This window comes from Arthrobacter bambusae (assembly GCF_022606295.1).
Taxonomy (GTDB): Bacteria; Actinomycetota; Actinomycetes; order Actinomycetales; family Micrococcaceae; genus Arthrobacter; species Arthrobacter bambusae_A.
Genome location: NZ_JAHHZS010000012.1, coordinates 1 through 112,542, shown reverse-complemented (window position 1 = coordinate 112,542; position 112,542 = coordinate 1). Strand labels below are relative to the sequence as shown.

The following is a 112,542-nucleotide window of genomic DNA, read 5'->3' as shown; positions in this document are numbered from 1 at the left end:
CTGGTTCCTGTGCAATCTCCTCTTGATCCTGGCGACCACCCGGATGCTCGGCGTCGGCCTCAAGGAGGGGTACTACCGGGTCCGCAGCCGCGTCGGCTGGCAGGTCTGGGCTACCGAACGTGTGCTGGACATGGCACGGGACCTGCTCTTCCCGATCTACGCCAGCCTCTTCACCCCGGTGTGGTTGCGCCTGCTGGGTGCCAAGGTAGGCCGCAACGTGGAAGCTTCCACGGTGCTCCTGCTTCCACGCATGACGACCATCGGCGAAGGCGCGTTCCTCGCCGACGACACCATGGTGGCCTCTTACGAGCTCGGCGGCGGCTGGATGAAAATCGCTCCGGCCAAGATCGGCAAACGCTCCTTCCTGGGCAATTCCGGCATGACCGCCGCAGGCCGCAGCGTTCCCAAGAACTCACTCGTGGCGGTCCTGTCCGCCACGCCGGCCAAGGCCAAATCGGGCACCTCCTGGCTGGGGAGTCCTCCCGTCAGGCTGCGCAGGACTGCCGTCAATGCGGATCAGAGCCTCACCTTCAACCCGCCGTTGGCCCTCAAGGCCAAACGGGCCCTGTGGGAACTGTGCCGCTTGGTGCCGGTCATGCTGACGGTGGGGATCGCCGTCGGCATCATGCTGGTCCTCGACTGGATCGCCACCGAGACCTCCTACTGGCTCGCCGCCGTCCTTGGAGGCGTCGTGATCCTCGCCGCGGGTGCCGTGGCGGCTGCGAGTTCGGTGGCCGCGAAGTGGGTCTTGGTCGGGCGCATCAAAGAGGGCGAACATCCCCTGTGGAGCTCGTTCATTTGGCGCAACGAGGTGGTGGACACCTTCATCGAAATGGTCAGTGCCCCTTGGTTTGCGCGTTCAGCATCCGGCACGCCGGCGTTGGTGTGGTGGCTCCGGGCGCTCGGCGCGAAAATCGGCCGGGGTACCTGGTGCGAGAGCTACTGGCTGCCCGAAGCCGACCTCGTCACGCTCGGCGAAAGCTCCACGGTCAACCGCGGCTGCGTGGTCCAGACACATCTCTTCCATGACCGCATCATGAGCATCGACACCGTGGTCCTCGGTGACGGCGCCACGATGGGTCCGCACGGCGTGATCCTGCCGCGCGCCAGCATCGGGGCCGGCGGAACGGTGGGACCGGCGTCGCTCGTCATGCGTGGAGAGACGGTTCCCGCGGGCACCTACTGGATGGGCAACCCCGTCAGCCCGTGGTCCGGGCCGTAGCGTAGATTGGCAAGGGGGCTTATTAATTACCAGCCCATGAGGACCCCGACACAACAAGCTACACGGAGGCAGCCAGCGCACATGAGCCGCAGCGAACCCGGAACACCCCAAGCGCGGGAAACCACTACAACTGCCGCCGATCCCTACACCCTGCACCATGGGAGCACGGCATTCCAGGTCCAGAGGTATGAACTGGACCTGGACTACAGCCTGGGCAGCAACCGGCTTAACGGACGCGCCGTGCTCCGTTGCGTCACGCTCGAAGACACGGACTCCGTAGTCCTCGACCTGGTAGGCATGAAGGCTTCCAAAATCCTGGTTGACGGCAAGAAAGTGCCGAAGTTCAGCCCGCGCGGCGAACACCTCGTGATCACCACCAAAGACCGCTTGCGGGCAGGCCAGCACTTCACGGTTGAACTCCGCTACGACGGCAACCCGAAGCCGCGCCGGGGCCTGTGGGGCGAAGTCGGGTGGGAAGAGCTCGAAGACGGCGTGCTGGTTGCCGGGCAGCCGAACGGCGCCGCGTCCTGGTTCCCGTGCAACGACCATCCCCGGCACAAGTCCAGCTACTTGATCAGCATCACCACCGACGACAACTACCGCGCCATCTGCAACGGCCGCCTCGTCTCCCACAGCAGGAAATCAAGCCGCGAAACCTGGGTCTACGAACAGGCCGAGCCGATGGCAAGCTATCTCGCCACCGTGCAAATCGGACGCTACCGGCTTCACCAGCTCAGCCCCGCCCCGGGTGGGGTCCGCGCCGGAACTGCCCATCACGCCGAAGCCCTGCGGCAGGCTCCGGTGCCCCAGTTCGTTGCTGTCTCCCCCGGTTTGTTGACCGAGGCCCGCGAAGGCCTGGCACGGCAGGCCGACATGATGCGCACCTTTGTGGAGTGTTTCGGTCCGTATCCCTTTGCCGAATACACGGCCGTGGTGACCGAGGACGAACTGGAAATACCGCTTGAGGCCCAGACCCTCTCCATCTTCGGCAGGAACCACATGGAGCAATCGTGGGACGCGCAGCGCCTCATCGCCCACGAGCTGTCCCACCAGTGGTTCGGCAACTCGCTCACCGTGAGCAGCTGGCGGGACATCTGGTTGCATGAGGGCTTCGCGTGCTATGCCGAGTGGATCTGGTCCGAAGAGGCGGGCGTCATGTCCCTCGCCAACCGCGCAAGGGCCGCGTGGCGCAAGCTCGACATGGGCGCCCAGGACCTCGTGATCGGGGATCCCGGACCGGAGCACATGTTCGATGACCGCGTCTACAAGCGCGGGGCCCTGGCCCTCCACGCCGTCCGCCGCGCATGTGGAGACGAAGCGTTCTTCGGATTGCTGCGCCATTGGACCGAGGCCAAGCGCCACAGCTCGGTCTCCACGGAGGAATTCATCGCTGCGGCAAACACTTACGTCCCGGGGCTCGACGCGGGAAGTGTCCTGGAACCGTGGCTGTACCAGGCAAGGGTGCCCGCTTTCGGCTGATCCCGAAAATCCAGCCTGTCCAAGGACTTAGCGTGCCGATATCGCGAGGGCGGCAAGCAGACCGGCCGGAAGATCCCGGCCGCCCGCGCTTGACGGGAGTTCGAGGTCCCACAGCCCCGCCCTGTCAAGCACATCGAGGGAATCCGGGGCCACCCTGAGCCCGTCGCCCGTCATCTTCAACCAGGCTTCCTTGCGCGCCCACAATCGTGCTCGCTCCTGGGGCCGCCCCGCGGGATCCAGCGCGTCGAGATGGCGCCGCTCCCGCACGGTGAGGGCGACGTCGTCGAAGCCGGTGAACTCCGTGCCCGCGGCATTTTCCAGGTCGGCGCCCACCCGGAGCCCTGGTCCGGGGTGTACGACGGCGGCAAACAGCACCCAGCCCGACGACCGTGAGGCGCTAAGCGCCAAGGGTGCGGGGCCGCCGTCGAGCAGGTATCCGGGCCGGCCATGCGCGATGTCCGGACCGGAACCGCAGTCCGGGCACTCGTAGGCCGCCTGGAGCTTCGAGGCGGGAACACCCAGAAGGGTGGCCGCAAAGACTTGCTGCGCCAGCCTGGAGGCCAGGAATTCCAGGCGCAGGGCCGGGGCCATGGTGTTTGCCCGAAGCGTCTCGGCCGGAGACAGCAATTCCGCCGCGATCTTTTCGATGGCGGCGGAATCGGCAGGGTCCAAGGACTGGATGTGAACAGCCAGCCCCTGGACCCCCGGGTTGATGTCCGTCAGCGCTGGACTGCCCCGAATCGCTCTGCGGCGACGGCGACGGCGGCCTCACGTGCCGCCGATGCCTCGTCGGCGGTCAAAGTGCGGTCCGAGGCACGGAACCGCAGCCCGAACGCGAGCGACTTCTTGCCGTCTTCGATCCCCTGGCCCGCGTAGACATCGAACAAGGCGACGTCTTCGAGGAGTTCGCCGGCGCCTTCCCGGAGGGCCGCCAGCACTGCGTCCGCCGGAACGTCCTGCGGCACCACAAGGGCTACGTCCTGGGTGGCCACCGGGAAACCGGAGATGTGCTTGGCGACAATGACGTCCGGAGCGGCGTCGAACAGTGCGTCCGCATTGAGCTCGAGGGCAACGGAGCGCGCCGGCATGTCATGGGCGGCGAGCAGCTTGGGGTGCAACTCGCCGGCGTAGCCGACGACGTCGCCGGAGCGGAGCGCCAACCGGGCGGCCCGGCCCGGGTGGAACGCCTGGTGGCTGCCTTGGCTGACGACGAGTTCGACGCCGAGGACGTCGCCGACGAGCCGGGCAACATCCAGGGCGTCGGCCCAGTCCCAGGCACGCGGGGTGTGGGCCGCGGCTGCCGGGGAATCATGGCCGGTCAAGACCGCGGCAATGTGCAGCGGCTGGTCCGGGACGCCGTCGTACAGTCCGTCAAGGACCTCGTCGGTTGGCTTGACTCCCAGCGGCGGGATGGATGCCGTGCCGAGCTGACCGTCCGGAAGGAACACCGAGCCTGCCTCGAAAAGGGCGAGATCGCGGAAACCGCGGGAGTGGTTGCGGCGGGCCACCTCGATCAGGCCCGGAAGCACGGACGTACGCAGGTAGCCGTGTTCCTCGCTGATCGGGTTGGCCAATTTGAGGGCGGTGCGTGCCGCGCCTTCCTCTGCCACGCCGAAGGTGTCGTTGGCCGACTTGGAGACAAACGGGTACGACAGGACCTCGGTGAGCCCGGCGTCGGCGAGGGCCTGGACCACGCGGCGTTTTTGCTGCTGGGTCCGGGTCAGGCCGCGGCCAGGAGGGGCCACGGGCAGGGTTGCCGGGATGTTGTCGTAGCCCACCAGCCTCGCGATTTCCTCGGAGAGGTCTTCCTTGGTTTCCAGGTCGTTGCGCCAGCTCGGTGCCGTGACCACGTAGGAGTCGCTCGCTTCGTCCTTCAGGACGATGGCGCCGAGGTCCTTGAGGGAACCCGTGATTTGCTCTTCCGTGAAGTCGATGCCGATCCGGGAGGCCGCGTAGCCTGCCGGCAGCTCGATGGTGACGGCGTCAGGTGCCGTCCCGACGTCGGTGCCGGCTTCGTCCGCCGTCCCGCCGGCCAGTTCCACCAGGAGGTCGACGACGCGCTGGGCAGCTACGTTGGCAACCTGCCAATCCACACCGCGTTCGAATCGCTTGGACGCCTCCGACGGCAGCTTGTGCCTGCGGCGCGAGCGACCGATCGAGACCTCGTCGAAGTGCGCGGCCTCGACCAGGATGTTGGTGGTCGAATCGGAAACCTCGGTGTTGGCTCCCCCCATCACGCCGGCGATGCCGATTGCACCGGAGTCGTCGGTGATCAGGAGGTCTTCGACGTCGAGCGCCCGCACTTTGTCGTCAAGGGTGGTGATCTTCTCGCCCGCGACGGCTCGGCGGACCACGATGTCGCCCGAAAGCTTGTCGAGGTCGTAGCAGTGGTTCGGCTGGCCGAGTTCGAGCATCACGTAGTTGGAAATGTCGACAGGCAGCGAAATGGAGCGGATGCCGGCAAGACGCAGCCGGGAGACCATCCATGGCGGGGTGGGACGGGTTGCGTCCACGCCGCGGACTGTGCGGGCCACGAAACGGTCGCAACCAGGCTTGCCGTAGATGGGGGCGTCGTCGTTGAGCTTGACGCCATAGCCGCCGGAGAGCGCCGCGGGGGCGTTGACCTTGGCCGCCGGGTCCGTGAAGACGGTTCCGGTGGCGTGGGCGTACTCGCGTGCCACGCCACGAATGGAGAACGCGTAGCCGCGGTCCGGGGTGACGTTGATTTCGGCGGCTTCGTCGTAGAGGCCCAGAAGGGACATGGCGTCGGTGCCGATTTCGGGATCCAAGCCGATGCGGGAGAGCACCAGGATGCCGTCGTGGTCCTCACCGATGCCGAGTTCACGGACGGAGGCGATCATGCCTGCCGACAGGTGCCCGTAGGTCTTGCGGGCGGAAATGTGGAAGTCACCCGGGAGCACGGCGCCCGGGAGGGTCACCACAACCTTGTCTCCCTCGACGAAGTTGTGGGCACCGCAAATGATGCCCTGCACGCCGGAAGGATCGATGCCCTTGCCGGTCAGGGTCTGCTCCTGGCCTTCAGGGACAACGCGGACCTGGCACCAGTTGATGGTCTTGCCGTTGGACTGCGGTTCCTTGACGAGGCTCAGGACCTGGCCCACCACGATGGGACCCTTGAGTTCGTCCGTGGGGCGGTGGACCGCTTCTTCCTCAAAACCGACCTTGACGAGTTCCGCCATGACGTCTTCGGCCGTGGCGTCGGCCGGAACCTGCGCGAATTCACGCAGCCATGTAAGTGGGATACGCACTGTTAGATCTCCATCCCGAAGTGCTCGCTGAAACGTACATCGCCTTCGATCATGTCGCGCATGTCGCCGACCTCGTTGCGGAACATGAGCGTGCGCTCGATGCCCATGCCGAAGGCAAAACCTGAATACTCGTCCGGGTCGATGCCGGCAGCGCGCAGGACGTTGGGATTGACCATGCCGCAACCGCCCCATTCGATCCAGCGGGGGCCGCCCTTGGCGCCGGGGTGCCAAATATCCAGCTCAGCGGAAGGCTCGGTGAACGGGAAGTAGTTGGGACGCAGCCGGATCTGTGCCTCGTCACCGAACATCTGCCGGGCGAAGTGCTCCAAGGTGCCGCGCAGGTCGGCCATGCTCAGCTTCTTGTCGATGGCCAGGCCCTCGAACTGGTGGAACACGGGCGTGTGGGTGGCATCGAGTTCATCGGTGCGGAACACCTTGCCCGGGCACAGCACATAGATGGGCACTTCGCGCTCCAGCATGGAACGGACCTGCACCGGGGACGTGTGCGTGCGCATGAGCAGATGCGCCTCGGGAGGCTCCACGAAGAAAGTGTCCTGCATTTCGCGGGCCGGGTGGTCCGGCTTGAAGTTGAGGGCGTCGAAGTTGAACCACTCGGACTCGACCTCGGGTCCTTCGGCGATTTCCCAGCCCATGCCGACGAAGATGTCCGCGACACGGTCCTGCAGCGTGGACAGCGGGTGGCGGGCACCGGCGCGGCGCCGTCGCGGTGCCGCCGTGACGTCGACGGTTTCCTCGACGAGGATGCGGGCGTCGTTTTCGGCTTCGAGCACAGCGGTCCGTGCTGCGAGCGCCTGGTTGACGCGGCCACGGGACGAACCCATGAGCTTGCCCGCGGCGGCCTTCTGTTCCTTGGGCAAGCCACCGATTTCACGGTTGGCAAGGCTCAAGGGCGACTTCTCGCCGGTGTGCGCCAAGCGGACGGCTTTGAGTTCTTCGAGGGAGGATGCAGCAGCAATCGCGGCGACGGCTTCCTCAACGGCAGCGGTGATGGCAGCTTCATCCAGAGGGTTCGGGATGGCAGCGCCCGGCAAAGTGTCAGTCATCTACTGTTCTTAGCTACGAGTCGGAAATGGTCTTCACCAGGCAGGGCCGTGGCAAAAGCAGGAGTCATGCTCGCCGGACACGTCCGGCGGACACTAACCCCAGTCTAGTAGAAGGGTTCGGCGGGGCTTTAACCCATGACACCCTTCCAGCGCCCGGGGCTAGCATGGCTTCATGACACCGGCCCGCACCATCACTGTCACCGGAGAAGGAACCGCCGAAGCCGTTCCCGACCTGCTCACACTCACACTCGCCGTCGAAGTCAGGCGGGACGCCGCCGAGGCGGCCTATGACGACGCCGGAGCGATCGCCGCGGCCGTCACGGACGCCTTGCGGGGGCACGGCGTGGCCGCATGTGATCTGCGGACCAGCGGCCTCAATCTGCGCGCCGAACTTGTCTGGGCCGAAAACCAGGGGCAAAAGGTCACTGGTTATGTTGCGTCCACCACCCTGGTCGCCCGGGTCGGCCCGCCGTCGGCGGCCCCCGCGGCCATCTCCGCGGCGGTGGCTGCGGGGGGTGACAGCCTTCGCATCAACGGGATCGAGCAAGGATTCACGGATTCGTCCGCGGTTGCGGCGCGGGCACAAGCGGCGGCGTGGCGGGAAGCCGAAGCGACGGCGTCCCGCTTTGCGTCACTCGCAGGCGTCCGCTTGGGGCGGGTGCTCTCCATCGATCAGCGGCCGGAGCATGGATCACCTGTGCCTATGATGTCCGGCATGAAGCGTGCCTCCGCGGGCGAAGGCGTTCCCATCGAGGCGGGATCGGCGGCTGTTTCCGCGAGCGTGTTGGTGCAGTGGGAGCTGGACTCGCCAGCGCCGGCCCAGAGACCAGCGCCAGCTTAGTGAATAGCGCCGGCGGACAGCTTCGCGTCCACCGGAGTCTCAAGCGCTGTGCGCACGACGACGGCGATCCCCCGGCCCATGTCCCGCGTCGCCATGCCGGGCGCGGTGCTTCCCTGCGGAGTCCGCGCTTCGTCATAGGGAACGTGGATGAAGCCGCCCCGCGGACGCGGTGCTGCCGTTCCGGCGAGCTCGTGCATGAGGGCATAGAACACGTGGTTGCACACGTACGTCCCGGCGGTCTGTGAGACTTCGGCGCGGATTCCGGCGATCTGCAGTGCCCGGAGCGCGGCCTTCACCGGCAGCGTGCTGAAGTACGCCGCTGGCCCTTCGGGGACCACCGGTTCGTCGATGGGCCGGTTTCCGGCGTTGTCCGGAATCCTGGCGTCATCGCAGTTAATGGCCACGCGCTCCAAGGAGAGGCGGTCCCGGCCTCCGGCGAGCCCGACGCAGACAACCAGCTCGGGGTGAAGTCGGCCGACGGCGTCGCGCAGGACCGCGACGGATTCACCGAAGACGCACGGCAGCTCGAGCGCTTCCACTCCATGTCCTTCTGTGCGCAAGATTTCCTGCGCTTCGAGGACGGCAGCCCACGAAGGGTTGTTCGAATCGCCACCGAAAGGCTCGAACCCCGTCAGCAGAATCATGCACCCACCCTAGCAACAGCTCGCGCGACTCCCCCGTCCTCGCGCGGACTTTCACCGGCTGTTTCATCAGCCCGTGGTTCAGCAGGCCTTGACAACCATTCGAACATATATTCGAATGAAGCATATGAGATGGGACGCACAGGCGCTTTCACCACGACGTGGTCCGGCACAAGGAGACAACAGCAACAGCATTCCGTCCGGAGCCGCCCCAGCAACAGACGCACTGCTGCCGCTGGCCGGGCTTGTGCGTTCCGTCTCTACCCCCGAATTCTCCGGAGTCACCTTCCATGAGGTCACCGCCAAATCGGTGCTCAACAAGGTGGCGTCCGGTTCCCAGATGCCTTTCGAATGGACGGTCAATCCTTACCGCGGATGCAGCCACGCCTGCGTCTACTGCTTTGCGCGCAAGAGCCACACCTATCTGGAGTTCGACGCCGGACACGATTTCGATTCCCAAGTGATCGTGAAGATCAACGCGGCCGAGGTCCTGCGCAAGGAACTCGCGAAACCGTCGTGGGGCCACCACCACGTGGCGCTCGGCACCAATACGGATCCGTACCAGCGGGCAGAAGGCCGCTATCAGCTGATGCCGGGGATCATCCGGGCCTTGGCCGATTCCGGTACACCGTTCTCCATCCTCACCAAGGGAACCCTCCTGGGCCGCGACATCCCCCTCCTCAAGCACGCCTCCAGCCAAGTGCCGGTGGATCTGGGCATCTCGCTGGCCATGACTGACGAAGCCCTTGCATCGGCGGTGGAACCGGGCACGCCCGCACCACGCGCCAGGCTCAAGCTCATCCGCCGCCTGCGCGAGGCCGGGTTGCCTTGCGGTGTCATGGCCATGCCCATCCTGCCGTGGCTGACGGACAGCGATGAAGCCCTGGAGTCGCTCTTTACCGCGTTGTCCGACGCCGGTGCCACCGGCGTCACGGCCGGGGCGTTGTACCTGAAGCCGGGCACCCGGGAATGGTTCATGCAGTGGCTGGCGGCACAGCACCCCGGCCTGGTCGGCAAGTACCGCCGTCTCTACGGCCAAGGCTCGTATGCCTCCAAGGAATACAGGACCTGGCTAAGTGGACGTATCAACTACTTCAAGGCCCGCCACGGTTACTCCGGAAGCAGCGGTTTCAGCCACAGGAACGCCGCTGTCGGCAAGGAACCGCCGGCGTCGTCACCACCGGCTTCCGTACCAACAGCAGGCCAGTCCACTCTTTTCTAGCCAGGTCTTTGTTAGCCAAACCTGTTCAGCCAAGCAGGCCCGAGGCCACCCGCTCCAGCAGCGCCTGGACAATCGGAAGGTCGGCAGGGATCCACGGCAACGTGGAGGCCTCGTCTCCGTTGCCCAGCGGAACCCACCGGAGTTCATCATGGTCCTGGAGGGGACGCGGCGCGCCGTCGAGCAGTTCGGCGAACCATACCCTCATGACGGCCCGCTCGTTCAGGGGCCATCCCGTGCCTGCCTGCGGTTCCACTTCGGCTCCGAGCCGGACGGTGACTCCGAGCTCCTCGAGCAGTTCGCGGTGCAGGGCGTCTTCGAAGGATTCCCCGGCCTCGAGTTTGCCGCCCGGGAACTCCCACATACCCGCGAATTGCGGTGGGGCGCTGCGCTTTGCGACGAGCAACCGTTTCGGATTTTCAAGGGAATCGACGACGGCGGCGCCCGCCACGCTTATCAGTCCAGTCACCGCAACAGTCTATGGGCCGCCAGGTGATCACCTCCGCCTATGGAAGTGCTCACATTCAGGGCCATTCGCCGGAGACTCGCACTAAGCTTGAAAGCTGGCTTTATTCCCGTCGAGTGGCTTCCCACTCACCCCCAAGAAACAGGACGATGACCACTACCGCTGTCAGCAAGACCTCCCAAAAGACCGGAAACCGCCACGTGGCGCTGGCGATCTTCGCCCTTGCCATGGGTGGATTTGCCATCGGCACCACGGAGTTCACCATGATGGGCTTGCTCAAGGAGATCGAGCAAGGACTCAACATCAGCACGCCTGAGGCCGGGAACCTGATTTCTGCCTACGCCTTGGGGGTCGTGGTGGGGGCGCCGATATTCGCTGCCCTGGGCGCCCGCCTCCCCCGCAAGCAACTTGCCTTGGGTCTCATGCTGTTCCTGTCCATAGCGAACCTGACGTCCTTCATCGCACCGGACTACGGAACCATGTTGATCACGAGGTTCGCCTCGGGACTGCCCCATGGCGCCTTCTTCGGGATCGCCGCGGTCATCGCGGCGAGCCTGGTTGCTCCCACCAAGCGCGGCTGGGCGATTTCGATGGTCATGGGCGGGCTCACCATCTCCAATGTCATCGGCGTTCCCGTGGCTACGTGGCTCGGCCAGAGCTTCGGGTGGCGCCTGCTCTTCATAGTCGTCGGCGCGATCGGCCTTGCCACCAGCGTGTTGCTGTGGAAATTTGTCCCCTTTGAGCCTGCCCACCCCGAGGCAAGCATCCGCCGGGAACTCGGTGCCCTCAAACGCATCCAGGTCTGGCTGGCATTGTTGATCGGAATCATCGGTTTTGGCGGCTTCTTTGCCACCTACACGTACATCTCCCACACCATGACGTCCGTGGCCGGCATCCCCGAGGCGCTGATACCCCTGGTGGTTGCCCTCTACGGTCTCGGCATGGTGGCAGGCAACATCCTCGGCGGCCGCATCGCCGACAAGTCGGTCATGGGAACCATCTACCGGGTCCTTCCGCTCATCGCGTTGGCGCTGGTGGCCTACGCCGTCGCAGCCCACTGGGCGTGGTCCGCGTTCATCATGGTCTTCATCGTGGGCGGTATCGGCTCCATGTTGGTTCCGCCGTTGCAGACGCGCCTCCTCGACGCATCACCGGACGCCCCGTCCCTGGCTTCCTCGCTCAACCATTCCGCCCTCAACATCGCCAACGCGCTTGGCGCGTTCCTGGGCGGCGTGGTCATCGCCTGGGGTTGGGGTTACGTTGCCCCGGCCCTCGTCGGTGCTGTCCTCGCAATCCTGGGACTTGGAGTCGCGGGCATCAGCGGCTGGCTGGAACGCAAGAGGCCACTGGCTGCATAGTGCTGTCGCAGGACCTAGACCTGCACCCGCTCCACGTCCGGTTCAAGGTAGATGACCCGCGCGATCGGCACTGCAGTGCGGATCCTGAGTTCGGCGTCGTCGATCGCTTTGGCAATCGCCTGGCCGGTATCTGCCGCGCCCACACTGATCTTCGCGGCGACAAGCAACTCCTCCGGACCCAGGTGCATGGTCTTGAGGTGGATGATGCGCGTGCCGTCGGACTCGATGGCTGCCGTGATGCGCGCGTTGTCCTCTTTGGTGGCTGATTCGCCGAGCAGCAAGGACTTGGTCTCCACCGCGAGCACCACGGCGATTCCCACAAGAAGCAGCCCGATCATTCCCGTGCCCGCCGCATCCCACAAGCCGTTGCCCGTGAGGAGGGTCAGGCTCACGCCGAACAGGGCGAAAACGAGGCCCAGCAGGGCTCCGAAGTCCTCCAGGAGAATCACAGGCAATTCCGGCTGCTTGGCGTTGCGGATGAACTTGATCCAGCTCTGCCCGCCGCGCAAGGGATTGGACTCGTGGATGGCCGTCCGGAAAGAGAAGGATTCCGCCACCACCGCGCCGAGGAGCACAGCCAGCGGCACCCACCAGAAACCACCTTCGATGGCATGGGGATGCTGGAACTTCTCCGCGGATTCGTACAGCGCGAAGAGGCCACCAACGCTGAACAGCACAATCGAAACGATGAAAGCGTAAATGTAACGTTCCCGGCCATAGCCGAACGGGTGTTCCGGACTAGCGGCGCGCTTCGCCCGCTTCCCGCCAAGCAGCAGGAGCAGCTGGTTGCCGGAGTCCGCTACAGAGTGAATCGCCTCGGCCAACATGGACGACGACATCGTCAGGACGAATGCGACGAACTTGAGCACGGCGATCGCCAGGTTGGCGCCAAGTGCCGCCAGGATTGCCTTGGTACCGCCGTGTTCAGCCACGTCAGGCCCCCTGCTGGGAGCGTGCGCTGGCGTAAAGACAGACAGTGGCGGCTGTGCCGAGGTTCAAGCTTTCCGCCGAACCGTAAACCGGCACGGCGACGCGATGGTCCGCAAGCGCCAGTTCCGACTCTGAAAGCCCTTGCGCCTCGTTACCGAACAGCCAGGCCGTTGGTGCTTCGAGTGCGTAAGCGGAAAGGGCTGCCGACGCTCCCAGACGGCGTGCCGCGTTCTCATCCTGGAGTTTGTCCAGGTTGAGGGTGCCGTAACCGTCCGCGGCGAGGATCCCGATACCGCGTTCCTTGCAGAGGGCCACGAGTTCCTCGACGTCCGCACCCAGGACAACGGGCAGGTGGAAGAGCGAACCTGCCGTGGACCGCACGGCCTTCGGGTTGTAGATGTCAACGCTGGAGGCCGTCAAGACGACCGCATCCGCGCCCGCGGCATCGGCGGCCCGAAGGACTGTTCCAGCGTTGCCGGGGTCCCGCACCTGGCACATGACGGCGATCAGCCGCGGTCCGGCGTCGAGCACCGATTCAAGGCTGACGTCCACAAAACTGCAGACGGCCACAATCCCTTGGGGGTTGACAGTGTCCGCCATGGCGGCCAGGACGTCGTCGTTCGCGAGCCGCAATGCGACGCCATCGGCGAGCCCGGCCAGTTCAGGGAGCCGGTCAAGGCAGCTTTCGCTCGCGAAGACTTCGTGGACGACGCCGGGCTCCCCCGCCGCGGTCCGCTCCCGGTGCAGGACCAGCGCCTCACGAACAGCTTGGGGGCCTTCCGCGAGGAACCGGCCGCGTTTTAAACGGGCCGGGCGCCCTGCAAGCTTTGCGACATCCCTGACCCGATCGGCTCGGGGGTTGGACATCGGAAGTTCTTGCGGGCGCCCGGTTTCGTTCATATACAGAACATTAGTGGCAGTTGCCACTGTCCCATGAACTGAGGCTACGCGTGCTACTCAGCAGCTTCAGCGGCCGGCTTCTTCGCAGCCTTGGCCTTGGGGGCCTTGGCAGCGGGCTCTTCGTCGGAAACGGAGGCTTTGACTGCCGGAGCAGCCTTGGTAGCCGCAGAAGTCTTGGCGGCAGCCTTCGGAGCGGACTCGGCCTTGGCGGCCGGAGCGGAGGTGTCGGCAGGCAAGGAATCCTTGGCTACCTGGACCAGTGCGGCGAAAGCGTTGGCGTCGGAGACGGCCAGCTCGGCCAGCATGCGGCGGTCAACCTCGACCTCAGCGGCCTTCAGGCCCTGGATCAGGCGGTTGTAGGTCAGGCCGTTGGCGCGGGATGCAGCGTTGATGCGCTGGATCCAGAGGCGACGGAAGTCGCCCTTCTTCTTGCGGCGGTCGCCGTAGCTGTACACAAACGAGTGCAGCAGCTGCTCTTTAGCCTTGCGGTACAGGCGAGACCGCTGACCGCGGTAACCCTTGGCCCGTTCAAGGACAACCCGACGCTTCTTGTGGGCGTTTACCGCCCGCTTCACACGTGCCACGTGCGTACTCCTTCAAAATTCTTATCCCAAGCTGCTACTGCCGGAAACCCGGCCGGCCTGAGAAGGCTTTGGTGTAGTCGGCAGCTACCGGATGGCAGCAACCAGAAAACTTGGAACTTAGACGCCGAGCATCTTCTTGATGACCTTGGCATCGCCCTTGAAGACGATCTTGTCGCCGGCAAGGCGACGGGTCAGGGTGGAGGACTTGTGCTCCAGGTAGTGGCGGCGGTTGGCCTGCTGACGCTTCAGCTTGCCGGTACCGGTCAGCTTGAAGCGCTTCTTAGCACCACTGTGGGTCTTCATCTTCGGCATGGGAACCGATCTCCTTACGTGTCCGCAGACTGGGTCTGCAGTTCTTTCGTGCAGCCACCCCATAGGAGGCGGCTGCTGCTTTCGTGCCGGGCGGAGGGGATGCCTCCTGCGGCGTGACTAGTTGGTCTTGCGCGCCGCTGGCTTCGGGGCGGCCTTGGGGGCTGCCGGTCGAGCTGCAGGCTTCGGAACCGCGGGCTTCGCCATCGGTTTCGGTACTGGTGTAGCAGCAGGCTTGGGAGCAGCCGGCACAACGGGCTTCGGAGCGCCCTGCTCAGGAGCCTTTGCCGGCTGAGAAGCCTTGATCGGTGCCGGTGCCTTCGCAGGCGCCGCAACCGGGGCAGCCTCAGCTACGGGAGCCTTTTCGACAACCGGAGCCGCTTCAACCACAGGGGCCTCTTCGACAACCGGAGCCGCGTCAACCACAGGGGCCTCTTCGACAACCGGAGTCGCGTCAACCACAGGGGCCTCTTCGACAACATTGTCCTCAGCGACCGGAGCCTCTTCGACTTCAGCAGCCTCAGCTTCAACGGTCTCCGGGGCGGTTTCCTCGGCCTGGGTCAAGAGTTCCGCCGGGAGCAAGTCCGCGAGTGACTGGGTCAAGGGAGCATCCTCGCCTGAAACGTCAATCCGGCCTGCAGCCTTGGCTTCATTCTGGGCTTTGGCTTCTGCACGCTGCGCCGCGCGGCGGGCCTCGGCCTTGGCCTCAGCCTTGTTCTTCAGCGGACCGATCACCATGACCATGTTGCGGCCATCGATACGCGGGCTTGACTCAATCACGCCGACTTCGGCAACATCCTCAGCGAAGCGCTGCAACAGACGGATGCCCATTTCAGGGCGCTGCTGCTCACGTCCGCGGAACTGGATCATGGCCTTTACCTTGTCACCGGCACCCAGGAAGCGAAGCGCGTGGCCGCGCTTGGTCTCGTAGTCGTGGGTGTCGATCTTCAGGCGGAAGCGGATTTCCTTCAGAACCGTGTTTGTCTGGTTCTTGCGGGCCTCACGGGCTTTGACAGCGGCTTCGTACTTGTACTTGCCGAAGTCCATCAGCTTGCACACCGGAGGCTTCGCCTGCGGTGCAACTTCAACGAGATCCAGGTCAGCCTCGGCAGCCAGACGCAGGGCGTCCTCAATACGGACGATTCCAACCTGTTCGCCGGCAGGGCCGACCAAACGCACCTCGGGGACGCGGATACGCTCATTGATTCTTGGCTCGCTAATGTCAAAGCTCCTGTTGTTGTGATGAGTATTCCACCGGCAAATAGAGAAGGCCCCCAATTGCTGGCGCAATCGAAGGCCTCGAAGATCGGATAAGCCCCTCAATGGGGGCATTCGCACCATCCAAGGTTGACCTTGAACGGTGTCCGACCAAGTACCCGGCAACTTACATCCCCGAAGGGAAACGGCTGACGCGGGTGGGAGAGAACTCCGCTTGCAAACTGAAAATCAATTCTACAGAAATCGGCAACCAACCGCACATTAACGATGGGTGGCCGAGCGCTGCATATGCCATGGAAATGGCAACTTCCAGTCGGTCTGTGACAAGCTTACCAGCATGAGCACTTCAGACAGCAATTCCCTCGACCACGAGCCCACCGGCACCGATGCCGGAGTAGGCCAGCAGATCCGCGACATTTCGGAAGTTCCGGCTGTTGAGGTCATCACCACCGGCGCCGTTCACCTCATGAGCGCAGCAGCCGTCAAGGTGGGCTTGGCCGACGATCCCGAGGCCGAGGAGCTCAAGGACCTGGACGAGGCCCGCAAACTGATCACCGCCTTGGCCGGACTCGTCACCGCCGCAGCACCGGAAATCGGTTCGCAGCACGCCGGCCCCTTGCGCGACGGCCTCCGCTCCCTGCAGCTTGCGTTCCGCGAGGCGTCCTTGATACCGGACGAGCCGGGCAAGGGCCCGGGCGAAAAGTTCACCGGCCCGGTCAACTGATCCGGACTACCTGTAGGACCGCGACGGCGGGCCGGCCCCTTTGGCCGGCCCGCCGTCGTCGTACTATCGCGCTTGGGCGAAACTCAGCTGGCGGGATCTCCCCCGCCGGCGCGGGAGATGGTCATGCTCCGGCGCCGACGCAGCTGGAGGAACAGCCCGGCCAGGCACAGGATCACTCCCGCCGTCCCGATGGCGACGAAGCCGGCCCAGGGCCCCACTCCGTCGATGAAGAGCCCCGCGACCGGCGAACCGAAGGCTACCCCCGCCGTAAGGGCCGAGCCATACCAGCCCATTGCCTCTCCACGCCGTTCCTCGTCCACGAGGTCGGCGACCTTTTCCGATGCCGCGGACAACACGGGCGCGCAGAGCAGGCCGGGGAGCAGCGACAACAATGCAAGGGTCCAGGTGTCCCCGGCGAAGCCCATCGGAATGGTCAGTGCCGCCATGCCCAGCAGGAGGAGGATGGGTGAAACGGGCCGGTGCATGGCGCCGTAGATGAGCCCGCCGACGACCGAAGAGGCGCACCAGAAGAAGAAGACAATTCCGATCTGGCTCTCGTGCCCGCCGCGCTGCAACACCGCGACGATTCCGACGTCGGTGCCGCTCAGCACCATGCCTGATCCTGCGGCGACGGCGAACACGGCGGCCACTGCCGCGGTGAACCACGTGAAGTTCCGGGCCATCCTTCCCCGCAGCCCGGACGGCTGGAAAACCGTCGGAGCCATCTCGGAGGCGGCTTCCTGGAGATGGGCCGGCGCCGATGCCACCACGGCGGCTTCGGCCGCATGGAGCTCATCGGCATCCCGGTCAGCCGTCTGGCCAGCATCCAGGACGACTTCGCTGCGGGTGGGCGGGTTGAACCAGAACAAGAACAGCCCGGCGGCTGAGGTGCACACACCGACGATGGTCAGGCCGAGGACCGTGAAGCCGCTGGTAGCGACAACTGCGCCCACCGCGGGGCCGATCATGAAGACCACTTCGGTGCCTATGGAGTCCAAGGCATAGGCGGAACGCCGTTGCTCACCGTCAACCAGGACACCGAGGGACTGCCGGATGACGCTGAAGATCGGCAGCGTCAGCAGGCCCCCGACGAAGACGAGCGGAAGGATCCATTCGTAGCTGACGTGGGGCACCACGGACCAAATCACCAGTTCCGACACCACCGAAGGAATAAGCGCCTTGCGCAGCCCGACGGTGTCCACGCGCCGGCCCCGCCACGGGGCGCCGATCGCGATGCCGATGGTGAAGACCGCGGCGGCAGCACCGGCGGCGGCATATCCCTTGCCCAAGGTGAGCACGATGTGCAAAGTGAGCAGGACCCCGGCTGCCGAGTGCGGTATGCGGGCCACCATGCCCACCAAGAGGAGACGCCGCACGGACGTGATGGACAGCATCTCCCGGTAGAGAGAGAAATTCACGAGCTACATCCCCTGTTCTGCCGAGGGCAGGACAAGGACGTTCCCCCTGTGCCTCCGGCTACTGTGCCGCCCGCTGCAGGCTGACTTCGATGGAGTCAACCCGCTCGGCGAACAATTCATTCTGCGCCCAACGCCCGTTCAGCCCGGCGACGAGGTCCTGCACCGCTGCGGCGTCCAGGCCGTCTTCGAGATACAGCACCACGCGCAATTCGGGCCCGGGTCCTCCGCCGGCCATGGCCGATCCGTCAGCCGTGCGCGAAGCCATTCCCGATCCCGGCCGCACCTCCAGGCGCCGCACGGCCGGGTACACCCCTGCCAGGGAATTGAGAGCAGCCTCCAGTTCATCATCAAGGTACGACGGCGTCCAGTCACGTTGCTGCGCCAGCGACCACATGGCGGGCCGTCTCACAACGAAGGTCACATCGGAACCGGGGTCGAGCACGAGCAGCTGGGCTCCCTCCGAGACAGCCGACAGCGCTGCCCGGGCCGCGTAGACTGCGACGGGACGGGCCTGCGGGTGCCAGGACTCAAGTGCGCCGGCCGAAGTGAACACGGGCATGGCCGTGCGGCCATCCGGCGCTTTCAGTGTCACGAGCGCCATGTCGGCCTGCTTGTCGGCATGGAGGCCGTCCACGCCCTCCGCTTCCTCAGCAAGCTGGGCCACGACCGGAACGAAGACCCTGGCGGTCGCCAGGGAAGCCACCACACCGGCCTCGCTCCCGGTACCCGCGAGCAGGGCCGCGACGGCGGCGAGGTACCCGGCGTCGGCCGTTCCGTCGTCGTCTTCGAAGTTGTGGATCTTGGCGGCGTCTCCGCTCAAATCCCGGCCCGCCCAGGGCTGGCCGGCGGAATCGACTGCTCCCCCGGCACCTGCGAGGGCCGCGGCGATGTGCCCGGGCAACTGCCGGGGCGCGGGAGTCGAATCCTTGTCAGCGGCCGGGGACTGTGGATCGTGGGACATCAGCGGCGCCCGGCGACGTCCAGGGCTTCCGGAAGGGTGAAGGCCCCGGCGTACAGCGCCTTGCCGACGATCGCTCCTTCGACCCCGAGCGGCACGAGTTCGCGGAGCACCCGCAGGTCCTCCAGGCTCGAGATTCCGCCGGACGCAATGACAGGTTTGCCGGTCTTTTCCACCATCTGGCGCAGCAGCTCGACGTTGGGACCCTGCAGGGTCCCGTCTTTCGTCACGTCGGTGACCACGTAGCGGGCGCAGCCGGCGTCCTCAAGGCGGGCGAGCACTTCCCAGAGATCCCCGCCTTCCTTGGTCCAGCCCCGGCCTGCGAGGGTTGTGCCGCGGACGTCGAGCCCGACGGCGATCTTGTCACCGAAGCGGCCGATGGCCCGGCGTGTCCACTCGGGGTCCTCCAACGCGGCGGTTCCCAGGTTCACGCGGGCGACGCCGAGCTCGAGTGCGCGCTCAAGGGATTCATCGTCGCGCAGTCCGCCGGACAACTCCACCTTGACGTTCAGCTGGGAAACAACCTCGGTGATGAGACCGGCGTTGTTGCCGCGGCCGAAGGCGGCGTCGAGGTCCACCATGTGCACCCACTCGGCTCCGGCGTTCTGCCAGTTCAGCGCTGCTTCCAACGGGGTGCCGTAGCTTGTCTCGGAACCGGCTTCTCCCTGAAGGAGACGGACGGCCTGGCCGTCCACGATGTCGACGGCGGGCAGGAGTTCCAGAACTGGCAGTTCGGAGGCGGTGGTCATTGAAGTCCTCGGTGTTTGTGGGGACGGGCGTCAGTTGCCCGGCCGGGTCATTTAGGGGCCAGGGTGAAGAGATAGGCAGCCAGCAGTGCAAGGCCGGCGAGTACGTAGAACGAAACGGAAACCCAGGCGGGGCGTTTCTGCTGGTGGAAGGAGATACCGCCGCCGACCAGCAGCCCGGCCGTGCCCATGAGAATAACGGACCACATATCAGGCAGTTCCTTCGGCTTCGCTCGCGTGCGGTTGGGACTTGGCCGGTGGACGCAGGCCCTCAACCCAGTTGCGCAGGAGCCGGGCTCCGGCGTCGCCCGACTTCTCGGGGTGGAATTGCGTGGCGCACAACGGTCCGTTTTCCACGGCGGCGATGAAGGGGGCGCCGTGTTCGGACCAGGTTACCTTCGGCGGGGCCATGCGCGGCTGGACGACGTCGAATTCCCACTTCTGCACGCCGTACGAGTGCACGAAATAGAACCGTTCGTGCTCGACGCCGGCGAACAGCTTCGAGCCTTCCGGCACGTCCACCGTGTTCCAGCCCATGTGCGGGACAACGGGCGCCGGCAGGAGCTCCACCTTGCCCGGCCACTCGCCCATGCCTTCGGCTTCGGTTCCGTGCTCGACACCGGCTTCGAACAGCACCTGGAGCCCGACGCAGATACCGAGGACGGGCCTGCCCCCGGCAACACGCCGGCCGATCATCCGGATGGCGTCGACTGCCTTGAGTTCGCGCATCACTGTTTCGAAGGCGCCGACGCCGGGGACCAGGAGCCCGTCAGCGTTCAGGACGTCTTCAGGCTTGGCGCTCAGTGTGACTGCCGCACCGGCACGCTCAAGGGCGCGGACTGCCGAGCGGACATTGCCCGAGCCGTAGTCAAGGACCGTTACGGTCGGCTTGCCCTCAGGCGAGACGATGCGGCTGGCTACCTTCGGATCCACCACGGCGCCATCCTTGAGGATATGCGTACTCACAGGGCACCCTTGGTGGACGGAATGCCTTCGACCCGGGGATCGGACTCGACGGCGGAACGGAGTGCACGCGCGAATGCCTTGAACTGTGCCTCGACGATGTGGTGCGGATCCCGGCCGGCCAGGACATTCATGTGGAGGCAGATGCCGGCGTGCAGGGTAATGGCCTCAAAGACGTGGCGGGTCAGCGAACCGGTGAAGTGTCCGCCGATCAGGTGGTATTCCTGGCCGGCGGGCTCACCGCCGTGGACCAGGTAAGGGCGTCCGGAGACGTCGACGACGGCGTGGGCCAACGCTTCATCCAACGGAACCGTAGCCTCGCCGAAGCGACGGATACCGGCTTTGTTGCCCAACGCGGTGCGCAGGACCTCGCCGAAGGTGATCGCAACGTCCTCCACCGTGTGGTGGGCGTCGATGTGGGTGTCTCCCGTCGCCTTGACGGTCATGTCGATGAGCGAATGCTTGGAGAGCGCCGTCAGCATGTGGTCATAGAACGGCACTGAGGTGCTGATGTCCGAGACTCCAGTGCCGTCGAGGTTGATTTCAACCAAGACGGAGGACTCACTGGTGGTGCGTTCCATGCGTGCAGTCCGGGCGGCCGCCGTGCTGGCGCCGTTTTCGCTCATTGATATGTCCTTAGGAGGAAGGTGTGGTGGGGCTTGTCCAAGTCTAGGCCGGTGAGGGAGCCTGGCCGTCCAGCAAGGCTTCGAGCGCCTCAAGGAAGGCCGTGGTCTCCGGCTCCGTGCCTGCCGTCACCCGGAGGTGGCCCGGTATGCCGACGTCGCGGATCAGGACTCCACGCTCCAGCAGGCCTTGCCACAGGGCATGGGGGTTTTCGATTCCGCCGAAGAAAACATAGTTCGAATCGGAGGCGGCCGGGGTGAAGCCCATCCGGGTCAACTCGCTGACAATGCGATCGCGCTGGATCTTGATGTCTTCGACGTCGGCCATGAGGGCTTCGCGGTGCCGGAGTGCGGCCAGCGCAGTCGCCTGGGTGATGGCGGAGAGGTGATACGGAAGGCGGACCAGGCGGATCGCGTCGGCGACCTCGGGGGCAGCGGCCATATAGCCGATGCGTGCACCGGCGAGGGCGAAGGCCTTGCTCATGGTCCTGGAGACGATCAGGCGCTCCCGGCCAGGGAGGAGCGTCAGCGCGCTTGGCGTATTATCGTGGGCGAACTCGTGGTAGGCCTCGTCCACGATCACGACTGTCTGGCTTGCTTCGCCTGCCTCGTACACGGCTTCGACAACATCCAGGCCAAGTCCGGTGCCGGTGGGGTTGTTGGGCGAGCAAAGGAACACGACGTTCGGTTTGAGTTCGCGCACCTGCGCGGCGGCCGAGGCTGCATCGAGTCCGTAGTCATCGCCGCGAACACCCGCAATGTAGGCGGTGTCGGTGCCGCTGGCCAGCAGGGGGTACATGGAGTACGTGGGAGGGAACCCGAGCGCGGACCGTCCGGGGCCACCGAAAACCTGGAGGATCTGCTGCAGCACTTCATTGGAACCGTTGGCTGCCCAGATATTCCCGGCAGCGAGGTCGTGGCCAAGGTATTCCGCCAAGGCCTCGCGCAGTTCTGTGAACTCACGGTCCGGATAGCGGTTCAGTCCGGTCGCGGCTGCCGCCACCGCTTCGGTGATGGCCGCCTGGACATCGGCCGGAACGCCATGCGTATTCTCGTTGACGTTGAGCAAAATCGGGACATCAAGCTGCGGCGCGCCATACGGGCTCAGGCCGCGGAGGTTGGTCCGGAGGGGAAGTCGGTCAAGTCGCTCACTCACCATGACAGTTTAAGGTGCCACGGCGGATGCCCTGAAACTGTGACGGCCCTGCGCCCGTTCAGGCGGGCTGCCACCCTGGACGAAAGTGCCCTCAGGTGGCAGGAATGAACAGTTGCTGGCCCGGTACGATGCGTCCGTCCTGCAGGTTGTTCAGCTGGATAATCTCGGCTACGACATCGCGAGGATCCCGGGAAGGCGCCGCCTTCCCTGCAATCCCCCACAACGATTCGCCCATTTGAACCGTGACACTCGTGCTGGACGTGGGCTGTAGCTCGGCGGCGGAGTCAGCAGCCTTGGCCGGTGAATTCAGGAATCCCGCCAGGCTGAGCAGCGCTGCAACCACGAGCATTGCCGGGAGGCCGAAGAAGACCATACGGCCCCGGCGTGTCAGGTGAAGCCTGCCCGGCGCCGCACTGCGGCCTGGGGTGTGGGTGATGGTGATTGCGGACATGAGCTGAGCCCTTCTGAACAATGCCGCATTCCGGAATCTCTGGGTGCGGCTGCCAATTCTTGCCTTCAGTCAGTGCTTGCGAGGCGATTGTTCGTCCATGTCTTCGAACGAACACCCGGATCCCGCAGCACTTTTATAGAACACATATTCGAACCTTGCTATGACATTTTTAGCACTTATCAACGAACGATGTCGAGACTCGCTAGAACAAATGTTTGATAAACGCCTGTGCCTGCCCTACGTTTGAGTGAAGGAACGAGCACTGAATCAGTGCAACAGGAGGGTCTGACATTTCAGGCCGACAGTCCCGGCAAGCGCCTCAGCGGCGGACGGGCGGAACGGAAGGGCGTTGGCGAACATGGCAGCGAAAGCCACTGGCAGCGGGTCGGCCTCATCGCGGAGCCAGCAGCCACAGAAGGCCCCCAAGAGCCTGACCGTCCGCCAGAAGAAAATCCTGGAGACCATCCAGCGTTCAGTGAACGATCATGGCTATCCGCCGTCGATGCGCGAAATCGGGGACACGGTTGGCTTGGCCAGCCTGTCCAGTGTCACGCACCAGTTGTCACAACTTGAGAAGCTCGGCTATCTCCGCCGCGATCCCAAGCGTCCGCGGGCGATGGAAGTCCTCATGCCATTGACCTTGGACGGCGGCTCGGTCATTCCCGGCGTCGAGGCTCCGGCGAAACTCCGGAGCGCGGGCGGCCTGGCCGTCACGGAGCTCGCGAGTGCCAGCGACACGGCCATGGTTCCCCTCGTGGGGCGCATTGCTGCCGGTGGACCCATCCTGGCCGACCAGACCGTTGAAGATGTCCTCCCGCTGCCCCGCCAGTTGGTTGGCCATGGCGAGCTCTTCATGCTGAAGGTCGCCGGTGATTCCATGATCGACGCCGCTATCTGCGATGGCGACTGGGTGGTGGTACGGCGGCAGAACGACGCACTCAACGGCGACATCGTGGCCGCGCTCCTGGACGACGAAGCCACCGTCAAGACCTTCCGTCAGCGCGACGGCCACACATGGCTGCTCCCCCAGAACACGCAATACGAGCCTATCCTGGGTGACCATGCCACCATCATGGGCAAGGTCGTCTCGGTCCTGCGCTCACTCTAGGACGCGCCCAGACGTGCCCGAGCCCGGACGCGCCCGCTTTAAGCCTTGGCCGACTCGGCGTAAAGCCGCTCGAGCGCACCGCGCACCACTGAACGGTCCGTCGTGGGCCAGAAGGGCGGCAAAGCTGCCCGGAGGAAGTTGCCGTAGCGTTCCGTCGAAAGCCGTGAATCCAGTACTGCCACCACGCCTTTGTCCCCCGTTGAGCGGATGAGGCGGCCTGCTCCCTGGGCCAGCCGGATGGCCGCGTGCGTCGCGGACACTGCCATGAAACCGTTGCCCCCGGCCTGCGCGACCGCGCGGGATCGTGCCGTCATCAGGGGATCGTCCGGACGAGGGAACGGGATCCGGTCGATGACGACCAGCCGGCAGGAACCGCCAGGAACGTCGACGCCCTGCCAGAGGGACATGGTGCCGAACAGGCACGTGTCCTCTTCCTCGGCAAACTGCCTGACCAACGCGGCCATGGTCGATTCGCCTTGGCACAGGATGTCCACGTCCAGGCGCGACCGCATCGCGTCCGCGGCGTCCTCCGCCGCACGGCGGGACGAAAAGAGGCACAAGGCTCCGCCGTGGGAGGCTTTGATGAGCTCTTCAAGTTCGTCGAGCGCCTCGGGCGAAGTGCCGCGCCCAGGCTTGGGCAGGTGCTTGGCGACGTACAGCATGCCCTGCTTCGGATAGTCGAACGGCGAGCCGACATCCACGCCGGTCCAGCTCGGGGCGCCTTGGCCAGTCAGGCCAAGCCCGCCGGCGGTGGCCTCGAAGGCAGAGCCAATGGCCAAGGTGGCAGAGGTCAAGACCACGGTGTGGCCTGCGAAGAGACCTTCCCGGAGGCGTCCGGCAACGCTGAGCGGCGCGATGTTGATGAGCGCCGGCGAATCCTCGTCGGGTGCCGTGTAGCCCTGCTGCGGATCGAAGGTGCTGTTCCGGGACAACCACACGACTTCCCGGTTTTCCCGGGCGGAGAGCAGCCGTTCGCACAACTCAAGGATCAGCATGAGCCGTGAGCGCGCGAGCTGGCGTCCGCCGTCGACCGCGTTGGACGAATCCCCCTTCGAATCGGAAAGCGCCGCACGGCACGCTTCCCGGAGCTGGTCCACGCAATCCAGCTGTTCATCATTGAGTCCGTTGGGCAGGAGGCCGGACGGCGCACCGATGATCGCGAGTTCCAGGCGGTCGGCTGCGGCGTTCAGCGCGTCCACGGTGATGGCTGTATGTTTGCGGGCGCTCGAGGCCGCGGCATGGATCATCGCCACCGACAGCTGTCCGGACACGGCTCCCGTCACCCGGTCCTGGAGCTCGTGGGCCTCGTCGACCACTACGACGTCGTACTCGGGCAGCACGGCCAGGCCTTCGAAGGCGCTGACGGCGAGCATCGCATGGTTGGTGACCACGACGTCGGACTCCGCGGCACGGTGGCGGGACAACTCACTGAAGCACTCCTCCGCCATCGGACACTTCTGCGCGCCGAGGCATTCCATCGACGTGACCGATACTTGGCGCCAGGCCCGGTCTGTCACACCCGGCATGAGTTCGTCGCGGTCCCCTGTGGTGGTCTTCCCGGCCCACTCGCGCAGCCGCAGGACTTCCTTGCCGAGCTGCGAGGCCGGGCCGCCGATGGCTGCGGCGAGATGCGGGACGCTGGTGTCCTCGCCGAGGGAGAACAACTGCCCCTCGGCGGGCTCCTCGCTCGGGAAACCGCCCTCCAGCTTGTGCCGGCACACATAGTTGGCCCGGCCCTTGACCAGGGCGATGCTGACCGGACGTTCCAGCTCCGGATTGATGGTTTCCAGGAGGCGGGGCAGGTCCCGGCCCACGATCTGCGTCTGCAGGGCAAGGGTAGCCGTGGACACCAGCGTGGGCTTGTTGCTTTCCATCGCGTGCGCAATGAGCGGAATCAGGTACGCGAGGGACTTGCCCGTGCCCGTGCCCGCCTGGACCAGGAGATGTTCGCCGGTCTCGATCGCCCGCGCCACCTGCCTGGCCATCTGGTGCTGGCCCGTGCGGTTTTGCCCGCCCATGCCGGCCACGGCTTTGTCCAGGAGTTCGAGGGCGATCCGCTCCCCCACGGTTTCGCCGCGCTCCCCCGCCTCTGGATCAACCATTGCGGACGAACGACTCCAACTCGGCGGCGAGGTTCTCATGGACCATGGCCACCACGCGGGTGCCTTCCTCCTCATGCTCGAGGCTGAGGATTTCGGCGTCGGTGTTGTGCAGCTTGTTGATGAGCTCGCCGCGGTTGTACGGAATCAGGACCTCAAGGCGCACTCCGGGGCGCGGAATGGCCTCGCTGATGGCTCCAAGGAGCTCCGCAATGCCCTGCCCTGTGCGCGTGGACACGACGACGTGGCGTGGCTCTTTCTGCTTGAGCCGCTCAATGACGAACGGATCCGCGGCGTCCGCCTTGTTCAGGACAATGATTTCCGGGATCTTCCGGGCATCCACTTCGCTGAACACCGTGCGGACGGCGGCGATCTGGCCTTCCGGATCGGGATGCGAAACGTCCACCACGTGGAGGATCAGATCGGCGTCGGCCACCTCTTCCAGCGTGGAACGGAAAGCCTCCACGAGCTGGGTGGGCAACGAACGCACAAAGCCGACGGTGTCCGAGAGCGTGTAGCCGATCCCGTCAGGTGTCTGGGCTTTGCGGACCGTGGGATCCAAGGTGGCGAACAACGCGTTCTCCACGAGGACACCGGCGTCCGTCAGGCGATTGAGCAGCGACGACTTTCCGGCGTTCGTGTAACCGGCGATGGCGACCGAAGGAACGGCGTTACGACGGCGGTTGGCCCGCTTGGTCTCGCGCGAGGGCTTCATCGCCGCGATTTCACGGCGAAGCTTGGCCATGCGTGTGCGGATTCGACGGCGGTCCAGCTCAATCTTGGTTTCACCAGGACCACGCGAACCCATGCCGGCGCCGGCGCCGCCCACCTGGCCACCGGCCTGGCGGGACATGGAATCGCCCCAACCACGCAGGCGCGGCAACAGGTATTCCAGCTGGGCCAGCTCCACCTGGGCCTTGCCCTCGCGGCTCTTGGCATGCTGCGCGAAGATGTCGAGGATCAACGTGGTGCGGTCCACAACCTTGACCTTGACGATGTCCTCAAGGCCGCGCCGCTGGGACGGTGCCAGTTCGGCGTCGACCACTACGGTGTCCGCGCCGGTGGACATCACGATGTCCTTGAGCTCCAAGGCTTTGCCTGAGCCAAGGAACGTGCCGGGGTCCGGCTTCATGCGGCGCTGGACGATGCCGTCCAAGACTTCCGAGCCGGCCGTTTCGGCCAAAGCGGCAAGTTCCCTGAGCGAATTCTCGGCGTCGGCCAGGGTGCCTTCGGTCCAGAGGCCTGCCAGCACGACTCGCTCAAGGCGCAGCTGCCGGTATTCGACCTCGGTGACATCTTCCAGTTCCGTGGACAGGCCCGCGGTGCGGCGCAAGGCCCGGCGCTCGGCCAGGTCCTCTTGGTCGCCGTCGTAGATGCTGTGTTCATCGTCCAGGCGGGAAATCGCCTGGGCCTTGCCAAACACGCCCCGGGGTTCGTCGCGGTCCTGCACCATGGCGGGTGCGTCCTTGGAGAGAATCCGGTCGATGACAGCCTGGATTTCTTCAGGACTCATGTCCTGGGCGTCGGAATCGGGTCCGGTGTTCTTCTGCGTGGTCATGGTCTCCTTTAGGGGGTTCGGCATTTCCAGAATAGTGCCGATTCGTCTCTTATGGCGCGGAATTCGCGCAGGGCTGATGCCTGGCAAGCCCCTGCCGATGGTCCGGGTATCCCTCCGGAGGGGCTGCGCGGAGTGCGTGCACAGTTCCCAAGGGCGGAAGGGGGCCGATCTGCTGAGTATCCAGGCGTCAAGAACAGCGTCTGGAATGGACATGCCAAGGCGGAATGGCGCCGCACATGGTGCAGGCCTGCGTCGCGGGCGGTGCCGGCTACTCAAAGATCAGGAACATGCGCACCAGACTATCAGACCGCGTCAAGCACGGGTTGGGCCGGCCCGGGGCGACGCGCGGTTTCCCTTGCCCGCTGCTGGCCACTAATCTGGCAAGCTATGGAGTCTGCTCACTATTTCAGCGCACAGCCCGCGGGGCCGTTCACCCGCAAGCCCCTCACGGTGGAACTGGCCGGCGCGACCCGCCGGCTCCAGACATCGGGCGGCATTTTCAGCCCCGACGGGATCGACAAGGGAACTGCGATCCTGCTCTCCGAGGTTCCGGCGCCCGCCCCGCAGGGAAATCTGCTGGACATCGGCTGCGGCTGGGGTCCCATTGCCCTGACGATGGGGCTCATGGCGCCGCATGCGCGCGTCTACGCCGTTGATGTCAACGAGCGCTGCGTCACCTTGACGAACGAGAACGCCGCCCTGCTGGAACTTGGGAATGTCACCGCGAGCCTGCCCGACGACGTCGACCCTGACGTGATGTTCGACACCATCTGGTCCAACCCGCCCATCCGCATCGGCAAGGATGGACTCCACGAGCTGCTGCTCACGTGGCTGCCACGGCTCGCGCCGGGTGGAACCGCCTGGCTTGTGGTGCAGAAAAACCTCGGGGCGGACTCGCTTCAGCGCTGGCTGGCCGATACGCTCGACGGTTCCTTCTCGGTATCCCGGGAAAGCACCTCGAAATCCTTCCGCGTCCTGCGGATCAGGAAAGCGTCCCGCTAGCGACAATCACGGCGGGCCCGCTCAGCTCCACATGTTCACGGCCGCTTTCGCCCGGGAAGAACCGCACCCCGACGACGCCGCCCGGCACCTTGACGCGCCACGTGTCCGGGGCGCCTTCCCCTGCCCAGTGGCGGATGGCGACGGCGGCCGCGCAGGCGCCGGTGCCGCACGATTGGGTCTCACCCACGCCGCGTTCGTGGACCCGCATGGTGATGTTGCCGACTCCTTCGTGAACGAGGGGCTCCGCGGGAACCACGAATTCGACATTGGTGCCGTTGGCCGGCTTGGGATCCACGACAGGCGCCTTGAAGAGCTGCGTGGATTTGAGCTCCGAGAGTTCGGCCAATGCCACCACGGTGTGCGGGTTGCCCATGCTGATGGAAAGGGCGGGCCGGGCGACTTCCAGTCCGTCGGCGCTGACGAGGGAGTCCATGGCCTTGCTCGTGGCGTCCTTGGGGAAAATGAATTCCCACGGGCCCATGTCCACCGCATAGCCCTCAGTGGTCCGGACAATCTTCTTGATGCCGCCGCGCGTCCCGATGGTCAGGGATTCACCGGCGTTGAGCGTGACAAGGCCCTGCTCGATGAGGAATTCGACGAACACCCGGACGCCGTTGCCGCACATTTCGGACAGCGAACCGTCTCCATTGCGGTAGTCCATGAACCACTCGGCATCGGAGTCCGCTTCGAGGAGCTGGAGGCCTTCGGGCAGGTACCGTGAAGGGACAGCCCGGATGAGCCCGTCCCCTCCGATGCCCAGGTGGCGGTCACAGAGCGCCGCGACTTGCTCCGGTGAGATCTGGTGCGCGTCATCGGGGTCTGCGACGAGGACGAAGTCGTTGCCCGTACCGTGTCCCTTGGAGAAGGCCAGTCCGTGAAGTCCGGAGGCGGGTACCGAACCGCCGGCAGCGGCAGGCTGCGGGGCGGAAAATGCAAGGGTTTCATCCATGGCTCAAGGCTACCTGCCCGAGGGGGCCCGCCTAAATCACTGACACGTGGCTTGCGCAGATTTCTGTCGCTTTGGCCTCCAAATCCGGATCCTGCCAGCCAAGCCAGTGGATCCGGGGGTCGGCCCGGAACCAGGTGAGCTGGCGCCGGGCGAATTGCCGGGTGGCCACGTTGGTTTCTTCGGCCGCTGCCGCCGTATCGGATTCGCCGTCGAGGACCTTCAGGAACTGGGCGTATCCGAGCGCCCGCGATGCCGTCTTGCCTTGTCGCAGTCCGGCGGCGTCGAGCCGCGCGACCTCTTCAAGGAGTCCAGCGTCCACCATCCTCAGCACGCGCTCGGCCAAACGCTCGCGCAGCACTGGCCGGTCGACGTCGAGCCCTATCTGCACGGCCGGCTGGAAGTACTCGCGCTGCGGCATGAAGGAGCTGAACGGGCGCTCGGTGAGCTCGAAGACTTCCAGCGCGCGGATGATCCGGCGCGCGTCGCCGAGCCGTCCCGCGGAAACTGGGTCGACAAGTTGCAGCCGTTCCTGGAGGCCTGCAAGACCGGAGGTTTCGTGCTCCAGCTCCAGCCGTTGCCGTACACCAGGGTCCGTCCCGGGAAATTCCAGGACATCCAACGCCGCCCGGACGTAGAGGCCGGAGCCGCCCACCAGGATGGCCCGCTTGCCGCGGCTTTGGATATCACGGATGGCGGCCCGGCAGTCGGTTTGGAAAGCCGAGACGCTGGCTTCTTCGGTGACATCCATGGTGTCCAGGAGGTGGTGGGTCACTCCCCTGCGTTCGGCGACGCTGATCTTGGCCGTGCCGATGTCCATGCCACGGTAGAACTGCATGGCATCGGCGTTGATGACCTCGCCGTCCATCGCGAGGGCGAGGTTGACGGCGAGATCGGATTTGCCGGAACCAGTGGGGCCGACGACGGCGATCACGGGCGGATGCGGATCAGCTGATCCGGCCGGTACTGCTGCCATGCCGGGCTAGCCGCGTCGTACGGGGAGCGACGGCATACCGAGGGAGACGGCTTTGAGGCCGCCGGACGCGGCGCCTGCGCCACTCGGTGCCGGAGCGCCGCAGGAATCGGCCTGGGAGCGGTCCCACGCGTCACCGGCCCGGGAGCGCCGCAGGCTGTAGTCCGCCGTCGTCGCCGGATCGGAGACGAGGTGGAAGGCAGCGGCCTCGGTGATCGTCACGGTGACGAAGTCGCCGGGCCGCGGGGCCTCTGCGCCTTCGGGCACGGAGAAGTGGACCAAACGCTGGTCCTGGGAACGACCGGACAGGCGATGCGTTTCTTCTGCCTTGCGGCCGGACTGGGCGGTGACAAGCAGTTCAACCCGGCGTCCAAGCTGTTTCGCGTTCTCCTCGGCCGCGATGCGGTCCTGGAGGGCGGTCAGCCGCTCGTAGCGTTCCTGGACGACCGCTTTGGGCAGCTGTTCCGGAAGGTCCGCTGCCGGGGTGCCCGGGCGCTTGGAGTACTGGAAGGTGAACGCCGAGGCGAAGCGCGACTTCTCGACGACGTCGAGCGTTGCTTGGAAGTCCTCTTCCGTCTCGCCGGGGAAACCCACGATGATATCGGTGGTGATCGCGGCGTGGGGAATCCTGTCGCGGACTTTGTCCAGGATGCCCAGGAACTTCGTGGAACGGTACGAGCGGCGCATGTCCTTGAGTACCTTGTCCGAGCCGGACTGGAGGGGCATGTGCAACTGCGGCATGACATTGGCCGTCTCGGCCATCGCGTCGATGACGTCGTCGGTGAATGCAGCCGGGTGCGGGCTGGTGAAGCGGACACGCTCGAGACCGGGGATGTCACCGCAGGCGCGGAGCAGCTTGGAGAACGCCAGGCGGTCCCCGAACTCCACGCCGTAGGAATTCACGTTCTGGCCGAGCAGGGTGACTTCGACGGCGCCATCGTCCACCAGCGCCTGGATTTCGGCGAGGATCTCTCCGGGACGGCGGTCCTTCTCCTTGCCGCGGAGCGACGGCACGATGCAGAAGGTGCAGGTGTTGTTGCAACCGACGGAGATGGAAACCCAGCCCGAGTACACGGAGTCGCGCTTGGTCGGCAGGGTGGACGGGAACACGTCCAGCGATTCCAGGATTTCGAGCTGCGCCTCATTGTTGTGGCGGGCCCGGTCCAGCAGCGCGGGCAGCGCCCCCACGTTGTGGGTGCCGAACACCGCATCCACCCATGGCGCCTTGCGCACGATGGTTTCGCGGTCCTTTTGCGCCAGGCATCCGCCCACGGCGATCTGCATTCCCAGATGGGCTGCCTTGACTTGCTTGAGTTCCCCGAGGTTGCCGTACAGCTTGTTGTCGGCGTTCTCACGCACGGCGCAGGTATTGAAGACCACGACGTCGGCGACGCCGCCATCGAACGGCACGTATCCTGCGTCCTCCAGGAGCCCTGCCATGCGCTCGGAGTCATGGACGTTCATTTGGCAACCGAAGGTGCGGACCTGGTAGGTGCGCTTCGCCCCATGGTCTGGTGCCGTATCGCTGACCGGGGCCGGTGTGGGCTGCTGAAGGGTGGCTGGTGCTGGTGCTGCGGAAGGGGAACTCACCAATCTAGGGTAGCCCCTCTGACTAGTACCAGTTGAAGCCCATCTCATGCTGCCAGGCGTTGCAAGGGGAACCGTAACGGTCACGGATATAGCCAAGGCCCCAATCGATCTGGGTCCGGTAGTTGCTGAGCCAGTCGCTGCCCGCGGAATAGTACTTGTCCGGCGGGAGCGCCTGCGCAACACCGTAGGCCCCGCTGCTGGGATTCGTGGCATCCGTCATCCAGCTTGATTCCTGGTTCCACAGCAGTGACAGACACTGCATTTGGTCCTGCCCCCAGCCGAAGGCGCCGAGGCGGGACGACGCATATTGCCGCGCACCTGCGGGGTCGTCGACGACGCTTCCCCCGCCACCACCTCCGCCACCACCGAAGCCGCCGCCTCCTCCGCTGCTGACGGGCGGCGGTGCGGCTTGCTGGTTGCTGGCGGCTGCAGCTGCCTGCTGCGCCCGCTGGTTGGCCGCTGCCTGGGCGTCGGCTTCCGCTTGGCGCTGCGCCGCCTCCCGCTTGGCTTCCTGGGCCGCCTGATAGGCGGCAAGCGCTACTTGGCCTTCCTGGTACTTCTGTGCCACTGCGGCCGAGGTAGAAGTCAAGGACGCGAGCTGGGCGACCATGGTCTTCCGCTGGCCGTCCGTGGCGGCGACGCTGTCCTCGGCCGCGCGCCTGGCAGACTCTGCGGCTTGGGCCTTTGCCGCAGCGTCACTGTCCAGTTGGGCCAGGACATCGCGCGCAGCTTGTTCCTGGGCGGTTGCGGCGGCTGACGCCCGGGACGCGCTGAGGGCGTCATCGTGCAGCTTCGACGTGCGATCGAGAACCCTGTTCAGCAAGGCATAACTTTGAATGTTGTCAGGCGCGATGGCGGCATTCGCGACGGACCAGGGCCCGGGATCGAACCCGCCGGACTCGTATGCCTTGACGACCAGGGACGACGTGGCCTTCTTCAGCGAATCCGCTTTTGCCTTGGCCTGCTGCGATGCCTCAGCCAGTTTCTGGGTCACAGCTTGCTGGCGCTGCAGGGCGTCATGGGCCTTCGCGTACTCGGTTCCCGCTTTGATGGCGGCTGCGCCAAGCTCGCCTGACTTCTGCTGAAGGCCGGCCAACAACTGGTTGATCCGGTCCACTTCGGCGCTTGCGGCTGCTTCATTTCCTTGGGCCTGTTGCACTTCTGCCCAACTGGGATAGCCCGACGGCGGGGCATCGTCGTCCGCCGAAGCCGGGCCGGCTTGGAGAAGCGACGCGACAAGCAAGGGCACAATGATTGCCGAAAGCCGTAACGACAACGGATTCATTGGATCTGACCTGCTTTCCGACTCGGAACACTAGTCCAGAACCTTAGCCGACCACCACCAAGAACCCGACCAACCCCGCCGCACGGGACAATACTCACAGGCAGCTCTCAGTTTCCCGGCCGCCCCGTCTAGCCGATGTCGTCTCCTCCAGGACCGCCGTATGCGCCGGCCTTGCGGGACTCCGACTCGCCCGCCAAGGTTTCGTCCAGGACTTCGCCGACAATCCGGAATGCCGCCGATGGCTGGTAGCCCTTGCGGGCAAGCATCGACGCGAGCCGCCGGGTCTGCTTGTCTCGTTCGGTCCTGTCGGAGAGGTCGGCGCCGGCCCGCAAACGGCGGGCGACCAAGTCCCTTGCAGCGTTTGTTTCGTCGTCATCGCTCACTTGCGCGAGGGCCTTCTCCGCCGTTTCAGCGTCGATGCCTTTGTCCGCCAATTCGCGTCTCAAGGCACCCCGGGCGAGTTTCCTCGACTGGGAGCGGCTTCGGACCCACATCTCCGCGAACTCGGCGTCGTCGATGAGCCGGACTTCCTCGAAGCGGTCCAAGACGGCTTCGGCCACATCTTCCGGCACGTTCCGCTCAGCCAGCTTGCGTGCCAGCTGAAGCCTGCTCTTGGGCGAGTTGGTCAGTTGTCGGAGCACAATGGCCCGCGCCACTGATTCCGGATTGGCCTCAGGGTCCGCGGCCACGGACGAATCCGCAGAGGGACCCCAGGACCGGGCGCCCCGTCCGGATTCCGACGTCGGCTTGGAACCCGAAGAACCAAAAGAACCCGAGGACCGGGAGTGGCCGCCGCGCTTAGCCGTCAACGGCCTTCAGCTTCGGCGATTTGTCGGCTTCGGCAGGCTTGACTACTCCGACGCCAAGCTTTTCCTTGATCAGCCGCTCAAGGTCCGCTGCCAGCTCCGGGTTGTCACGCAGGAAGCGGCGGGAGTTCTCCATGCCCTGCCCCAGCTGGTCACCGTCGTAGGTGAACCATGAACCGGACTTCTTGATGATGCCGTGCTCGACGCCCATATCGATGATGCCGCCCTCACGGGAAATGCCCTGGCCGTAGATGATGTCGAATTCGGCGATCTTGAACGGCGGCGCCATCTTGTTCTTGACGATCTTGGCCTTGGTGCGGTTGCCTACCGAGTCCGCACCTTCCTTCAACGTCTGGATGCGGCGCACGTCAATGCGGATGGAAGCGTAGAACTTCAGTGCTTTACCACCGGTGGTGGTCTCAGGCGAACCGAAGAAAACGCCGATCTTCTCACGGAGCTGGTTGATGAAGATGGCGGTGGTCTTGGTCTGGCTCAGCCGGCCGGTGATCTTGCGCAGGGCCTGGCTCATGAGGCGGGCCTGGAGGCCGACGTGGGAGTCACCCATTTCGCCTTCGATTTCAGCACGGGGAACCAACGCAGCCACGGAGTCAATCACGACGATATCCAAGGAGCCGGAGCCGATCAGCATGTCCATGATTTCCAACGCCTGCTCGCCTGTGTCCGGCTGCGAAACCAGCAGCGCGTCGGTGTCGACACCCAGCTTTGCCGCGTACTCGGGATCGAGGGCGTGCTCGGCGTCGATGAAGGCAGCGATGCCGCCCTGGCGCTGGGCATTGGCTACGGCGTGAAGCGCGACGGTGGTCTTACCCGAGGATTCCGGGCCGTAGATCTCCACGATGCGCCCGCGCGGCAGGCCGCCAATCCCGAGGGCGACGTCCAGGGCGATGGAACCGGTGGGAATGACTTCGATGGGCGCACGGATATCGTCGCCCAAGCGCATGATGGAGCCCTTGCCGAATTGCTTGTCGATCTGGGCAAGCGCTGCCTCGAGCGCCTTCTCACGATCCTGGTTTGCCGCCATGGTTCACACCTCTGATGCTTTCTCGCTGTGGACTGGCCTGAACGGCCGCTTTCCTGTCTCATCCGACGCTAGTACGAGCCGCTGACAATTTTGCGTGCGACTTCGTCTATGTGGACAACTACGGGCTTCGAATGACACGGAAACCGCTCCGCCAGGACCAATTTTCCTCTGATAGGAGCATAGCCTCATCCGAACAGATATTCGAACAAATGTGCGGGCGTGTCCGGTCAGGAAGCGGAACTCAGAACGTCCGGGAACTTTTGTCGGCGGGCTTGACGTCCCTGCCGAGCCGTCGCTCCGGGGGAACGTCCTGGACGTCGCACAGGGCAAGCCAGACGTCGCGGGGGCTGTAGCCCGCTGCCAAGGCGTCGTCTGCCGTACGGCCGCCGACGCCGGCCAATACAAGGGAGCTGCTGAGGACCCGGGAGTAGCCAGCCCCGAATTCATCGTCCATTAGCCGCCAGAAGTCACTGATCCGCACCAATAGAGTCTCTCATGGGAGCGGACTCTAGAATGGTTGTCATGAGCAACACTCCCGAGGACGCACCAGAGATGGTGGAGTCCGGCGACAACGTCGACGCCGCCCTCCAGCAGGTGGAACACCAGCTGAGCATGTTCTGGCGCCGCGCACGATCGCTTTCCCACCAGTTATCACGCCAGGTCCATCCCGACATGGAGCCAGCCGCTTACGGACTGCTGACGATCATTCGGAAAGAGGGCCCCATTCGCCTGACGGAGCTCGCCTCATGCATCGGCGTCGGAAAGCCGTCGGTAAGCCGCCAGATCGCGTTCCTTGAGAGCATCGGCATGGTCTACAAAGAGGCCGACCCCCAGGACGGCCGCGCACAGTCGATCCGGCTCACCCCCAAGGGCGAAGAAAAGATGCATCAGGTGCAGGACGCGCGCCGGCAGGTCTTCCGGGAACGGCTGGGCGAGTGGCCGCTGGAAGAAATCCAGACTCTGGCGGACTACATTGAACGGCTCAATGCTGCGTACGGCGAAGGAATCGGCAAGGACTGACCGCACCAAGCCGCAGGGACCAACGAAGCCGGATTGACCAGAGAAGGAGGACCTCCAACGGAGGTCCTCCTTCTCTACTTCAAGTATTTGCCGGCGCTGGACCGCAGAGGATCCCGACCAATAGGTCAAGAACGTGCCGGATCGCCGCTCCGGTAACCATGTACCGGAGGTGGCTCGGCCTAGCGGGCTCCGGAGAGCATGCCCTGCGTGAAATCGTCGTTCAGTTCGGCACTGAGCTCGCGGTCGAGATCTCGACCGTAGCGCTGGGCGAATTCCTGCGGGACGGTGTCCGGCACGGCGACGCCTTCGGCGACGGCCACCCGGTCGCTGACCTCGCGGAGCATTCCGGACAACGGAACGTCCAGCGCCGAGCAGATCGAGGACAGCAGCTCTGAGGATGCTTCCTTCTGGCCGCGCTCAACTTCGCTCAGGTAGCCAAGGGAAACGCGGGCGCTGTGCGAGACTTCGCGGAGCGTACGGCCCTGGCGCTGGCGGACATCGCGCAGGACATCACCAATTTCGTGACGCAGTACAACCATTTTGCGCTCCTTCTGTTCGCTCGGTGCCTTCTCGGCCAAGCCCACATCCTTCCAGCGGACAACGCCGTTTACGGATACGGGCTGCTTAACCATCTGTATCGCCTTGCTCCCTCGTGAGTCCGGTTCACCTTGAAGGTGCACCGGTTGTTTTCTACATCCTAGGCGCCCCGGCCATTCCGAGGCGACACAATGTAACAACTATTGGGCCGCTGTTTTTGTTCCCGGCTACTTTACGTGCGGTAGGTCGACATGGACAAGGCACTCCACCAAGCGCTCCAGTGCAGCCGCGGTTGCCTGCGCACGGATTCCCGGCCGATCTCCTCGAAAGGAGTAGGCATGCGCCACGGCTCCGCCGGACGTCGCGACGCCAATAAAGACAGTGCCGACCGGCTTCCCGTCGTGCGGCAAAGGCCCCGCAACCCCCGTAGTGGAGACCCCGACGTCGGCCCCGCAGGCTTGCCTGGCGCCGGCAGCCATTGCCGCGGCAACCTCGGCGTCGACGGATCCGACGGCGGACAGCAGTTCCTCGGACACCCCCAGGATTCCGGCCTTGACCGCATTCTGGTAAGCGACCACCCCGCCCTGGAGCATGCCCGACGCACCGGGAGTATCAGCGAGGGTGGCTGCGACCAGGCCCGCCGTCAACGATTCAGCGGTAGCCACGGTGACGCCCCGCTCGATGGCGAGGGCGACAGCGGACGCGGCCGTCGCATCAGCGGTGGTGCTCATGCGCGCTTGCCGGCGGCGCGAAGCTTTGCTGCTTCGATCACGTATTCGACGCCGGTCCACACCGTGATGGCGAGGGCGACGATCATGACCCAGAAGGCAACGCTGACCAGCCACGGCGCGAACGAATTCAGCGGAAGGATGTAGAGGAAGATCGCGACAGTCTGGACGACTGTCTTGAGCTTGCCGCCACGCGAGGCCGGCATCACCCCGTAGCGGATGACAAAGAAGCGCAGGGCGGTGATTCCCCACTCGCGCACGAGGATGAGGATCGTGATCCACCAGGGCAGCTCCCCCAGCGCCGACAGGAGGACAAGAGCCGATCCAATCAGCAGCTTGTCGGCAATGGGGTCCGCGATCTTGCCGAAGTTGGTGACGAGGTTGCGGCTCCGGGCGATGTCGCCGTCGAGCTTGTCCGTATAGATCGCCACGGCGAAAGCCACGACGGCGGCCCAGCGCCAGACGCCATGCTGGCTGTTGTCCTCCAGGAGGAACCACACGAAGAAGGGGACCAGGACAATCCGGAGCATCGTCAGGATGTTGGGCAGGTTCCAGATATCGGAGCTGCTGGAACCGGCTTTGCTGCCCTCGGATGTAGTCACCCCTCTAGGCTACCGTCCGGTCAGTGACCAGGCGTCCTCGCCGCCGTCGTCCTCGTCATCGGAGCTGTCTGCGCCGTCGTGGTACTCCGTGACATGCTTGCGGCGTTCGAGGTCGGCGGCAACCAGGTCTTCGGCGTAGCCTCCGACGGCGATGTTCGCGTTCGCGTTCTCGCTCAGCGCCGCGGTGTGCGCGTCGGGCGTCACAGGAGCCTCCTGCCCCTTCATGGCCGCCAGCACGGGCGCGAGGTCGTCGGGCTTGACCAGGACATCGCGGGCCTTGGAACCTTCCGACGGACCGACGACGCCGCGCGACTCCAGCAGGTCCATGAGGCGGCCGGCCTTGGCGAAGCCGACCCGGAGCTTGCGCTGCAGCATCGACGTGGAGCCGAACTGGGTGGTGACCACGAGTTCCGTGGCCTGCAGCAGGACCTCGAGATCGTCTCCGATGTCGTCGTCGATCTGCTTCTTCTGCGCCTCGGGCGCGACGTCGTCACGGTAGACGGCCTTGAGCTGGCCCTTGACGTGCTCCACCACCCGGTGGATTTCCGACTCCGTGACCCAGGCGCCCTGCACGCGCATCGCCTTCGAGGCGCCCATGGGCAGGAAAAGCGCGTCACCCTGGCCAATGAGCTTTTCCGCGCCGGGCTGGTCCAGGACCACCCGGGAGTCGGTGACGGAGGACGTGGCGAACGCCATGCGCGACGGGACGTTCGCCTTGATCAGGCCGGTGACGACGTCAACGGACGGACGTTGGGTGGCGAGGACCAAGTGGATGCCGGCAGCACGGGCGAGCTGGGTGATCCGGACAATCGAGTCTTCGACATCGCGCGGGGCCACCATCATGAGGTCGGCGAGTTCGTCCACGATCACCAGCAAGTACGGGTAGGGCTTGATGATGCGCTTGGAGTCGACCGGTGGCACAACCTTGCCGGCACGGACGGCCTTGTTGAAGTCGTCGATGTGCTTGAAGCCGTAGTTGGCGAGGTCGTCGTAGCGGGCGTCCATTTCACGAACAACCCACTGAAGCGCCTCGGCGGCTTTCTTGGGGTTGGTGATGATCGGGGTGATGAGGTGCGGAACCCCCTCGTACGCTGTCAGTTCCACTCGCTTGGGGTCCACCATGACCATGCGGACCTCATCGGGTGTGGCGCGCATCAGGATGGACGTGATCATGGAGTTCACGAACGACGACTTACCGGCACCCGTGGCACCTGCCACGAGCAAGTGCGGCATCTTGGCGAGGTTCGCGACGACATAGCCACCCTCGACGTCCTTGCCGACGCCCATCACCATGGGGTGGTCTGTCCGCCGAGCGTTCTGGCTGCGCAGGACATCGCCGAGGGACACGGTTTCGCGGTCCGTGTTGGGGATCTCGATGCCGATGGCCGACTTGCCGGGGATCGGGCTGAGGATACGGACATCGCTCGATGCCACGGCGTAGGAGATGTTCTTGGACAAGGCCGTGACGCGCTCCACCTTGGTGCCGGGAGCAAGTTCGATCTCGTAGCGGGTCACGGTAGGCCCGCGGCTGAAGCCGGTGACAGTGGCGTCCACATTGAACTGCTGCATCGTGTCCGTCAGTGCGGCCACGACGGCGTCGTTCGCTTCGGTGCGCTCCTTCGGAATGGAGCCTGGCGTCAGGTTGTCCGAGGACGGCAGCGTGTAGGTGACGTCGCCGGCGAGCGACAGTTGTTCGGTGCGCTGCGGGATCGGCGTCGGGGGCGGCGGCGGACTGATCGGCGCGGAAGGCACAATGACCGGGGGGACCGCGGCGGTCGGAGCAACCAGGGGGATCGCTTCGGTGGCGTTGTCTGCTACCGCCTTCGCGCTTCCGAGTCCCTGGGCGGCCTTGATCTTCTCGACCGCGATTTCGGCCTGGGTCGGCCTGCGCACGCCGGGCGGGACGGACGGTCCGCCCTTGGCGGGCGGGGCATCGTCGTCGACGATTGCGTGTTCGAAGGCCTCGTCGCCGACATAGCCCTCCAGCGTGGGGTCGCCGTCGTGGTCCTTGCCGAAGAGGCGCCTGCGGCGCTTCTTTTTCGGTTCGGCGGCCGCGTCGTTTTCGTAGAGGTAGCTGCGGTCATGGGAATCGCCGCGATGCGCGTCGGCGTCCAGGTCGACACCCATGAGGTGCTCGTAGGCGCCGCGGACACGCCGGGGAATGGCGCCGAAGGGCGTGGCCGTCACAATGAGGAGGGACACGAACGCCAGGGCGCCGTAGACCATGACGGGTACCGCTGGGTGGATGGCGGCCAGGGGCGACGCCGCGAGGAAGCCGAGCATTCCGCCCGCGCGCCGGAGGCCTTCGAATCCATCGGCGACAGTCGGTTGGCCGCCGATGATGTGGGCCAAGCCTGTGCCGGCGAACGTCATGATCAGGAAGCCGATGCCCACGCGGTTGTTGCCGCGGCTGTCCCACGGGTGCCGGAAGAGCCGGAAGGCACAGACGAAAAGCATGAGCGGCAGAAGCAGGGATACCCAGCCGAAGGTTCCGTTCACGATGCTGTAGACAACGTCCGGGAACCAGCCTTTGAAGCCCCACCAGGCGAAGGTTGCGATGAAGACACCGAGCACGAGGTTGAAGAGGGCGGCGCCGTCCCGGCGGTCGGCCGGATCGAGGTCGCTGACGTCATGGCCGATCCGGCGGATGCCGGCACCCACCACGTGCCCGATTCCCAGCCAGACACCGGCAAGCGCACGCAGGATCCACGGTTGTTGGGGTTCGACGACGGCGGCTTGCTTGCCGCGGGCCGCGCCTGTGCCGCTCCTGCCGGTCTTGGCCGGGGTCCGGCCGCTGCCCGAGCCGCCGGATTTGCTATTGGAGCTGCCTCTAGGCGCGGAGGTAGTACGAGTCGCCATATCGGCCACGCTACCCCAAGCTGTCCGGAAAACCGCGGATTTCAGGGGCGCGGAGGAACCATGTTGCCCCTGTGAACCATTCGCGGACCTCGGGTTCACGGCGGGCTGGTCTCCAAACACGAACAGCCCGGTTCGTCTGAACCGGGCTGTTCGGAGGCGTCACCGTCCCGGTTAAGCTTCCAAAACCAACGGGATGATCATGGGGCGGCGGCGAAGCTTGCGGTTGACCCACGTGCCGATCACCCGGCGGACCACTTGCTGGAGCTGGTGGTTGGTATGGTCCGCGTGGTGCAGCACGGCGTCTTCGAGGGCCGCGTTGATCTTGGGGATGATCTCATCGAACACGGAATCATCCTCGGCCACGCCGCGGGCGTGGATTTCGGGGCCCGAGACGATCTTGCCGGTGGTCCGGTTGATCACGGTGATAACGGAGATGAAACCCTCGTCGCCGAGGATCCTGCGGTCCTTGAGGTCGGCGTCGGTGATTTCACCCACGCTGGAGCCATCCACGTAGACGAAGCCGACTTCCACCTGGCCCACCACATTGGCCTTGTGGTCCCTGACGTCGATGACCGTGCCGTTGTCGCTGAGGATGACGCGGTCCGAGGGCACGCCGGATTCCTCCGCCAGGTTGCCGTTGGCGATGAGGTGCCGGGTTTCGCCGTGCACAGGCATCGCGTTCAGGGGCTTGAGGATGTTATAGCAGTAGAGCAGTTCGCCCGCGGCGGCGTGGCCGGAGACGTGCACTTTGGCGTTGCCCTTGTGGACGACGTCGGCGCCCAGCTTGAGCAGTCCGTTGATGATCCGGTAGACCGCGTTTTCGTTGCCGGGGATGAGGCTCGAGGCAAGAATGACGGTGTCACCCTGGCCGACAACCACGCGGTGGTCACCGTTGGCCATCCGGGACAGTGCCGCCATGGGTTCGCCCTGGGAGCCCGTGGACATGAGCACCACGCGGTGGTCCGGCAGGTTGTCGATGTTCTTGATGTCCACGAGGATGCCCGGCGGGACGTCAAGGTAGCCCAGCTTCGCGGCGATGGCCATGTTGCGGACCATGGACCGGCCCACGAAGGCGACATTGCGGCCATGCTTGGCGGCGGCGTCGAGCACTTGCTGCACCCGGTGCACGTGGGAGGAGAAGGAGGCGACAATGATCCGCTTCCTGGCCTGGCCGAACAACCGGTCCAAGGTGGGACCGATCTCCTTTTCCGCCGTGGTGAAGCCGGGGACATCCGCGTTGGTGGAGTCGGCCATGAACAGGTCCACCCCTTCTTCACCCAGGCGGGCGAAGTGGCGCAGGTCCGTGATGCGGCCGTCGAGGGGCAACTGGTCCATTTTGAAGTCGCCCGTGTGCAGCACGTTGCCGCCGGCGGTGCGGATGAAGACGGCCAAGGCATCCGGAATGGAGTGGTTGACGGCGACGAATTCGCATTCGAAGGGGCCGAACTGCTCCACCTGACGTTCAGTGACCGTGAGCGTGTACGGCTTGATCCGGTGTTCCTGGAGCTTGGCTTCCACGAGGGCAAGCGTCAGCTGGGAACCGACCAACGGCAAGTCCGGACGCAGGCGCAGAAGGTACGGCACAGCGCCGATGTGGTCCTCATGGCCGTGGGTCAGGACGATGGCGACTACGTCGTCCAGCCTGTCCTCGATGTACGAGAAATCCGGTAGGATCAGGTCAACACCCGGCTGTGTCTCTTCAGGGAAGAGCACGCCGCAGTCAACCACCAGCAGCTTGCCGTTGATTTCGAAAACGGCCATGTTGCGGCCGATCTCCCCCAGCCCGCCAAGGGGCACGATCCGAAGTGTTCCCTGCGGAAGTTTGGGCGGGGTGACAAGTCCGGGAAGGGCGGTTTGGGTCATAATGCGCTACTTTCCGGCGGAATCGTCCTAGACAGTGAAGTCCATTCCAGCTTCCGCCAAGTCCTCGCGGATGATTGCGATCTCGGCGGCGTCCGGCTCCACGAGGGGCAAACGGACAACCGAGTTGGGCAGGACTCCCTGCCATTTAAGAATTTGCTTGGCGGCGACGGCGCCTTGGACCCGGGTCATGGTTGCGCGGACCACGGGCTCGAGTTCGAAGTTGATCTTGCGCGCCGTACCGAGGTCGTTCGCGTTGATGGCGTCGATCAGCTCACGGAAACGGCGGGTGACGACATGGGTGGTAACGCCAATCAGGCCCACCGCGCCCATGGCCATCCACTGGAGGGTGAGGCCGTCGTCGCCCGAGTAGAAAAGGAGGTCGGTTTCTGCCATAACGCGCGTTGCCGCGGCGAAGTCGGCTTTGGCATCCTTGACGGCGACGATGTTGGGGTGCGACGCGAGGCCGATCATGGTCTCCGGTGCGATCTGGATGGAGGAGCGCCCGGGAATGTCGTAGAGCATGACGGGAAGCTCGGTTGCGGACGCAATGGTCTCGAAGTGCGCCCGGACCCCGGCTTGGCTTGGCTTGTTGTAGTACGGGGTGACGATCAGGAGTCCGTCGACGCCGAGCTTCGCGGCTTCCTGGGAGAGGTGCACCGAGTGCGCGGTGTCATTGGTTCCCGTGCCCGCGATGATTGCCGCGCGACCGCCCACAGCTTCCTTCACAGCGCGGAACATGCCGAGGTTTTCCTCGTCGGTGAGGGTTGATGTCTCCCCGGTTGTTCCGGTGACGACCAGGCCATCGCAGCCGTCGTCGACGAGCTTGACTGCCAATTCAGCTGCCTGCTTGTAGTCAACTTCGCCGTCCTTGGTGAACGGGGTGACCATGGCGGTCAGAAGGGTACCGAGAGCAGGAACGTTCGCACGAGAGTCAGACATATGAAAAACGTTACCCTGTCGGCCACGGGTTGGGAGAATGGGGCCCGCGTGATGGTCGTCAAATTCAGCGAAATGGGAGCAAGGCCTCATACGTAGACGGCGGAGACGGCATAGAGGTCCGCTCCCGCCTCGGCCTCGGATCCCCTTGGGTCACCCAGGCTTCCTCGGCGCCGTACAGCTCGAGGTCATAGCCTGTCAGCGACAACTCCGGGAAGACGACAAGGCGGCCGCCCCGCGAATGGGCATCCTCGATAAGGCGCGCGTGTTCCGGCACGTTGGCGGGCACACCGCCGTCGAGCGCTTCGTATTGAATGGCGGCAACTGTCAGGGCGGAATTCACCCAGCTATCCTAGATCAGCGCCTTTAGGCGGGGCCGCTTTGGCAGCCGGAGCGGCCGCCCCCGAACGTCGCCGAGTTGCCCGGATACTGGCCTCCGGGCTTCGCGGCTGTCTCCGGTGAGCAATATCGGGCAACCGCCGACTCGCGCAAGCGGTCCGCCCACGCCCCGAGCCGCTGGGCAGCCCGCACATAGTCGAACAATTCGACGGGGGTCAATGATTCAAGGTCGGTCTCCGCGAGCCGCCGGGCGAGTTCGGCACCCGGTTGCTGTTCGCCCAGAACCGTTCCCTCGCGACGCCACTCCACGTCTTCAGGAGGCTCCCCCGCCACAAGCTGCCGGAAGAGGAAATCGACGACGCCCGGGCTCATCGCCTTCATGGGCCCGTCCAGGCCTTGGGGATAGCCGTTCGGCCGCTTCGAGGGATCGTTCATGCAGCCATGGTATTCGAACATATATTCGAACACAAGCCGTTTGCTTCGAGCCGCCAGCCGCTACCGCTCCGCGGCGGTGGGCTCGGTGCGGAAGAGACGGACGGCGTCGCGCATCGATTCCCTCGCGCGCTTCCGGTCGCCGGCGGCGTCATACGCGCAGCTGAGCCGGAACCAGGAACGCCAGTCCTCCGGGGCGGCCTCGGCCTCCACGCGGTACTTCTCAAACTCGGCGTCCGCCGCGGCACGCACAATGCGGCCCCCGGGTGTCCGGGGCAGGTTGTCCACCGGCAGCCCGCCCTCGGCTTCGAGCACCTTGGCCATCTTCTCGGTGCGCGCACCGAAGACAAGCTCGCGGATCAGCGCCCACGCTCCAATGACGGGAAGCACCAGATAGGCGGCGCCGATTCCCTTGGCAACCAGGTTCGCGTCACCGAGCAGCAGGATCGAGCGTTCGAAAGTGACCACGAGGTAGAGAACCAGCAACAGGGTGACGGCGCCCACCCAGATCTTGGTGCGGTTTTCCTTGAATGCGTTCCAGAGCGAGCCCATGCGCCTACAGCCCCAGGTCCAGATAGCCGTCCAGGCCGACGGTCAGCCCGGGGTGGGACGCCACATTGCGCAGTCCCAGCAAGACGCCGGGCATGAAGGCCGCCCGGTCGAAGGAATCGTGGCGGATGGTCAGTTGCTCTCCCGGACCGCCGAGGAGCACTTCCTGGTGTGCCACGAGTCCACGCAAACGGACGCTGTGGACCCGGACTCCGTCTACCTCGCAACCGCGGGCACCGGCAAGGGCGCTGTTCGTGGCGTCGGGGCTTGCCGGGACGCCGGCATCTTCGCGGGCGGCGGCAATGAGCTGGGCCGTGCGGACGGCTGTGCCCGAGGGAGCGTCCACCTTGTCCGGGTGGTGCAGCTCGATGATTTCCACCGATTCGAAATACTTGGAGGCCGTGGCGGCGAAGGCCGAGGCGAGGACGGATCCGAGCGCGAAGTTGGGGGCGATGAGGACACCCGACTCCGGGTTCGCGGAAAGCAGGCCGCGCAAGGCCGCGAGCCGTGCGGCGTCCCAGCCGGTGGTGCCCACGACGGCATGCATGCCGTGTTCGACGGCGAAGCGGACGTTCGCTTCGGTGCTGTCCGGAACGGTGAGGTCGACGATATATTTCGCACCGGCGTCGAGCAGGGTATCAAGGGAATCGCCGCGGCCGAGCGCCGCGACGAGCTTCATGTCGGCGGCTGCCTCCACCGCTTTGACGGCTTCGATACCCATGCGCCCCTGGGCGCCCAGCACGGCGACAGCAAGTTGTTCGGTCATGCCCTTAACCCTACCGGGCCGCGCACACTCCAACGTGGAGTCGACGGGAAGCCCTCGGCTACTCCCCTGCCCCGACCCACTCGACCGTGCCGTCGCTGAAGAACTGTTCCTTCCAGATAGGCACGTGGGCCTTGATCCTGTCCACAAGCTCCGAGCACACGGCGAAGGCTTGTCCGCGGTGTGCTGCGGCAACGGCGCAGACCAGCGCGGGTTCGCCAATCTCCAGCATGCCGATCCTGTGTGCTGCCCAGATACGGACCGGCCGGGCAGCTTCTCCCGAGTGTTCCGCCACGAGCTTCGCGACGACGTCGGCCATGACCTGCTGCGCAGTGGGGTGGGCGCTGTAGCTGAGCCTGTCGACGGGCTTGCCGCCGTCGTGGTTCCGGACCACACCGCTGAAGCTCACTACCGCTCCCGCGGTATCCGACTCCACGGCTGCTATGGCCTGGTCCACGGAAATCGGCTCTGCGCTGAGGATCGCGCTGATGATTTCGAAGTCGGTTTCAGTGGTCATGGCTTCCCTCCAACTGATCGCAAAGGTGGGCGATGACGGGATCAAGAACGGCGAGGCCGTCCATCACGCCTTTCGGTGAACCCGGCAGATTCACGATGAACGTCTTGCCGGCTGCGCCTGCATGGCCCCGGCTCAGCATTGCCATGGGAGTCTTGGCAGCTCCGGCTCGGCGGATGCCTTCCATGAGGCCCGGAATTTCGCGGTCCAACAAAGGCAGCGTCACTTCCGGAGTGAGATCGTCGGGGCTCAGCCCCGTGCCGCCGCTCGTAATGACGACGGCAGGTTCCTGGGTCAGCAGGGCGCGGATGGCGGCACCGACGGGCTCACCATCCGGCACCACCATGACCGGAAAGGTCTCGTAGCCATGTTCGACCAACCAGTCCAGGATCACCGGGCCGGTCTTGTCCTCGTAGATTCCGGCCGCCGCGCGGTTGGACGCAATGACGACGCCGGCCTTCCGCGGGCCGCGGCCCGGTTCGCAGGCGTTCATGCGCGTACTCCTTCGCCAGGGGCACTGGAGGAGGCGGGAACGGCCCAGTCGCCGCTCTTTCCGCCGCTCTTGGCCAGCACTTGGATGCCGCTGATGACCGCGTGCTTGTCCACTGCCTTGATCATGTCGTAGACGCTCAAGGCGGCCACCGATGCCGCAGTCAAGGCTTCCATTTCCACGCCCGTGACGCCCCGGGTCTTCACCGTTGCCAGGACAACCACCGCGTCCGGGCCGAGTTCGAAGTCCACGGTGACCTTGGAAATCGGCAGCGGGTGGCACAGCGGGATGAGTTCGGGCGTCTTCTTGGCTGCCATGATGCCGGCGACGCGCGCTACGGCAAGGGCGTCGCCTTTCGGAAGCTCACCCGCTCCGAGCAGGGCAAGTACCTCGGACGTGCTGTGGACGGTGGCTGTGGCGGTTGCCTCCCGAGTGGTCACGGCCTTGTCGGAGACATCGACCATTTGGGCTGTTCCGTCCTGGCGCAGATGCGTAAGCGCGCCGCCGATGCCGGCGGGTTCTGGAGTGTCATTCACAACATCCATACTTCCACTTCCGCTCCGGCGTCGAGTTCCGTGACGGCTGCGGGCACGTGGACCAGCGCGTTCGAGTTGGCGAGCGCATGGATGAGGTGGGAGCCGGCGCCCCCTTCCAGCCTGACCGTTCCGCCGGGAAGAAGAGTGCCCCGGCGGACCTGGTGCTTGCCGGCGGGCGAGGTCAAAGACTCCGCGAGGCGGGCCCGCAGGCTCGGCCGCAATGCGGGACTGCCGACGACGGCGGCGAGCGCAGGGCGAAGGAACATCTCGAAGGACACGAGGCAGCTCACGGGATTGCCCGGGAATCCCAGGAAGGGCAAGCCGTCGAACGTTCCGATCCCTTGGGGGCCGCCGGGTTGCATGGCCACCGACACGAATTCGACCGGCTGGTCCATCATGGCCTGCCGGACCACTTCGTAGGCGCCCTTGCTGACGCCCCCGGTGCTGACGATGAGATCGACGGTGCCGCCCAGGCCGCGGAGGAGCGCCAGCAGCTCGGTGGGATTGTCGCCGCTGATTCCCGTCCGCGTGACGTGGAGGCCGGACTGCAGCATGGCGGCTTCGAGCAGGGTTCCGTTGGAATCGTAGATCTTGCCTTCCGGCAGGGACGTACCGGGTTCCACCACTTCATCGCCGGTGGTGACCAGAAGCACGCGCACCGGCGTGCGGACCTCGACGGCGGTCATCCCCAGGGCGGCGAGCAGCCCCAATTGCCCGGGTCCGAGGGCCGTTCCCGCGCGCAAGGCGACAGTTCCGGCGGTGATGTCGCTCCCGGCGTCGCGGACGAACGTTCCGGGCTCCGTGGTGGGAAGGCGGACGGTTGATGGGACACCGGAGACGGGAAAGACATCAGGCACTGCCTGTTCGATGGGCACGACGGCGTCCGCCCCTTCGGGCATCATGGCGCCGGTCATGATCGGGGCTGCGGTGCCGGGCATGAGCCGGACCGGTGCCGCGCCGGCAGGCACGGGATCCACGACCGTCAGTTCCGCACCGGCGTCGCTCCCTGCGTGCGGTGCCAGATCCGCTGAGCAGACGGCAAAACCGTCCATCTGGGAGTTGGCGAACGGCGGCAGGTTGAGCGGGGCCACGACGTCGGCGGCCAGTACCCGGCCGAGCGCCCCCATCAGCGGCAGCTCTTCGGCGCGGTCGTTGCCTGCGAGCCCGGACAGCAGATCCTGGACGGCTTGGCGGTGGGCTGCGACGGATCGTGCCACGAGTGTTCCTCCCGGGTTGTTTTCGCTGAGACCTACACAGCCTAGTTGGCGGTGACGTGGATGGTGTGGAACCCCGTCGCGCCGTCCGGGGCTACGGGAGTTTGGGCTTCTGGCTGCGGGGTACCCGTGGAGTCAGTGGCACGGACCTGGACTTCATGGTTCCCGGCGCCCAACTCAAGTCCCAGCTGCCATTGGTACCACGTGTCCGAGGAGATCCCCGGCGCGAGTTTGGCTTCCTGCCAAGTGCCGCGGTCGACGCGCACCTCCACCCTGGAAACTCCACGGTGTTGGGCCCACGCGACACCGCCGAACTGGACCGTTCCGGCCTTGACCGAGCGGCCGTCCCGGGGCACGTCGATGCGGGACTGCGTCTTGACGGGACCGTGGTCGCTCCACCCGCGCGGTACCCAGTAGCCTTGGTCGTCGGCGAAACGGGTGACCTTCAGTTCCGTCAGCCATTTGGTGGCCGAAACATATCCGTAGAGGCCGGGGACGATCATCCGGACGGGGAAGCCGTGCTCGATCGGCAGGGGTTCGCCGTTCATTCCGACGGCGAGGAGCGCGTCCCGATTGTCGGTGAGCGCTTCGAGGGGGGTTCCGGCGGTCCAGCCGTCCGTGCTGCGGGACAGCACCATGTCCGCCCCGGGCTTGGGTCCGGCCATGGCGAGGAGTTCGCGGACCGGCCAGCCGAGCCAGAGTGCGTTGCCGATCAGGTCTCCGCCTACTTCGTTGGACACGCAAGCGATGGTCACGTAGCGCTCGATCATCGGTTTGGTGAGCAGCGTGGCGAAATCCAAGGTGACTTCGCGCTCCACCAGGCCGGTCACTTTGAGGGTCCAGTCCGGCGGATTCACGGCCGGCGGGATCAGGGCAGTGTCGATCCGGTAGAAGTCGGGGTTCGGCGTGACGAGCGGCTGAAGCCCCGCCAAGGTGAGCGCGGCGCCGTCGGGAATCTTTTCCGGAGGAGTCACCGGGGCGGGTAGTGCCAAGCCGTTGCGGAAGTCCGATGCCACCGTTCCGGCCCTCCGCACGAGGGTCGTGACGATCCCGACGGCGACCGCAGCGATCGCGGTTCCACCGAACAATTGCATGAAGCTTCGGCGGGCCAATGGCATGTCCGCCGCCTCGGGCACGGGGCGCCAGGTTTCGAGGCGCTGGATCAGGAGCCGGAGGAAAAGCATGGTGACCATGGTGGCCACGACGGGGGCGACCGCCGCTGTGGGCGCGGCCTGGGCCCGGGTCAGCACGGCAGCCAGTCCCGCTGCTCCAGCGAGCAAGGCGAGCGCCAGTCCCGCTCCCTTTCGCCGATACTCCAGGAGGCCGGCGACCGCGGCGAGGACTACGGTCACCAAGGCGATGCTGACGATCAGGGCCAATTTGTCGGACGTGCCGAAGAGGTTGACGGCCAGTTCCTTGGCCCAACCCGGCACGGCGTCGATCACTACCCCGCCCAATGCGGTGACGGGCGAGACGGACGGGCTCAGGAAACCGGCCAGCAGTTCGCCGGCCGCCACCCCGAGCCCGATGGCCGCCACGCCACACGCCGCCGCCCACCGGACGGCCGTCCTGGTACTGGCTTTCTTCGAAGTGGTCCTGCTCATGGTGTGCCTGCCTGTTTATGGCTCTTTGCCGGAATGGTGTCCGCGGGAACTGTCTGTATCGGAGATCTCTCGGTGCGGGATGCGCTTGCCGGGGCACCCGACGGAAGGCGGAGCGTGAAACAGCAACCCTCGCCTGTGTTCGCCACCGTGACGGTGCCCCCGTGGGCCTTCACGATGCCGGCCACCATGCTGAGCCCTACGCCGGCCCCGCTGTATCGCGGCGCTTCCCCTTCGACGGGCTTTCCTGCTCCCCTGGAACGGTCCTTTTGCCAACCGGTCTCGAAAACGTGGGCGAGGTCCCCGTCGTCGATGCCGCCGCAGCTGTCGACGACATCGACGACGGCGTCGCTTCCGTCGCGTCCGACGCGAACCAGCACCCCGCCGTCGGGCCGGCTGTAGATGACCGCGTTGAGCAGCACGTTCCGGACGGCCCTTCCCAGGCTGGGGCCGTCCGCGACGGCCATGCACTCGCGGTCCCCGCCGCCGTCGAGCCGGATCCCGCGTTGCGCGGCGAGGGGCGTGAGATCGGCAATGGCGTCGCTCACCAGGTCGTAGAGGTCCAGGGATTCTGCGCTCAGCCGGAGCGTTCCCGCCTGGATTTTGGACAGTTCCAGGAGGTCGTTAACCATGACCGCCATCTGGTCCGTCTGGTCGATGATCTTGCGATAGTACGCGGGGATGTCGGACGCCATGCCGTCTTCCAACGCTTCGGCCATGGCCCGCATGCTGGCCAGGGGGGTCCGGAGGTCGTGTGAGATCCAGGAGACCAGTTCGCGGCGCGCGGTTTCGACGGCGGCCTCCCGGCGTCGGGATTCTTCGAGCTTGACGCTGCTGGCTTCGAGTTCCTGGGCGAGCTGGGCGAGCTCGGAGTTCATGGCAGGCCCGGCCCGACGCGATCCTGGTTGCGGCAGGAACGAGCCGTCGAGGGCTTCTCCGCTGCCCAGGCGCCGCGTTGCCGCCACCAGCCGGATGGCGTTGCGGGACACCCCGGCCCCCAGGACAAGGGAAATCGCTATGGCGACCACCGAGGCCACCCCGAGGATGTACCACATGACTTCGAGATCCACAGCGGAAATGAACATCGCATTGAAGGCGCTCACCATCCCTGCCACGAGGACGGCAACGGTGGCCACCACCACGAGGCAGATCTGCACCAGGATCGACGCGCCGCGCAGGAAACGCAGCAAGGCGAGGGTCAAGGCGCCGATGAGGACAGCCCACAGCAGCATCCAGCCCAGGATCGTGAACATTTCAGCTGGCTGCATGTCCACCGTCCTTCGCGTCAAGGCGGTAGCCGACTCCCCAGACCGTCTTGAGCAACACCGGGGTGGTGGGGTTGTCCTCGATCTTTTCGCGCAAGCGGCGGACGTGGACCGTCACGGTGGACAAGTCCCCGAAGTCCCATCCCCACACTGCCTTGATGAGATCCTCGCGGCTGAACACCTGGTTGGGCCGGCGCAGCAGGAACGCGAGCAGATCGAACTCACGCGCCGTAAGCATCAGCGGTTTGCCATCCTGGAGCACTGTGCGCGAGGCCGGGTCCAGTTCGAAGCCGGCGAGCTCCACGGGAGGTTCGGGGCTGAATTCCCGGATGCTCCGGCGCAGCACGGACTTCACCCGGAGCACCAGCTCGCGGGGAGAGAAAGGCTTGGTGACGTAGTCGTCCGCTCCGGTTTCCAGGCCCAGGATCCGGTCGTCTTCCGTGCCGAGGGCGGTGACCATGATGATCGGGACGCTCATGGCCAGGCGCAGCCTGCGGCACACTTCCACGCCGTCGAGTCCGGGCAGCATCCGGTCCAGGATGACAAGGTCGGGCCGCCTGGCGGCCGCGAGGCTCAACGCGGTGAAGCCGTCGCCGGCGAGATCGACTTGGAAGCCTGCTTGGACCAGGTAGTCCCGGACGACATCGGCGATGGTCTGCTCGTCTTCGACCAGAAGAATGCGGCGATTGCCGACGTCGGCAGCGTGCGGGGCGGGCTGCATGTTCACACCTTCAGCATAGATTCGCATTGTGCCGGCGGGATGTGTTCCGGGCACGTCCCTGCGAACCGTATGTATTCCGTAAGAAGTCGGGCTGTTCGGTGCACTCCGCGGCGGGCAGCCGACGAACGTGACCCGTGGGCGATATCACGCTTGGGCCGTGGCTGGCGTAGCCTGAACCCATGAGTGTTCAGCTAGGCATGCCGTTGCCCCCCACGGGCGACGGGACGGGAAGCAGCGTGTCTGCACCCCCGGCGCGCCCTGCCGGAACCCCCGCAGGCCTGTTCGACCGATACGGACGCCGGGCCACCGACATGCGTTTGTCCCTGACCGACAAATGCAACCTCCGATGCACGTACTGCATGCCTGCCGAGGGCCTCGAATGGTTGTCCAAACAGGCCGTCATGACCGCCGCCGAGATTGTCCGGCTGGTGCGGATCGGCGTCGAACAACTCGGGGTCCGCGAATTGCGCCTCACAGGAGGCGAGCCCTTGGTACGCGCCGACCTGGTGGATATCATCTCAGCCCTCCGTGCGGCGCACCCCGAGCTGCCGATCTCCATGACCACCAACGGCGTCGGACTCGACAAGAAGGCGGCGGCGCTCAAGGAGGCAGGGCTCTCGCGCATCAACGTGTCCCTCGACTCCCTCCACGAAGAAACCTTCACGAAGCTGACCAGGCGTCCTTTCCTCGACAAGGTGCTGGCCGGCGTCGATGCCGCCTGGGCCGCGGGCCTGGGCCCGGTCAAGATCAACGCCGTCCTCATGCGCGGAATCAACGACGCCGAGTCCCCCGACCTCCTGGCCTGGGCAGTGGAGCGCGGCTATGAACTGCGCTTCATTGAGCAAATGCCGCTGGACGCCGATCACGGTTGGACCCGGCGGGACATGATCACCGCCGCCGAGATCCGTGAACTGCTTTCCCGCGACTTCGTGCTGAGCCCGGACCCGCGCGAACGCGACGGCGCACCTGCGGAACGGTTCGAAGTACGACGGCGGAACCCGGCATCCGCCGACGCCACCGGGCCGCTCCTGGGCACCGTCGGCATCATCGCCTCCGTCACCGAGCCGTTCTGTGCCGATTGCCGGCGCACAAGGATCACCGCCGAAGGCAAGATCATGAGCTGCTTGTTCTCCCGCGAGGAATTCGACCTGTTGGGACTGCTTCGCTCCGGAGCGGATGACGAGGAGCTCGCCCAACGCTGGCAGGACGCCATGTGGATCAAACCCAAGGCGCACGGCATGGACCACACCGGCCTCGGCGCACCCGACTTCGTGCAGCCGGACCGCAGCATGAGCGCCATCGGAGGCTGAGGCTTTGCTCGTACGATACTTCGCTGCCGCGCGCGCCGCGGCAGGCGTCGAAGAGGAACACCACGACCTTCCGGAAGGGACCGGCCTGGACGGGCTGATCGCGGCTGTGCTCGCCGTCGAACGTCCGGAACCACCGGCTGGAACACCGCCCCTGGCCCGGATCATTTCGCGCAGTAGCTTCCTGCGCAACGAGGTAGCAGTTCGCGACCGTTCGGCCGCCCTCGGCGCGGACGACGTCGTCGACGTCCTCCCACCGTTTGCCGGAGGCTGAGCCGGCCACGGCCGAAGGGTGGTTCCCCGGGTCCGAGGAGCCTACGCTGTGGCTATCCGCGCAACAGCAAAGGAACAGCCATGTACACCCTCCTGATCGAACACGCTGTGAACGACTTCGGCGCATGGAAGCGGTCATTCGACTCGGATCCGGCAGACCGCGCCGGCTCAGGCGTCGTCTCCTACCGGGTATCCAGGCCCGTCGACGATTCGCAGCGGGTCCTGATCGAGCTTGATTTCGCTGAACGGGAGCAAGCTGAATCAATGCTGAACACCTTGCGGATCAAAGTGTGGACTGGACCGGAACGGCCGGCCGCGCTTGACGGCATGCCGGATGCGCGGATCCTTGAGTCGATGGAGGCCAAGGTCCCCTGAAATGCCGTGCCTTCTGGACTTAGGCCTTAGACGCGCCTGCAGACAGAGATCATGAACGGGCTGAACGTCGGGGCATCCCCGAGCCTCAGTTCCGCGATATGGGTCAGCACGCCGCCGTCCACCGTGAAGGTGTGCCGCGCAGTCCCCCGGGGACTCCGGCGCTCAAGCCGCAGTGTGCCGTCCTGCCAATGCCCGCGGGCCGGGGCTTCCGGTGGCCGGCCCATGCTGTCCACGTAGTACCACATGGTGTCCCCATGGTCCGGGTCCACCGTGAAGACACCGTGCCCTTCGAAATGGGTGCCGTCGGGTTCAATGTGCCGGTAGCTTTGCACCAAGGCATACCCTCCTGCCGCACGTGAGAACGTCACCTCGGCGTCGGCGGTCCGGGCAGGTCCCCACGGCGAGGCCGCAAGCTCGGTACTCCCCCGCCAATGCCCCAGGAACGCCTCCAGCGCAGTGTGTGCAGGACTCTTCAAGGGCTCGTTCATGGCGACTCCTGCGCAAGGGGATGGATACGTCACCATCATGTTCCCGATCGAGCAGGCGCGTCCAGCCTCCCCCCACCCGGACATGCCCCCTGTTCCAAGCCAGGAGTGGACATAACAGGACTATGTCCACTCCTTGGCTCCAACGAGGCACATGTCCCCCGGGAGCGTGCACGGTGCACCACGGCACATGCCCCCTGTTCCAAGCCACGACTGGACATAACAGGACTATGTCCACTCCTTAGCTCCAACGAGGGGCATGTCCCCTAGGGAGCGTGCACGGTGCACCACGGCACATGCCCCCTGTTCCAATCCAGGAGTGGACATAACAGGACTATGTCCACTCCTTGGCTCCAACGAGGGGCATGTCCCCTGGGAGCGTGCACGGTGCACCACGGCACATGCCCCCTGTTCCAAGCCAGGAGTGGACATAACAGGACTATGTCCACTCCTTGGCTCCAACGAGGGGCATGTCCCTAGGGAGCGTGCGCGGTTTAGATGCCGAACGTCTCGGTTTCCTCGAAGGGCCCGACGACGGTCACGGTGCGGGGGGCTTCGGCGAGCACCCGGGCGAGTTCCTGGACCTGCTCGGCGGTGACGGCCTTGATGCGGTCCAGTGTCTCGTCGATGTCCTGGAATTCGCCGGAGACGAGTTCGGCCCGGCCAAGGCGGGACATCCGGGAACCGGTATCTTCCAGGGCCAGCACGATTCCGCCGCACAATTGCCCTACGGCCTTGCGCAGTTCCTCGTCCGTGATCCCGTCCGCAGCGAGCTTGTCCAGTTCGGCGCCCAGGAGTTCAAGAACCTGCTTGACTTTCGACGGCGTGCAGCCGGCGTACATGCCGAAGTAGCCTGCGTCCGCATAGGCGGACGCAAAGGAATACGTGGAATAGACGAGGCCGCGCTTTTCGCGGATCTCCTGGAAGAGGCGCGAGGACATGCCGCCGCCCAGGACCGCGTTCAGGACGCTCATCACGAAGCGGCGATCGTCGGTGGCCACGATCGAGGGGCAGCCCATGATGATGTTGGCCTGCTCCACGGGACGCTTGATGACATGCAGCCCTGCCGTACCCGTGATGTCCGCCCGCTCGGTGGAGCGGCGCTCAACTGGGGCAACGGTGTCCTTCAGCTCCCACCCGGCCGTCCGCAAGGCATCGAGCACGAGGCGGCATACGACGTCGTGGTCCAGGCCCCCTGCGGCGGTGATGACGATTTCGTCCGGCCGGTAGTAGCGCTGGTAGTGTGCCCACACGGAATCGCGGGACACGGCCTTGATAGCGGCGGGAGTGCCCCCGATCGGGCGACCCAGCGGGTGCACACCAAGTACGGCGGCCACGAAGTTTTCGTGTGCGACGTCGGTGGGGTCATCGCTGTCCATGGCGATTTCCTCTAGGATCACGTCGCGTTCCTGTTCAAGTTCCGCAGGATCCAGCACGGCGCCGGTGATCATGTCGGCGATGACGTCGATGGCCATGGGAAGGTCCGTGTCCAGCACCCGGGCGAAGTAGCACGTGCTTTCCTTCGCCGTGGCGGCATTCGATTCACCCCCGACCTCGTCGAACGCGGAGGCGATCTCCAGGGCTGTGCGCTTCTTGGTGCCTTTGAACAGGAGGTGTTCAAGGAAGTGGGTGGAGCCGTGCTGCCCGTCTGCCTCGTCCCGGGAGCCGACTCCCACCCAGAATCCGATGGTTGCCGAACGCTGCCCGGGCATCGCTTCGGTGAGCACCCGGACACCTCCCGGAAGCACTGAACGCCGGACTACGGAGCCGCCTTCGACACCATGGATCAATTCGCCGCCGGGCACGGTCTGCGCCAATGGGAGGGGTACGACAGTCATCAAGACCTTTCAGTTCTGCGGGAAATCATGGGTGCCAAATCTGGCTGCAATCGTACCAGCGGGCGGATCGCCCCCGGGACGGGAATTCATTGTTAAACCGGGCAGGACCGGTGGACATGTCCACCGGTCCTGCCGCGTGTTTGCCGGTTCAGGCTACTCGGCGGAAACTTCAGCCTCTTCGGCGGAAGCTTCTTCCGAGGCGGCGCCTTCTTCCTCGGCCACAACCGGGGAGAGGGAGAGCTTGCCGCGGTCGTCGATCTTCGTGATCTCGACCTGGATCTTCTGGCCCACGGAGACGACATCGTCGACGTTGTCCACGCGCTTGCCGCTGGCGAGCTTGCGCAGCTCGGAGATGTGCAGCAGGCCGTCCTTGCCCGGGGTCAGGGAAACGAACGCACCGAAGGTGGTGGTCTTGACGACCGTGCCCAGGTAACGCTCACCGATTTCCGGGATCTGCGGGTTGGCGATGGCGTTGATCGCGGCGCGTGCTGCTTCTGCAGACGGACCGTTGGTAGCGCCGATGTAGACGGTGCCGTCGTCCTCGATGGAGATGTCGGCGCCGGTGTCTTCCTGGATCTGGTTGATCATCTTGCCCTTGGGGCCGATGACCTCGCCGATCTTGTCAACGGGGATGTTGACGGCGATCACGCGCGGTGCGAACTCGGAGAGCTCGTCCGGAGTGTCGATCGCGGCGTTGATGACGTCCAGGATGTGCAGGCGGGCTTCGCGGGCCTGCTTCAGGGCTGCGGCGAGGACCGATGCGGGGATGCCGTCGAGCTTGGTGTCCAGCTGGATGGCCGTGACGAACTCGGAGGTACCCGCAACCTTGAAGTCCATGTCGCCGAAAGCGTCTTCGGCGCCGAGGATGTCGGTCAGGGCAGCGTAGCGGGTCTGGCCGTCAACCTGGTCGGAAACCAGGCCCATGGCGATACCGGCAACGGCGGCCTTCAGCGGCACGCCTGCGTTGAGCAGGGACAGCGTGGAGGCACAGACGGAACCCATCGACGTCGAACCGTTGGAACCGAGGGCCTCGGACACCTGGCGGATGGCGTACGGGAATTCCTCGCGGGACGGCAGGACCGGAACCAGGGCGCGCTCGGCGAGTGCACCGTGGCCGATTTCGCGGCGCTTCGGGGAGCCGACGCGGCCGGTTTCACCGGTGGAGTACGGCGGGAAGTTGTAGTTGTGCATGTAGCGCTTGCGCGTGACGGGAGACAGCGAGTCGATCTGCTGTTCCATCTTGAGCATGTTCAGCGTGGTGACACCCATGATCTGGGTCTCGCCGCGCTCGAAGATGGCGGAACCGTGAACGCGGGGCAGGACCTCTACCTCGGCGGTCAGCTGGCGGATGTCCGTCAGGCCACGGCCGTCGATCCGGATCTGGTCCTTGAGGATGCGCTGGCGGACAACCTGCTTGGTCAAGGAGCGGAAGGCTGCGGAAAGTTCCTTCTCGCGGCCCTCGAACTCGCCGGCGAGGGCGCCAAGGACTTCGTCCTTGAGTTCGTCGGAGGCGGTGTCGCGGTCCTGCTTGTCGGCGATCTGGAAAACAGCAGCGAGCTTCTCGGCAGCGGCGGCTTCAACAGCGGCGTAGACGTCGTCCTGGTAGTCCAGGAAGACCGGGAATTCAACGGTCGGCTTGGCGGCGCGGGCGGCCAGGTCAGCCTGGGCCTCGCAGAGTGCCTTGATGAACGGCTTGGCGGCCTCGAGGCCTTCGGAAACGACCTCTTCGGTGGGAGCGGTGGCGCCCTGTTCCTTGATGAGGTTCCAGGAGTTGTCGGTGGCTTCGGCTTCAACCATCATGATGGCGACGTCGTCGCCCGCGATGCGGCCGGCAACAACCATGTTGAAGACGGCGTTCTCAAGCTGGGAGTGCTTCGGGAAGGCAACCCACTCGGTGCCCTGTTCGTCGGCGATGAGGGCAACGCGGACGCCGCCGATCGGGCCGGAGAACGGGAGGCCGGAGAGCTGGGTGGACATGGACGAGGCGTTGATGGCCACGACGTCGTAGAGCTCGTCCGGGTTGATCGCCAGGACGGTGACGACGATCTGGACCTCGTTGCGCAGGCCCTTGACGAACGCGGGGCGCAGCGGGCGGTCCATGAGGCGGCAGGCCAGGATGGCTTCGGTGGACGGGCGGCCTTCGCGGCGGAAGAACGAGCCCGGGATGCGGCCGGCTGCGTACATGCGCTCTTCGACGTCGACAGTCAGCGGGAAGAAGTCGAAGCCTTCACGCGGGGACTTGCCCGCGGTGGTTGCGGACAGCAGCGCAGTGTCTTCGTCGATGTAGACCATCGCGGCGCCGGCTGCCTGCTTGGCGAGGCGGCCGGTTTCGAAGCGGATTACACGCTTGCCGAAGCGGCCGTTGTCGATGATGGCTTCTGAGAACTGGATTTCGGGACCCTCCATTGAGAGTCACCTCCGTTTCTTGTTTAGCGGAAGTCCTCCCGCATCGACCCAGGCCAGCGTCTTTTCCTGGCCTGTACGACACCCGGTCATCGATCGAGACCCACGGGCTGCGCCTTCATTTTGGAAAGCTTTCCCGGGGATCACTACCGAAGACCGCGAATGCGCGATGCGGTTGAACTCCTGTTAAGTGTTGGATTTAGTTATGGAGAAAAGGCGGCCCGTTCCGCGGAGGATCGGGCCGCCCGAAGTCAAACTAGCGGCGCAGGCCGAGACGCTCGATGAGCGCACGGTAGCGGGCAATGTCAGTCTTCTTGAGGTAGCCCAGCATGCGCTTGCGACGACCAACCATGGCCAGCAGACCGCGCTGGGTGTGGAAGTCGTGCTTGTGCTCCTTCATGTGCTCAGTCAGATCCTTGATCCGCTGAGTCAGGACTGCAATCTGAACCTCCGGCGAACCAGTGTCGCCCTTGGACGTTGCGTATGCCTCGATGATGGACTGCTTAACAGCGGCTTCAAGTGCCACGTGAACTCCTAGAGTTGTGCCGTGCGTCCCGATTCAGCGCCTCGCTGCCGGGTTGTGATGTGCCAATGACCGCACACAAAACAGGTCCAGCCGCCACGGACTGCAGCCGGATCCATCTCTCAGTTTACCGGCAGCCCGGCAATGTTGTCGAAAGCTGCCGTGTGAGCCTCATCAAAGCCAGGGGTCCGCTCACTGGCCGATCTCGGTCCGGACGGCGAAAAGCTCCGGGAAGAACGTCAAATCAAGCGCCTTCTTCAGGAAGGAAACACCGCTCGAGCCTCCGGTTCCGGTCTTCATGCCGATGGTCCGCTGCACCGTGCGGAGGTGCCGGAAGCGCCACAGTTGGAAGTTGTCTTCCAGGTCCACCAGTTCCTCACACGCTTCGTACGCCGCCCAATTGTCCGCGGCATGTTCGTAGATGTGCTTGAAAAGCGGCAAGAGCTCCGGGGCGAACTCGTGGGCCAGGGTTACGTCCCGGTCCAGGACGGACCGCGGAACGTCGTAGCCGTGCCGGTCCAGGTAGGCCAGGAACTCGTCGTAGATGCTCGGAGCGTGCAGGAGCTCCTCCAGCACGGTCCTGGACTCCGGATCCGAGTCGAACACCGGCAGCATCTTGGCGTTCTTATTGCCGAGGATGAACTCGACGGCGCGGTACTGGCTCGACTGGAAGCCGGACGCATTGCCCAGGAAGCCCCGGAACTGGGAGTACTCGGTGGGGGTGAGCGTCGCGAGCACAGACCATTGCTCGGTGAGTGTCTTCTGGATGTGCTTGACCCGTGCGATGGCCTTGAGCGCGGAGCCGAGGTCGTCCTGGCGGAGCCAGGCGGCCGCGCTGCGGAGCTCGTGCAGGACCAGCTTCAGCCAGAGCTCGGTGGTCTGGTGCTGGATGATGAACAGGAGCTCGTCATGGTGTTCCGGTCGGCTGACGGGTTGCTGGGCGCTGAGCAGCAAGGGCAGCTGCAGGTAGGAGCCGTAGCTCATGCGTGAGCTGAATCCTGGACGATGCCTTCGTCGAGAGGCCGGGTGTTCTTCTCAACGCTCACGGCGCGGGGCTACTTGCTCAGCAAAAGGTCGCGGGCCTGGACGACGTCCAGGCGCATCTGCTCTACCAGGGCCTCGGGTCCGCGGTAGGCCACCATGCCCCGCAGCCTGGCCGTGAATTCCACCACGACGGTTTGGCCGTAGAGGTTGAAGTCCTCCACGGCTTCCTCCGGGCGGTCGATCACGTGGGCTTCCACTTGGCGGCTCACGCCGTCGAACGTGGGATTGGAACCGACCGAAATCGCGGCGGGCCAGCGGGTTCCGGATTCGTCCACGAGCCAGCCGGCGTAGATTCCGTCCGCAGGGACGTAGCCCGTGGAGCCGTGGTCCAGGTTCGCCGTGGGAAAGCCCAAGGCACGTCCGCGCGCCGCACCGTGGACCACTTCGCCGCGCATCCTGTGCGGGCGGCCGAGGACGGCGGCCGCGGTCTCGACGTCGCCTTCGGCAAGGGCCTCGCGCACCCAGGTGGAGGAACAGCGGCGGTCCGTGCCGCCGTCGTCGTGCACTGGAAAGCCCTCCGCGCCGAACTCATTGACGACGTGGACGCCGAACCCCAGTTCCTTGCCCAGTTCCTGCATGGTGCCGACGTCGCCGGAATTTCCCACACCGAAACGGAGGTCATGGCCCACCACAACGTGAGCCGCGTGAAGCCCCTCCAGCAGGACGTTGACGACGAATTCCTCCGGAGTCATGGCCGCCAGGGTGAGGTTGTATTTCATGACGAGGACAGCGTCCACGCCCGTGTCGGCCAGGGCATCGAGCTTGTCCTGCAGCCCCATCAGGAGCTCCGGTGCGGAGTCCGGCCGGTGGACCAGCGCCGGGTGGGGATCGAACGTCACGACGACGGACCGCGCGCCGTGCTGCTCCGCGGTGCGCAACAGTTGGGTCAGCACCTGCTGGTGTCCGCGATGGACACCGTCGAAGTTGCCGATGGTCACGACGCTGGGACCGAAATCCTCGGGGACCTCGGTGGGATCGTTCCAGATGTGGACCATCAACCTCGCCTTTTACTGCTGGTATTCGCTATGCCCGGCGCCTCGTCCGGCGCCGGAATTCTCTAAGGTTACCCGCTATCCCGTGGCTGGCATGCGCGGGCTGCGGAGCCTCGATTCCTACTGCGGGAGCGGTGCCGGGCGGCGGCGGTAGAGCCACAGCAGGCCCAGGACCGGCAGGATCAACGGCACAAAGCCGTATCCACGTCCGAACAGCGACCACACGGTGTCATGCGGGAAGGCCACAGGATCGAAAAGGCTGATGGCACCAACCACCACCACCCCGAGCATCTCCACGAGGACGGCTGCCAGCGACACCTTGAACCACGCGCGGCCCGGCTTCGCGAGGGACACCGTGGCCACGATGTACACCACTGCGGCGAAGGCCGAGAGGATGTGGGCCAAGGGAGCGTCCGAGAACTTGGTCAAGATCTGATAGCCTGCGCGGGCCGTGGCCGAGATCGCGAAAACCGCGTAGACCGCGATCAGCAGCCTCCCAGGCCCGGTGTTGCGGGTGTCCCGGTTCTTCTTCTCGGTGCTTTCAACAGTCACTTCGTGTGCTTCTTCCAATGTCAGTACCAAATCTGGTTCATGCGGGCCGCCATGACCAATGCGGTGACGCCCACGGCGCCCATGACGAAATTGCTCCAACGGGTCCGTTCCAGGATGGACCAGTACACCGCGACGACAGGGAGTATGAGTGCCGTGATGATGTAGCCCCAGAATTCCCAGGGCTCCCCTGCAATCTTTTCACCCGTCGCCACGCGGATGATCGATCCCACCAGATAGACCAGCAGGACGAGTTCGACGGCGGCGACGGACAGTATGGTGACGTCGTTGGGGGCCTTCTTCATGATGCCCGCCACGACGCAAATGATGGAGGACAGCAAGCCCACTATCAGGACGGCGTAGAAATATCCGTCCATGGCTAATGCACCTGCTTTTCGTTGTCGGGGGCGAACACGAGGACGGGTTTGGCGAAACTCCCGGCATCGGCCAACAACGCCACCAGCTCGCCGGACGGCGAGAACGCGGCAGCCGGGTTTTCGGTGGTGGCCGCATCGGCGGTGCCTGCAGCAGGTCCCGCGGCGATCCTGCGGCCAAAGGAGATCTCGGTGGTTTCGGCCTCGCTCAGCTCCCGGTTGGGCATGAGGGCGCGGGCGGCGGCGGACATGTCGAGGACGTCCAGTTCTTCGGCAAGCTGTTCGAGGGTCCGGGCCTGCTCCAGGGAATACGGTCCCACATGCGTCCGGCGAAGCGCTGTGAGATGGCCCCCGACGCCGAGGGCCTCGCCCAGGTCGCGGGCCAGGGCTCGGATGTACGTGCCCGAGGAGCACTCGACGGTCACATCGATGTCCACCAACCTGCCGTCGTCGACCCTCCGGATGGCGTGGATCTCGAAACGGTGGATGGTCACGGGCCGGGCGGCGAGCTTGACCTCTTGCCCGGAACGGACGCGCGCGTAGGACCGTTCGCCGTTGACCTTGATGGCGCTGACGCTGCTGGGAACCTGCTGGATCTCGCCGCTGAGCTGCGCGACGCCGGCACGGATGGCGTCCTCGGTGACTCCGGCGGCGCTGCGGCTTTCGGTGATGTCGCCTTCGGCATCGTCCGTGATGGTTGATTCGCCGAGCCGGATGGTGGCGGAGTACGTCTTGGAGGTGCCCACGATGTACGTCAGCAGCCGTGTCGCCTTGTTGATACCAAGCACAAGCACCCCGGTGGCCATGGGGTCCAGGGTCCCCGCATGGCCCACTTTCCGGGTACCGGCCAGTCGCCGCATCCGTCCAACCACATCGTGGCTGGTCCATCCTTGCGGCTTGTCAACGATTACCAGTCCAGAAAGCACGCCTCCCAGTATATCCGCGCCGGAGCATGCATCCCGCGGCGCGCAGCTTCCGTGAACGGCCCGGGACCGCGGCTAAGATGGCTCCCATGCCTGAGCTTGCCGCACACGTCCGCGAAGTGCCCGTGAACCAGATCCGCGAAATCACCGAGGCCGCGTGGAGCACTCCCGGGGCGATTGTCCTCAGCATCGGCGAGCCCGGCTTCGCGCTGCCCCGGCACATCCTGGACGCGGGGATCGCGTGCCTGGACAGGGACGAGACCAATTACACCCCCAATGCCGGGATCCCGGCCTTGCGTGAGGCGTTTGCCGCCCGCTTCCGTGCCCACAACAAGGTGGACGTTGGGGCGGAGCGCGTGTACGTCGTGGACGGAGCCCAGCAGGGACTGCACTTCGCCATGAGCCTGCTCCTCTCCCCCGGCGACGAGATCCTGATTCCCAATCCGGGCTATCCCACCTTTGCCATGACGAGCCATTTGCTGCACGCCGTAGCGGTGCAGTATCCGCTCTACCCCGAGCACGAGTTCCAGCCCCGCATCGAGGACATCGAGGCACTCATCACGCCGCGCACCAAGGTGTTGGTCCTGAATTCGCCGTCCAACCCCCTGGGCGCGGTGATCTGCGAGGAAGCGACGCGCCAGCTCGTGGAATTGGCCGTCAAGCACGATCTGTGGATCATTTCGGACGAATGCTACGAAGCCTTCACCTTCGATGTTCAACACACGAGTCCTGCCCGCTTCGACAGCGCTGTTCCCGGCGAGGCCCGCGTCTTCACCTCCCTAACCTTGTCCAAAACGTACGGGCTGACCGGGCTGCGGATCGGTGCGCTCATTTGCCCGCCGGGCCTGGAACGGAAGATGAACAATGTCATGGAAGCGATCGTTTCCTGCGTGGCTTCGCCCTCCCAGTACGCCGCCGTCGCGGCGCTGACCGGCCCGCAGGACTATGTGGACACCGCCCGGCAGCATTACCGTTCCAACCGCGACGCCGCCTCGGCGCTGCTAGCGGACAAGGGCATTCCCTACTTGGGCGCCCAGGGCGCTTTCTATCTCTGGGCGGACGTCTCCCATGTGAGCGGCGGAAACGTGCGTGCGTGGGTGCGCCAATTCCTGGCGGAGGCCGGAGTGGCCGTGGCGCCGGGCACCGCGTTCGGTTCCATCGGCGAGGGGTGGATCAGGATCGCTTTGTGCGGAGACCACCAGCAGCTGCTCGACGGCGTCGGTCGGCTTCCGGCACGGTCCTGAACCTCAGTATTTGGTCCGGTTCTTGTGCCCGCGCCAGGCGTCGAAAGGAGCGTCGGAGGCAGGGACCTCCTGATGTTGGACGGGCAGCAGTTCAGGCCTGTTGCCGTCGAAGTATTCGTAGAACACCGCATCGTCGAAGCCTGCGGCCGCGGCCCCGTGCCGGTCCGCGGCAAAGTAGACGCGGCTGACCCTGCCCCAGAGTGCGGCCGAGAGGCACAAAGGGCACGGTTCGCAGCTTGAGTAGAGCACCGAGCCGCTGAGGTCGAAGCTTCCCAGTTCGGACGCGGCCCGCCGGATGGCCACCACTTCGGCGTGCGCTGTGGGGTCGTTGTCGCGGGTGACCCGGTTGACGCCGTCATGGATCCGTCCGTCCGGGGTGACCACGACGGCACCGAAAGGGCCGCCGCCGTCGGCCACGTTTTGCACCGCGAGCCGCACGGCGTGCTCAAGGTAGCCTTCTGGACTCTGAGCTGCATCGTGCGCCGCCATGCTCCGATCTTAGCGACGACCCGTCATTTTGGCCCGGTTTTTCACGGTTAAACAAGCAGGGCCGGATCCGGCAGCTCGTGAGAGTTGCGGATCCGGCCCTGCCCGGGAAGCGCTGGGCTACTTGCCGCCGTCTTCATCGATGTCTTCATCGGCTCGGAGGTCGATGTCTTCTTCGTCAAAATCGTCTTCGTCGATGTCCGCATCCTGCGGGGCATCGCTCTTGTATGGGTCAGCATCGCCTGCGTGCTTGGCGCCGGCGGCCAGCGCTGCCACCTCGGCGTCGCGCTGCTTGGCGGTGCGCAGCAGCTCCTCAAGGTTCGAGGCGTTGACCGGAATGAGGTCGGCAACGAATTCCAAGGTGGGAGTCAGCCGCACGGTGATGTTGCGGCCCACTTCCTGGCGCAAAACACCCTTGGCCTTCTCAAGTGCCCTGGCAGCATCGGCCTGGGCAACTTCGTCACCGAAGACGGTGTAGTACACGGTGGCGTGCTGAAGATCATTGGTGACGCGGGCATCGGTGATAGTGATTCCCTCAACCCGAGGATCCTTGATCCTCCGGCCCAGTGCCTCAGCAACAACAACCTTAATCCGCTGCGCCAACTTGGCAGCGCGTGCCGGATCAGCCATTTCAACTCCTAAATTTTGCGTACGACGGCGCGTTAGCAACTTGCGTACTTAAGTTCTCAGTGCGCGACGCGCCTAGTGCGAGTCTACGACCGGCCGCCGAGTTCCTCGGAGGCCGTTGGAGCCGATACGGGGGCCCGGGAGTGGCATCGGGCCTGCCGGAGCTGGGTGGCTGACGTCGCAAGACGTCAGCCACCCAGCGTAGGGGCGGGGCCCCCATATCGGCGGAAAGGGCCGGGGCCGCCGGAAGAATCCAACGGCCCCGCCCTCTATTTTTCGACTTTAGACGCGCGGCTTTTCGCGCATCTCGAAGGTCTCGATGATGTCACCTTCGTTGATGTCGTTGTACGAGCCAAGACCGATACCACACTCGAAGTCCGTACGGACCTCGGTGGCGTCGTCCTTGAAGCGTTTGAGCGTCTCAACGGTGAGGTTGTCGCCGATGACCTTGCCATCGCGGCTGACGCGTGCCTTCGTGTTACGGCGGATGATGCCCGAGCGCACGATGGAACCGGCGATGTTTCCGAACTTGGAAGAACGGAAGACTTCGCGGACCTCGGCGGTACCGAGCTGGACTTCCTCGTACTCCGGCTTGAGCATGCCCTTGAGGGCCAGCTCGATGTCATCGATTGCCGAGTAGATGACGGAGTAGAAGCGCATGTCCACGCCTTCACGATCGGCCAGTTCAGCCACCCGCTCGGCGGGCTTGACGTTGAAGCCGATGATGATGGCGTTGTCCACCGTGGCGAGGTTGACGTCGTTCTGCGTGATGGCACCCACACCGCGGTGGATGACGCGCAGTTGAACGTCTTCGTCGCCGACGTCGATCTTGAGCAGGGCGTCTTCGAGGGCTTCGACCGCACCGGAAACGTCACCCTTGAGGATGAGGTTGAGGGTGTCGATCTTGCCTTCGGCCACAGCCTTGTCGAAGTCCTCGAGGCTGATGCGCTTGCGGCGCTTGGCCAGTGCCGCGTTGCGGTCGGCTGCCTCGCGCTTTTCAGCGATCTGGCGGGCCGTACGCTCGTCGGAGGTCACCAGGAAGGTGTCGCCTGCACGCGGTACGTTGGACAGGCCCAGGACCTGGACCGGACGGGACGGAAGCGCGACGTCGAGGGCGTTGCCGTCTTCGTCGAACATGGCACGGACGCGGCCGTGGGCCGTACCGGCCACGATCGTGTCACCGACGGCCAGGGTACCGGACTGGACCAGGACGGTGGCCACGGAACCGCGGCCCTTGTCCAGGTTCGCTTCGATGGCAATGCCTCGAGCGTCCTTGTCCGGGTTGGCGCGCAGGTCCAAAGCGGCGTCTGCGGTCAGCAGGACGGCGTCGATCAGTTCGTCGATGTTGATGTTCTGGCGGGCAGAAACCTCAACGAACATGGTGTCGCCACCGTATTCCTCGGGAACCAGGCCGTACTCGGTGAGCTGGCCCTTGACCTTGTCCGGGTTCGCGCCATCCTTGTCGATCTTGTTGACCGCGACGACGATCGGCACGTTGGCCGCTTGTGCGTGGTTGAGTGCTTCCACCGTCTGCGGCATGACGCCGTCGTCGGCTGCGACAACCAGGATGGCGATGTCGGTGACCTTGGCACCACGTGCACGCATGGCGGTGAACGCCTCGTGACCGGGGGTGTCAATGAAGGTGATGTCGCGCGGAGTGCCTTCGTGGACGTGGCTGATCTGGTAGGCACCGATGTGCTGCGTGATGCCGCCGTGTTCGCCGGCAACCACGTTGGTCTTCCGGATGGCGTCGAGCAGTCGGGTCTTACCGTGGTCAACGTGACCCATGACGGTGACAACCGGGGGACGCGGTTCGAGGACGTCGTCGCCTTCGGCTTCCAGTTCGGCATCGAGATCGATGTCGAAGGAGTCGAGGAGCTCGCGCTCTTCGTCTTCCGGAGAGACGACCTGTACCTTGTAGCCAAGTTCGGCGCCGAGCAGGCCGAAGGTGTCTTCGTCCAGCGACTGGGTAGCCGTTGCCATCTCACCAAGGTGGAACAGCACGGTCACCAGTGCGGCGGGGTTTGCCTCGATCTTGTCGGCGAAGTCCGTGATGGACGAGCCTCGACGGAGGCGGACCACGGTGCTGCCGTCGCCGCGGGGTACGGATACGCCACCCAGCGACGGAGCACTCATCTGCTCCAGTTCCTGACGCTTTGCACGCTTCGACTTGCGCTGCTTGCCGCGTCCTGCGCCACCCTTGCCGAAGGCACCTTGGGTACCGCCGCGTCCGCGGCCGCCCTTGCCGAAGCCACCGCCGGCGGGAGCTCCGCCACCGGTGCCTGCGCCAGGAGCGCCGCCCGGACGGCCGGGGCCGCCACCGGGACGGCCAGCGCCACCCGGGCGGCCTGCGCCACCGGGCGCGGGACGCTCGGTGCGGTTGGGCATCATGCCCGGGCTGGGACGGTTTCCTGCGGGGCCGCCCGCGGGACGCGGAGCGCCCGGACGGGGAGCGCCGGGGCGCGGAGCACCCGGACGCGGACCACCGGAACCGGCTGCGGGGCGGGGACCGCCTGCGCCGGCCGCGGGACGCGGACCGCCGGGACGTTCGCCGTCAGTGCGGCCACCGGAACGCGGCATGCCCTGCGAAGTTGCGAAGGGGTTGTTGCCCGGACGGGGAGGACGCTCGCCGTCGCCACGGCCGCGGGGCATGCCCTGCGAGGTCGCGAACGGGTTGTTGCCCGGACGGGGGCCACCGGGCCGCGGAGCCTGGCTGCCCGGACGTGCCGGGGCAGGGGCTTCGGCCTTGGGGGCCGGACGGGCACCCGGCTTGGCGGAAACAGGGCTTGCCGTAGCTGCGGGAGCCGCGGGCGCTGCCGGGGCGGGGGTTTCAGCCTTGGGGGCGGGAACCGGAGCCTTGGGCGCAGCGGGGCCCGGAGCCGGGCGGGACGCTGCGGGTGCAGCAGGCGCAGCGGGTGCTGCAACGCGAGGTGCTGCCGGGGCAGCCGCCTTTGCAGCGCTGGCGCCGGGGTAGGCGTCGCGAAGCTTCTTCACGACCGGTGCCTCGATTGTCGACGAGGCGGAGCGAACGAATTCGCCCAATTCCTGCAGTTTCGTCACTGCATCTTTGGAAGTAATACCGAGCTCTTTGGCGAGCTCATGTACGCGGACCTTGGCCACATTTCTCCTGTCTCGGTCCGCACCGAGCCAGGCACGAACCGTCTAATTCTTACTGCGGGCCCCTGCCACGAACGCGGCGGATAGGCCCTGTGCAGAGCGCAACAAAATTGTCATCGTTGCGCACTCATCGCTGGGAACTCATCGGGTTTCCATCAGTTTTCTGACCCGCTTTCAGGTTTGGACGGTTTTCCTGCTTTCACGGGGGTGTCCGCAGGGGGTATGACTGCCGCCAGGTAGCTTTCGACGGCGGTGACTTCGCTTGCGCCCGCGAGGGCCCTTGAGAAAGCACGCCGTTTGCTTGCCAACGCCAGGCATGTGGTGCTGGGGTGCAGCCACGCACCCCGGCCAGCCATCCGGCGTCGTTCATCCACCAGGACGACGGGTGACCCGCCGCCTTCGGCGACAAGCCGGATCAACTCGCTCCGCTTGCCTTGTTTCCGGCATCCGATGCAGGTGCGCACAGGCTGGTGCCTGGTGTGAAGCAGTTCAGTCACTGGGTGTATCAACCTGCCTCAGTGTCTTTACCTGTCTTCTGCGGTTCTGCTTTGCGCGGCGCGGGCCCTTGCCTTGTTGGGATTGTTGTCCCCACCAGTCGCGAGCACGCCAAAGCGCACGGATACCGGGCATAGGCCCGGTTCCATCTATTCTAAGCCCCCGAGGGCCCGGCCACCGAATCCACAAGGTGCGTGGATCCGGGGCCGGGTACGGTTTGGGGTATTTAGTTGCCCTTGGCCGGAGTGGCGTCAGAGACGATGTCGATCCGCCAGCCGGTCAGCTTGGCTGCGAGGCGGGCGTTCTGGCCTTCCTTGCCGATGGCGAGGGACAGCTGGTAGTCGGGAACAACCACCCGGGCGGAGCGCGTGGCTTCGTCGGTGATAGTGACGGAATTCACGCGCGACGGCGAAAGGGAGTTGGCGATGAAGGTCGCCGGGTCTTCGCTGAAGTCGACGATGTCGATCTTTTCGTCGTTGAGTTCAGTCATGACTGCGCGGACGCGGGAGCCCATTTCACCAATGCACGCACCCTTGGCGTTGATACCGGGGGTGTTGGCTTTGACTGCCATTTTGGTCCTGTGGCCCGCTTCGCGCGCCAGCGCCACGATCTCGACGGAACGGTCCGCGATCTCCGGGACCTCCAGCTCGAAAAGTTTCCGGACGAGGCCCGGATGTGAACGCGACAGTGTGATGGAGGGTCCCTTGGCGCCGCGGTGGACGTCCACCACAAACGCACGCAGCCGGTTCCCGTGGGTGTACTTCTCCCCCGGCACCTGCTCGGGCGGCGGCAGCAAGGCTTCCACGGAACCGAGGTTCACCTGGATCATGTGCGGGTTGTTGCCCTGCTGGATCAGGCCGGCGACAAGCTCACCTTCACGGCCCTTGAATTCGCCGAGGACGTTGTCGTCCTCGACGTCGCGCAGGCGCTGCAGGATGATCTGCCGCGCGGTGCTCGCCGCGATGCGGCCGAAGCCCGCAGGAGTGTCCTCGAACTCGCCGATGGCTTCGCCGTCGTCGTCGATTTCCGTGGCCCAAATGGTCACGTGCCCGCTCTTGCGGTCCAGCTCGGCGCGGGCCTTTTCGAAAGCGCCCGGGGTCTTGTGGTAAGCCACAAGGAGCGCCTGCTCGATGGTGGGAATCAGGAGGTCCAGCGGGATTTCACGCTCACGCTCCAGGAGTCTCAGCGCACTCATGTCAATATCCATTAGGCCTCCTCGGAAGGTCCGTTGTACTCGTCTTCCAGCACGGCCTCGTTGAGGTGGCTGAACTCTATCTCGACTTTTCCTTGGCGGATCCTGTCGAAAGGAATTTTCACGGGTTCGCCCTGCTTGGGCTTCATGCCCTTCTTGACCTCTTGCTCGGGAACCAGTGTGACGCCGTCGTCGTCGACGGACTGGATCCGGCCTGTCAGGTTCTCGCCCTGGATCACGTTGACTTTGACCATGCGTCCGCGTGCCCGGTGCCAGTGGCGGGGCTCGGTGAGTGGCCGTCCGACGCCGGGCGAGGAGACCTCAAGGTCGTAGGGGCGGCCGTCGGTGCGGGGATCGTTGTCAAGGATGTCCGAAAGGGCCCTGGAGATTTCAGCGATGACGTCCAGGCTGACGCCCCCGGTTTCCTCCTGGGGCAGGTCGATGACCACGTGGACTACCCGGTGCGAACCGGCAACCTGGATGGCAACATCCTCAAGGTAGAGCCGGCTTGCCAGGACAGCAGGCTCCAGAAGCGCCTTCAGCCTGCTCTCCTCGGGGTTGCGGACCTCGTGTTGTGCCGGACTCGTCGGATCCGTTCCAGCCTGGTCTGTTGAAGTCGTGGCTTCCGAATGACTCACTGGCCAGCCGCCTCCCGATAGATGATGTTGTGACTACTAGCTTAACGACATTTACGGCGGCGTGGTGCACCGTGCTTCTCTGCGGGGAGACGCAAGTGGTCCGTGGGCGTGACACCATAGTCTGTTGTGAACCACGAGACTGTTGAGAAACCACGGAGCCGTCGCTGGATGAAAGGCCTCCTCCTGGCTTTCCTCGCAGTCCTCGTCCTCGGAGTGGGCGCCGTCGTTGTCCCGCGGGACGCCGGAAAGCCGCAAGCGGTGCCGTTTTCCGAAACTGCCCGTTCCGCAGCGCTGTCGTCGACCGAGGCGCTTTTGGGCAGCGCCTCGGCCCTGGAGAGCACCGACACTGTGATGTTGCTGACAATCCAGACGCGCGCGCTGCTTCCGCTTCCCGGTTCGTCGCCATCGACCATGCCCTCGGCTTCCACCAGCCCCGGCGCCACCCAGGACCGCCCGACCCGGGCGGCCTTTGTCTCAGAACTCACCTCGAGCGCGTCCCGTCGCTTGGCGGACGCGGCGGACGCCGACGGCGGCATGGCACGGCTGCTTGCCGCCGTCGGGACCGCCCAGCTGCTTGAGTCATCGCGGCTGGCCGTGGCGTGGGGCTTGCCGGCACCGTCGACCCCGGCCGCGGCCGGTTCCGCCCCGACCCCGCCGCCAAGCTGCCCTGCATCGCCGGGTACGTCGACCACTGCACCGACACCCGGAACAGCGCCCACCGCGGCAGATCTGCCGGCCGCCCTGGCTGCCGTCGTCAGCTCCGAGCAGGAGTCGATCTATGCGTACCAGGTGGCCTTGACCAGGCTGGACGCGAAGGCTTCCGCGACGGCAGCCACCTGGTTGGCCCGTCATCAGGAACTGCTCCGTGGAGCGGAAGCCCAGGGCAGGCTGCACTGCATCGCCACACCTCCGCGGGAAGCCGGTTATCGGCTGCCCGCCACTTTCGCCGCCAAACCCGCCCTGGCGCTGGGCAGCATGGAGTCCAGCTCACTGACGGCCTATGCCGACCTCGTGGCGTTGTCGGACGGCGGGACGCGCCAATGGGCCATCGACGGGCTTGTCGACGCCGCGAAACGCAGCCAGGCCTGGGGAACTCCGGTTGGCCCGTTCGCGGGACTTTCCGTCGACAACGCGGCACTGCCGCCGCTGCCGTCAGGAACTCCGTCTCCATAGGAAAGCCTTTCTTTGCTGGCGGCAGCCGTCCCGGAGTGTTTGGCTTGTACCATGGCTTCCATCGAAACTGCAGCCCTGCATGAAAACGAACCACACGCCAACGACCTCGCCCACCGGCTCAACTGGCTTCGGGCCGGAGTCCTTGGCGCCAACGACGGAATCGTCTCCGTTGCCGCCATCGTGGTGGGCGTCGCCGGCGCCACGACGAGTACCGGCGCCATCCTCACCGCTGGAGCAGCCGGGCTCGTGGGCGGTGCGGTGTCCATGGCACTCGGCGAGTACGTATCCGTCAGCAGCCAAAGCGACAGCCAAAAGGCACTCATCGAGAAGGAGCGCCGGGAACTCGCCGAGGAACCCGAAGAAGAGCTGGCCGAACTGACTGCGATCTACGAGGCCAAGGGCCTGCGTCCTGAAACCGCGCGGAAAGTAGCCGTCGAATTGACGGAACACGATGCCTTGGCCGCCCACCTTTCCGCCGAATTGAACATCGACGAGGACGACATCGTGAGCCCGTGGCATGCGGCCTTCGCCTCCGCCATTGCCTTCACCCTCGGCGCGGTACTGCCCCTGCTCGCGATCCTGCTCCCGCCCCCGGGCCTGCGTGTACCCCTGACCTTCATTTCCGTGCTGCTCGCGTTGGCCATCACGGGTGCCCTTGGAGCATGGATCGGCGGCAGCTCGAAGACCCGTGCCGCCGTGCGGGTCGTCATCGGCGGAGCCCTTGCGCTGGCCGCGACCTTCCTGATCGGAAGCCTCCTGGGCTCCTCCGGAGTGGTCTGAACCACTCCGGGACCGGCTTGGGTAGTCTGACAGTGATGACTACCTTCGTTTCCATCCCTGGCGACCTCCAGGCACGCTACTCCCGCACAGCGGAGGGGCGCGCGTGGCTCTCAGGGCTGCCCGGGCTGATCAACGCGAGCCTGGAACGCTGGCAGCTGTCCGTCGACCTGGAACCCGGCGCGGAACCATGGAATGGCCATGGCGGCATCGTCATTCCGGTCCTCTACGACGGTGCCCGTTCGGTGCTCAAAATAGCGTTCCCGCACGAGGAGGCCCTCGTCGAACGGCATGCCCTGGCCCTGTGGGGAGGCAACGGAGCCGTCAGGCTGCTCGACGCCGATGCCGCCTCCTGCGCGATGGTCCTGGAGCGGCTCGACGCCGTCAGCTGGCTGCAGGGCGCCCGGATGGATGAAGCGCGCGACGTCTGGGGAACGCTCGTGCGGGAACTCAGCATCGAACCGGACGAGCGGTCCGAATGGAAAGAGTTTGAGCACATCGCGGCCCGGGCCGAACGCTGGAGCGATGAGTTGCCTGCCGATTGGGAGCACCTGGGTCAGCCCTTTCCCCGGTGGCTCCTCGAAGCCGCTTTGGAGGTATGCCAGACGCGGGGCGCAGTAGGTCGGCGCTCGGGCCGGGACGTGCTGGTGCATTGCGACCTGCATTTCATGAACATCCTCCCCCATCTCAACGGCTCCCCCGGTGGCGCGTTCAAGGGGGCGGGGTCAGCGGGCAAACGCGCCTACGTGGCGATCGATCCGCAACCGATGATCGGTGAGGCGGAATTCGCCGTCGCCCCGATCCTATGGAACCGCATCCGCGATCTCTCCAGGACGGCGCCGGAAGTCGCCCTCCTGGAGCGCTGCGCGGATTTCAGCAGCGCGGCCGGCCTGGACGGCGAAGCGGCCCGGGAATGGAGTTTGGTCCGCGAGGTCGAAAACGCGCTGTCGTATGCCGGCAAACCACGCCATGAAGGCGATCTGGCGCGCTCCTTGTGGGTGGCCAGCACCCTTGCGGGACGGCCGCTGGACGGGCTGCCCGCAGCTCACGACCTTCCCGAACCGGGACAGGCCGCCTCGAGCTAGCGTCAGACTTCCGCGGCTTCGCGCCGGCGATCGCTCCCGGGGTCCGTAACGCTACGTGGCGACGTAGTCGTTCCAGACATCCATGCCGAGTTTGATGATCAACGCGCCGACGACGATCAGGAACACGATCCGCACAAATCCGCTGCCTTGTTTCACGGCGGTCCGGGCGCCCAGGTAGCCACCGGCCATGTTCGACAGGCCCAGCACGGCGCCGACGCCCCACAGCAGCGATCCGTGCGGCAGGAAGAACAAGAGGGCTCCGGCGTTGGTGGCCATGTTGACGATCTTCGCCTTGGCGCTGGCCTCGAGGAACGCATAGCCCATGGCGGAGACGAGGGCGATCACCAGGAACGAGCCTGTTCCGGGACCTATCAGACCGTCGTAGAACCCGATCACCGCGCCGATGGCGCACGCCACGACATAGTGCGTGTGGCCGTCGTGACGCAGGGCCGTCAACTCGCCGGCGTTGGGCCGCAGCGCGGTGAAGAGCGCGACGGCGATCAGCGCCACCACGATGATGGGTTTGAATACGCTCGCGGGAAGGTTGGCTGCCAGGACGGCACCGCCGAAACTGCCCGCGAGGGCAATCACCGCCATCGGGATGGCCGTCTTGAGGTCAGGACCGACCCGGCGGTAATAAGTGACCGCGCTCGTTGTCGTCCCGAAGATGGAGCCCATTTTGTTGGTGGCCAGCGCCTGGACCGGGGTGATCCCCGGAACCAGGAGCAAGGCGGGGAGCTGGATCAGTCCCCCGCCGCCCACCACGGCGTCTATCCAGCCGGCAGCGAATCCGGCCACCACGATCATGAGGAGCGTGGTGAGCTGGACCGACTCGAAGCCGGAGATCACTTCTGGCGTACGGCGTTGACCACGTAGTCGGCAGCCTTCTCGACTGCCACGTTCTCGGCCTCTCCGGTACGACGGTCCTTGATCTCCACAACGCCGTCCACCAGGCCGCGGCCGACCGCCACGATGGTGGGGACGCCCACGAGCTCGGCGTCGCCGAACTTCACGCCGGGGGAAACCTTGGGGCGGTCGTCGTAGATCACGTCGAGGCCGGCGGCTTCGAGTTCGGCGGACAGCTTTTCCGCCGCCGCGAAGATTTCCTCGCCGCGTCCGACGGCGACCACGTGGACATCCGCGGGGGCCACGGAGCGCGGCCAGATCAAGCCACGGTCGTCGTTGTTGGCCTCGGCCAGGGCGGCCACGGCACGGGTCACGCCGACGCCGTACGAGCCCATCGTGACCACGACCTGCTTGCCGTTCTGGTCAAGGACCTTCAGGTCGAGGGCTTCGGCGTACTTGCGGCCGAGCTGGAAGATGTGGCCCATTTCGATGCCGCGCGCAGTCTCCAAGGGACCGGAGCCGTCCGGGGCATCGTCTCCCGCGCGAACCTCGGTGCATTCGATGACGCCGTCCCAGGCGAAGTCGCGCCCGGCGACGAGGCCGAAGACGTGTTTGCCGTCTTCGTTCGCGCCGGTGACCCAGCTGGTGCCCGGGACAACCCGGGGGTCCACCAGGAAGAGCAGCTTGGACGTGCCTTCGAGGCCGAGCACGGCCTCGCCGAGGGCCAGGCCGGGGCCGATGTAGCCCTTGACGAGTTCCGGGATCTTCTTGAGGTCGTCCTCGTTGGCCGCTTCGAGGCCGATCTCTCCGGCAATGGGCAGGAATGAACCGATGTTGGCTTCGACGCGCTTGAGGTCCACGGCGCGGTCTCCGGGGACGCCGATGACCACGATCTGGCGCTCACCGGTGGGCAGAGTGGCGGCGAGGACCACATTCTTGAGGGTGTCGGCGCCAGTCCAGGCGCCGCCGTCGGAATCGCTGCGGGGAGCGAGCTGGTTGGCGGCCGCCACCAGGGTTTCGATGGTGGGCGTGTCAGGCGTGTCCAGGACGCGTGCTGGAGGCGCGTTGCTGAAATCGATGTCGGCCGGGACCACGGTGGTCACGGCTTCGACGTTGGCCGCGTACCCGCCTGCCGAGCGCACGAAGGTGTCCTCGCCGATCTCGGTGGGGTGCAGGAACTCCTCGCTCTTGGATCCGCCCATGGCGCCTGCCGTGGCGGCGACGGGGATGACCTCAAGGCCGAGGCGCTCGAAGATTTTCAGGTACGCGGCGCGGTGGGCCGCGTAGCTCGCGTCCAGGCCGGCGTCGTCGACGTCGAAGGAGTACGAATCCTTCATGATGAATTCGCGGCCGCGGAGGAGCCCCGCGCGGGGACGCGCTTCGTCGCGGTACTTGTTCTGGATCTGGTAGAGGCTCAGCGGCAGGTCCTTGTACGAGGAGTACAGGTCCTTGACCAGGAGGGTGAACATTTCCTCGTGGGTGGGCGCGAGAAGGTAGTCGGCACCCTTGCGGTCCTGGAGCCGGAACAGCCCCTCGCCGTATTCGGTCCAGCGGTTGGTTGCCTCATAGGGTTCCCGGGGCAGCAGTGCCGGGAAGTGGACTTCCTGGGCGCCGATGGCGGCCATTTCCTCGCGGATGATCTGCTCGACCTTGCGCAGCACACTCAGTCCCAAAGGCAGCCACGTGTAGATGCCGGGCGCGGCACGGCGGATGTAGCCCGCGCGGACCAGGAGTTTGTGGCTTGCGACTTCGGCGTCGACGGGATCTTCACGCAGGGTGCGCAGGAACAGCTGGGAGAGGCGAAGGACCACGGGGCAGAATCCGTTTCTATGGCAAGAGCTGGCAAAAACTACTGTGTACCAATCTACCGGCTTGCGGCCGGTGAACCTGCCGGTGCCACTCGCCTGGGTTCCTCCCCCAAGGCAGGAGAGGCCCCGAACGAAGAGGAGCCACGCCATGGTGCGAGGAAGCCCCTGGCCGCTGGGCGGCTGGTCATCCTGCCATGGCGTGGCTCAGCGGCCGCTCGGCCGCTCGCGCTGTCTTGGAGGCTCAGTGAGACCTGTCGGATGCCTTCAAAAGATCAACGCTTACAGTCATTTGTCTGTGTTTCCTCTCTGAAACCATCCGCGCCCCAGCGACACGGCTGATCTGAACTTATGTGATTGCGGACACTTTTTTCAAGGGCTTGGACTTATCAATTTTTTGTTGACGCCAACCGGTTGCGGGCCTACCTTTTATTCATCACCTGATGAATAAGTTATCCCGGAGGCGACGATGTCCCACAGTGCACCAGGAAGTAATGCGCCGGGCATGCCTCCGGCCGTCAAAGCGGAAGGCCTGCACGTCACCCGCGGCCATAAAAAGATCCTGCGCGGCGTGGACTTCGCCATGGAGACCGGGCGGATCACGGGCCTGCTCGGACCCTCCGGGAGCGGAAAGACAAGCCTCATGCGCTGCATCGTGGGGGTCCAGCGGCTCACCGCCGGCAGCGTGGAAGTATTGGGCCGACCCGCCGGTACGCCGTCCTTGCGGCACGACGTCGGATACGTCACCCAGGCACCGAGCGTCTACACGGACCTCAGCGTCGAAGCGAACGTCAGGTATTTCGGAGCCATGCACGGCGTCTCGGCGGCCGACACCGCGGAGGCGATTGCCGCCGTCGGGCTCGAAACGCTGGCACGGCAAAGGACGGCGGACCTGTCCGGCGGCGAATTCAGCCGGGTCTCGCTGGCCTGCGCGCTCGTCTCGCGTCCCAAGCTGCTGATCCTCGACGAACCGACGGTGGGTTTGGATCCCGTCCTGCGTGCCGAGCTGTGGGAACGGTTTGCCGCCATGGCCGAAGCCGGCACCACCCTGTTGGTGTCGAGCCATGTCATGGAAGAGGCCTCGCACTGTTCATCGCTGCTCCTGCTCCGCGAAGGTTTGCTGCTCGCGCAGCTCAGTCCGGCGGAACTCAGCGAGCGGGGCCACAGCAACGACTTGGAACAGGCCTTCCTGCACATCATCCGGGAAACAAGCGGCGTCCCGAATCGCCGGAGTGCCAACGAACGCCAGGTGGCGTCATGAATCCACGGATGATGTTTGCCACCACCAAGCGGGTTTTGGACCAACTGCGCCACGACCACCGCAGCGTCGCCCTCATCATGGTGGTTCCGGCCCTGCTTCTCACGGGCGTCTACTATCTCTACGAGAACGAAACCCTGCCTCCCGGATTCCCCCGGACCTTTGACCGTGTGGGACTCATGATGCTGGCCATTTTCCCGTTTGTGGTGATGTTCCTGGTCACGTCGATCACGATGTTGCGCGAAAGAACCTCGGGGACGTTGGAACGGCTCCTGACGACGCCCATCCACAAAGCCGATCTCCTGTTCGGCTATGCGTTGGCGTTCTCCATCATGGCCGCTCTCCAATCCCTTGTCGCCACGGCTGTGGCCTACTGGATCTTCAACCTGGACATCAAGGGCGGTCCTGGTTACGTCGTGATGATCGCCGTCATCAATGCCGTGCTGGGCGTCGCGCTCGGCCTCTTGTGCTCAGCCTTTGCACGGACCGAATTCCAGGCGGTGCAGTTCATGCCCGTCGTGGTCATTCCGCAGATCCTGTTGTGCGGGCTTTTCGTGGCCAGGGACCACATGAACAGCCTCCTGGAGGGCATCTCCAATGTGCTTCCGCTGACGTTTTCGGTCGATGCGCTCCAGCAGATCGCCGACAACACCGAAGCGACGCAAACCATGTGGCAGGATGCCGGGATCATGGCGGCGATCGTCATCGGAGTACTGGTCCTGGCATCGTTCACCCTCCGACGGCGGACCTCGTGAGCGGCGCCTTGCCTCCCCTGCGGCGGGGACGCCGGAGCGGCGGCAGCGACTCCCGCGAACTGATCCTGGCCACAGCGCGCCGGCTCTTCGCCGAGCACGGTTTCGACGGGACGAGCCTGCGGCAAGTGGCCCGTGAAGCGGAAGTGGACCCGGCCATGGTCCACCATTTCTTCAAGGGCAAGGACGAGCTTTTCGCCCAGAGCATCGAGCTCCCGGCGGATCCCGACGAGGTCCTTGCAGGCGTCGAAGAACTCGATCCTGGGCAACGCGCCGAAGCAATCGTCCGCGCCGTGTTGCGGCTGTGGGAAAGCCCGGCGCAACACGGGCTTGTCGCCTTCGTCAGGGGAACGATCGGTTCCAAGGCCAAGACCGCCTTGCTGCGGGAGATGGTGGCGAGGACCATCCTGTCCAGGATCACGGCGGGCCTTCCCGGCTCCCCCGAGGAGGCGAAAATGCGCGGCAACCTCGTTGCCACGCAGGTAGTGGGGCTCATGCTGATGCGCTACGTGGTCCGGCTGGAACCGTTGGCTTCCGCTTCCCAGGACGAGGTGGTCCGGCTCGTGGCCCCGAACGTCCAGCACTACCTCACCGGCGAGCTCGCCCACCCAACTGACTCGCAGTAGTTGTCGTTATGAACCCTCAAAACGACATCTACTGCGAGTTAGTTGGACCGGTCAGTACGGGGTTGGGCCGGTCAGTACAGGACCGTGGCGAAGGTTCCGAGGCGTTGGAATCCCACGCGCTCGTACGTGGCGCGTGCCCTGGTGTTGTATTCGTTGACGTAGAGGCTCGTGATCGGCGCGAACTTCTGCGCCAGGACCACCACTCCTGCCATGTACCCTGCGCTGAGTCCTTGGCCGCGGAACTCGGGGTTCATCCACACGCCCTGCACCTGGGTGGCCTGGGCGGTGACGGCCCCGAGTTCGGCTTTGAACTTCACTGTGCCGTCCGCGTCGATGTGCACCAGGGAATGGCCTTGCCGGATCAGTCCGGACACCCGGCGGCTGTAGAAGTCCTCGCTCCCAAGAAAAGGTGAATACCCCACTTCTTCTTCGAACATGGCGGCACAGGCGGGCAGGATCCGGTCGAAGTCCGCAATGTTGCCGAAGCCGAGCTGCGGATTGGCGTCGACGGCGGGTGGCCCGGATATGGCCAGGAGCGGCTGGTCGGCACGCACCTCGTGGGCGAAATGCCCCAGTTCCTCCAAGCGCGAATGGAGTGCCAGCACGGTCTCCGCGGGCCCGAAAATCGAGGCATAGCGGCGGCCGGCCCGGTGGGCAACCGCCGCGACGCGTGACGCCAGGTCAGGGTCCAACTGCACCGGAACCAGGTTGGCGCCGGCCCAGCAGGCACCCACCAGGGCGTCGCCGTCGAACACTCCGAAGACGCTCGCGCCACCCGCCGTGGGTGCGGCGCTTCCCGACGAATCGAGGTGCGCCAGAATGAAGACATTCGCTACGGGGTCTTCCATCGCGAGCACGCGAAGGGCCGGGGTGTCGGCAGCGCCGAGCACCCGGACGGAAATCCCATCGGCGGCTGTCTCGCTACGAGACGCTAACCACGGGGCTACCCTTGACAGCATCTTCGCCATCGGCCTCCCCCATCTCTTCGGCGATACGCATGGCCTCTTCGATCAGTGTCTCAACAATCTGGCTCTCGGGGACAGTCTTAATGACTTCGCCCTTCACGAAGATCTGTCCCTTGCCGTTTCCGGACGCCACACCAAGATCGGCTTCACGGGCCTCACCCGGTCCGTTCACCACGCAACCCATGACGGCGACCCGCAGCGGAATCTCCATTCCTTCGAGCCCGGCCGTGACCTGCTCGGCCAGCGTGTAGACGTCCACCTGGGCGCGTCCGCATGACGGGCAGGAGACGATTTCGAGCTTGCGGGGGCGCAGGTTGAGTGACTGCAGGATCTGGTTGCCGACCTTGATTTCCTCAACAGGCGGCGCGGAGAGGGACACGCGGATGGTGTCGCCGATGCCCCGGGACAGCAGCGCACCAAACGCCGTGGCGGACTTGATGGTGCCCTGGAAAGCCGGTCCGGCCTCGGTCACGCCAAGGTGCAGGGGCCAGTCGCCCTTTTCGGCAAGCATCTCGTAGGCCGCCACCATGATGACGGGGTCGTTGTGCTTGACGGAGATCTTGAAATCGTGGAAGCCGTGTTCCTCGAACAACGACGCTTCCCACACGGCCGATTCCACGAGGGCTTCCGGGGTGGCCTTGCCGTGCTTCTTCAGGATGCCGGGCTCCAGGGATCCTGCGTTGACGCCGATCCGGATCGACGTGCCGTGGTCCTTGGCGGCCTTGGCGATCTCCTTCACCTGGTCGTCGAACTTGCGGATATTGCCCGGATTGACGCGCACCGCGGCGCAACCGGCTTCGATCGCGGCGAAGACGTACTTCGGCTGGAAGTGGATATCCGCGATCACGGGAATCTGGGACTTGCGGGCGATGATCGGCAATGCCTCGGCGTCGTCCGCGGAGGGGCAGGCGACACGCACGATGTCGCAGCCGGACGCCGTCAGCTCCGCGATTTGCTGCAGCGTGGCGTTGATGTCCGTCGTGGGCGTGGTGGTCATCGATTGCACGCTGATGGGTGAATCGGAGCCGACGCCGACCGACCCCACCTTGATCTGGCGGGTCTTGCGGCGGGGCGCGAGAACGGGGGGCGGGGCTGACGGCATTCCCAGGCTGACCGAGGTCACGTGGACTCCTTGGGTTGAAATGGGTGGATCGTGGGGCCGGAGTCCGGACTCCGGCCGGTCAAGCTGCTAGGAAGCGTGGGCGGAGAGCATTCCGATCACGGGGTTCCACTCCGATGTCCGGATGCCAGCAATCCCGCGGACGGCGGCGAACGGATCCTCCTTCAGCGTGGCGTTCAACTCGGACTCGTCGGCGGCCTCGAGCAGCAGCAGCGCACCAGCGCCGTCGGTGTAAGGGCCGCTCGCCAGCAGGGTTCCCTGCTCGGCGAGGCTGGCGAGCCAGGCACGGTGGGCAGGGCGGTTCGCGTCGCGCACCTCGGCGGACTCGGCGTCGTACACGTACTCAACAGCGAAAACAGTCATATGGATAGCCTATCCCCCCGGCACAATTCAGCATCAGCCAAAGAGGTTGACGGGCTTGACGATGTCCGCGTAGATCAGCAGCGCGCTCATGGCCATGAGGACACTCGCCACGACGTAGGTAAGCGGCAGGAGCTTGGCGATGTCGAAAGCTCCCGGATCCGGTTTGCCGAACAGCTTGGCGATCCGACGGCGGGCTCCCTCGTAGAGCGCGCCCGCAACATGTCCGCCGTCGAGCGGCAGGAGCGGAACCAGGTTGAAGATGGCGAGGGCGAAGTTCAGTCCTGCGAGGAGTCCCACGAGGGCCCCGATGCGCGATTGCAGCGGAACCTGGTCCATGGCAGCCACTTCACCGGCCACCCGGCCGACACCCACCACGCTGATCGGGCCATTGGGATCTCGCGGCTCGGAACCGAAAGCCGCTTGCGCCACGCCGACCACCCTCGCGGGCAGGTTGAGGATGACTCCGGCAATCTGTTTGATGTTCTCGCCTGCCATCGGAAGAACGGTCGACGCCGGTTGGGGCACCATGGCGGTCTGCGCACCGATGCCAAGGAACCCGACTTGCTCGTACAACGGCTTGCCGTCCGCGCCCTTGGCCTGCTGGCCGTTGTCCCCAACGACGGGGCGCGCGGAAAGCACCGGGGTTACCTGCGTGGTGACGCTCTTGCCGCCACGATCCACGGTGATCTGGACAGACTTGCCGGCGGATGCCCGGATCCAGCCGCTCATTTCAGCCCAACTCGTCACGGGCTTGCCATCGAAGCTGGTGACGACGTCGTTGGGCTGGAGCTTGGCCACCGCAGCCGGGGTCAGCTGGCAGTTCGGGGAGTTCGGATCGACGGTCTCACCGGCCTTGACCTGGCACTTGGACACTTCGGCAATGGTGGTGGTGGCCGAGGACACGCCGAAGCCCATGAGCAGCACCGCGGTCAGGACCAGGCCGATGAGCAGGTTCATGGCCGGGCCACCCAGCATGATGATGACCTTTTTCCAGACCGGCAGCCTGTAGAAGACCCTGTTCTCGTCCCCGGGGCCAACTTCCTCGTGCGCCGCGGACCGGGCCTCGGTGGCGAGCGTCTGGAACATGCCGGTGCTGGACGGCCTGACGCTGCCGTCTTCCTTGTTGGGCGGGTACATGCCGATCATGGCGACGTAGCCGCCCAACGGGATGGCCTTGACGCCGTATTCGGTCTCGCCTTTCCGCTTGGACCACAGGGTAGGGCCGAAACCAATCATGTATTTCGTGACGCGCACTTTGAACAGCTTGGCGGGGACCAAGTGCCCCACCTCGTGCAGCGCAATGGAGACAGCCACGCCGATCGCGACGAAGACGACTCCGAGAATGAACAGAATGACGGGATTCATGCCTTAAGTACTGCTTCCTAAAGGGTGCTGTTGGCTAAACGATCGTGGGTGCGCGTGCGTGCCCACCTCTCAGCATCCAACACGGAGTCCACTGTCAGCTCCAAGGATCCTGAATGTTCGCTGAGGACGGACTCCACCGTGTCCACGATGTCGGTGAACCGGATCCTGCCGGCGTGGAAGGCCTCCACCGCTTCCTCGTTGGCTGCGTTGAAGACCGCCGGGAACGTGCTCCCCTGCTTCGCTGCGTCCTTGGCCAGTTCCACCGCCGGGAAGGCTACCGAGTCGAGGGGCTCGAACGTCCAACTCGTGGCCTGGCTCCAGTCGCAGGGCTTTGCGGCGCGGGGCACGCGGTCCGGCCACCCGAGCCCGAGGGCGATGGGGAGGCGCATGTCCGGCGGAGAAGCCTGGGCAATGATGGAGCCATCCACGAATTCCACCATGGAATGCACCACGGATTGCGGGTGCACCACGACGTCGATCCTGTCCAAGGGGACGTCGAAGAGCAAGTGGGCTTCGATGACCTCCAGCCCCTTGTTGACCAGGCTTGCCGAGTTGGTGGTGACCATCAGGCCCATGTCCCACGTGGGGTGGGCAAGGGCCTCGGCCGGGGTGACGTCGCGGAGTTGCTCGCGGCTACGTCCCCGGAAAGGTCCGCCGGACGCCGTCAGGATGAGTTTCTCGACCTCTTTGTCGGTTCCCGCCCGCAGGCATTGGGCGATGGCGGAGTGCTCCGAATCCACGGGCACGATCTGGTCGACGGCGGCCGCGGCCTTCACCAGTGCGCCGCCGACGATCAGGGATTCCTTGTTCGCCAGGGCCAGGATCGCGCCGGACTTGAGGGCTGCCAGCGTGGGCGCCAGGCCGATCGATCCTGTGATGCCGTTGAGTACGACGTCCGCTTCGATCGCGGCGATCTTGGTGGACGCATCCGGCCCCGTGATGATCGCCGGATCGTAGTTCCGGAGTCCGGCGGCGGAGGCCGCAGCGCCGATGAGTCTCCGGAGTTCATGCGGATCGCCGTAGGCAATGCCGACTGCCTGGGCCTTGGTGTGAACAGCCTGCCGCGCGATGAGTTCAAGGTTCCCGCCGCCCGCGCTCAGTGCCACGACCTCGAAGAGATGCGGGGCGGCGTCGACGACGTCAATCGCTTGAGTGCCGATGGAACCAGTGGACCCGAGGAGGATGATCTTGCGCGGCTGCATTGCTTAAGTATCCCGCACCCCAGGCGTAGCGTTGGTTTGTGGACTGGGTCTCGTGGTTCGAGGCGCCGGACTATGAATTCGCCCGGCAGGTGCTACAGCGCGGCACGGCCGCGCTCTATTTCATCGCATTCCTGTCCAGCCTCAACCAGTTTCCCGCGCTCCTCGGGGAGCACGGGCTCCTGCCTGTTCCGAGGTACGTAGACGTCCACAGGGTCTTGCGCAGGCCCAGCCTGTTCCGTTGGAAGTATTCGGACGCGTTGCTCCGGGCCGTGTGCGCTGCCGGGCTAGCCGTGTCCTTGACCCTCGTGGGCGGGTTGCCGCAGCTGGGCCCGCCGTGGCTTCCCTTGGCGGCGTTCCTGGCGTTGTGGTTGCTCTACATGTCGATCGTCAACGTCGGACAGACCTTCTACGGCTTCGGCTGGGAGATGCTGCTGTTGGAGATGGGCTTCACTGTGGGCTTCCTCGGTTCGGATCAGGTTCCCCCGCCGAGAACCATCCTCGTCCTGCTCGTGTGGCTGCTATTCAGGCTCGAATTCGGCGCGGGCATGATCAAGATCCACGGCGGAAGCGAGTGGCGTGATTTAACCGCCCTGTACTACCACCACGAGACGCAGCCCATGCCGGGGCCATTGAGCCGCCAAGCGCATCTGTTGCCCAAGCCGATGCACCGGATGGAAGTGCTCGGCAACCACTTCGCCCAGCTGGTGGTGCCGTTCTTCCTGTTCGCCCCGCAGCCGCTGGCCACCATTGCTGCCGGAATTGTCGTCTTCACGCAGCTTTGGCTTGTGGGGAGTGGAAACTTCGCGTGGCTCAATTGGTCCGCGATCGTGCTCGCCTTCGCTGCGGTGAGCGACCGGGAGGCCCACGCCGTGCTGCCTTTCATACCGCGACAGCGGTACCCGGCCACGGCTCAGGCCCCGGTGTGGTGGCTCGCCGTCGTCCTCGCGGTGACGGTGCTCCTCGTGGTGCTCAGCTATTGGCCGGCCCGCAACCTGCTCTCTCGGGGGCAGCTCATGAACGCCAGCTTCAACCGGTGGCAATTGGTCAACACCTACGGGGCGTTCGGCACGGTGACAAGGCACCGGGTGGAAATCGTGGTGGAGGGCACCCAGGCCGATGTTCCGGTCGACGAGGCGGATTGGCGCGAATACGGCTTCAAGGGCAAGCCCGGCGACGTCCGCCGGCTCCCCCGGCAATGGGCGCCGTACCACTTGCGCCTCGACTGGCTGATGTGGTTCCTGCCCTTGCGTACGGTGCACGAGGAATGGTTCTACGCGTTCCTCGGCAAACTGCTCGACGCCGATCCGCCCACCTTGCGCTTGTTGCGCCAGGACCCGTTCGACGGCGCGCCGCCGCGTTGGGTGCGGGCGCGCAGCTTCCTGTACCGCTTCGCCACGAGGGCCGAGTTCCGCGAGACTGGGCAGCGCTGGATCCGCATGGAGCTCTACGAGGTCATCGCTCCGTTGTCCCTGCCGAAGTCACGACGGCGCGGTCAATAGCGCTTCAGGAAAGCCGGGCCCTGCGCAACGTGGATTCGGCGTGTTTCAGGATGGGACCGTCCACCATTTTGCCTTTGTATTGGAACACGCCCGTTCCAGCCGCGGCCGCAGCGTCAAGCAGGTCCCGGGCCCCGGCGACGGCCTCGGGCGACGGCGCATAGGCTTCGCGGACGACGGCAACCTGGTTCGGGTGGATGCAGGCCTTCGCGCCGAACCCGCTGGCCACGGCGTCGGCAGACTCGACGGCCAGCCCGGCAAGATCGGGAATGTCGACGTAGACCGAGTCGATCGCTTCCTTGCCTGCGGCCTTGGCCGCGAGCAGCACCGTGGACCGCGAGTGCATTGCGACGGCACGGTAGCCGCCGTCGTCCTTGCGGCTGGAGGTGCCGCCCATGGAGGCGATCAGGTCCTCGGCGCCCCACATGAGTCCGACGACGTTGGGGGCCTGGGCGATCTCAGCCGCGTTGACGATTCCTTTGGCCGTCTCGCAGAGGGCAATGACGTGGTATCCCTCGAGTGCTTTCAACTGTTCACCGGTCTCGGCCTTCGCCAGCATGACGGTGCGGTAGGGAGTATGCGCGAGGCAGTGCAGGTCCTTCTCGAAGTCCGCGGTGCCGACCGGATTGACGCGCACAATCGTGCGGCTCGGGTCGAGTTCGGCCGTCTCGCCGCCGGAGCCGAGCTGGGCGAGGATGGCGCCCCTCGCCCGCTTCTTGTCTGCGGGGGCGACGGCGTCCTCGAGGTCCACGATGACGGCGTCGGAACGCTCAGCGGCCTTTTGGAACCGCTCCGGACGGTCGGCGGGGCAGAAAAGCAAAGCGGGGCCCATGGTGAAGGTCATGTATTGATTGTCCCCTGTTGTGCCTCCAGATGCGCGGTCCGGCTCCACATGAGGCAGGCCCGCGTGGCCAGCGCCACAACCGTCCCGTCCTGGTTGCGGCCGGTGTGTTTCATGGTCACCACGCCCTGCCCGGGACGCGACGACGACTCCCGTTTCCCGGTGATGACAGTCTCCGTGTAGAGGGTGTCACCGTGGTAGAGCGGGTGCGGGAATGAGACGTCCGTGAGGCCCAGTTGGGCAATGATGGTGCCTTGGGTCAGTTGCGTCACGGACTGTCCCACCATGGTGGACAAGGTGAACATCGAGTTCATGAGCCTCTGGCCGAAAGGCTGCTTCGCGCTCCACGCCGCGTCCAGGTGCAATGCTTGCGTGTTCATGGTCAGCGTGGTGAACAGGACGTTGTCCGTTTCCGTGACGGTCCGCCCGGGCCGGTGGGCGTACACGACGCCTTCCTCGAGTTCGTCGAAGTACAGGCCCCGCTGCTCGACAATGCGGGGTTCGGCGACGCCGGATTCGGGGACGTTGGTCATACGGTCAGCTCCTGGTCCTCTTCGAAGAGTTCGACGCCGGTCGCGGCGGCCACGTCCTCGGCGGAGACATTCGGGGCCAATTCGCGCAGGACGAGCCTCGATGCCCCGCCTTCGGACACGACGTCGATCACGGCGAGGTCGGTGATGATCCGGTCCACGCAGCCCTTCCCCGTGACGGGCAAGGAGCATTCCTTGACGATCTTGGGCTTGCCGTTGCGGTCCACGTGCTCCATCATCACGATCACCCGCTTCGCGCCGAACACCAGGTCCATGGCGCCGCCCATGCCCTTGACCATTTTGCCCGGCACCATCCAGTTGGCCAGGTCCCCGTTGGCCGCGACCTCCATCGCGCCCAGCACGGCGACATCCACATGGCCGCCACGGATCATGCCGAACGACGTTGCCGAGTCGAAGAACGCGGCACCCGCGTTGACAGTGACCGTTTCCTTGCCGGCGTTGATCAGATCGGGATCCACTTGATCGTCGGCGGGATAGGGGCCCACGCCCAGGATCCCGTTCTCGGAATGCAGGATCACTTCGACGCCCTCGGGGATGTAGTTGGGAATCAGGGTGGGCATGCCGATCCCGAGGTTGACGTATTGCCCGTTGCTCAGTTCGCGGGCTACGCGGGCGGCCAGTTCGTTCCGCGTCCAGCCTTTGCCCTCGTGGTGTTCGACGCCGGCGCGGCGGTACTCGTGCCTGACCGCCTCGGGACGCGGCGGCACATCCTGGGTGATGTTCGATTCCATGGCTACGCTCCTGCCTGTCGGGTCAACGCGACCGTCCGCTTCTCGATGCGCTTCTCGGTGTCCGGCGCCACCACGACCCGCTGGACGAAGATGCCCGGGGTGTGGATATGCTCCGGATCGAGCTCGCCGGGTTCCACGAGTTCTTCGACCTCGGCGATGGTGATCCGTGCCGCCATGGCGCAGAGTGGATTGAAGTTCATGGCCGTCGCGTGGAAGACAAGGTTCCCGTGGCGGTCGCCCTTCCAGGCGTGGACCAGTCCGAAATCGGGCGTGAGGGATTCCTCCAGGACATAGTCCGCCCCGTTGAAGGTGCGCACTTCCTTGGGTGAGGAAGCGATCGCCACGCTACCGTCGGCGTCGTACTTTTGCGGGAGTCCGCCCTCCGACACCTGTGTCCCGACGCCGGCCGCGGTGAAGAACGCGGGGATGCCGGCGCCGCCGGCGCGCAGTTTCTCGGCGAGAGTACCTTGCGGGGTGAGGACCACCTCGAGTTCACCGGCGAGGTACTGGCGTGCGAACTCCTTGTTCTCACCGACATAGGAGCTGATGGTCCGGCGGATACGCCCGTCCCTCAGCAGGATGCCCAGGCCCCAGTCGTCCACGCCGCAGTTGTTGCTGACGGTTTCAAGGTCCCGGGTGCCTTGATCGTGGAGCGCATCGATCAGCGCCACCGGGATACCGCACAAGCCGAACCCGCCGACGGCAAGAGAGGCGCCGTCGTGGATGTCCTTCACCGCTTCCGCGGCGCTGGCAACAACTTTGTCAATCATCGTTTACCTTCCCTGACGGTTAAAGGCCCAGCTCGCGGGCGATGAGCATCAACTGGACCTCGGTGGTGCCTTCCCCGACTTCCAGGATCTTGGAGTCGCGGTAGTGGCGCGCCACCGTGAATTCGTTGATGAAGCCATAGCCGCCGAACACCTGGGTGGCGTCCCGCGCGTTGTCCATGGCTCCCTCGCCTGCGACCATCTTAGCGATGGCCGCTTCGGTCTTGAACGGCTTGCCTGCCAGCATCCTCGCGGCCGCATCGTAGTAGGCCAGGCGTGCCGTGTGGGCCCGTGCCTGCATGCGCGCGATCTTGAACTGGATGGCCTGGTACTTGCCGATGTTCTGTCCGAAGGCCATGCGTTCCTTGGCGTATTTCACCGACAAATCGACGCAGCCCTGGGCAGCGCCAGTGGCGAGCGCGGCGATGGCGATGCGGCCTTCGTCCAGGATGGACAGGAAGTTGGCGTAGCCGCGTCCCCGGACACCGAGCAGGTTTTCTTCGGGCACCCGCACGTTGTTCAGTGTCAGCGGGTGGGTGTCGGAGGCGTTCCAGCCCACCTTGTTGTAGGCCTTTTCGGCGGTGAAACCGGGCGTGTCGGTGGGAACCAGGATGGTGGAGATTTCCTTTTTGATGCTCCCGTCGTTGCGTTCGTGCTGCCCGGTGACGGCGGTGACGGTGACGAGCCTGGTGATGTCGGTCCCGGAGTTGGTGATGAACTCCTTATTGCCGTTGATGACCCAGCGGCCATCCTCGAGGTGCGCGTTCGTCTTGGTGCCTCCGGCGTCCGAGCCGGCTTCCGGCTCGGTCAGGCCGAAGCCTGCGAGCGCTTCGGCCGAGGTGAGCCGGGGCAGCCAGTGTTCCTTCTGCTCCTGGGTGCCGAAGCGGTACACCGGCATGGCTCCGAGCGATACGCCCGCCTCGAGGGTGATGGCCACGGACTGGTCCACCCGGCCCAGTTGTTCCAGCGCGAGGGCGAGCGCGAAATAGTCGCCGCCCATGCCGCCGAACTCTTCAGGGAAGGGCAGGCCGAAAAGGCCCATCTCGCCCATCTGCTTGACGACCTCGTACGGGAAGCTGTGTTCCTCGTCGTGCTTGGTGGATACGGGGGCCACTACCTCGTCGGCGAATTCCCGGACGGAGTCGCTCAGGTCCTGGTATTCCTCGGTGAGTTCAAAACTTGCCATGGCTAGACTTCCTCGTCTTTCTGGTTTTCTGCTGTAAGTTCAGGGGCCGGTTCCGATGCGGCTTCGGAGGTGGGTTCCGCCAACACGTGGATGGTGGCGAGGACTTGATCTGCCTTCACGAGGTCCCCGGTTTTGCTGCTGAGGTGCACGGTGCCGGACACCGAGGCCACCAGTTGGTGCTCCATCTTCATCGCCTCCACGGAAAGGAGTACCTGGCCTGCTTCCACCTGGTCGCCGTCGTGCACCGAAACGGAGACGACGGTTCCCGGCATGGGAGACCGGACTTCGGGATCCGCGGCGCTTTCTTCGCGCTGGATGGCCGCCAGGATGCGTTGGATCCGGGTCTCGCGGTCCAGGATCTCCAAACGGCAGGACCAGCCGTCGCTGCCGAGCCAGAGCTCGCGCGTCCCGGCCACCGGCGACGGTGAACCGTACGCGAAGGGGTGCTCGGCGCCGTCGAGCACCAGCACCGCATGCCCCGCGGATCCCGGACGCAGGGCGGCAGAATGCTCGACGCCGTCGTCCACTCGCGCCGTGAAGCCCTGCCTTTTCACCGTCAGCCCCACGGTGGCCAGGCCGCCGTCGGGACGTCCGATGGTGGCCTTCCACGGCGCGGGGGCGCCGACGCGCCAGCCGTCGGCGGTGTTCCAGGGTGCAGCCGTTCCAGCAGGAGCCGGTTCCGAGTGGCCGAGCAGTTCTGTCCGGTTGAGCAGTTCTGTCCGGTTGAGCAGCGCGGCGGCGATCAACTCGACGTCGCTCGCTTGACGGAATTCCAGCCCGTCCAGTTTGCGCTCGATCAAGCCGGTGTCGAGGCGTCCGGCGCGGACGTCGTCGTCGTTGATCAGGAGCCGCAGGTATTCGACGTTCGTGTGCACACCCAGCAGCGCGTAGTCCCCCAGCGCGTGGTCGAGGGTGTCCAGCGCCGCCTTGCGGTCCGGTCCCCACGCAATGACCTTGGCGAGCATGGGATCGTAATCGCCGGTGACGGTCAGTCCCGGAAGCATGGCCGAGTCGACGCGGACGTGCGGATCGTTGCTTGCCCGTTCCCGGAGCGTCACGATCTCGCCGATGGACGGCAGGAAACCGCGTTCGGGAACCTCCGCGTAGACGCGTGCCTCCACCGCGTGGCCGTCAAGCACGACGTCGGACTGCGCCACCGTGAGGACCTCACCTGCGGCGACGCGCACTTGCCATTCGACCAGATCGACGCCCGTGACCATCTCCGTGACCGGGTGCTCCACCTGGAGGCGGGTGTTCATCTCCATGAAGAAGAAGTGCTCCGGATCCTCGTCCGCGACCAGGAACTCCACCGTGCCCGCACCGCTGTAGTTGACGCTTCGGGCAGCCTGGCAGGCTGCCTCACCGATCCGCGCCCGGACCTCGGCGCCGTTCGCGAGCGACTCCAGCAAGGGGGACGGTGCTTCCTCGATCACCTTTTGGTGGCGGCGCTGGAGCGAACACTCGCGCTCGCCGAGGTGTATGACGTTGCCGTGGTTGTCGGCGAGGACCTGGACTTCGATGTGCCGGGGCGTTTGGATGAGCCGCTCGAGGAAGAGCGTGTCATCGCCGAAGGCGCTCGCCGCCACCCGGCGGGCCGTCAGCAGGGTCGCCGCCATGTCCTCCAGCCGCTCCACGGTGTGCATGCCTTTGCCGCCGCCTCCTGCCGAGGGCTTGATCAGCAGGGGGAAGCCGACGCCGGGCGCCGCGTCCATCAGTTCCTCGTCACTCAGGCCGGGTTCGGCGATCCCCGGAACGCAGGGGACGCCGTAGGACATGACGTTGTTCTTGGAACGGATCTTGTCGCCCATGATTTCGATGGCGTCGATGCCGGGGCCGATGAACGCGATGCCGCCAGCGTCCAGGGCCTTGGCGAACTCCACGTTCTCGGCGAGGAATCCGTAGCCGGGGTGGACGGCTTGCGCGCCGCTTTGCAGGCAGGCCTCGATGATCGCGTCGATCCGGAGGTAGCTGTCAGCTGCCGCAGCAGTACCGATCCGGACGGCAGCATCGGCTTCGCGCACGTGGCGGGCTCCGGCGTCGGCGTCTGAATAGACCGCCACCGAACGGATGCCCATGGCCTTGAGGGTACGGATGACGCGGCAGGCGATCTCGCCGCGGTTGGCGACAAGTACGGTGTCGAAGGAGTTGATTGTCATGGGGTCACATCCGGAAGAGGCCGAAGGAGGTTTCCGGCAGGGATTGGCGGGAGACGGTATCGAGGGCCATGCCCAGGATGCGCCGGGTGTCTGCGGGGTCGATGATGCCGTCGTCCCAGAGCCGGGCGGTGGAGTAGTAGGGGCTGCCTTGGTCCTCGTACTGCTGCTTGATGGGGGCTTTGAAGGCTTCTTCGTCCTCGGCGGACCATTCCTCGCCGCGGGCCTCGTACTGGTCGCGCTTGACGGTGGCCAGCACGCTGGAGGCCTGGTTCCCGCCCATGACCGAAATCCTGCTGGCCGGCCACATCCAGAGGAAGCGCGGCGAGTAGGCCCGGCCGCACATGGAGTAGTTTCCGGCGCCGAAGGAACCTCCGATTACCACGGTCAGCTTGGGCACGCGGGCGGTAGCCACGGCGGTGACCATCTTGGCGCCGTTCTTGGCGATGCCGCCGTGCTCGTAGTCCTTGCCCACCATGAAGCCGGAGAGGTTTTGCAGGAAGACCAGCGGGATGCCGCGCTGGTCGCACAACTCGATGAAGTGCGCGCCCTTGAGGGCGGACTCGCTGAACAGCACACCGTTGTTGGCGACGATACCCACGGGGTGGCCATGGAGCTTCGCGAATCCAGTCACCAGGGTGGTGCCGTAGTTCCTCTTGAACTCATGGAACCTGGAGCCGTCCACCAGGCGGGCGATGACTTCGTGGACGTCGTACTGGGCGTTGACGTCCGTGGGAACGGCACCATAGATCTCGGCCGGGTCCACCACGGGTTCGACGGCGGCGTCCACGTCCCATGCCGGGGCCGCCGGCTGGGGCAGGGTGGCGACGATGTCGCGGACGATCTGCAGGGCATGCTCGTCGTTTTCGGCGAGGTGGTCCGTCACGCCGGAAATCCGCGAGTGGACGTCGCCGCCTCCGAGTTCCTCGGCCGTTACGATTTCACCGATGGCGGCCTTCACGAGGGGCGGCCCGCCCAGGAAGATGGTGCCTTGGTTGCGGACAATGACGGTCTCGTCGCTCATGGCGGGAACGTAGGCGCCGCCGGCGGTGCAGGATCCCATGACGGACGCGATCTGCGGGATCTTTGCGGCGGACATCTTCGCCTGGTTGAAGAAGATCCGGCCAAAGTGCTCTTTATCCGGGAACACCTCGTCCTGCTTTGGCAGGAACGCTCCCCCGGAATCCACGAGGTAGACGCATGGCAGCTTGTTTTCCAGGGCGATTTCCTGGGCCCGGAGGTGCTTCTTCACCGTCATCGGGTAATACGTTCCGCCCTTGACCGTGGCGTCGTTGGAAACCACCATCACCTGGCGGCCGTGGACCAAGCCGATGCCCGCGATCACGCCGGCGCCCGGCGAGTCATCGTTGTACATCCCGTTGGCCGCCAAGGGGGCGATCTCCAGGAAAGGGCTTCCTTCGTCCAACAAGTAGTTGATGCGCTCGCGCGGCAACAGCTTGCCCCGGGAAATGTGCCGCTCGCGCGACTTCTCCGGGCCGCCGAGCGCGGCCACGGCAAGGCGCTTCTTCAGCTCGTGTACCAGGGACAGCTGCGCTTCCGCGTTGGCCGCGAACTGGTCGCTGCTGGTATCCAGCTGGCTGGCGAGTGTCTCCATCGACTGTGTCCCATCCCGGCCCATGGGCCATCTCAGTTAGTACCGCATAACTGGAATTTAGGTTAGTCTCTATTAACTGTGTTGTCCATCGCCTCCGCACCGGGCCACCCCGGTGCCGGCGCCGAAGTGGACGCGTGCAAAAGGAGGAATTGTGGTCACCTTCCAACGGAGCTCCCAGCAGGACGGCCCTACCCCGCGGAGCCCCAAGCAAGAGAGCCCGACCCAAAGAAGCCAGGCCAAGGAAACACGGCGCAAGGCCCTCCTGACCGCCGCAGCCGGGTTGTTCGCCGCCGACGGTTTCAACCGCGTGTCCCTTGAGGACCTGGGTGCCGCGGCTGGAGTCAGCGGTCCTGCCGTGTACCGGCATTTCCCGGGGAAACAAGCCGTACTGGCCGAGTTGCTGTTGAGCGTGAGCCGGAACCTGCTCGACGGCGGACGCACCGTGGCGTCCGAGGCCCCTGACGCCGAAGCCGCGTTGCACGGACTGGTGGAGTTCCATGTGGACTTCGCCCTCAGCAATCCCGATGTCATCCGGGTCCAGGACCGCGACTTCAGCAACCTCAGCAACGCCGACCAGGCCGAAGTCCGCACACTGCAGCGCAATTACGTGGAACTGTGGGTGGGTGTGCTTGGCGAACTTCATCCGGAAACCGATCCCGCCGAACTCCGGGTCCGCGCCCACGCCGCCTTCGGCCTCATCAACTCGACACCGCACTCGGTCCGGCACCATGGACGACGCATGGCGGTCAAAACCGCGAGGCCCATCCTCGAACGCATGGCCCTCGCGGCCCTGACGGCGCGCTAACCTCCCGCCTGCCAGGCCCAACTGGCTCGCAGTTGTTGTCGTTCTGAGCGTTCAAAACGACAACAACTGCGAGTTAGTTGGGCCGGGGAACCGCTAGATCATCGTCATGACGGTGGCAGGGTCGGACAGGATCGCGCCCAGGTCGGCCAGGAACTTCGAGCCCTGTTCGCCGTCCACCAGCCGGTGGTCGAAGGACAGGCTCAGGGATATGACCTGGCGGACTGCGAGCTCGTCGTTGTGCACCCACGGGGCCTTGCGCACCGATCCGAGCGCGACGATGGCAGCCTCGCCCGGGTTCAAGATGGGGGTGCCGGCGTCGATCCCGAACACGCCGATGTTCGTGATCGAGATAGTCCCGCCCGTCAGGTCTGCCGGGGAGGTCTTGCCCGAACGCGCCGTGTCCGTGAGAGCCGACAACGCCGTGGACAGTTCCAGCAGCGTCATCCGGTCCGCGTCTTTGATATTGGGAACAGTCAGGCCCCGCGGCGTGGCGGCGGCGATACCCAGGTTGACGTAGTTGAACTGCACGATCTCCTGTGCGCCGTCGTCCCAGCGCGAGTTCAGGCTCGGATTCCTGCGGAGGGCAATCAACACTGCCTTGGCCGCGATGGTCAGCGGCGTGAGCTTGTAGCCGGCAAATTCGCGGCTGGCCTTGAGCCGCGTCAGCAGTTCCATGGTCGGAGTGACGTCCACGGTGAGGAACTCCGTAACGTGCGGCGCCGTGAAGGCGCTTTGCACCATGGCGGCTGCCGTGAATTTCCGGACTCCCTTGATGGGCGTGCGGGTCTCGCGTTCAGTTGAAACCCCGACGGCGGACACAGCGGCGGGGGCGACCTCGGGAGCCGAAACCTGCGCCTGGGACCCGGAAGCGAAGTCCTGGACGTCCGAACGGGTGATCAGGCCTCCCGGTCCGGTTCCTTTGACCAGCTCGAGGTCGATTCCGAGATCCCTCGCCAGCTTGCGGACCGGAGGCGTGGACCGTGGACGCTCCTGCTCCGCTGCAGTCTCGCTTGCAACCGCGGGCGGTGCCGTAGTTTCGACGGTGGAAACGGGCGCGACGGCGGGAACGGGCGCGACGGCGGGAATGGGCTCCCGGACTGGCTCGCGTTCGGTGGCGCCTGCGTCAAAGCTCCGCTGGCGTCGGGCGGGGCGTCCGGACTTTTCGACGACGGCACCGTAGCCCACGAGGTTCGGCTCGCGCTTGGCCGCGCTCTCCGCCGGGCTCGGGGCGTCCCCGGGGGAAGCTCCCGCATCGGAACCGCTAGCACCGGAAGGTGAGGCTCCGGCGTCGTCGACCTCAAAGGAGACGATCGGCTTGCCGACCTCCACAACGGAACCGGCCTGTTCGTGCAAGGCGGCGACGGTTCCGGCGAAGGGCGAAGGCAACTCAACTACGGCCTTCGCCGTCTCGACCTCGGCAATGACCTGGTTCAACGTCACGGTGTCCCCCACCGCGACCTTCCAGCTGAGAATTTCCGACTCGGTGAGTCCTTCGCCGAGGTCGGGCAGCCTGAATTCCTTGATCATGGTGGCGCTCATCCTTCCAGCCCGCTCAGGGAGTTGCCGCGGCCGAGTGCGCGGTCCACACCGTCAAGGATCCTGTCCAGGTCCGGCAGGTGGTGCATCTCGAGCTTTGAGTACGGGTACGGGATGTCGAACCCGGTGATCCGGACCGGCGCCGCTTCAAGGTAGTTGAAGCAACGCTCCGTGATGCTGGCGGCGATTTCGGCGCCGAGCCCGCCGGACTGCGCAGCCTCATGCGTGATGACGAGCCTGCCGGTCTTGCGGACGGATGCCTCCACTGCCGGGAAGTCGATCGGAGCAAGCGAGCGCAGGTCGATGACCTCCACGGAGACTCCTTCGTCGGCGGCGGCCATGGCGGCGTCGTTCGCGGTCTTCACGAGCGGTCCGTACGTCACCAAAGTGACGTCGCTGCCTGGAGTGACCACCCTTGCCTTCTCCATGGACAGCGCCGTGGAAAGCTCCGCCGTCTCGTCCACTTCTCCCTTGTCGTGGTAGCGGCGCTTGGGTTCGAAGTAGAGCACCGGGTCGTCCGAGGCGATGGCCTGCTGGATCATGGTGTACGCGTCCTGCGGGTTGGAGACGCTGATGACGCGGAGTCCCGAGGTGTGCGTGAAGTAGGCTTCCGGGGACTCGGAGTGGTGCTCGGGCGAACCGATTCCGCCGCCGAAGGGAACCCGGATGGTGATGGGCATCTTGACGCGGCCCTGGGTCCTGTAATGCATCTTGGCTACTTGGCTGACGATCTGGTCGAATGCCGGGTAGATGAAGCCATCGAATTGGATTTCGCAGACCGGCCGGTAGCCGCGGTAGGCCAGTCCGACGGCGGTGCCGATAATCGCGGATTCGGCCAAGGGAGTATCAACCACCCGGTGTTTGCCGAAGTCTTTCTGGAGGCCGTCGGTCACACGGAAAACGCCGCCGAGCGCTCCGATGTCCTCACCCATGAGGACAACTTTGGGATCGTTTTCGAGGGACTTGCGCAGGCCGGCGTTGATGGCGCGGGCGAAGGTCAGCTTGCTCATCAGAGGGCACCTTCCTGGGTTGATCCGCTGAAGCTTTCCAGATAGCGGGAGTAGTGGTCCTTCTGGCGTTCGATCCAGGAGTTGGGCGTGCTGTAGACGTGCTTGAAAAGATCGAGGGGCGCGGGATCGGGCATGTTGATGACTCCTGCCCGCAGGTCCCTGGCCACCTCGTCCGCTTTGGCCTGGGTCTTGGCTTCGACCTCTTCCGTCAGGAGTCCCTTGGTCCGAAGGAGCGCCTTGAGCCGGGTAATCGGGTCCTTGGCTGCCCAGTCTTCAAGTTCATTGGCGTCGCGGTAACGGGTGGGATCATCCGCCGTCGTGTGCGGGCCCATGCGATAGGTCACCGCTTCGATGAAGGTCGGTCCGCCGCCGTTGCGGGCCCGGTCCAACGCAATGCGCGTGGCAGCCAGGACAGCCAGGACGTCGTTCCCGTCGACCCGCATGCTGGGGATTCCGAAGCCCGAAGCACGGTCGGCGATCTGGATGTGGGACTGAATCCGGACGGGTTCCGAGATGGCCCAGTGGTTGTTCTGGCAGATGAAGACCACGGGTACCTGGAAGCTCGCCGCGAAGACCATGGCCTCGTTGACATCGCCCTCGCTCGTGGCGCCATCGCCGAAGTAGGAAACTGCCACGGAGTCCGCTCCGTCGTACTGGATGCCCATCGCGTAGCCGGTTGCGTGCAGCGATTGCGAGCCGATGATGATCTGTTGGGTGGCGATGTTGTGGCGGTACGGGTCCCAACCGGCCGAAGCGTTGCCGCGCCACGCGCGGACCAAATCCGTTGGCTCCACGCCGCGGCAGTAGGCAACGCCGTTGTCCCGATAGCTGGGGAAGACAAAGTCGTCGTCCCTGAGGGCCCTGCCGGAACCGATCTGGGAGGCTTCCTGGCCCAGCAGTGGCGGCCACAGGGCCAGCTCACCCTGACGCTGCAAGGCCGTGGCCTCGGCGTCGATACGGCGGATGACCATCATGTCCTCGTACAGCGAGCACAGTTGCTCGTCCGTGACATCGCTGACCCAGAGATCGAACTCCGGGTGGCTGATGCGTTCCCCTTCCGGGGAAATCAGTTGGACCAGATCCCCGCCGGTCCGACGCGGGCTTGCTGCACTGATTCCGGGATTCGGCACCTTGTAGGCGTCCTGGCCGGGTTCGTCCGTCAACACAGTTGATCGCACCTTTCAGCTCGTGCTCGCAGGCCTTTGGAGGGACTTGTGATCCACCCGCAGGCCAGCATCCGGGCGTCGTCGCCTGGATTAATTGTGACCCTACTCACAATGCTCATTGGGTACAACCACCGTTGAAAATCCTGCGCATTCTGCCCTATCTGAATGGTAGGCACCGTGCTAACGTTGCGCATTATGCAAGCTTTAGATGGCACCGACACACGCCTGCTTTCGGCCATGGCGAAGGATCCCCGCGGCACGGTGGTGGCCTTGGCGCAGAAGCTGGGACTTTCCCGGAATACGGTCCAGGCGCGGATGGCCCAGCTGGAAAAGAAGCATGCGTTCCTTTCCTTCGAACGGCGCATCAACCCGGCAGCCCTCGGCTACCCGCTCATGGCGTTCATCTCGGTGCATGTGCAGCAGCAGAAGCTTGGGCAGCTTGCCTTGGACCTCGCCGAAATCCCGGAAATCCTGGAGGGGTACGGACTGACCGGTTCGGCTGACCTGCTGCTGCGGGTGGTGGCGCTCGACGCCGAGGATCTGTTCCGGATCAACGGCAAGATCCTTGCGTGCGACGGAGTGGAACGAACGGACACTGCCATGTCCATGGGCGAATTGATTCCTTTCCGAGTGCAGCCGTTGTTGAACCGGAATACCAAGAAGGCGCTCCGCACGGGCTGAGCCCTTGAATCCCCTTGCTCCTCGCTGGAATGTGCGATTTGATGCAGGTGGACGCCTAGGGGGCCGGCTGGCGGCTTCTGTCCGGTTGGCGGCGCAGGCCTGGTCGCCGGGAAGGGGAACCACCCGTGAGCACCCCGCAAGTACCGCTGCAGCCTGACCAGGACCCTCGGGCCGTCCCGCCGGCGTCGGGAGGCGAAGCACCGCGGCACGGCAACACGCCGCCTGACGGCCCAACCGGTCAATACCCCGCCCCTTACGGCCGGCCAAGCCAGTTCACACCGCCGGCGCAGTACCCCGCTCCCGGGCAGTACTCCGGCCCCTACGCCCCTCCAGGGCACGGGGCGTACCCTCCCCACCCCTACGGGATGCCCGTCCCGCCGCCTGCGAAGAACCGAAAGCTCCTCTGGATCATTCTCGGAGCGGTGGCCGCGTTCGTCGCCCTTGTCATCGTGGGGGTCGTCGTTCTGGTCAACGTGGTGGGAAGTGCCACGAACCGGGCCCAGGCCGTCTCCGACGACTTCACCCGCCTGATCGTGAACGGCCAAAGCTCCCAGGCGTACGACCAGTACATGAACCCCGTGCTCACCCGAAGCCTGACGAAGGACAAGTTCATGGCCGGCATTGCGGGTCTCGGACTGGACAACACCTGCAGGCCCCATTACGACTCCGTAAACGTCGGTTCATTCAACGGCAACAACACGGCCGACGTTGTTGGAACCCTGCAGTGCCAAGGCAAAACCCTTGACTTCAGGTACAACTTTGAAGGCAATGATTTGAAAATGGACGCCATCCGTCTCCAGCCGCAGGGATAACTCCGAAAAAATTCATCCCATCCGACCCATCCATCGTGCCGGGGAGTCCGAATATCTGGTTGAGAGCCCCGTCCGGGGTTTCGAACACAGGCCGGAGACAACCCCGGCCATACCGGAAGGTTTGGACCATGCGCACTTCGCCCAACCGCCTGATCGCCACCATCTTTGGCGCCGTCTACCTGCTCGTGGGTGTCGTTGGATTCTTCGTCACCTCGGGAATTGGATTCTTCGCAACCGAGGGTGCCAATCTGATCATCTTTGCGGTAAACCCCCTGCACAACATCATCCACCTCGCCATTGGCGCGGCCCTCCTCTACTCGGGCATGAACAGCACCGTTCTGTCCAAGACCGTCAATACCACCGTCGGCGCCGTCTACTTGCTTGTCGGCATCCTCGGACTGTTCCTCGTGGGCTCCGCACTGAACATCATTGCCCTTAACGGCGCAGACAACGTCCTGCACCTTGCCAGCGCTGTGGTTCTTCTCGGCATCGGCCTCTCGCAGGACAAGGTTCCGGCCACCACCGCCAGGGCCCACGTCTAAACACCTCGAAACCCGGAAGGAGCCGTCCGTGTCTGCTCAAGCTGCGACCCCCGTGTCAGCTCAGCCAACGACGTCCGTGGGACCCACCCTTGGGGCCTCCCTCACCTTGTTCTCGTGCTTTGCGGGAATGGGCGCGGGCCTCGTCGAGCTTTCCATCGCCTCGAGCTACATCTTGGGCCGGGGACCCCTGGTGTGGGCGGGCGGCCTCTTCGTGGTCTGGGGCCTGGCGCTGATCGCAAGCTCGATTGCCAGCCTCCAAAAGGGGCGGCTCCGGTTCCGTAAGCCAACAACCGCAGGCCTCCTCGCGGCCGTGCTGGTCCACGTCGGATTCCTGGTTGCCGGCATGGCCCAAAGGGTGCTCGACGGCGGGCATCTGGCGGCTCTTTTCCTGGTCCTGATGGCGTTGGGATCCTCCGCCTGGCTCGCCCGCAGGTTTCGCGACGACGTCGGGGGAACCGTTTCGGCTCCCCCACGTGCCGGTGCGCTCTTGGGAGCCGCCTTCGCTGCCGCCGTCGTCGTCGCAGCAATTACGACGCCGGGGCTCGCCGCCTCGGTGGCCGGAGCGCATGCCGTCCCGCACGGAGAGCACTCCCTGCCGGGCGTCCATAACCACTAAGCCTTAACCACAAAGACCTTCCGCCCAGGCGGAAGCAGCAATCCCTCCCACACCGAGTGTGGGAGGGATTGCTGCTTAAAGCGGTACCGCCCCGATTCCCGGGTGGGCCGGAGCTTGGCTAGTCGATGGCCGCCATGAGTTCGACCACCCGGTCGAGGAAAGCATCAACCTGCGCCTCTTCATAGCCGTCGCGACCGCGGGCCTCGGAGAAAGCTGCCCGGCGGACGTTGTCGACGCTCAGCGGCTTGTCGTTTTCCAGGTAACCGATCAGGGAGACACACAAGGCATCGACCTCGGCGATGTTGTAGCTGCGCGCACGCTTCTTGTCCGGCCGGCGGAAACGTTCGCCATCTGGCCGGTGCAAACGGCCCCGCAGCACTCCGGAGAGTTTGCCGATCTTCAGCAACCAGGCTTCCTCGCCTTCGGCCGCTATCAGCTCGTCGCGTTCGCGCCGGGCGAAGGCGTCTTCAAGGCGGTCCAGTGCTGCGTCCACGGCAGTGGCGTCGTAGCCGCCTTTGACAGGATCAAACGAAACGGCGCGGACATCGCCGCTGCCGATCTTCTCCGATGCCTCGGCCCTGTTTTCGAACGACAACCGGGCACGCTGGAAAAACTGGTCTACCTGCTTTGCGTTGTAGCCATACTTGCTGTGCGCCACGCGCTCAAATGCTGCGGGGATCTGGCGACGAATGTCCACTGCCACTGCTTTCCTTCTGGGTGGTTGTCAGGCGCCGCTCAACAGCGCGTAAAGAATAAATGCTGCCGGAGCCGCGAAGACGATCGAGTCGAGCCGGTCCATGACCCCGCCGTGTCCGGGCAGGATGCTGCTCATGTCTTTGACGCCAAGTTCCCGCTTGACCATGGATTCCGCGAGGTCCCCGGCGGTAGCCGCGGCAACCATGCCAACGGCAAGCACCACGCCGACCCACCAGGGCCGGTCCAGCACGAAGATGCTGGCGAGGATCCCGATCACCATGGCACCTGCCACCGAGCCGGCAAAACCTTCCCAGGTCTTCTTGGGGCTGATCTTGGGAGCCATCGGATGCTTGCCGAACAGAGAGCCGACGAGATACCCGAAAGTATCGTTGGACACCACTAGCAACAGCATCACAGCAATCTGCCAGGCACCCGCCGGAACCTGCCCGCCGGGCCACGGACCCGCCGTCGTCGCTCCCGTGCCGACATGGAGAGGCACGATGGCAAAGCTGATCAGGAAAGGGACCCAGGCAAGCGTGAAGATTCCTGAGAAGACGCTGCGCGGAGCTCCCGCAGCGCTTTCAAGGGACCGCCAGAGCAGGACGGCCGTGCTGCTCAGCACCATCGCGAAGAGCAGGCTCTCGGTGCCTCCGAAATAAGCCGCCAACGGCATCGCCACGGTACCGGTCAACACGGGGATGATCGGCATCCTGGTGCCTTGGCCTTCGAGCGCACGGAAGATTTCCCACACACCGAGGACCGCGAACGCGGTGGTCAGCAGCACGAACCCGAGCGGCAGGAACAGCAGCCCTCCGAGGACGGCGAAGAGCATGGCGAGCCCGACGCCGATGGCGGCCGGAAGATTCCGGCCGGCTTTGGGCGTTGGGTTGCCTCGTTGGCGTCTGGCGCGTGTGGGGATTCCCTGCGCGGGCGCCGGCTCAGCCTCGCTCATCAGACCTCGAGCAGCTCGGCTTCCTTGCGTTTGAGGAGCTCATCGATACCGTCGACGTGGGCCTTCGTGATGGCGTCGAGTTCCTTTTCGCCACGGGCACCCTCGTCTTCTCCGGCTTCGCCGTCCTTGACGAGCTTGTCCAGGGCGTCCTTGGCTTTGCGCCGGATGCTTCGGATGGAAACCTTTGCGTCCTCACCCTTGCCCTTGACGATCTTGACGTATTCCTTGCGGCGTTCCTGGGTGAGCTCCGGGATGGTGATCCGGATGACGTTGCCGTCGTTGGACGGATTGGCGCCGACCTCGGAATCGCTCAAGGCCCTTTCGATGTCGCGCATCGAGGTCTTGTCAAAGGGCGTGATCAGGATGGTCCTGGCGTCGGGAATAGCAAAGGAAGCGAGCTGCTGCAGCGGTGTGGGCGTGCCGTAGTATTCCACGATCACCTTGTTGTAGAGCCCGGGGTTCGCGCGACCGGTACGGATCGACGCGAAATCCTCCTTGGCTACCTCGACCGCCTTGTCCATCTTTTCCCCGGCTTCGAGCAAGGTTTCTTCGATCACGGTTTCTCCTCAGAAATAGTCGCGCCCCGGTGCACGGGCCGCAATGCACAATAAATTTCCGCCCCTGCGGGCGGAAGAGTCCTAGAAATATCCTAGCCCTTGCTAGGGGGTGACCAGGGTGCCCAGCTTTTCGCCGAGAATGGCCCGGGTGACGTTCCCTTCGCCTTCCATGCCGAAGACGACCATGGACAAATTGTTGTCCTTGCACATGGTCATTGCGGTCTGGTCCATGACGCGGATGTCACGGCGCAGGGCCTCGTCGTAGCTGAGCTTTTCGAGCTTCTCGGCCGTGGGATCCTTCTTGGGATCCGCAGTGTACACGCCGTCCACGCCGCTCTTTGCCATGAGCACGACGTCGGCATGCACTTCGAGGGCGCGCTGGGCGGCCACGGTGTCGGTGGAGAAGTACGGAAGGCCTGCGCCTGCACCGAAGATGACCACGCGGCCCTTCTCCATGTGGCGGATGGCACGGCGCGGAATGTAGGCCTCGGCAACCTGCCCCATGGTGATGGCGCTCTGGACGCGGGTCTCGACGCCGGCTTGCTCCAGGAAATCCTGCAGGGCCAGGCAGTTCATGACTGTGCCGAGCATACCCATGTAGTCGGCGCGGGAACGGTCCATGCCGCTCTGGGAAAGTTCGGCGCCGCGGAAGAAGTTTCCGCCTCCTACGACGATTGCCACCTCGACCTCGGAAACAGCTGCGGCGATTTGCTTGGCGATGGCGCGGACGGTTTCCGGGTCCACGCCAAGCTTTCCGCCGCCGATGACCTCGCCGGACAGCTTCAGCAGTACACGACGACGGGTCTTCTCCGGATGGATTGCAGTGTTCTCGGTTTCCATGGTGCCTTCCCGTTTGTGGACTCTGGCTAGATTATCTTGCTGGGGGCCGGGCAGAAAGCTGCCGGCTGTGGAGGCACTCGGTGCGGGCCTGCCGTTGCATGCAAAAGGGGCGGCCACCGAAGTGACCACCCCTTTTGTATGTCTAACTAGTTTCCGACGCGGAAACGGGCAACTGCGGTTGCCTTGACGCCGGCCTCTTCGAGGACCTGTGCAACGGTCTTCTTGGAATCCTTGGCGAATGCCTGGTCCAAGAGAACTTCGCCCTTGTAGAAGCCCGTCACGCGGCCTTCGACGATCTTGGTGAGAGCGGCTTCCGGCTTGCCTTCGGCCTTGGCGGTCTCTTCGGCGATGCGGCGCTCGGACTCGACCAGCTCGGCCGGGACGTCTTCGCGGCTCAGGTAGTTCGGGGCCATGGCTGCAACGTGGACAGCGACGTCGTGGGCTGCGGTAGCAGCGGCGTCGCCCTCGCCCTCGACGGCGAACAGGACGCCGACCTGGGCCGGGAGGTCCTTGGAGGTCTTGTGCAGGTAAGCGTCAACCGTGCCGCCTTCAATGCGGGCGATGCGGCGGACAACAACCTTTTCGCCGAGAACGGCGCCTTCTTCGACGACAACCTCGGACAGGGGCTTGCCTTCGACGTCGATGGCCAGCAGGGTCTCGAGGTCGGCAGCGCCGGACTCGACGGCGACGGCCAGGACCTTGTCGGCCAGCTGGATGAACTTGTCAGCCTTGGCAACGAAGTCGGTCTCGCAGTTGACCTCGATCATTACGCCGACACCGTCCGTGACCTTGGCTGCAACCAGGCCTTCGGCGGTGGAGCGGCCTTCACGCTTCGTAGCGCCCTTGAGGCCCTTGATGCGGATGATCTCGATGGCCTTCTCGGCGTCGCCGTTGGCCTCGTCAAGAGCCTTCTTGACGTCCATCATGCCGGCGCCGGTGCGCTCGCGCAGGGCCTTGATGTCAGCAGCAGTGTAGTTCGCCATGTGAACCCCTCTGTCTAGAAATTTATGTGTTTACGGACTGACAGGACGGCAGCCCACCGGGTGGGCCGCCATCCTGTCAGTAGCTCCCCGCACCGAAATCAGCGCGGGAAAGGTCCGGATTTACTTGTCTGCTTCGGCTTCGCCGGCAGCAGCTTCGGTGGCCTCGGCGGCCGGGGCTTCAGCAGCTTCCGCAGCCGGAGCTTCGGCGGCCGGAGCTTCAGCAGCTTCAGCCTTGCTGCCTTCGAGGAGCTCACGCTCCCACTCAGCCAGCGGCTCTTCCGGCGCCTCTGCAGCACCGGTTGCGCGCTGGTTACGGGCGATGAGGCCCTCGGCAACGGCGTCGGCAACCACGCGGGTCAACAGGTTTACGGAGCGGATGGCGTCGTCGTTGCCCGGGATCGGGAAGTCAACTTCGTCGGGGTCGCAGTTGGTGTCCAGGATGGCAACAACCGGGATGTTCAGCTTCTTGGCTTCGTCAACAGCCAGGTGTTCCTTCTTCGTGTCAACAACCCACAGAACGGAAGGAGCCTTGGTCAGGTTGCGGATACCACCGAGGTTGGTTTCCAACTTGGTGAGCTCGCGCTTGAGGAGCAGGAGCTCCTTCTTCGTGTAACCCGAGCCTGCAACGTCCTCGAAGTTGATCTCTTCGAGTTCCTTCATGCGCTGGATGCGCTTGGCAACGGTCTGGAAGTTGGTGAGCATACCGCCCAACCAACGCTGGTTGACGTACGGCTGGCCAACACGGGTAGCCTGCTCAGCGATTGCTTCCTGAGCCTGCTTCTTGGTGCCGACGAACAGGACGGTGCCGCCGTGGGCGACAGTAGCCTTGACGAACTCGAAAGCGCGGTCGATGTAGGACAGCGACTGCTGAAGGTCAATGATGTAGATGCCGTTGCGCTCCGTGAAGATGAATCGCTTCATCTTCGGGTTCCAACGACGGGTCTGGTGTCCAAAGTGGACGCCGCTGTCAAGCAGCTGGCGCATAGTTACGACGGGCATGCCGACGCTCCTTCCGGCAGGTCATTCATGAGAGCGCCACACGGGCCACTCTTACCCTGCCAATAGTTGACGGTTAGTTAGCCGGACCCGAACGGGCCGTGGCTCCTGGCATCCATTGCACTTCTCATCCGGCCAATGACTCGCCGGACCGCAAGAGGCACAATCCTCCGCAGCGTTGAATCCGCGAGGATTCTCAATTGGAGGGTTGGATACGCGTAGTCAGCCTGCAACCCCCGCGCGACTGAATGAGAAGCGCTTCTGAACAAGCCTGAGGGCACAGCAAACTGCTCCACCAAGTGTACTACAGCGCCTTCAGCCTCATGACCGCCGTCGCGCGATCGCAGGGGTCCGTCCTTCGGCGGATTTTCCGCCTGGTTTTCCACATAGCCTGGCTGGCGCCTTTCGGGACGCGCCACCCCAACGAAGGCTTGTTACGTGAGAACCACACATCTACCGGCCTACGTTCTTTTGCTCGTTGCCCTCGGCCTTTTGCCCGTTGTCCTCGGCCTTTTGCCCGTTGTCCTCGGCGCGGCGCCTGCCGTTGCATCGCCGTCGTCGGGCCCGCCTGTCCAGTCCGGGACCGGCCCGGACTGGGCGTGGCCCCTCTCCCCCAGGCCCACCGTGATGCGTGGGTTCGATCCTCCGGACAAGCCGTGGTTGAGCGGGCACCGCGGCGTGGATTTACAAGCAGCCGACGACGGCGCAACGGTCGCCGCCCCCGCTGGCGGCACCGTGGGCTTCGTGGGCGTCGTGGTGGACCGGCCGGTGATCACCATCGACCACGGGAACGGGCTGCGGAGCAGCTTTGAGCCCGTCGACAGCGAACTCGAAGAAGGCGCCCCCGTGGCCACGGGCCAAGCCATCGGCGCCGTCAGAGCCGGCCACTGCGCGGGATCTCCGTGCGTCCATTGGGGAGTTCGGTCCGGGGAGGACTATGTGGACCCGCTTGCCTTCGTCACGGATCTCCGGCCGTCGGTGTTGCTGCCTCTGGACGATTGGTTGGCGCTGGACGAGCTGCGGGTGCTGCAAGCCTTACCGCCGCTAGACGATGGCGGAAATCCCGGTGATGGCGCGCCCCGTGACAAGGGTGTTGATTTCGTGGGTGCCTTCGTAGGAGTAGATAGCCTCGGCGTCGGCGAAGATCTTGGCCATCTCGTAGTCCGTGACAATGCCGTTGCCACCGAGGATTCCCCTTCCCAGGGCTACGCTCTCGCGCATGCGGGCCGTGGTGAAGGCCTTCGCCAGCGCGGATTGCTCGTCCTTGGCGACGCCGGCATCCTCAAGCTGCGCGAGACGGACCATCATGCCCATGGAACTGACGGTGTTGCCCAGGATCTGCACGAGTTGTTGCTGCACCAATTGGAACGATGCCAGGGGCCTCCCGAACTGCATCCGTTCAACCGCGTAGCGGCGGGCAACGTCGAACGCCGCAAGCTGCTGGCCCACAGCCTGCCACGCGACCGAAAGCCGGGTGACTTTCAGGACCTTGTTGGTGTCCCTGAAGCTGTTCGCATTGGCCAGTTTGAAGAAGTCCGGAACCACCACATTTTCAAGGGTGATATCGGCATTCTGGACGGTCCGCAGCGAGATCTTGTTCTCGATCTTGCTGGCCTTGAATCCGGGGAGGCCCGTGTCCACCAGGAAGCCCTTGACCTGATTGTCGGCGAGGTCGCGGGCGAAGACCACAACCCAGTCCGAGAAGGTGGCGTTGCCGATCCAGCGCTTGGCCCCGTTGAGGATCCAGTTGTCGCCGTCGCGGCGCGCAGTGGTCCGGGTGCCGCCTGCAACGTCCGAGCCGCCCAACGGCTCGGTTAGTCCAAAGGCGCCGATCTTCTTGAGGGAGTAGACGTCCGGCAGCCAGGCTTCTTGTTGCTCCCGGGATGCCAAGGCCTCGATGGAACCAGTGAACAAGCCGTCGTGGACGCCCATGAACGTGGCAATCGAGGCATCGGCGCGCGTTGCTTCTGCGTGGACAAGGCCAGCGAACACGTTGGAATAGCCTTGCCGCCTCACCGGGCTGACTAGGTCAATCTCAGCCAGCTTGGGAATCAGGTCCATCGGGAATTCCCCCCGGTTCCAGCAATCAACGGCAATCGGCTTGACCTCACAGGACAGGAAAGTCCGGATCTCGGCCAGCCGGTCTTGTTCCTTGCCCGTAAGCAGTTGCTCAAATCCATAGAAGTCGCCGTCGGCGTACGGGAGATTCTCGAGGTCGATTGCTGCCTTGGACATGGCGCTCCTTCGCGTAAGTTACTGGTGAGTAACTTACAGCAAGAGCGGGGCCACCACAAGCAACCCGGCGCACACCTTTGTGCAGGTCTAGCCGCTCTCGTCACACTCGGGGAATTGATGCCGGGATTCGATCCTTGTGATCCTCTTGGCCGAACGATTCAGTCTGCTTGGCTTAGCCGAGCTCGAAGCCAGGCGTCGATGCGTTCGAGGGCGGCTAGTGCCATGGGCGTCGCATGTCCGGTGAATCCATGAGGGGATGCGGGATAAACACGCAGGTCGACCTCGACACCGGCTTCAGACATCCGCGAGGCCATGGCGAGATTGTCTTCCAAAAGGATGTCGTCGCGGCCAACCACGATAAAGATCGGCGGCAGCCCAGCAAGGTCGGCGAAGAGCGGTGAAAGGTCGGGGTGGGCGCGATCCGGAGCAGTCCCGGCATACGCGTCAAGAAAATACTCGTCGGCGATCAGGCGCCCGGCCTCCGTCTTCGCGGCGAGGTCATAGGTGCCGAACTGCAGCACGCCGCCGCTGAAGGCCGTGACCCCGCGATCGCGCAACCGGACAAGCGTGGAAACCGCCAGCGTTGAACCGGCAGAGAAGCCACCGACAGCGAGTTTCGCGGTACCAAAACGGCTTTCGGCCTGCTCGACCAGCCACAGCGCTGCCGTCTCGCAGTCGTCGGGTGCGGACGGCCACGGGTGCTCGGGGGCAAGCCGGTAATCCACGCTGACTACGGCAACACCCAATGCGTCGGCAAGCCGCCTGTTGCGAACATCGCTTCCAGCGGCTGAGCGCATGTAGAAGCCGCCGCCGTGGATTTCCAGGAACACTCCCGCCACCGGTGAACTGACCGGACTGTGGATCCGCACCGGAACGCTTCGGCCAAGCGCGCTTGCCTGCTCTGTGACTGGCTGTGGATCACACTCCGCAGGTGCTGGCGCGCCAGCCCGGAATGCGAGGAGCTCTTCCAGACTCCCCGGGCCGCGGCCGGCCGGCCGGTGGGCGTAGAAAGCGCGGGTTTCATCGACGAGTGACCACAGTTCAGGATCGATCCGCGATGATAATTCGAAGTTCATTGGATAACCCTAGGATGCGCATCCGGCGCGGGGCCAAGGTCCACGCCGTGGCGCGCTCGGCCCGTTAGGAGCAGTATGGAGGGATGAACGCTCCCAGCGCCGATGGTCCGGCGCAGGGTGGCTCCGTAGGTCCGGGGGCCCGCCTGCACCCCTGGAGCCGTTATGTGGCCCTGGGTGATTCCTTCACCGAAGGGGTAGGAGATCCGGAGCCCCGCAGCCCGGGCGGCCTGCGAGGCTGGGCGGACCGGGTCGCGGAAGAACTGAGCGCCGGACACGAAGATTTTGCTTACGCGAATCTGGCGGTCCGTGGCAGGTTGCTCCATCAGATCCTGGACGAGCAGGTTGGGCCCGCGCTGGCCCTGCAGCCGGATCTGATCACGCTCAATGCCGGCGGCAATGATTTGATCTTCCGTAGAACCGATCCCGACAAACTCGCCGCCCGGATGGATGCCGGAGTGCAGCTCCTGGCCTCCACCGGTGCGACGGTCGTCCTGTTCGCCGGCCCGGACTGGGGCGCTACGCCCGTGCTGGGCCGGACCCGCGCCAAGGTGGCCATCTTCAACGAGAACCTACGGACGATTGCGGCCCGCCACGATGCGGTCATCGCCGATCTCTGGGCACTGCGTCAACTCACCCACCCACGGATGTGGGATCCGGACCGGCTGCACTTCTCTCCCCTGGGTCAGCACACCATCGCCATCATGGTGCTCGATACCCTAAACGTTCCGCACACCTTGGAGCCGATGACTCCGAAAGCGCTGCCCGGACGCAGCTGGCGCGAAGCCCGGGCGGACGACATTATCTGGGCGCGGGACCACTTGTTCCCGTGGGTCCTGCAACGCCTCAAACAAGGAATCTCCGACGACGGGCGGCACGCAAAGCGACCGGATCCCGGCCCCGTGTTTGGCGCCTGGATGCCGCCGGGAACATTCGTGGGTAACGATCCGCCAAACTGACGGCGATCTCAGAGGTTCCATCTCAACCCCGGAAGCCCCAACTCAACGCGGCGCCTACGGGTTATCTACCGCTGGCTGCTTCCGGACAAGTACGGATGAGAGACCGCCGGACACACGGACTTCGGCTGCCAATTTGGTGAGGCGCTTCTTGGCTGCGTGTTCAACCAGGAGTGGGACATAGTCCCGGACCGGGCCGCCGTTCAAGTTCCCGTGCAGCCACAAGGGCCCGCGCTTCGTCTTCCCCCGTCATAGGGCCAAGTGTCCGATCCGGGCGCAGGAAGGTCAACAAAATGACGTTGTACTGCAGGGGCCGACACGGACGGGGGCGCTGGAACGCCCACAAGCCCTGGCGCGCGAGTTTCCCGGATGTCTGATTTTCGCCGCCGGCGCGCATGAAAGTGCCTCAACGTCCGAGTGCGATCCATAGTTCCGACACGCCGTACCGAAATTTCATCTGCGGTACAACTTGACGGGTGGTTTGGCCCCCTACGATAAAGCGTCATTACTCGTCTATTTAGGAGATCCATTTGTCGTACCAGCAGCAACAGACCACCCAGTTTGGCAGTGACGTCCCGCTTTGGGCTCCCTACTACGGTGCACCCATCGGTGAGGCAGCACGCCGGTTCTTCAAGAAGTACGCCACCTTCACCGGCCGGGCCAGCCGCAGCGAGTACTGGTGGTGGATGCTTATCTCCATCGTCGTGAGCATCGTTCTGAACATCATCACGTCGGTGGCCGGCTCAGCCGGTGCAACCGTCAATGACTCCGGTGCCACAGTCCCGGGCCCAGGCATGATGATCGGCGTCATCCTCCTGGTCATCTGGGGACTGGCCGTCATTGTCCCGTCCCTGGCCCTGACTGTCCGCCGCCTCCACGATGTGAACTTCAGCGGCTGGCTGATCCTCATCGGCCTCGTCCCGTTCCTCGGGAGCCTGGCACTGCTCATCTTGACGATCCTGCCGTCCAAGCCCGAAGGCCAGCGGTTCGACGTCCCCGCATAAGTCCACACCAGAGGACAAGCTGAAGGGCCACTCGCGCGGTGGCCCTTCAGTGTTTCGATGCAGAAACATCCTCACGACTCATCAAGGCTGGACGCGCCTACCTTCGTGGCCGGCAACCAAGGGCCTAGGATTTTCAGATGCTATCTCCCGACGAAATTGCTGGTCTGCCGGTCGAAGAGTACGGGTTTCCGGGCTCGCTGCGAGATGAACTCGTGAGCGCGATCCTTGACGGACGGAAGACGGCGACGACCTCCCTCCTCGTCCAATACAAACTAGCCGAAGACCGATTACCCGCGGTCGGTGAACGGGGCGTGGTCGTTGATTCGTCAGGGCGACCCGTTTGCATCACGGAAGTTACCGAGGTTCGCGTAGTGCCCCTCGGTGACGTTGACGCAGCTCACGCGATCGACGAAGGCGAGGGTTACCAGGCAGTCTCCGACTGGCGTGTGGGCCACGAAAAATTCTGGCATAGCTCCGACTTTCGGGCCGTCCTGCGAGATCCCACTTTTGCGGTCTCAGACTCGACGGAAGCTGTTTTGGTGCGCTTCCGCGTATCTCTCCGGAGCTAGCCTTCCATCGAAAGTCCGGCCGACCGGCCCCTTTAGAGGGTGCGGTCGTCCAGTATGGGGTCTATGCGAGGCCAAGACCCGCATCCCGAAACTCCTTCGAACACTGACCGGGTGACACCTGGTCGGCGATGGCGAGCACTGTCGTCGAGCGCAACCGCATACGCAGAGCGTCATCGGGATCTTTGGTCGAAAGCGCTTCCCACGTCCCCACGCTGAGGCAGTGCGCTGCCGCGGCTTCGAGAAGGCATGCGTGGGCGAGCCTGCTCGCTCTCCAGATCGACGATTCACCGGAAATGATCCTTGACTGCGTTACTGTTCCGTCCATGATCATTTGGCTCAACGGCACCCACGGAGCGGGAAAGACGACGACGAGCGCGCTCGTGCAGCAATTGCTGCCCGACGCCCGCGTCCTCGACGCTGAGAAGGTCGGTGAGGTCCTCATGGACATCAGGCCTGGACTTCCCGCAACGGACAATTTCCAACACTGGGAGCCCTGGCGACCACTGGTCGTCGAAACCGCTCGGCGCGTGCTCGAATTCACCGGAGGCACCCTCGTGATGCCGATGACTGTCCTGGTCGAGAGCTACTGGCGGGAGATCAGCGATGGTCTTACCGGGCACGGCATCCCGATCCAGCATTTCGTGCTCCACGCCGATCAGGCCACGCTCCGCGAACGCATACAGAACGACAAAGACCTCGGACCCTCGACGTTCCGCTTCGCATACCTGGAGCCATACGCCGAAGCAGCCCGTACGTGGCTACACGATGAAGCCGAGGTCATCGACACCACGCACATCACGCCGGAGCAAGCCGCGCGCCGGATCGCGGATTCGGTGCTTGGCCGCTGAGAGCACGGTACAACCGACAGGTGAGTCCGCTGAGGGATCCCCTGGCGGACGCCGGGCGCCGCCGGTGTCGGGTGCAAGCAGTATTGAAGGGGTGGAAACCGTGGATCTCTTTTCAGCTCCAGCGCACGAGGTTCCAGTGGCGTTTGGAGCCTCGGGCGCGCCCAAACGCTTGGCCGGAGGACGAGG

Annotated in this window: 113 protein-coding genes and 2 pseudogenes (1 of these 115 only partly in view); 30 read left to right on the top strand and 85 right to left on the bottom strand. The window is 65.0% G+C overall.

What is annotated here, in order from left to right; translation table 11 throughout:
* Positions 1-1,222 carry the final stretch of a Pls/PosA family non-ribosomal peptide synthetase gene (locus tag KNN17_RS10700; RefSeq protein ID WP_241708849.1) on the top strand. 2,711 nt of this gene lie to the left of the window's left edge, so 1,222 of the gene's 3,933 nt are visible here — the last part of the coding sequence; the start codon falls outside the window, past its left edge; the stop codon is at positions 1,220-1,222.
* An 81-nt stretch (positions 1,223-1,303) separates the two neighbouring features.
* Complete coding sequence (locus tag KNN17_RS10695) at positions 1,304-2,701, top strand: M1 family metallopeptidase (protein WP_241708847.1); 1,398 nt, start codon at positions 1,304-1,306, stop codon at positions 2,699-2,701.
* 27 nt (positions 2,702-2,728) lie between these two features.
* Here the strand turns inward: KNN17_RS10695 and KNN17_RS10690 are convergent, their stop codons facing one another.
* Genes KNN17_RS10690 through pheS form a run of 3 tightly spaced genes read right to left on the bottom strand, consistent with a single transcriptional unit; the run spans position 2,729 to position 7,034 of the window.
* The gene (locus KNN17_RS10690; RefSeq protein WP_241708845.1) at positions 2,729-3,373 is read right to left on the bottom strand and encodes a 4'-phosphopantetheinyl transferase family protein; all 645 of its coding nucleotides are present in this window, start codon (positions 3,371-3,373) and stop codon (positions 2,729-2,731) included.
* A 47-nt stretch (positions 3,374-3,420) separates the two neighbouring features.
* Positions 3,421-5,970, bottom strand: a complete 2,550-nt coding sequence (pheT, locus tag KNN17_RS10685; protein ID WP_241708844.1) for a phenylalanine--tRNA ligase subunit beta — start codon at positions 5,968-5,970, stop codon at positions 3,421-3,423.
* 2 nt (positions 5,971-5,972) lie between these two features.
* The gene (gene pheS, locus KNN17_RS10680; protein ID WP_078105647.1) at positions 5,973-7,034 is read right to left on the bottom strand and encodes a phenylalanine--tRNA ligase subunit alpha; all 1,062 of its coding nucleotides are present in this window, start codon (positions 7,032-7,034) and stop codon (positions 5,973-5,975) included.
* Between the two features lie 172 nt (positions 7,035-7,206).
* Here pheS and KNN17_RS10675 point away from each other — a divergent pair, with 172 nt between their 5' ends.
* Positions 7,207-7,875 carry an SIMPL domain-containing protein gene (locus KNN17_RS10675; RefSeq protein WP_241708843.1) on the top strand — a complete coding sequence of 223 codons (669 nt, stop codon included), beginning with the start codon at positions 7,207-7,209 and terminating at the stop codon, positions 7,873-7,875.
* Here KNN17_RS10675 and pcp read toward each other — a convergent pair.
* Complete coding sequence (gene pcp / locus KNN17_RS10670; protein ID WP_241708842.1) at positions 7,872-8,519, bottom strand: pyroglutamyl-peptidase I; 648 nt, start codon at positions 8,517-8,519, stop codon at positions 7,872-7,874. The two genes, KNN17_RS10675 and pcp, sit on opposite strands and share 4 nt — an antisense overlap.
* A 124-nt stretch (positions 8,520-8,643) precedes the next feature.
* Between pcp and KNN17_RS10665 the strand changes: the two genes are divergently transcribed.
* Positions 8,644-9,738, top strand: coding sequence for an Rv2578c family radical SAM protein (locus KNN17_RS10665; protein ID WP_241708841.1), 1,095 nt, complete (start codon positions 8,644-8,646; stop codon positions 9,736-9,738).
* Positions 9,739-9,763: 25 nt separating this feature from the next.
* Here the strand turns inward: KNN17_RS10665 and KNN17_RS10660 are convergent, their stop codons facing one another.
* Entirely contained in the window at positions 9,764-10,204 is a 441-nt protein-coding gene (locus KNN17_RS10660; RefSeq protein ID WP_241708840.1) for a (deoxy)nucleoside triphosphate pyrophosphohydrolase, read from the bottom strand.
* Positions 10,205-10,350: 146 nt separating this feature from the next.
* Here KNN17_RS10660 and KNN17_RS10655 point away from each other — a divergent pair, with 146 nt between their 5' ends.
* Positions 10,351-11,559, top strand: coding sequence for an MFS transporter (locus tag KNN17_RS10655; RefSeq protein ID WP_241708839.1), 1,209 nt, complete (start codon positions 10,351-10,353; stop codon positions 11,557-11,559).
* 14 nt (positions 11,560-11,573) lie between these two features.
* Here the strand turns inward: KNN17_RS10655 and KNN17_RS10650 are convergent, their stop codons facing one another.
* The 5 genes from KNN17_RS10650 to infC form a co-directional block, all read right to left on the bottom strand.
* On the bottom strand, positions 11,574-12,491 hold the full coding sequence (locus KNN17_RS10650; protein WP_078105653.1) for a cation diffusion facilitator family transporter: 918 nt from the start codon (positions 12,489-12,491) through the stop codon (positions 11,574-11,576).
* Position 12,492: 1 nt separating this feature from the next.
* The gene (locus KNN17_RS10645; RefSeq protein WP_241708838.1) at positions 12,493-13,389 is read right to left on the bottom strand and encodes a TrmH family RNA methyltransferase; all 897 of its coding nucleotides are present in this window, start codon (positions 13,387-13,389) and stop codon (positions 12,493-12,495) included.
* Between the two features lie 53 nt (positions 13,390-13,442).
* Positions 13,443-13,973, bottom strand: a complete 531-nt coding sequence (gene rplT / locus KNN17_RS10640) for a 50S ribosomal protein L20 (RefSeq protein ID WP_078105655.1) — start codon at positions 13,971-13,973, stop codon at positions 13,443-13,445.
* 117 nt (positions 13,974-14,090) lie between these two features.
* Positions 14,091-14,285, bottom strand: coding sequence for a 50S ribosomal protein L35 (gene rpmI, locus KNN17_RS10635; protein WP_059387794.1), 195 nt, complete (start codon positions 14,283-14,285; stop codon positions 14,091-14,093).
* A gap of 117 nt (positions 14,286-14,402) precedes the next feature.
* On the bottom strand, positions 14,403-15,461 hold the full coding sequence (gene infC / locus KNN17_RS10630; RefSeq protein WP_241708834.1) for a translation initiation factor IF-3: 1,059 nt from the start codon (positions 15,459-15,461) through the stop codon (positions 14,403-14,405).
* A 376-nt stretch (positions 15,462-15,837) separates the two neighbouring features.
* On the opposite strand from infC, the gene KNN17_RS10625 reads away from it, so the two are divergent.
* The gene (locus KNN17_RS10625) at positions 15,838-16,224 is read left to right on the top strand and encodes a DUF1844 domain-containing protein (RefSeq protein ID WP_078105657.1); all 387 of its coding nucleotides are present in this window, start codon (positions 15,838-15,840) and stop codon (positions 16,222-16,224) included.
* A gap of 83 nt (positions 16,225-16,307) precedes the next feature.
* On the opposite strand, the gene KNN17_RS10620 is transcribed toward KNN17_RS10625, so the two are convergent.
* The 8 genes from KNN17_RS10620 to KNN17_RS10585 all read right to left on the bottom strand — a co-directional run bounded on the left by KNN17_RS10620 (position 16,308) and on the right by KNN17_RS10585 (position 22,539).
* A complete protein-coding gene (locus tag KNN17_RS10620) occupies positions 16,308-17,642 on the bottom strand; it encodes an MFS transporter (protein ID WP_241708833.1) in 1,335 nt (444 codons plus the stop codon).
* 58 nt (positions 17,643-17,700) lie between these two features.
* Positions 17,701-18,603 carry an SseB family protein gene (locus KNN17_RS10615; RefSeq protein ID WP_241708832.1) on the bottom strand — a complete coding sequence of 301 codons (903 nt, stop codon included), beginning with the start codon at positions 18,601-18,603 and terminating at the stop codon, positions 17,701-17,703.
* Positions 18,603-19,349 carry a bifunctional 1-(5-phosphoribosyl)-5-((5-phosphoribosylamino)methylideneamino)imidazole-4-carboxamide isomerase/phosphoribosylanthranilate isomerase PriA gene (priA, locus tag KNN17_RS10610; protein WP_241708830.1) on the bottom strand — a complete coding sequence of 249 codons (747 nt, stop codon included), beginning with the start codon at positions 19,347-19,349 and terminating at the stop codon, positions 18,603-18,605. Before priA ends, KNN17_RS10615 begins: the two co-directional genes overlap by 1 nt.
* A gap of 47 nt (positions 19,350-19,396) precedes the next feature.
* Entirely contained in the window at positions 19,397-19,555 is a 159-nt protein-coding gene (locus KNN17_RS10605) for a hypothetical protein (protein ID WP_171983385.1), read from the bottom strand.
* Position 19,556: 1 nt separating this feature from the next.
* Positions 19,557-20,312: an imidazole glycerol phosphate synthase subunit HisH gene (gene hisH, locus KNN17_RS10600; RefSeq protein ID WP_241708829.1), complete on the bottom strand. Its 756-nt coding sequence runs from the start codon at positions 20,310-20,312 to the stop codon at positions 19,557-19,559.
* Positions 20,309-20,935, bottom strand: a complete 627-nt coding sequence (hisB, locus tag KNN17_RS10595) for an imidazoleglycerol-phosphate dehydratase HisB (RefSeq protein WP_078105662.1) — start codon at positions 20,933-20,935, stop codon at positions 20,309-20,311. Before hisB ends, hisH begins: the two co-directional genes overlap by 4 nt.
* A gap of 43 nt (positions 20,936-20,978) precedes the next feature.
* Positions 20,979-22,088 (bottom strand): histidinol-phosphate transaminase, encoded by a 1,110-nt coding sequence (locus tag KNN17_RS10590; RefSeq protein WP_372489657.1) that lies wholly within the window; start codon positions 22,086-22,088, stop codon positions 20,979-20,981.
* Between the two features lie 91 nt (positions 22,089-22,179).
* Positions 22,180-22,539 carry a LysM peptidoglycan-binding domain-containing protein gene (locus KNN17_RS10585; RefSeq protein ID WP_241708827.1) on the bottom strand — a complete coding sequence of 120 codons (360 nt, stop codon included), beginning with the start codon at positions 22,537-22,539 and terminating at the stop codon, positions 22,180-22,182.
* Positions 22,540-22,897: 358 nt separating this feature from the next.
* On the opposite strand from KNN17_RS10585, the gene lexA reads away from it, so the two are divergent.
* On the top strand, positions 22,898-23,647 hold the full coding sequence (gene lexA / locus KNN17_RS10580; protein ID WP_078105743.1) for a transcriptional repressor LexA: 750 nt from the start codon (positions 22,898-22,900) through the stop codon (positions 23,645-23,647).
* A gap of 38 nt (positions 23,648-23,685) precedes the next feature.
* Here the strand turns inward: lexA and KNN17_RS10575 are convergent, their stop codons facing one another.
* On the bottom strand, positions 23,686-25,749 hold the full coding sequence (locus KNN17_RS10575; protein WP_241708826.1) for an ATP-dependent DNA helicase: 2,064 nt from the start codon (positions 25,747-25,749) through the stop codon (positions 23,686-23,688).
* Positions 25,742-27,304 carry a GTPase HflX gene (gene hflX / locus KNN17_RS10570; protein WP_241708825.1) on the bottom strand — a complete coding sequence of 521 codons (1,563 nt, stop codon included), beginning with the start codon at positions 27,302-27,304 and terminating at the stop codon, positions 25,742-25,744. Before hflX ends, KNN17_RS10575 begins: the two co-directional genes overlap by 8 nt.
* 387 nt (positions 27,305-27,691) lie before the next feature.
* On the opposite strand from hflX, the gene KNN17_RS10565 reads away from it, so the two are divergent.
* Positions 27,692-28,306 (top strand): class I SAM-dependent methyltransferase, encoded by a 615-nt coding sequence (locus KNN17_RS10565; protein ID WP_241708824.1) that lies wholly within the window; start codon positions 27,692-27,694, stop codon positions 28,304-28,306.
* Here KNN17_RS10565 and dapF read toward each other — a convergent pair.
* From dapF to KNN17_RS10530, 7 genes are all read right to left on the bottom strand, one after another.
* The gene (dapF, locus tag KNN17_RS10560) at positions 28,287-29,255 is read right to left on the bottom strand and encodes a diaminopimelate epimerase (RefSeq protein WP_241708823.1); all 969 of its coding nucleotides are present in this window, start codon (positions 29,253-29,255) and stop codon (positions 28,287-28,289) included. The two genes, KNN17_RS10565 and dapF, sit on opposite strands and share 20 nt — an antisense overlap.
* 31 nt (positions 29,256-29,286) lie before the next feature.
* Positions 29,287-30,228, bottom strand: a complete 942-nt coding sequence (miaA, locus tag KNN17_RS10555) for a tRNA (adenosine(37)-N6)-dimethylallyltransferase MiaA (RefSeq protein ID WP_241708822.1) — start codon at positions 30,226-30,228, stop codon at positions 29,287-29,289.
* Between the two features lie 6 nt (positions 30,229-30,234).
* On the bottom strand, positions 30,235-31,815 hold the full coding sequence (gene miaB / locus KNN17_RS10550) for a tRNA (N6-isopentenyl adenosine(37)-C2)-methylthiotransferase MiaB (RefSeq protein WP_308196792.1): 1,581 nt from the start codon (positions 31,813-31,815) through the stop codon (positions 30,235-30,237).
* Between the two features lie 22 nt (positions 31,816-31,837).
* Positions 31,838-33,100, bottom strand: a complete 1,263-nt coding sequence (locus KNN17_RS10545) for a lytic transglycosylase domain-containing protein (protein ID WP_241708818.1) — start codon at positions 33,098-33,100, stop codon at positions 31,838-31,840.
* A gap of 128 nt (positions 33,101-33,228) precedes the next feature.
* Positions 33,229-33,789, bottom strand: coding sequence for a regulatory protein RecX (locus KNN17_RS10540; protein ID WP_372489656.1), 561 nt, complete (start codon positions 33,787-33,789; stop codon positions 33,229-33,231).
* Positions 33,790-33,898: 109 nt separating this feature from the next.
* Positions 33,899-34,948: a recombinase RecA gene (recA, locus tag KNN17_RS10535; RefSeq protein WP_078105671.1), complete on the bottom strand. Its 1,050-nt coding sequence runs from the start codon at positions 34,946-34,948 to the stop codon at positions 33,899-33,901.
* Between the two features lie 241 nt (positions 34,949-35,189).
* Complete coding sequence (locus tag KNN17_RS10530) at positions 35,190-35,429, bottom strand: DUF3046 domain-containing protein (RefSeq protein WP_241708817.1); 240 nt, start codon at positions 35,427-35,429, stop codon at positions 35,190-35,192.
* Between the two features lie 41 nt (positions 35,430-35,470).
* On the opposite strand from KNN17_RS10530, the gene KNN17_RS10525 reads away from it, so the two are divergent.
* On the top strand, positions 35,471-35,968 hold the full coding sequence (locus KNN17_RS10525) for a MarR family winged helix-turn-helix transcriptional regulator (protein ID WP_241708816.1): 498 nt from the start codon (positions 35,471-35,473) through the stop codon (positions 35,966-35,968).
* A 179-nt stretch (positions 35,969-36,147) separates the two neighbouring features.
* On the opposite strand, the gene KNN17_RS10520 is transcribed toward KNN17_RS10525, so the two are convergent.
* The 17 genes from KNN17_RS10520 to KNN17_RS10440 form a co-directional block, all read right to left on the bottom strand.
* The gene (locus KNN17_RS10520; protein ID WP_078105673.1) at positions 36,148-36,600 is read right to left on the bottom strand and encodes a helix-turn-helix domain-containing protein; all 453 of its coding nucleotides are present in this window, start codon (positions 36,598-36,600) and stop codon (positions 36,148-36,150) included.
* 132 nt (positions 36,601-36,732) lie between these two features.
* Positions 36,733-37,236 (bottom strand): CinA family protein, encoded by a 504-nt coding sequence (locus KNN17_RS10515; protein ID WP_078105674.1) that lies wholly within the window; start codon positions 37,234-37,236, stop codon positions 36,733-36,735.
* Positions 37,233-37,835, bottom strand: coding sequence for a CDP-diacylglycerol--glycerol-3-phosphate 3-phosphatidyltransferase (pgsA, locus tag KNN17_RS10510; RefSeq protein ID WP_241708814.1), 603 nt, complete (start codon positions 37,833-37,835; stop codon positions 37,233-37,235). The genes KNN17_RS10515 and pgsA overlap by 4 nt, the downstream gene beginning before the upstream one ends.
* Positions 37,836-37,844: 9 nt before the next feature.
* Complete coding sequence (locus tag KNN17_RS10505) at positions 37,845-40,694, bottom strand: FtsK/SpoIIIE family DNA translocase (RefSeq protein ID WP_241708813.1); 2,850 nt, start codon at positions 40,692-40,694, stop codon at positions 37,845-37,847.
* A 171-nt stretch (positions 40,695-40,865) separates the two neighbouring features.
* Positions 40,866-42,557 (bottom strand): ribonuclease J, encoded by a 1,692-nt coding sequence (locus KNN17_RS10500; protein WP_078105676.1) that lies wholly within the window; start codon positions 42,555-42,557, stop codon positions 40,866-40,868.
* Between the two features lie 27 nt (positions 42,558-42,584).
* Positions 42,585-43,496, bottom strand: coding sequence for a 4-hydroxy-tetrahydrodipicolinate synthase (gene dapA / locus KNN17_RS10495; RefSeq protein ID WP_078105677.1), 912 nt, complete (start codon positions 43,494-43,496; stop codon positions 42,585-42,587).
* A gap of 64 nt (positions 43,497-43,560) precedes the next feature.
* Positions 43,561-43,836 carry a nitrilase-related carbon-nitrogen hydrolase gene (locus KNN17_RS10490; protein WP_241708810.1) on the bottom strand — a complete coding sequence of 92 codons (276 nt, stop codon included), beginning with the start codon at positions 43,834-43,836 and terminating at the stop codon, positions 43,561-43,563.
* Between the two features lie 23 nt (positions 43,837-43,859).
* Positions 43,860-44,267 carry a hypothetical protein gene (locus KNN17_RS10485; RefSeq protein WP_241708809.1) on the bottom strand — a complete coding sequence of 136 codons (408 nt, stop codon included), beginning with the start codon at positions 44,265-44,267 and terminating at the stop codon, positions 43,860-43,862.
* Positions 44,268-44,327: 60 nt separating this feature from the next.
* On the bottom strand, positions 44,328-44,816 hold the full coding sequence (locus tag KNN17_RS10480; protein ID WP_241708808.1) for a hypothetical protein: 489 nt from the start codon (positions 44,814-44,816) through the stop codon (positions 44,328-44,330).
* 4 nt (positions 44,817-44,820) lie between these two features.
* The gene (gene dapB, locus KNN17_RS10475) at positions 44,821-45,579 is read right to left on the bottom strand and encodes a 4-hydroxy-tetrahydrodipicolinate reductase (protein WP_241708807.1); all 759 of its coding nucleotides are present in this window, start codon (positions 45,577-45,579) and stop codon (positions 44,821-44,823) included.
* Positions 45,580-45,637: 58 nt separating this feature from the next.
* Complete coding sequence (locus KNN17_RS10470) at positions 45,638-46,093, bottom strand: molybdenum cofactor biosynthesis protein MoaE (protein WP_241708806.1); 456 nt, start codon at positions 46,091-46,093, stop codon at positions 45,638-45,640.
* A complete protein-coding gene (locus tag KNN17_RS10465) occupies positions 46,083-46,583 on the bottom strand; it encodes a MogA/MoaB family molybdenum cofactor biosynthesis protein (RefSeq protein ID WP_241708804.1) in 501 nt (166 codons plus the stop codon). The genes KNN17_RS10470 and KNN17_RS10465 overlap by 11 nt, the downstream gene beginning before the upstream one ends.
* On the bottom strand, positions 46,580-47,125 hold the full coding sequence (gene moaC, locus KNN17_RS10460; RefSeq protein WP_274619698.1) for a cyclic pyranopterin monophosphate synthase MoaC: 546 nt from the start codon (positions 47,123-47,125) through the stop codon (positions 46,580-46,582). Before moaC ends, KNN17_RS10465 begins: the two co-directional genes overlap by 4 nt.
* Positions 47,113-48,333, bottom strand: a complete 1,221-nt coding sequence (locus KNN17_RS10455; RefSeq protein WP_241708802.1) for a molybdopterin molybdotransferase MoeA — start codon at positions 48,331-48,333, stop codon at positions 47,113-47,115. Before KNN17_RS10455 ends, moaC begins: the two co-directional genes overlap by 13 nt.
* 41 nt (positions 48,334-48,374) lie before the next feature.
* Complete coding sequence (locus tag KNN17_RS10450) at positions 48,375-49,934, bottom strand: molybdopterin-dependent oxidoreductase (protein ID WP_241708799.1); 1,560 nt, start codon at positions 49,932-49,934, stop codon at positions 48,375-48,377.
* Positions 49,931-51,199, bottom strand: a complete 1,269-nt coding sequence (locus KNN17_RS10445; RefSeq protein WP_241708797.1) for a sensor histidine kinase — start codon at positions 51,197-51,199, stop codon at positions 49,931-49,933. The genes KNN17_RS10450 and KNN17_RS10445 overlap by 4 nt, the downstream gene beginning before the upstream one ends.
* Positions 51,186-51,917, bottom strand: a complete 732-nt coding sequence (locus KNN17_RS10440) for a response regulator transcription factor (RefSeq protein WP_078105748.1) — start codon at positions 51,915-51,917, stop codon at positions 51,186-51,188. Before KNN17_RS10440 ends, KNN17_RS10445 begins: the two co-directional genes overlap by 14 nt.
* Before the next feature lie 179 nt (positions 51,918-52,096).
* Here KNN17_RS10440 and moaA point away from each other — a divergent pair, with 179 nt between their 5' ends.
* From moaA to KNN17_RS10425, 3 genes are all read left to right on the top strand, one after another.
* Positions 52,097-53,227 (top strand): GTP 3',8-cyclase MoaA, encoded by a 1,131-nt coding sequence (gene moaA, locus KNN17_RS10435; RefSeq protein ID WP_241708795.1) that lies wholly within the window; start codon positions 52,097-52,099, stop codon positions 53,225-53,227.
* 4 nt (positions 53,228-53,231) lie between these two features.
* The gene (locus KNN17_RS10430) at positions 53,232-53,498 is read left to right on the top strand and encodes a MoaD/ThiS family protein (protein WP_234753108.1); all 267 of its coding nucleotides are present in this window, start codon (positions 53,232-53,234) and stop codon (positions 53,496-53,498) included.
* Positions 53,499-53,578: 80 nt separating this feature from the next.
* On the top strand, positions 53,579-53,872 hold the full coding sequence (locus KNN17_RS10425) for a hypothetical protein (RefSeq protein WP_241708792.1): 294 nt from the start codon (positions 53,579-53,581) through the stop codon (positions 53,870-53,872).
* 26 nt (positions 53,873-53,898) lie between these two features.
* Here the strand turns inward: KNN17_RS10425 and KNN17_RS10420 are convergent, their stop codons facing one another.
* The 9 genes and pseudogenes from KNN17_RS10420 to truB all read right to left on the bottom strand — a co-directional run bounded on the left by KNN17_RS10420 (position 53,899) and on the right by truB (position 63,006).
* Positions 53,899-54,360 carry a DUF1579 family protein gene (locus KNN17_RS10420; protein ID WP_241708790.1) on the bottom strand — a complete coding sequence of 154 codons (462 nt, stop codon included), beginning with the start codon at positions 54,358-54,360 and terminating at the stop codon, positions 53,899-53,901.
* Between the two features lie 491 nt (positions 54,361-54,851).
* A complete protein-coding gene (locus tag KNN17_RS10415) occupies positions 54,852-56,195 on the bottom strand; it encodes a M16 family metallopeptidase (protein WP_078105689.1) in 1,344 nt (447 codons plus the stop codon).
* Between the two features lie 153 nt (positions 56,196-56,348).
* Positions 56,349-58,601, bottom strand: a complete 2,253-nt coding sequence (locus KNN17_RS10410) for a polyribonucleotide nucleotidyltransferase (RefSeq protein WP_241708787.1) — start codon at positions 58,599-58,601, stop codon at positions 56,349-56,351.
* A gap of 253 nt (positions 58,602-58,854) precedes the next feature.
* Entirely contained in the window at positions 58,855-59,124 is a 270-nt protein-coding gene (rpsO, locus tag KNN17_RS10405; RefSeq protein WP_028266602.1) for a 30S ribosomal protein S15, read from the bottom strand.
* Between the two features lie 189 nt (positions 59,125-59,313).
* A pseudogene (gene kynA / locus KNN17_RS10400) lies at positions 59,314-60,167 on the bottom strand (tryptophan 2,3-dioxygenase).
* A 9-nt stretch (positions 60,168-60,176) separates the two neighbouring features.
* Positions 60,177-61,160 carry a bifunctional riboflavin kinase/FAD synthetase gene (locus KNN17_RS10395; protein ID WP_241708785.1) on the bottom strand — a complete coding sequence of 328 codons (984 nt, stop codon included), beginning with the start codon at positions 61,158-61,160 and terminating at the stop codon, positions 60,177-60,179.
* A gap of 117 nt (positions 61,161-61,277) precedes the next feature.
* On the bottom strand, positions 61,278-61,727 hold the full coding sequence (locus KNN17_RS10390) for a hypothetical protein (RefSeq protein WP_078105693.1): 450 nt from the start codon (positions 61,725-61,727) through the stop codon (positions 61,278-61,280).
* A 2-nt stretch (positions 61,728-61,729) separates the two neighbouring features.
* Positions 61,730-62,083, bottom strand: coding sequence for a hypothetical protein (locus KNN17_RS10385; RefSeq protein ID WP_241708782.1), 354 nt, complete (start codon positions 62,081-62,083; stop codon positions 61,730-61,732).
* A 2-nt stretch (positions 62,084-62,085) separates the two neighbouring features.
* Entirely contained in the window at positions 62,086-63,006 is a 921-nt protein-coding gene (gene truB / locus KNN17_RS10380) for a tRNA pseudouridine(55) synthase TruB (protein WP_241708780.1), read from the bottom strand.
* Between the two features lie 86 nt (positions 63,007-63,092).
* On the opposite strand from truB, the gene KNN17_RS10375 reads away from it, so the two are divergent.
* Positions 63,093-64,247, top strand: a complete 1,155-nt coding sequence (locus tag KNN17_RS10375; protein WP_241708779.1) for a pyridoxal phosphate-dependent aminotransferase — start codon at positions 63,093-63,095, stop codon at positions 64,245-64,247.
* Positions 64,248-64,250: 3 nt separating this feature from the next.
* On the opposite strand, the gene KNN17_RS10370 is transcribed toward KNN17_RS10375, so the two are convergent.
* From KNN17_RS10370 to rimP, 6 genes are all read right to left on the bottom strand, one after another.
* Positions 64,251-64,736, bottom strand: coding sequence for a nucleoside deaminase (locus KNN17_RS10370; RefSeq protein WP_241708776.1), 486 nt, complete (start codon positions 64,734-64,736; stop codon positions 64,251-64,253).
* Positions 64,737-64,853: 117 nt separating this feature from the next.
* Positions 64,854-65,363, bottom strand: coding sequence for a 30S ribosome-binding factor RbfA (rbfA, locus tag KNN17_RS10365; protein ID WP_078105698.1), 510 nt, complete (start codon positions 65,361-65,363; stop codon positions 64,854-64,856).
* 279 nt (positions 65,364-65,642) lie between these two features.
* Positions 65,643-68,480: a translation initiation factor IF-2 gene (gene infB / locus KNN17_RS10360; RefSeq protein ID WP_078105699.1), complete on the bottom strand. Its 2,838-nt coding sequence runs from the start codon at positions 68,478-68,480 to the stop codon at positions 65,643-65,645.
* A 152-nt stretch (positions 68,481-68,632) separates the two neighbouring features.
* Positions 68,633-68,974 carry a YlxR family protein gene (locus KNN17_RS10355; RefSeq protein ID WP_171983387.1) on the bottom strand — a complete coding sequence of 114 codons (342 nt, stop codon included), beginning with the start codon at positions 68,972-68,974 and terminating at the stop codon, positions 68,633-68,635.
* A gap of 224 nt (positions 68,975-69,198) precedes the next feature.
* Positions 69,199-70,179 (bottom strand): transcription termination factor NusA, encoded by a 981-nt coding sequence (nusA, locus tag KNN17_RS10350; protein WP_078105700.1) that lies wholly within the window; start codon positions 70,177-70,179, stop codon positions 69,199-69,201.
* Positions 70,179-70,802, bottom strand: coding sequence for a ribosome maturation factor RimP (gene rimP, locus KNN17_RS10345; protein WP_078105701.1), 624 nt, complete (start codon positions 70,800-70,802; stop codon positions 70,179-70,181). Before rimP ends, nusA begins: the two co-directional genes overlap by 1 nt.
* A gap of 168 nt (positions 70,803-70,970) precedes the next feature.
* Between rimP and KNN17_RS10340 the strand changes: the two genes are divergently transcribed.
* The 3 genes from KNN17_RS10340 to KNN17_RS10330 are packed head-to-tail and all read left to right on the top strand — an operon-like array spanning position 70,971 to position 73,837.
* Positions 70,971-71,975, top strand: a complete 1,005-nt coding sequence (locus KNN17_RS10340) for a DUF4439 domain-containing protein (protein WP_241708774.1) — start codon at positions 70,971-70,973, stop codon at positions 71,973-71,975.
* A 51-nt stretch (positions 71,976-72,026) separates the two neighbouring features.
* Complete coding sequence (locus KNN17_RS10335; RefSeq protein WP_241708772.1) at positions 72,027-72,755, top strand: VIT1/CCC1 transporter family protein; 729 nt, start codon at positions 72,027-72,029, stop codon at positions 72,753-72,755.
* Between the two features lie 35 nt (positions 72,756-72,790).
* Positions 72,791-73,837 (top strand): aminoglycoside phosphotransferase family protein, encoded by a 1,047-nt coding sequence (locus KNN17_RS10330; protein WP_241708770.1) that lies wholly within the window; start codon positions 72,791-72,793, stop codon positions 73,835-73,837.
* 51 nt (positions 73,838-73,888) lie between these two features.
* Here KNN17_RS10330 and KNN17_RS10325 read toward each other — a convergent pair whose 3' ends face one another.
* Positions 73,889-74,686 (bottom strand): sulfite exporter TauE/SafE family protein, encoded by a 798-nt coding sequence (locus tag KNN17_RS10325; protein WP_241708769.1) that lies wholly within the window; start codon positions 74,684-74,686, stop codon positions 73,889-73,891.
* Positions 74,683-76,494: a proline--tRNA ligase gene (locus KNN17_RS10320; RefSeq protein WP_241708764.1), complete on the bottom strand. Its 1,812-nt coding sequence runs from the start codon at positions 76,492-76,494 to the stop codon at positions 74,683-74,685. Before KNN17_RS10320 ends, KNN17_RS10325 begins: the two co-directional genes overlap by 4 nt.
* A gap of 499 nt (positions 76,495-76,993) precedes the next feature.
* Here KNN17_RS10320 and KNN17_RS10315 point away from each other — a divergent pair, with 499 nt between their 5' ends.
* Genes KNN17_RS10315 through KNN17_RS10305 form a run of 3 tightly spaced genes read left to right on the top strand, consistent with a single transcriptional unit; the run spans position 76,994 to position 79,124 of the window.
* Positions 76,994-77,749, top strand: coding sequence for an ABC transporter ATP-binding protein (locus tag KNN17_RS10315; protein ID WP_241708763.1), 756 nt, complete (start codon positions 76,994-76,996; stop codon positions 77,747-77,749).
* 8 nt (positions 77,750-77,757) lie between these two features.
* Complete coding sequence (locus KNN17_RS10310; RefSeq protein ID WP_241708898.1) at positions 77,758-78,501, top strand: ABC transporter permease; 744 nt, start codon at positions 77,758-77,760, stop codon at positions 78,499-78,501.
* The gene (locus KNN17_RS10305; protein ID WP_241708761.1) at positions 78,498-79,124 is read left to right on the top strand and encodes a TetR/AcrR family transcriptional regulator; all 627 of its coding nucleotides are present in this window, start codon (positions 78,498-78,500) and stop codon (positions 79,122-79,124) included. Before KNN17_RS10310 ends, KNN17_RS10305 begins: the two co-directional genes overlap by 4 nt.
* A gap of 71 nt (positions 79,125-79,195) precedes the next feature.
* On the opposite strand, the gene KNN17_RS10300 is transcribed toward KNN17_RS10305, so the two are convergent.
* From KNN17_RS10300 to dxr, 5 genes are all read right to left on the bottom strand, one after another.
* Positions 79,196-80,083 carry a GNAT family N-acetyltransferase gene (locus KNN17_RS10300; protein WP_241708897.1) on the bottom strand — a complete coding sequence of 296 codons (888 nt, stop codon included), beginning with the start codon at positions 80,081-80,083 and terminating at the stop codon, positions 79,196-79,198.
* On the bottom strand, positions 80,046-81,212 hold the full coding sequence (ispG, locus tag KNN17_RS10295; protein WP_241708760.1) for a flavodoxin-dependent (E)-4-hydroxy-3-methylbut-2-enyl-diphosphate synthase: 1,167 nt from the start codon (positions 81,210-81,212) through the stop codon (positions 80,046-80,048). The genes KNN17_RS10300 and ispG overlap by 38 nt, the downstream gene beginning before the upstream one ends.
* A 66-nt stretch (positions 81,213-81,278) precedes the next feature.
* Positions 81,279-81,572, bottom strand: coding sequence for a YciI family protein (locus KNN17_RS10290; protein WP_078105709.1), 294 nt, complete (start codon positions 81,570-81,572; stop codon positions 81,279-81,281).
* Between the two features lie 33 nt (positions 81,573-81,605).
* On the bottom strand, positions 81,606-82,937 hold the full coding sequence (locus KNN17_RS10285; protein WP_078105710.1) for a M50 family metallopeptidase: 1,332 nt from the start codon (positions 82,935-82,937) through the stop codon (positions 81,606-81,608).
* 17 nt (positions 82,938-82,954) lie between these two features.
* On the bottom strand, positions 82,955-84,139 hold the full coding sequence (gene dxr / locus KNN17_RS10280) for a 1-deoxy-D-xylulose-5-phosphate reductoisomerase (protein ID WP_241708757.1): 1,185 nt from the start codon (positions 84,137-84,139) through the stop codon (positions 82,955-82,957).
* 38 nt (positions 84,140-84,177) lie between these two features.
* Here dxr and KNN17_RS10275 point away from each other — a divergent pair, with 38 nt between their 5' ends.
* A complete protein-coding gene (locus KNN17_RS10275) occupies positions 84,178-85,638 on the top strand; it encodes a lipase maturation factor family protein (protein WP_241708755.1) in 1,461 nt (486 codons plus the stop codon).
* Between the two features lie 4 nt (positions 85,639-85,642).
* Here the strand turns inward: KNN17_RS10275 and KNN17_RS10270 are convergent, their stop codons facing one another.
* From KNN17_RS10270 to KNN17_RS10240, 7 genes are read right to left on the bottom strand one after another with little or no spacing between them, the layout of a single operon-like run.
* Positions 85,643-86,479 carry an HpcH/HpaI aldolase/citrate lyase family protein gene (locus tag KNN17_RS10270; protein WP_241708754.1) on the bottom strand — a complete coding sequence of 279 codons (837 nt, stop codon included), beginning with the start codon at positions 86,477-86,479 and terminating at the stop codon, positions 85,643-85,645.
* Positions 86,476-87,009, bottom strand: coding sequence for a MaoC family dehydratase (locus tag KNN17_RS10265; protein WP_241708752.1), 534 nt, complete (start codon positions 87,007-87,009; stop codon positions 86,476-86,478). Before KNN17_RS10265 ends, KNN17_RS10270 begins: the two co-directional genes overlap by 4 nt.
* Positions 87,006-87,758 (bottom strand): CoA transferase subunit B, encoded by a 753-nt coding sequence (locus KNN17_RS10260; RefSeq protein WP_241708750.1) that lies wholly within the window; start codon positions 87,756-87,758, stop codon positions 87,006-87,008. Before KNN17_RS10260 ends, KNN17_RS10265 begins: the two co-directional genes overlap by 4 nt.
* A gap of 2 nt (positions 87,759-87,760) precedes the next feature.
* Positions 87,761-88,528, bottom strand: a complete 768-nt coding sequence (locus KNN17_RS10255) for a CoA transferase subunit A (protein WP_241708748.1) — start codon at positions 88,526-88,528, stop codon at positions 87,761-87,763.
* A 19-nt stretch (positions 88,529-88,547) separates the two neighbouring features.
* Positions 88,548-89,711: an acyl-CoA dehydrogenase family protein gene (locus KNN17_RS10250; RefSeq protein WP_241708747.1), complete on the bottom strand. Its 1,164-nt coding sequence runs from the start codon at positions 89,709-89,711 to the stop codon at positions 88,548-88,550.
* A gap of 2 nt (positions 89,712-89,713) precedes the next feature.
* Positions 89,714-91,867, bottom strand: coding sequence for an acetyl/propionyl/methylcrotonyl-CoA carboxylase subunit alpha (locus KNN17_RS10245; RefSeq protein WP_241708745.1), 2,154 nt, complete (start codon positions 91,865-91,867; stop codon positions 89,714-89,716).
* Between the two features lie 4 nt (positions 91,868-91,871).
* A complete protein-coding gene (locus tag KNN17_RS10240) occupies positions 91,872-93,479 on the bottom strand; it encodes a carboxyl transferase domain-containing protein (protein WP_241708743.1) in 1,608 nt (535 codons plus the stop codon).
* Positions 93,480-93,630: 151 nt separating this feature from the next.
* Here KNN17_RS10240 and KNN17_RS10235 point away from each other — a divergent pair, with 151 nt between their 5' ends.
* The gene (locus tag KNN17_RS10235) at positions 93,631-94,284 is read left to right on the top strand and encodes an SACE_7040 family transcriptional regulator (RefSeq protein WP_078105720.1); all 654 of its coding nucleotides are present in this window, start codon (positions 93,631-93,633) and stop codon (positions 94,282-94,284) included.
* A gap of 93 nt (positions 94,285-94,377) precedes the next feature.
* Here the strand turns inward: KNN17_RS10235 and KNN17_RS10230 are convergent, their stop codons facing one another.
* The 3 genes from KNN17_RS10230 to pdhA are packed head-to-tail and all read right to left on the bottom strand — an operon-like array spanning position 94,378 to position 97,996.
* Complete coding sequence (locus KNN17_RS10230) at positions 94,378-95,823, bottom strand: dihydrolipoamide acetyltransferase family protein (protein WP_241708741.1); 1,446 nt, start codon at positions 95,821-95,823, stop codon at positions 94,378-94,380.
* Positions 95,820-96,830, bottom strand: a complete 1,011-nt coding sequence (locus KNN17_RS10225; protein ID WP_078105722.1) for an alpha-ketoacid dehydrogenase subunit beta — start codon at positions 96,828-96,830, stop codon at positions 95,820-95,822. Before KNN17_RS10225 ends, KNN17_RS10230 begins: the two co-directional genes overlap by 4 nt.
* On the bottom strand, positions 96,830-97,996 hold the full coding sequence (gene pdhA / locus KNN17_RS10220) for a pyruvate dehydrogenase (acetyl-transferring) E1 component subunit alpha (protein WP_372489655.1): 1,167 nt from the start codon (positions 97,994-97,996) through the stop codon (positions 96,830-96,832). The genes KNN17_RS10225 and pdhA overlap by 1 nt, the downstream gene beginning before the upstream one ends.
* A gap of 195 nt (positions 97,997-98,191) precedes the next feature.
* Between pdhA and KNN17_RS10215 the strand changes: the two genes are divergently transcribed.
* The 4 genes from KNN17_RS10215 (at position 98,192) to KNN17_RS10200 (ending at position 100,647) form a co-directional block, all read left to right on the top strand.
* On the top strand, positions 98,192-98,677 hold the full coding sequence (locus tag KNN17_RS10215) for an Lrp/AsnC family transcriptional regulator (protein WP_078105724.1): 486 nt from the start codon (positions 98,192-98,194) through the stop codon (positions 98,675-98,677).
* Between the two features lie 125 nt (positions 98,678-98,802).
* On the top strand, positions 98,803-99,489 hold the full coding sequence (locus tag KNN17_RS10210) for a hypothetical protein (RefSeq protein WP_241708740.1): 687 nt from the start codon (positions 98,803-98,805) through the stop codon (positions 99,487-99,489).
* A 128-nt stretch (positions 99,490-99,617) separates the two neighbouring features.
* Positions 99,618-100,031 carry a DUF4383 domain-containing protein gene (locus KNN17_RS10205; protein ID WP_078105726.1) on the top strand — a complete coding sequence of 138 codons (414 nt, stop codon included), beginning with the start codon at positions 99,618-99,620 and terminating at the stop codon, positions 100,029-100,031.
* Positions 100,032-100,059: 28 nt separating this feature from the next.
* Positions 100,060-100,647 carry a hypothetical protein gene (locus KNN17_RS10200; RefSeq protein ID WP_241708738.1) on the top strand — a complete coding sequence of 196 codons (588 nt, stop codon included), beginning with the start codon at positions 100,060-100,062 and terminating at the stop codon, positions 100,645-100,647.
* 118 nt (positions 100,648-100,765) lie between these two features.
* Here KNN17_RS10200 and KNN17_RS10195 read toward each other — a convergent pair whose 3' ends face one another.
* The 6 genes from KNN17_RS10195 to rpsB all read right to left on the bottom strand — a co-directional run bounded on the left by KNN17_RS10195 (position 100,766) and on the right by rpsB (position 105,674).
* Entirely contained in the window at positions 100,766-101,350 is a 585-nt protein-coding gene (locus tag KNN17_RS10195; RefSeq protein ID WP_078105727.1) for a DivIVA domain-containing protein, read from the bottom strand.
* Positions 101,351-101,371: 21 nt separating this feature from the next.
* Positions 101,372-102,295, bottom strand: coding sequence for a phosphatidate cytidylyltransferase (locus tag KNN17_RS10190; RefSeq protein WP_241708735.1), 924 nt, complete (start codon positions 102,293-102,295; stop codon positions 101,372-101,374).
* On the bottom strand, positions 102,295-102,852 hold the full coding sequence (gene frr, locus KNN17_RS10185) for a ribosome recycling factor (protein ID WP_078105729.1): 558 nt from the start codon (positions 102,850-102,852) through the stop codon (positions 102,295-102,297). Before frr ends, KNN17_RS10190 begins: the two co-directional genes overlap by 1 nt.
* Positions 102,853-102,954: 102 nt before the next feature.
* Positions 102,955-103,692 carry a UMP kinase gene (pyrH, locus tag KNN17_RS10180; protein WP_059387847.1) on the bottom strand — a complete coding sequence of 246 codons (738 nt, stop codon included), beginning with the start codon at positions 103,690-103,692 and terminating at the stop codon, positions 102,955-102,957.
* 146 nt (positions 103,693-103,838) lie between these two features.
* The gene (gene tsf / locus KNN17_RS10175; protein WP_078105730.1) at positions 103,839-104,675 is read right to left on the bottom strand and encodes a translation elongation factor Ts; all 837 of its coding nucleotides are present in this window, start codon (positions 104,673-104,675) and stop codon (positions 103,839-103,841) included.
* Between the two features lie 120 nt (positions 104,676-104,795).
* Entirely contained in the window at positions 104,796-105,674 is an 879-nt protein-coding gene (rpsB, locus tag KNN17_RS10170; RefSeq protein ID WP_078105731.1) for a 30S ribosomal protein S2, read from the bottom strand.
* 624 nt (positions 105,675-106,298) lie between these two features.
* On the opposite strand from rpsB, the pseudogene KNN17_RS22645 reads away from it, so the two are divergent.
* Positions 106,299-106,559, top strand: a pseudogene (locus tag KNN17_RS22645) (peptidoglycan DD-metalloendopeptidase family protein); the annotation flags it as partial.
* Positions 106,560-106,715: 156 nt separating this feature from the next.
* Here the strand turns inward: KNN17_RS22645 and KNN17_RS10160 are convergent.
* Both KNN17_RS10160 and KNN17_RS10155 read right to left on the bottom strand, forming a co-directional pair.
* A complete protein-coding gene (locus tag KNN17_RS10160) occupies positions 106,716-107,906 on the bottom strand; it encodes an acyl-CoA dehydrogenase family protein (RefSeq protein ID WP_241708733.1) in 1,191 nt (396 codons plus the stop codon).
* A 158-nt stretch (positions 107,907-108,064) separates the two neighbouring features.
* On the bottom strand, positions 108,065-108,982 hold the full coding sequence (locus KNN17_RS10155) for an alpha/beta hydrolase (protein WP_241708728.1): 918 nt from the start codon (positions 108,980-108,982) through the stop codon (positions 108,065-108,067).
* 83 nt (positions 108,983-109,065) lie between these two features.
* On the opposite strand from KNN17_RS10155, the gene KNN17_RS10150 reads away from it, so the two are divergent.
* Positions 109,066-109,938, top strand: coding sequence for an SGNH/GDSL hydrolase family protein (locus KNN17_RS10150; protein WP_241708727.1), 873 nt, complete (start codon positions 109,066-109,068; stop codon positions 109,936-109,938).
* 54 nt (positions 109,939-109,992) lie between these two features.
* Here KNN17_RS10150 and KNN17_RS22640 read toward each other — a convergent pair whose 3' ends face one another.
* Positions 109,993-110,142, bottom strand: a complete 150-nt coding sequence (locus KNN17_RS22640; RefSeq protein ID WP_372489654.1) for a three-helix bundle dimerization domain-containing protein — start codon at positions 110,140-110,142, stop codon at positions 109,993-109,995.
* A gap of 323 nt (positions 110,143-110,465) precedes the next feature.
* Between KNN17_RS22640 and KNN17_RS10145 the strand changes: the two genes are divergently transcribed.
* The 3 genes from KNN17_RS10145 (at position 110,466) to KNN17_RS10135 (ending at position 112,356) form a co-directional block, all read left to right on the top strand.
* Positions 110,466-110,939 (top strand): DUF805 domain-containing protein, encoded by a 474-nt coding sequence (locus KNN17_RS10145; protein ID WP_241708725.1) that lies wholly within the window; start codon positions 110,466-110,468, stop codon positions 110,937-110,939.
* 137 nt (positions 110,940-111,076) lie between these two features.
* Positions 111,077-111,508, top strand: a complete 432-nt coding sequence (locus tag KNN17_RS10140; RefSeq protein WP_241708724.1) for an ASCH domain-containing protein — start codon at positions 111,077-111,079, stop codon at positions 111,506-111,508.
* Positions 111,509-111,831: 323 nt separating this feature from the next.
* Positions 111,832-112,356 (top strand): AAA family ATPase, encoded by a 525-nt coding sequence (locus KNN17_RS10135; RefSeq protein WP_241708722.1) that lies wholly within the window; start codon positions 111,832-111,834, stop codon positions 112,354-112,356.
* The last annotated feature ends 186 nt before the right edge of the window (positions 112,357-112,542 follow it).

Excerpts from the sequence above, each read along its gene's own strand:
- KNN17_RS10695 (WP_241708847.1), top strand. The coding sequence starts at position 1,304 with ATGAGCCGCAGCGAACCCGGAACACCCCAAGCGCGGGAAACCACTACA.
- pheS (WP_078105647.1), bottom strand. The coding sequence starts at position 7,034 with ATGACTGACACTTTGCCGGGCGCTGCCATCCCGAACCCTCTGGATGAA.
- KNN17_RS10675 (WP_241708843.1), top strand. The coding sequence starts at position 7,207 with ATGACACCGGCCCGCACCATCACTGTCACCGGAGAAGGAACCGCCGAA.
- pcp (WP_241708842.1), bottom strand. The coding sequence starts at position 8,519 with ATGATTCTGCTGACGGGGTTCGAGCCTTTCGGTGGCGATTCGAACAAC.
- KNN17_RS10665 (WP_241708841.1), top strand. The coding sequence starts at position 8,644 with ATGAGATGGGACGCACAGGCGCTTTCACCACGACGTGGTCCGGCACAA.
- KNN17_RS10655 (WP_241708839.1), top strand. The coding sequence starts at position 10,351 with ATGACCACTACCGCTGTCAGCAAGACCTCCCAAAAGACCGGAAACCGC.
- KNN17_RS10645 (WP_241708838.1), bottom strand. The coding sequence starts at position 13,389 with ATGAACGAAACCGGGCGCCCGCAAGAACTTCCGATGTCCAACCCCCGA.
- rpmI (WP_059387794.1), bottom strand. The coding sequence starts at position 14,285 with ATGCCGAAGATGAAGACCCACAGTGGTGCTAAGAAGCGCTTCAAGCTG.
- KNN17_RS10625 (WP_078105657.1), top strand. The coding sequence starts at position 15,838 with ATGAGCACTTCAGACAGCAATTCCCTCGACCACGAGCCCACCGGCACC.
- KNN17_RS10615 (WP_241708832.1), bottom strand. The coding sequence starts at position 18,603 with ATGTCCCACGATCCACAGTCCCCGGCCGCTGACAAGGATTCGACTCCC.
- priA (WP_241708830.1), bottom strand. The coding sequence starts at position 19,349 with ATGACCACCGCCTCCGAACTGCCAGTTCTGGAACTCCTGCCCGCCGTC.
- KNN17_RS10605 (WP_171983385.1), bottom strand. The coding sequence starts at position 19,555 with ATGTGGTCCGTTATTCTCATGGGCACGGCCGGGCTGCTGGTCGGCGGC.
- hisB (WP_078105662.1), bottom strand. The coding sequence starts at position 20,935 with ATGAGCGAAAACGGCGCCAGCACGGCGGCCGCCCGGACTGCACGCATG.
- KNN17_RS10585 (WP_241708827.1), bottom strand. The coding sequence starts at position 22,539 with ATGTCCGCAATCACCATCACCCACACCCCAGGCCGCAGTGCGGCGCCG.
- lexA (WP_078105743.1), top strand. The coding sequence starts at position 22,898 with ATGGCAGCGAAAGCCACTGGCAGCGGGTCGGCCTCATCGCGGAGCCAG.
- KNN17_RS10575 (WP_241708826.1), bottom strand. The coding sequence starts at position 25,749 with ATGGTTGATCCAGAGGCGGGGGAGCGCGGCGAAACCGTGGGGGAGCGG.
- hflX (WP_241708825.1), bottom strand. The coding sequence starts at position 27,304 with ATGACCACGCAGAAGAACACCGGACCCGATTCCGACGCCCAGGACATG.
- KNN17_RS10565 (WP_241708824.1), top strand. The coding sequence starts at position 27,692 with ATGGAGTCTGCTCACTATTTCAGCGCACAGCCCGCGGGGCCGTTCACC.
- dapF (WP_241708823.1), bottom strand. The coding sequence starts at position 29,255 with ATGGATGAAACCCTTGCATTTTCCGCCCCGCAGCCTGCCGCTGCCGGC.
- miaA (WP_241708822.1), bottom strand. The coding sequence starts at position 30,228 with ATGGCAGCAGTACCGGCCGGATCAGCTGATCCGCATCCGCCCGTGATC.
- KNN17_RS10545 (WP_241708818.1), bottom strand. The coding sequence starts at position 33,100 with ATGAATCCGTTGTCGTTACGGCTTTCGGCAATCATTGTGCCCTTGCTT.
- recA (WP_078105671.1), bottom strand. The coding sequence starts at position 34,948 with ATGGCGGCAAACCAGGATCGTGAGAAGGCGCTCGAGGCAGCGCTTGCC.
- KNN17_RS10525 (WP_241708816.1), top strand. The coding sequence starts at position 35,471 with ATGAGCAACACTCCCGAGGACGCACCAGAGATGGTGGAGTCCGGCGAC.
- KNN17_RS10520 (WP_078105673.1), bottom strand. The coding sequence starts at position 36,600 with ATGGTTAAGCAGCCCGTATCCGTAAACGGCGTTGTCCGCTGGAAGGAT.
- KNN17_RS10515 (WP_078105674.1), bottom strand. The coding sequence starts at position 37,236 with ATGAGCACCACCGCTGATGCGACGGCCGCGTCCGCTGTCGCCCTCGCC.
- KNN17_RS10505 (WP_241708813.1), bottom strand. The coding sequence starts at position 40,694 with ATGGCGACTCGTACTACCTCCGCGCCTAGAGGCAGCTCCAATAGCAAA.
- KNN17_RS10500 (WP_078105676.1), bottom strand. The coding sequence starts at position 42,557 with ATGACCCAAACCGCCCTTCCCGGACTTGTCACCCCGCCCAAACTTCCG.
- dapA (WP_078105677.1), bottom strand. The coding sequence starts at position 43,496 with ATGTCTGACTCTCGTGCGAACGTTCCTGCTCTCGGTACCCTTCTGACC.
- KNN17_RS10485 (WP_241708809.1), bottom strand. The coding sequence starts at position 44,267 with ATGAACGATCCCTCGAAGCGGCCGAACGGCTATCCCCAAGGCCTGGAC.
- KNN17_RS10480 (WP_241708808.1), bottom strand. The coding sequence starts at position 44,816 with ATGGGCTCGCTCTGGAACGCATTCAAGGAAAACCGCACCAAGATCTGG.
- dapB (WP_241708807.1), bottom strand. The coding sequence starts at position 45,579 with ATGACCGAACAACTTGCTGTCGCCGTGCTGGGCGCCCAGGGGCGCATG.
- KNN17_RS10470 (WP_241708806.1), bottom strand. The coding sequence starts at position 46,093 with ATGACCACTGAAACCGACTTCGAAATCATCAGCGCGATCCTCAGCGCA.
- KNN17_RS10465 (WP_241708804.1), bottom strand. The coding sequence starts at position 46,583 with ATGAACGCCTGCGAACCGGGCCGCGGCCCGCGGAAGGCCGGCGTCGTC.
- moaC (WP_274619698.1), bottom strand. The coding sequence starts at position 47,125 with ATGGATGTTGTGAATGACACTCCAGAACCCGCCGGCATCGGCGGCGCG.
- KNN17_RS10450 (WP_241708799.1), bottom strand. The coding sequence starts at position 49,934 with ATGAGCAGGACCACTTCGAAGAAAGCCAGTACCAGGACGGCCGTCCGG.
- KNN17_RS10445 (WP_241708797.1), bottom strand. The coding sequence starts at position 51,199 with ATGCAGCCAGCTGAAATGTTCACGATCCTGGGCTGGATGCTGCTGTGG.
- KNN17_RS10440 (WP_078105748.1), bottom strand. The coding sequence starts at position 51,917 with ATGCAGCCCGCCCCGCACGCTGCCGACGTCGGCAATCGCCGCATTCTT.
- moaA (WP_241708795.1), top strand. The coding sequence starts at position 52,097 with ATGAGTGTTCAGCTAGGCATGCCGTTGCCCCCCACGGGCGACGGGACG.
- KNN17_RS10425 (WP_241708792.1), top strand. The coding sequence starts at position 53,579 with ATGTACACCCTCCTGATCGAACACGCTGTGAACGACTTCGGCGCATGG.
- KNN17_RS10420 (WP_241708790.1), bottom strand. The coding sequence starts at position 54,360 with ATGAACGAGCCCTTGAAGAGTCCTGCACACACTGCGCTGGAGGCGTTC.
- KNN17_RS10415 (WP_078105689.1), bottom strand. The coding sequence starts at position 56,195 with ATGACTGTCGTACCCCTCCCATTGGCGCAGACCGTGCCCGGCGGCGAA.
- KNN17_RS10410 (WP_241708787.1), bottom strand. The coding sequence starts at position 58,601 with ATGGAGGGTCCCGAAATCCAGTTCTCAGAAGCCATCATCGACAACGGC.
- KNN17_RS10395 (WP_241708785.1), bottom strand. The coding sequence starts at position 61,160 with ATGGTCCACATCTGGAACGATCCCACCGAGGTCCCCGAGGATTTCGGT.
- KNN17_RS10385 (WP_241708782.1), bottom strand. The coding sequence starts at position 62,083 with ATGGACGGATATTTCTACGCCGTCCTGATAGTGGGCTTGCTGTCCTCC.
- KNN17_RS10375 (WP_241708779.1), top strand. The coding sequence starts at position 63,093 with ATGCCTGAGCTTGCCGCACACGTCCGCGAAGTGCCCGTGAACCAGATC.
- KNN17_RS10370 (WP_241708776.1), bottom strand. The coding sequence starts at position 64,736 with ATGGCGGCGCACGATGCAGCTCAGAGTCCAGAAGGCTACCTTGAGCAC.
- rbfA (WP_078105698.1), bottom strand. The coding sequence starts at position 65,363 with ATGGCTGATCCGGCACGCGCTGCCAAGTTGGCGCAGCGGATTAAGGTT.
- nusA (WP_078105700.1), bottom strand. The coding sequence starts at position 70,179 with ATGGATATTGACATGAGTGCGCTGAGACTCCTGGAGCGTGAGCGTGAA.
- KNN17_RS10340 (WP_241708774.1), top strand. The coding sequence starts at position 70,971 with ATGAAAGGCCTCCTCCTGGCTTTCCTCGCAGTCCTCGTCCTCGGAGTG.
- KNN17_RS10335 (WP_241708772.1), top strand. The coding sequence starts at position 72,027 with ATGGCTTCCATCGAAACTGCAGCCCTGCATGAAAACGAACCACACGCC.
- KNN17_RS10330 (WP_241708770.1), top strand. The coding sequence starts at position 72,791 with ATGACTACCTTCGTTTCCATCCCTGGCGACCTCCAGGCACGCTACTCC.
- KNN17_RS10315 (WP_241708763.1), top strand. The coding sequence starts at position 76,994 with ATGCCTCCGGCCGTCAAAGCGGAAGGCCTGCACGTCACCCGCGGCCAT.
- KNN17_RS10310 (WP_241708898.1), top strand. The coding sequence starts at position 77,758 with ATGATGTTTGCCACCACCAAGCGGGTTTTGGACCAACTGCGCCACGAC.
- KNN17_RS10300 (WP_241708897.1), bottom strand. The coding sequence starts at position 80,083 with ATGCTGTCAAGGGTAGCCCCGTGGTTAGCGTCTCGTAGCGAGACAGCC.
- KNN17_RS10290 (WP_078105709.1), bottom strand. The coding sequence starts at position 81,572 with ATGACTGTTTTCGCTGTTGAGTACGTGTACGACGCCGAGTCCGCCGAG.
- KNN17_RS10285 (WP_078105710.1), bottom strand. The coding sequence starts at position 82,937 with ATGAATCCCGTCATTCTGTTCATTCTCGGAGTCGTCTTCGTCGCGATC.
- dxr (WP_241708757.1), bottom strand. The coding sequence starts at position 84,139 with ATGCAGCCGCGCAAGATCATCCTCCTCGGGTCCACTGGTTCCATCGGC.
- KNN17_RS10270 (WP_241708754.1), bottom strand. The coding sequence starts at position 86,479 with ATGACCTTCACCATGGGCCCCGCTTTGCTTTTCTGCCCCGCCGACCGT.
- KNN17_RS10265 (WP_241708752.1), bottom strand. The coding sequence starts at position 87,009 with ATGACCAACGTCCCCGAATCCGGCGTCGCCGAACCCCGCATTGTCGAG.
- KNN17_RS10260 (WP_241708750.1), bottom strand. The coding sequence starts at position 87,758 with ATGGAATCGAACATCACCCAGGATGTGCCGCCGCGTCCCGAGGCGGTC.
- KNN17_RS10255 (WP_241708748.1), bottom strand. The coding sequence starts at position 88,528 with ATGATTGACAAAGTTGTTGCCAGCGCCGCGGAAGCGGTGAAGGACATC.
- KNN17_RS10250 (WP_241708747.1), bottom strand. The coding sequence starts at position 89,711 with ATGGCAAGTTTTGAACTCACCGAGGAATACCAGGACCTGAGCGACTCC.
- KNN17_RS10245 (WP_241708745.1), bottom strand. The coding sequence starts at position 91,867 with ATGACAATCAACTCCTTCGACACCGTACTTGTCGCCAACCGCGGCGAG.
- KNN17_RS10240 (WP_241708743.1), bottom strand. The coding sequence starts at position 93,479 with ATGGAGACACTCGCCAGCCAGCTGGATACCAGCAGCGACCAGTTCGCG.
- KNN17_RS10230 (WP_241708741.1), bottom strand. The coding sequence starts at position 95,823 with ATGAGCGCCACCATGATCAAGGAATTCAGGCTGCCCGACCTCGGCGAA.
- KNN17_RS10225 (WP_078105722.1), bottom strand. The coding sequence starts at position 96,830 with ATGAGCAAGCTGACCTTCGCCCGCGCCATCAACGCCGGCCTGCGCAAG.
- KNN17_RS10215 (WP_078105724.1), top strand. The coding sequence starts at position 98,192 with ATGCAAGCTTTAGATGGCACCGACACACGCCTGCTTTCGGCCATGGCG.
- KNN17_RS10205 (WP_078105726.1), top strand. The coding sequence starts at position 99,618 with ATGCGCACTTCGCCCAACCGCCTGATCGCCACCATCTTTGGCGCCGTC.
- KNN17_RS10190 (WP_241708735.1), bottom strand. The coding sequence starts at position 102,295 with ATGAGCGAGGCTGAGCCGGCGCCCGCGCAGGGAATCCCCACACGCGCC.
- pyrH (WP_059387847.1), bottom strand. The coding sequence starts at position 103,692 with ATGGAAACCGAGAACACTGCAATCCATCCGGAGAAGACCCGTCGTCGT.
- tsf (WP_078105730.1), bottom strand. The coding sequence starts at position 104,675 with ATGGCGAACTACACTGCTGCTGACATCAAGGCCCTGCGCGAGCGCACC.
- rpsB (WP_078105731.1), bottom strand. The coding sequence starts at position 105,674 with ATGCCCGTCGTAACTATGCGCCAGCTGCTTGACAGCGGCGTCCACTTT.
- KNN17_RS10160 (WP_241708733.1), bottom strand. The coding sequence starts at position 107,906 with ATGTCCAAGGCAGCAATCGACCTCGAGAATCTCCCGTACGCCGACGGC.
- KNN17_RS10155 (WP_241708728.1), bottom strand. The coding sequence starts at position 108,982 with ATGAACTTCGAATTATCATCGCGGATCGATCCTGAACTGTGGTCACTC.
- KNN17_RS10150 (WP_241708727.1), top strand. The coding sequence starts at position 109,066 with ATGAACGCTCCCAGCGCCGATGGTCCGGCGCAGGGTGGCTCCGTAGGT.
- KNN17_RS10140 (WP_241708724.1), top strand. The coding sequence starts at position 111,077 with ATGCTATCTCCCGACGAAATTGCTGGTCTGCCGGTCGAAGAGTACGGG.
- KNN17_RS10135 (WP_241708722.1), top strand. The coding sequence starts at position 111,832 with ATGATCATTTGGCTCAACGGCACCCACGGAGCGGGAAAGACGACGACG.